107 protein-coding genes, 1 tRNA gene, 2 pseudogenes and 1 other annotated feature (1 of these 111 running past the window's edge) are annotated in these 115,343 nt (G+C 53.8%); of the genes and pseudogenes, 52 read left to right on the top strand and 58 right to left on the bottom strand.

Annotated features, from left to right (window positions below):
- The 3 genes in view from waaA to coaD are tightly spaced (at most 3 nt apart) and all read left to right on the top strand, a layout consistent with a single transcriptional unit that may run on beyond the window.
- Positions 1-851, top strand: the 3' portion of a protein-coding gene (gene waaA / locus C5523_RS00570; RefSeq protein ID WP_108700447.1) for a lipid IV(A) 3-deoxy-D-manno-octulosonic acid transferase. The gene continues 424 nt to the left of window position 1, outside the view; the window shows 851 of its 1,275 coding nt (coding positions 425-1,275); its start codon lies off the left edge, out of view; its stop codon occupies positions 849-851.
- On the top strand, positions 851-1,621 hold the full coding sequence (locus tag C5523_RS00565) for a glycosyltransferase family 2 protein (RefSeq protein ID WP_108700446.1): 771 nt from the start codon (positions 851-853) through the stop codon (positions 1,619-1,621). The genes waaA and C5523_RS00565 overlap by 1 nt, the downstream gene beginning before the upstream one ends.
- A 3-nt stretch (positions 1,622-1,624) precedes the next feature.
- Positions 1,625-2,101: a pantetheine-phosphate adenylyltransferase gene (gene coaD / locus C5523_RS00560; protein WP_071195076.1), complete on the top strand. Its 477-nt coding sequence runs from the start codon at positions 1,625-1,627 to the stop codon at positions 2,099-2,101.
- 109 nt (positions 2,102-2,210) lie between these two features.
- Here coaD and mutM read toward each other — a convergent pair whose 3' ends face one another.
- The 4 genes from mutM to radC all read right to left on the bottom strand — a co-directional run bounded on the left by mutM (position 2,211) and on the right by radC (position 4,518).
- Positions 2,211-3,020, bottom strand: coding sequence for a bifunctional DNA-formamidopyrimidine glycosylase/DNA-(apurinic or apyrimidinic site) lyase (gene mutM, locus C5523_RS00555; RefSeq protein ID WP_071195077.1), 810 nt, complete (start codon positions 3,018-3,020; stop codon positions 2,211-2,213).
- A 189-nt stretch (positions 3,021-3,209) separates the two neighbouring features.
- Positions 3,210-3,377 (bottom strand): 50S ribosomal protein L33, encoded by a 168-nt coding sequence (gene rpmG / locus C5523_RS00550; RefSeq protein ID WP_003024094.1) that lies wholly within the window; start codon positions 3,375-3,377, stop codon positions 3,210-3,212.
- A gap of 20 nt (positions 3,378-3,397) precedes the next feature.
- Positions 3,398-3,634 (bottom strand): 50S ribosomal protein L28, encoded by a 237-nt coding sequence (rpmB, locus tag C5523_RS00545; protein ID WP_002436699.1) that lies wholly within the window; start codon positions 3,632-3,634, stop codon positions 3,398-3,400.
- 215 nt (positions 3,635-3,849) lie between these two features.
- On the bottom strand, positions 3,850-4,518 hold the full coding sequence (radC, locus tag C5523_RS00540; RefSeq protein WP_108700445.1) for a DNA repair protein RadC: 669 nt from the start codon (positions 4,516-4,518) through the stop codon (positions 3,850-3,852).
- A 172-nt stretch (positions 4,519-4,690) separates the two neighbouring features.
- Here radC and coaBC point away from each other — a divergent pair, with 172 nt between their 5' ends.
- The 3 genes from coaBC to slmA all read left to right on the top strand — a co-directional run bounded on the left by coaBC (position 4,691) and on the right by slmA (position 7,054).
- Complete coding sequence (gene coaBC / locus C5523_RS00535) at positions 4,691-5,902, top strand: bifunctional phosphopantothenoylcysteine decarboxylase/phosphopantothenate--cysteine ligase CoaBC (RefSeq protein WP_103245897.1); 1,212 nt, start codon at positions 4,691-4,693, stop codon at positions 5,900-5,902.
- Positions 5,880-6,338, top strand: a complete 459-nt coding sequence (dut, locus tag C5523_RS00530) for a dUTP diphosphatase (RefSeq protein ID WP_039080113.1) — start codon at positions 5,880-5,882, stop codon at positions 6,336-6,338. The genes coaBC and dut overlap by 23 nt, the downstream gene beginning before the upstream one ends.
- A gap of 119 nt (positions 6,339-6,457) precedes the next feature.
- On the top strand, positions 6,458-7,054 hold the full coding sequence (slmA, locus tag C5523_RS00525) for a nucleoid occlusion factor SlmA (RefSeq protein ID WP_039080112.1): 597 nt from the start codon (positions 6,458-6,460) through the stop codon (positions 7,052-7,054).
- Positions 7,055-7,135: 81 nt separating this feature from the next.
- Here the strand turns inward: slmA and pyrE are convergent, their stop codons facing one another.
- Both pyrE and rph read right to left on the bottom strand, forming a co-directional pair.
- A complete protein-coding gene (gene pyrE, locus C5523_RS00520; protein ID WP_039080111.1) occupies positions 7,136-7,777 on the bottom strand; it encodes an orotate phosphoribosyltransferase in 642 nt (213 codons plus the stop codon).
- 211 nt (positions 7,778-7,988) lie between these two features.
- Positions 7,989-8,705 (bottom strand): ribonuclease PH, encoded by a 717-nt coding sequence (gene rph, locus C5523_RS00510; protein WP_039080110.1) that lies wholly within the window; start codon positions 8,703-8,705, stop codon positions 7,989-7,991.
- A gap of 124 nt (positions 8,706-8,829) precedes the next feature.
- Here rph and C5523_RS00505 point away from each other — a divergent pair, with 124 nt between their 5' ends.
- Positions 8,830-9,693, top strand: a complete 864-nt coding sequence (locus tag C5523_RS00505; protein ID WP_108700444.1) for a YicC/YloC family endoribonuclease — start codon at positions 8,830-8,832, stop codon at positions 9,691-9,693.
- A 136-nt stretch (positions 9,694-9,829) separates the two neighbouring features.
- A complete protein-coding gene (locus C5523_RS00500) occupies positions 9,830-11,074 on the top strand; it encodes a glycoside hydrolase family 28 protein (protein ID WP_108700443.1) in 1,245 nt (414 codons plus the stop codon).
- Between the two features lie 80 nt (positions 11,075-11,154).
- Here C5523_RS00500 and ligB read toward each other — a convergent pair whose 3' ends face one another.
- Positions 11,155-12,813, bottom strand: a complete 1,659-nt coding sequence (gene ligB / locus C5523_RS00495; protein WP_108700442.1) for an NAD-dependent DNA ligase LigB — start codon at positions 12,811-12,813, stop codon at positions 11,155-11,157.
- Between the two features lie 274 nt (positions 12,814-13,087).
- On the opposite strand from ligB, the gene gmk reads away from it, so the two are divergent.
- The 5 genes from gmk (at position 13,088) to recG (ending at position 19,099) form a co-directional block, all read left to right on the top strand.
- The gene (gene gmk / locus C5523_RS00490) at positions 13,088-13,711 is read left to right on the top strand and encodes a guanylate kinase (protein ID WP_039080107.1); all 624 of its coding nucleotides are present in this window, start codon (positions 13,088-13,090) and stop codon (positions 13,709-13,711) included.
- A 53-nt stretch (positions 13,712-13,764) separates the two neighbouring features.
- Positions 13,765-14,040, top strand: a complete 276-nt coding sequence (gene rpoZ, locus C5523_RS00485; protein ID WP_000135058.1) for a DNA-directed RNA polymerase subunit omega — start codon at positions 13,765-13,767, stop codon at positions 14,038-14,040.
- A gap of 18 nt (positions 14,041-14,058) precedes the next feature.
- On the top strand, positions 14,059-16,191 hold the full coding sequence (gene spoT / locus C5523_RS00480) for a bifunctional GTP diphosphokinase/guanosine-3',5'-bis pyrophosphate 3'-pyrophosphohydrolase (protein ID WP_108700441.1): 2,133 nt from the start codon (positions 14,059-14,061) through the stop codon (positions 16,189-16,191).
- 131 nt (positions 16,192-16,322) lie between these two features.
- Entirely contained in the window at positions 16,323-17,012 is a 690-nt protein-coding gene (trmH, locus tag C5523_RS00475; protein WP_079496891.1) for a tRNA (guanosine(18)-2'-O)-methyltransferase TrmH, read from the top strand.
- Positions 17,013-17,017: 5 nt separating this feature from the next.
- Entirely contained in the window at positions 17,018-19,099 is a 2,082-nt protein-coding gene (gene recG, locus C5523_RS00470; protein WP_108700440.1) for an ATP-dependent DNA helicase RecG, read from the top strand.
- On the opposite strand, the gene C5523_RS00465 is transcribed toward recG, so the two are convergent.
- Positions 19,100-19,777: a hypothetical protein gene (locus tag C5523_RS00465; protein ID WP_108700439.1), complete on the bottom strand. Its 678-nt coding sequence runs from the start codon at positions 19,775-19,777 to the stop codon at positions 19,100-19,102.
- Between the two features lie 226 nt (positions 19,778-20,003).
- Here C5523_RS00465 and C5523_RS00460 point away from each other — a divergent pair, with 226 nt between their 5' ends.
- Both C5523_RS00460 and C5523_RS00455 read left to right on the top strand, forming a co-directional pair.
- Positions 20,004-21,389, top strand: coding sequence for a uracil-xanthine permease family protein (locus C5523_RS00460; protein WP_039080103.1), 1,386 nt, complete (start codon positions 20,004-20,006; stop codon positions 21,387-21,389).
- Positions 21,390-21,509: 120 nt separating this feature from the next.
- Positions 21,510-23,252, top strand: coding sequence for an AsmA family protein (locus tag C5523_RS00455; protein WP_108700438.1), 1,743 nt, complete (start codon positions 21,510-21,512; stop codon positions 23,250-23,252).
- A gap of 161 nt (positions 23,253-23,413) precedes the next feature.
- On the opposite strand, the gene C5523_RS00450 is transcribed toward C5523_RS00455, so the two are convergent.
- The 8 genes from C5523_RS00450 to C5523_RS00415 all read right to left on the bottom strand — a co-directional run bounded on the left by C5523_RS00450 (position 23,414) and on the right by C5523_RS00415 (position 30,361).
- Positions 23,414-24,100 (bottom strand): D-lyxose/D-mannose family sugar isomerase, encoded by a 687-nt coding sequence (locus tag C5523_RS00450; RefSeq protein WP_108700437.1) that lies wholly within the window; start codon positions 24,098-24,100, stop codon positions 23,414-23,416.
- Positions 24,097-25,014: an ROK family protein gene (locus tag C5523_RS00445; RefSeq protein WP_108700436.1), complete on the bottom strand. Its 918-nt coding sequence runs from the start codon at positions 25,012-25,014 to the stop codon at positions 24,097-24,099. Before C5523_RS00445 ends, C5523_RS00450 begins: the two co-directional genes overlap by 4 nt.
- A 48-nt stretch (positions 25,015-25,062) precedes the next feature.
- Positions 25,063-25,923, bottom strand: a complete 861-nt coding sequence (locus tag C5523_RS00440; RefSeq protein WP_039080099.1) for a ketose-bisphosphate aldolase — start codon at positions 25,921-25,923, stop codon at positions 25,063-25,065.
- An 81-nt stretch (positions 25,924-26,004) separates the two neighbouring features.
- Positions 26,005-26,856, bottom strand: a complete 852-nt coding sequence (locus C5523_RS00435) for a class II fructose-bisphosphate aldolase (RefSeq protein WP_039080098.1) — start codon at positions 26,854-26,856, stop codon at positions 26,005-26,007.
- Positions 26,857-26,867: 11 nt separating this feature from the next.
- On the bottom strand, positions 26,868-27,959 hold the full coding sequence (locus C5523_RS00430) for a PTS fructose transporter subunit IIC (RefSeq protein ID WP_039080097.1): 1,092 nt from the start codon (positions 27,957-27,959) through the stop codon (positions 26,868-26,870).
- Positions 27,960-27,977: 18 nt separating this feature from the next.
- Entirely contained in the window at positions 27,978-28,292 is a 315-nt protein-coding gene (locus C5523_RS00425; protein WP_039080096.1) for a PTS fructose transporter subunit IIB, read from the bottom strand.
- A 19-nt stretch (positions 28,293-28,311) separates the two neighbouring features.
- On the bottom strand, positions 28,312-28,782 hold the full coding sequence (locus C5523_RS00420; RefSeq protein WP_039080095.1) for a PTS sugar transporter subunit IIA: 471 nt from the start codon (positions 28,780-28,782) through the stop codon (positions 28,312-28,314).
- A 25-nt stretch (positions 28,783-28,807) separates the two neighbouring features.
- Positions 28,808-30,361, bottom strand: coding sequence for a transcription antiterminator (locus C5523_RS00415; protein ID WP_107222655.1), 1,554 nt, complete (start codon positions 30,359-30,361; stop codon positions 28,808-28,810).
- Between the two features lie 654 nt (positions 30,362-31,015).
- Here C5523_RS00415 and C5523_RS00405 point away from each other — a divergent pair.
- From C5523_RS00405 to C5523_RS00385, 4 genes are all read left to right on the top strand, one after another.
- A tRNA-Sec gene (locus C5523_RS00405) sits at positions 31,016-31,110 on the top strand.
- A gap of 419 nt (positions 31,111-31,529) precedes the next feature.
- Positions 31,530-31,739 (top strand): DUF1471 domain-containing protein, encoded by a 210-nt coding sequence (locus C5523_RS00395; RefSeq protein WP_108700433.1) that lies wholly within the window; start codon positions 31,530-31,532, stop codon positions 31,737-31,739.
- 260 nt (positions 31,740-31,999) lie between these two features.
- The gene (locus C5523_RS00390; protein ID WP_155525379.1) at positions 32,000-33,028 is read left to right on the top strand and encodes a virulence RhuM family protein; all 1,029 of its coding nucleotides are present in this window, start codon (positions 32,000-32,002) and stop codon (positions 33,026-33,028) included.
- A gap of 235 nt (positions 33,029-33,263) precedes the next feature.
- On the top strand, positions 33,264-33,473 hold the full coding sequence (locus C5523_RS00385; RefSeq protein ID WP_108700431.1) for a DUF1471 domain-containing protein: 210 nt from the start codon (positions 33,264-33,266) through the stop codon (positions 33,471-33,473).
- A gap of 186 nt (positions 33,474-33,659) precedes the next feature.
- Here the strand turns inward: C5523_RS00385 and C5523_RS00380 are convergent, their stop codons facing one another.
- From C5523_RS00380 to C5523_RS00370, 3 genes are read right to left on the bottom strand one after another with little or no spacing between them, the layout of a single operon-like run.
- Positions 33,660-37,094, bottom strand: coding sequence for an AAA family ATPase (locus C5523_RS00380; protein ID WP_108700430.1), 3,435 nt, complete (start codon positions 37,092-37,094; stop codon positions 33,660-33,662).
- 9 nt (positions 37,095-37,103) lie between these two features.
- Positions 37,104-38,693 carry a hypothetical protein gene (locus C5523_RS00375; protein WP_108700429.1) on the bottom strand — a complete coding sequence of 530 codons (1,590 nt, stop codon included), beginning with the start codon at positions 38,691-38,693 and terminating at the stop codon, positions 37,104-37,106.
- A gap of 15 nt (positions 38,694-38,708) precedes the next feature.
- Positions 38,709-39,617 (bottom strand): YafY family protein, encoded by a 909-nt coding sequence (locus C5523_RS00370; RefSeq protein WP_108700428.1) that lies wholly within the window; start codon positions 39,615-39,617, stop codon positions 38,709-38,711.
- A gap of 486 nt (positions 39,618-40,103) precedes the next feature.
- Here C5523_RS00370 and C5523_RS00365 point away from each other — a divergent pair, with 486 nt between their 5' ends.
- From C5523_RS00365 to C5523_RS00325, 9 genes are all read left to right on the top strand, one after another.
- Positions 40,104-40,811, top strand: coding sequence for a molecular chaperone (locus C5523_RS00365; RefSeq protein WP_108700427.1), 708 nt, complete (start codon positions 40,104-40,106; stop codon positions 40,809-40,811).
- 19 nt (positions 40,812-40,830) lie between these two features.
- Positions 40,831-41,841, top strand: a complete 1,011-nt coding sequence (locus C5523_RS00360; RefSeq protein ID WP_082027099.1) for a fimbrial protein — start codon at positions 40,831-40,833, stop codon at positions 41,839-41,841.
- A 198-nt stretch (positions 41,842-42,039) separates the two neighbouring features.
- Complete coding sequence (locus tag C5523_RS00355) at positions 42,040-42,828, top strand: IclR family transcriptional regulator (protein WP_071195098.1); 789 nt, start codon at positions 42,040-42,042, stop codon at positions 42,826-42,828.
- 4 nt (positions 42,829-42,832) lie between these two features.
- Positions 42,833-43,738, top strand: a complete 906-nt coding sequence (locus C5523_RS00350; protein WP_108700426.1) for a dihydrodipicolinate synthase family protein — start codon at positions 42,833-42,835, stop codon at positions 43,736-43,738.
- Between the two features lie 10 nt (positions 43,739-43,748).
- A complete protein-coding gene (locus tag C5523_RS00345; RefSeq protein WP_108700425.1) occupies positions 43,749-45,716 on the top strand; it encodes a YjhG/YagF family D-xylonate dehydratase in 1,968 nt (655 codons plus the stop codon).
- Between the two features lie 95 nt (positions 45,717-45,811).
- Complete coding sequence (locus C5523_RS00340) at positions 45,812-47,161, top strand: GntP family permease (protein ID WP_039080081.1); 1,350 nt, start codon at positions 45,812-45,814, stop codon at positions 47,159-47,161.
- Between the two features lie 401 nt (positions 47,162-47,562).
- The gene (locus C5523_RS00335) at positions 47,563-48,750 is read left to right on the top strand and encodes an ROK family transcriptional regulator (protein WP_039080080.1); all 1,188 of its coding nucleotides are present in this window, start codon (positions 47,563-47,565) and stop codon (positions 48,748-48,750) included.
- A 30-nt stretch (positions 48,751-48,780) separates the two neighbouring features.
- Positions 48,781-50,058, top strand: coding sequence for a hypothetical protein (locus tag C5523_RS00330; RefSeq protein ID WP_108700424.1), 1,278 nt, complete (start codon positions 48,781-48,783; stop codon positions 50,056-50,058).
- A complete protein-coding gene (locus C5523_RS00325) occupies positions 50,058-51,218 on the top strand; it encodes a sugar MFS transporter (RefSeq protein ID WP_108700423.1) in 1,161 nt (386 codons plus the stop codon). Before C5523_RS00330 ends, C5523_RS00325 begins: the two co-directional genes overlap by 1 nt.
- Positions 51,219-51,316: 98 nt before the next feature.
- Here C5523_RS00325 and C5523_RS00320 read toward each other — a convergent pair whose 3' ends face one another.
- The 4 genes from C5523_RS00320 to C5523_RS00305 form a co-directional block, all read right to left on the bottom strand.
- Positions 51,317-52,090 (bottom strand): amino acid ABC transporter substrate-binding protein, encoded by a 774-nt coding sequence (locus C5523_RS00320; RefSeq protein WP_108700422.1) that lies wholly within the window; start codon positions 52,088-52,090, stop codon positions 51,317-51,319.
- Between the two features lie 34 nt (positions 52,091-52,124).
- Positions 52,125-52,892, bottom strand: a complete 768-nt coding sequence (locus tag C5523_RS00315; RefSeq protein ID WP_039080076.1) for an amino acid ABC transporter ATP-binding protein — start codon at positions 52,890-52,892, stop codon at positions 52,125-52,127.
- Complete coding sequence (locus C5523_RS00310) at positions 52,870-53,568, bottom strand: amino acid ABC transporter permease (protein ID WP_039080075.1); 699 nt, start codon at positions 53,566-53,568, stop codon at positions 52,870-52,872. Before C5523_RS00310 ends, C5523_RS00315 begins: the two co-directional genes overlap by 23 nt.
- Before the next feature lie 499 nt (positions 53,569-54,067).
- Positions 54,068-54,817 (bottom strand): SDR family NAD(P)-dependent oxidoreductase, encoded by a 750-nt coding sequence (locus C5523_RS00305; protein ID WP_108700421.1) that lies wholly within the window; start codon positions 54,815-54,817, stop codon positions 54,068-54,070.
- A gap of 117 nt (positions 54,818-54,934) precedes the next feature.
- Between C5523_RS00305 and C5523_RS00300 the strand changes: the two genes are divergently transcribed.
- The gene (locus tag C5523_RS00300; protein ID WP_107222663.1) at positions 54,935-55,834 is read left to right on the top strand and encodes a LysR family transcriptional regulator; all 900 of its coding nucleotides are present in this window, start codon (positions 54,935-54,937) and stop codon (positions 55,832-55,834) included.
- Positions 55,835-55,908: 74 nt separating this feature from the next.
- On the opposite strand, the gene C5523_RS00295 is transcribed toward C5523_RS00300, so the two are convergent.
- The gene (locus C5523_RS00295; protein ID WP_108700420.1) at positions 55,909-56,595 is read right to left on the bottom strand and encodes a B3/4 domain-containing protein; all 687 of its coding nucleotides are present in this window, start codon (positions 56,593-56,595) and stop codon (positions 55,909-55,911) included.
- A 44-nt stretch (positions 56,596-56,639) separates the two neighbouring features.
- On the opposite strand from C5523_RS00295, the gene C5523_RS00290 reads away from it, so the two are divergent.
- Together C5523_RS00290 and C5523_RS00285 are read left to right on the top strand one after the other, a co-directional pair.
- Entirely contained in the window at positions 56,640-57,242 is a 603-nt protein-coding gene (locus C5523_RS00290) for an XRE family transcriptional regulator (RefSeq protein WP_079496868.1), read from the top strand.
- Positions 57,243-57,444: 202 nt separating this feature from the next.
- A complete protein-coding gene (locus C5523_RS00285; protein WP_071195109.1) occupies positions 57,445-57,840 on the top strand; it encodes a cupin domain-containing protein in 396 nt (131 codons plus the stop codon).
- Here the strand turns inward: C5523_RS00285 and C5523_RS00280 are convergent.
- The 3 genes from C5523_RS00280 to C5523_RS00270 form a co-directional block, all read right to left on the bottom strand.
- Positions 57,797-58,717, bottom strand: coding sequence for a WYL domain-containing protein (locus tag C5523_RS00280; RefSeq protein ID WP_071195110.1), 921 nt, complete (start codon positions 58,715-58,717; stop codon positions 57,797-57,799). The genes C5523_RS00285 and C5523_RS00280 overlap by 44 nt on opposite strands.
- Positions 58,718-58,935: 218 nt before the next feature.
- A complete protein-coding gene (locus C5523_RS00275) occupies positions 58,936-59,889 on the bottom strand; it encodes an aldo/keto reductase (protein WP_039080068.1) in 954 nt (317 codons plus the stop codon).
- Positions 59,890-60,151: 262 nt separating this feature from the next.
- On the bottom strand, positions 60,152-61,087 hold the full coding sequence (locus C5523_RS00270; RefSeq protein WP_039080067.1) for a LysR family transcriptional regulator: 936 nt from the start codon (positions 61,085-61,087) through the stop codon (positions 60,152-60,154).
- A 205-nt stretch (positions 61,088-61,292) separates the two neighbouring features.
- On the opposite strand from C5523_RS00270, the gene C5523_RS00265 reads away from it, so the two are divergent.
- The 5 genes from C5523_RS00265 to C5523_RS00245 all read left to right on the top strand — a co-directional run bounded on the left by C5523_RS00265 (position 61,293) and on the right by C5523_RS00245 (position 66,094).
- Positions 61,293-61,946, top strand: a complete 654-nt coding sequence (locus tag C5523_RS00265; RefSeq protein ID WP_039080066.1) for an oxygen-insensitive NAD(P)H-dependent nitroreductase NfsB — start codon at positions 61,293-61,295, stop codon at positions 61,944-61,946.
- Positions 61,947-62,388: 442 nt separating this feature from the next.
- Positions 62,389-63,684, top strand: a complete 1,296-nt coding sequence (locus C5523_RS00260) for an MFS transporter (protein WP_079496867.1) — start codon at positions 62,389-62,391, stop codon at positions 63,682-63,684.
- A gap of 18 nt (positions 63,685-63,702) precedes the next feature.
- Complete coding sequence (ttdA, locus tag C5523_RS00255; RefSeq protein WP_172960864.1) at positions 63,703-64,602, top strand: L(+)-tartrate dehydratase subunit alpha; 900 nt, start codon at positions 63,703-63,705, stop codon at positions 64,600-64,602.
- The gene (gene ttdB / locus C5523_RS00250; protein WP_071195113.1) at positions 64,599-65,207 is read left to right on the top strand and encodes a L(+)-tartrate dehydratase subunit beta; all 609 of its coding nucleotides are present in this window, start codon (positions 64,599-64,601) and stop codon (positions 65,205-65,207) included. The genes ttdA and ttdB overlap by 4 nt, the downstream gene beginning before the upstream one ends.
- A 26-nt stretch (positions 65,208-65,233) precedes the next feature.
- Positions 65,234-66,094 carry a fumarylacetoacetate hydrolase family protein gene (locus C5523_RS00245; RefSeq protein ID WP_071195114.1) on the top strand — a complete coding sequence of 287 codons (861 nt, stop codon included), beginning with the start codon at positions 65,234-65,236 and terminating at the stop codon, positions 66,092-66,094.
- Positions 66,095-66,139: 45 nt separating this feature from the next.
- Here C5523_RS00245 and C5523_RS00240 read toward each other — a convergent pair whose 3' ends face one another.
- On the bottom strand, positions 66,140-67,054 hold the full coding sequence (locus C5523_RS00240) for a LysR family transcriptional regulator (protein ID WP_107222668.1): 915 nt from the start codon (positions 67,052-67,054) through the stop codon (positions 66,140-66,142).
- A 378-nt stretch (positions 67,055-67,432) separates the two neighbouring features.
- On the opposite strand from C5523_RS00240, the gene C5523_RS00230 reads away from it, so the two are divergent.
- On the top strand, positions 67,433-67,975 hold the full coding sequence (locus C5523_RS00230) for an RNA 2'-phosphotransferase (RefSeq protein ID WP_108700418.1): 543 nt from the start codon (positions 67,433-67,435) through the stop codon (positions 67,973-67,975).
- 43 nt (positions 67,976-68,018) lie between these two features.
- Here C5523_RS00230 and C5523_RS00225 read toward each other — a convergent pair whose 3' ends face one another.
- Positions 68,019-68,972 carry a LacI family DNA-binding transcriptional regulator gene (locus C5523_RS00225; protein WP_039080064.1) on the bottom strand — a complete coding sequence of 318 codons (954 nt, stop codon included), beginning with the start codon at positions 68,970-68,972 and terminating at the stop codon, positions 68,019-68,021.
- Positions 68,973-69,266: 294 nt separating this feature from the next.
- Here C5523_RS00225 and C5523_RS00220 point away from each other — a divergent pair, with 294 nt between their 5' ends.
- The 6 genes from C5523_RS00220 (at position 69,267) to C5523_RS00195 (ending at position 75,291) form a co-directional block, all read left to right on the top strand.
- Positions 69,267-69,581, top strand: coding sequence for a PTS sugar transporter subunit IIB (locus C5523_RS00220; RefSeq protein ID WP_071195117.1), 315 nt, complete (start codon positions 69,267-69,269; stop codon positions 69,579-69,581).
- A gap of 11 nt (positions 69,582-69,592) precedes the next feature.
- A complete protein-coding gene (locus C5523_RS00215; protein WP_039080062.1) occupies positions 69,593-70,921 on the top strand; it encodes a PTS sugar transporter subunit IIC in 1,329 nt (442 codons plus the stop codon).
- Positions 70,922-70,935: 14 nt separating this feature from the next.
- Positions 70,936-72,324, top strand: a complete 1,389-nt coding sequence (locus tag C5523_RS00210; RefSeq protein WP_071195118.1) for a glycoside hydrolase family 1 protein — start codon at positions 70,936-70,938, stop codon at positions 72,322-72,324.
- Between the two features lie 6 nt (positions 72,325-72,330).
- The gene (locus C5523_RS00205) at positions 72,331-72,633 is read left to right on the top strand and encodes a PTS lactose/cellobiose transporter subunit IIA (RefSeq protein ID WP_039080060.1); all 303 of its coding nucleotides are present in this window, start codon (positions 72,331-72,333) and stop codon (positions 72,631-72,633) included.
- A 266-nt stretch (positions 72,634-72,899) separates the two neighbouring features.
- A complete protein-coding gene (locus C5523_RS00200; RefSeq protein WP_039080059.1) occupies positions 72,900-74,279 on the top strand; it encodes a carbohydrate porin in 1,380 nt (459 codons plus the stop codon).
- A gap of 106 nt (positions 74,280-74,385) precedes the next feature.
- Positions 74,386-75,291 (top strand): EamA family transporter, encoded by a 906-nt coding sequence (locus tag C5523_RS00195; RefSeq protein WP_039080058.1) that lies wholly within the window; start codon positions 74,386-74,388, stop codon positions 75,289-75,291.
- A 76-nt stretch (positions 75,292-75,367) separates the two neighbouring features.
- Here the strand turns inward: C5523_RS00195 and nepI are convergent, their stop codons facing one another.
- From nepI to rbsK, 5 genes are all read right to left on the bottom strand, one after another.
- Positions 75,368-76,549, bottom strand: a complete 1,182-nt coding sequence (gene nepI, locus C5523_RS00190) for a purine ribonucleoside efflux pump NepI (protein ID WP_107222670.1) — start codon at positions 76,547-76,549, stop codon at positions 75,368-75,370.
- Positions 76,550-76,655: 106 nt separating this feature from the next.
- On the bottom strand, positions 76,656-77,108 hold the full coding sequence (locus tag C5523_RS00185; protein WP_039080057.1) for a DUF1198 domain-containing protein: 453 nt from the start codon (positions 77,106-77,108) through the stop codon (positions 76,656-76,658).
- A 170-nt stretch (positions 77,109-77,278) separates the two neighbouring features.
- Entirely contained in the window at positions 77,279-78,292 is a 1,014-nt protein-coding gene (locus C5523_RS00180; RefSeq protein ID WP_108700417.1) for an aldose 1-epimerase family protein, read from the bottom strand.
- Between the two features lie 11 nt (positions 78,293-78,303).
- Positions 78,304-79,620: an L-fucose:H+ symporter permease gene (fucP, locus tag C5523_RS00175; protein WP_071195122.1), complete on the bottom strand. Its 1,317-nt coding sequence runs from the start codon at positions 79,618-79,620 to the stop codon at positions 78,304-78,306.
- A 93-nt stretch (positions 79,621-79,713) separates the two neighbouring features.
- The gene (gene rbsK, locus C5523_RS00170; RefSeq protein WP_039080054.1) at positions 79,714-80,634 is read right to left on the bottom strand and encodes a ribokinase; all 921 of its coding nucleotides are present in this window, start codon (positions 80,632-80,634) and stop codon (positions 79,714-79,716) included.
- Between the two features lie 262 nt (positions 80,635-80,896).
- On the opposite strand from rbsK, the gene C5523_RS00165 reads away from it, so the two are divergent.
- Positions 80,897-81,691, top strand: a complete 795-nt coding sequence (locus C5523_RS00165) for a DeoR family transcriptional regulator (protein ID WP_108700416.1) — start codon at positions 80,897-80,899, stop codon at positions 81,689-81,691.
- A 17-nt stretch (positions 81,692-81,708) separates the two neighbouring features.
- Here the strand turns inward: C5523_RS00165 and ilvN are convergent, their stop codons facing one another.
- From ilvN to fic, 4 genes are all read right to left on the bottom strand, one after another.
- Positions 81,709-81,999 (bottom strand): acetolactate synthase small subunit, encoded by a 291-nt coding sequence (gene ilvN / locus C5523_RS00160; protein WP_071195124.1) that lies wholly within the window; start codon positions 81,997-81,999, stop codon positions 81,709-81,711.
- Positions 82,000-82,002: 3 nt separating this feature from the next.
- Positions 82,003-83,688: an acetolactate synthase large subunit gene (ilvB, locus tag C5523_RS00155; RefSeq protein ID WP_079496863.1), complete on the bottom strand. Its 1,686-nt coding sequence runs from the start codon at positions 83,686-83,688 to the stop codon at positions 82,003-82,005.
- Positions 83,689-83,791: 103 nt separating this feature from the next.
- Positions 83,792-83,890: an ilvB operon leader peptide IvbL gene (ivbL, locus tag C5523_RS00150; protein ID WP_103281084.1), complete on the bottom strand. Its 99-nt coding sequence runs from the start codon at positions 83,888-83,890 to the stop codon at positions 83,792-83,794.
- 107 nt (positions 83,891-83,997) lie between these two features.
- The gene (gene fic, locus C5523_RS00145; RefSeq protein WP_108700415.1) at positions 83,998-85,077 is read right to left on the bottom strand and encodes a protein adenylyltransferase Fic; all 1,080 of its coding nucleotides are present in this window, start codon (positions 85,075-85,077) and stop codon (positions 83,998-84,000) included.
- Between the two features lie 607 nt (positions 85,078-85,684).
- Here fic and tisB point away from each other — a divergent pair.
- The 3 genes from tisB to emrD all read left to right on the top strand — a co-directional run bounded on the left by tisB (position 85,685) and on the right by emrD (position 88,168).
- A complete protein-coding gene (tisB, locus tag C5523_RS00140; protein WP_064572414.1) occupies positions 85,685-85,774 on the top strand; it encodes a type I toxin-antitoxin system toxin TisB in 90 nt (29 codons plus the stop codon).
- A gap of 143 nt (positions 85,775-85,917) precedes the next feature.
- Positions 85,918-86,751, top strand: a complete 834-nt coding sequence (locus C5523_RS00135; RefSeq protein WP_039080050.1) for a DMT family transporter — start codon at positions 85,918-85,920, stop codon at positions 86,749-86,751.
- A gap of 175 nt (positions 86,752-86,926) precedes the next feature.
- Positions 86,927-88,168 (top strand): multidrug efflux MFS transporter EmrD, encoded by a 1,242-nt coding sequence (gene emrD, locus C5523_RS00130; RefSeq protein ID WP_079496862.1) that lies wholly within the window; start codon positions 86,927-86,929, stop codon positions 88,166-88,168.
- A 214-nt stretch (positions 88,169-88,382) separates the two neighbouring features.
- On the opposite strand, the pseudogene C5523_RS00125 reads toward emrD, so the two are convergent.
- Positions 88,383-89,000: pseudogene (locus C5523_RS00125) on the bottom strand (cellulase family glycosylhydrolase); the annotation flags it as partial.
- A gap of 321 nt (positions 89,001-89,321) precedes the next feature.
- Here C5523_RS00125 and dsdA point away from each other — a divergent pair.
- A complete protein-coding gene (dsdA, locus tag C5523_RS00120) occupies positions 89,322-90,656 on the top strand; it encodes a D-serine ammonia-lyase (RefSeq protein ID WP_108700414.1) in 1,335 nt (444 codons plus the stop codon).
- Positions 90,657-90,659: 3 nt separating this feature from the next.
- Here the strand turns inward: dsdA and C5523_RS00115 are convergent, their stop codons facing one another.
- The 4 genes from C5523_RS00115 to C5523_RS00100 form a co-directional block, all read right to left on the bottom strand.
- Positions 90,660-91,010, bottom strand: coding sequence for a DUF202 domain-containing protein (locus C5523_RS00115; protein ID WP_039080047.1), 351 nt, complete (start codon positions 91,008-91,010; stop codon positions 90,660-90,662).
- Positions 91,000-91,347, bottom strand: a complete 348-nt coding sequence (locus C5523_RS00110) for a YidH family protein (RefSeq protein WP_039080046.1) — start codon at positions 91,345-91,347, stop codon at positions 91,000-91,002. Before C5523_RS00110 ends, C5523_RS00115 begins: the two co-directional genes overlap by 11 nt.
- 90 nt (positions 91,348-91,437) lie before the next feature.
- Positions 91,438-92,760, bottom strand: coding sequence for a 6-phospho-alpha-glucosidase (locus C5523_RS00105; RefSeq protein ID WP_039080045.1), 1,323 nt, complete (start codon positions 92,758-92,760; stop codon positions 91,438-91,440).
- Positions 92,757-94,379, bottom strand: a complete 1,623-nt coding sequence (locus C5523_RS00100; RefSeq protein ID WP_071195129.1) for an alpha-glucoside-specific PTS transporter subunit IIBC — start codon at positions 94,377-94,379, stop codon at positions 92,757-92,759. Before C5523_RS00100 ends, C5523_RS00105 begins: the two co-directional genes overlap by 4 nt.
- Before the next feature lie 222 nt (positions 94,380-94,601).
- Between C5523_RS00100 and C5523_RS00095 the strand changes: the two are divergent.
- Positions 94,602-95,368: pseudogene (locus C5523_RS00095) on the top strand (GntR family transcriptional regulator).
- On the opposite strand, the gene C5523_RS00090 reads toward C5523_RS00095, so the two are convergent.
- The 3 genes from C5523_RS00090 to ibpA form a co-directional block, all read right to left on the bottom strand.
- Positions 95,315-96,976, bottom strand: a complete 1,662-nt coding sequence (locus C5523_RS00090) for a putative transporter (protein ID WP_039080042.1) — start codon at positions 96,974-96,976, stop codon at positions 95,315-95,317. The pseudogene C5523_RS00095 and the gene C5523_RS00090 overlap by 54 nt on opposite strands.
- 208 nt (positions 96,977-97,184) lie before the next feature.
- Positions 97,185-97,613: a small heat shock chaperone IbpB gene (gene ibpB / locus C5523_RS00085; protein WP_039080041.1), complete on the bottom strand. Its 429-nt coding sequence runs from the start codon at positions 97,611-97,613 to the stop codon at positions 97,185-97,187.
- A gap of 87 nt (positions 97,614-97,700) precedes the next feature.
- Positions 97,701-98,114 carry a small heat shock chaperone IbpA gene (gene ibpA / locus C5523_RS00080; RefSeq protein WP_039080040.1) on the bottom strand — a complete coding sequence of 138 codons (414 nt, stop codon included), beginning with the start codon at positions 98,112-98,114 and terminating at the stop codon, positions 97,701-97,703.
- Positions 98,108-98,182: a sequence feature (ROSE (Repression Of Heat Shock gene Expression) occurs in the 5'-region of heat shock genes and acts as an RNA thermometer to modulate expression.), on the bottom strand. It overlaps the preceding gene by 7 nt.
- Before the next feature lie 239 nt (positions 98,183-98,421).
- Here ibpA and C5523_RS00075 point away from each other — a divergent pair.
- Positions 98,422-98,754 (top strand): YceK/YidQ family lipoprotein, encoded by a 333-nt coding sequence (locus C5523_RS00075; protein WP_107222677.1) that lies wholly within the window; start codon positions 98,422-98,424, stop codon positions 98,752-98,754.
- On the opposite strand, the gene C5523_RS00070 is transcribed toward C5523_RS00075, so the two are convergent.
- The 6 genes from C5523_RS00070 to dgoR all read right to left on the bottom strand — a co-directional run bounded on the left by C5523_RS00070 (position 98,755) and on the right by dgoR (position 104,804).
- Complete coding sequence (locus tag C5523_RS00070; protein WP_108700413.1) at positions 98,755-99,981, bottom strand: DUF3748 domain-containing protein; 1,227 nt, start codon at positions 99,979-99,981, stop codon at positions 98,755-98,757. It abuts the gene before it with no gap.
- 51 nt (positions 99,982-100,032) lie between these two features.
- A complete protein-coding gene (locus C5523_RS00065) occupies positions 100,033-101,370 on the bottom strand; it encodes an MFS transporter (RefSeq protein WP_071845957.1) in 1,338 nt (445 codons plus the stop codon).
- Between the two features lie 126 nt (positions 101,371-101,496).
- Entirely contained in the window at positions 101,497-102,645 is a 1,149-nt protein-coding gene (dgoD, locus tag C5523_RS00060) for a galactonate dehydratase (RefSeq protein WP_039080037.1), read from the bottom strand.
- Positions 102,642-103,259 (bottom strand): 2-dehydro-3-deoxy-6-phosphogalactonate aldolase, encoded by a 618-nt coding sequence (locus C5523_RS00055; protein ID WP_039080036.1) that lies wholly within the window; start codon positions 103,257-103,259, stop codon positions 102,642-102,644. Before C5523_RS00055 ends, dgoD begins: the two co-directional genes overlap by 4 nt.
- Entirely contained in the window at positions 103,243-104,118 is an 876-nt protein-coding gene (locus tag C5523_RS00050; RefSeq protein ID WP_108700412.1) for a 2-dehydro-3-deoxygalactonokinase, read from the bottom strand. The genes C5523_RS00055 and C5523_RS00050 overlap by 17 nt, the downstream gene beginning before the upstream one ends.
- On the bottom strand, positions 104,115-104,804 hold the full coding sequence (dgoR, locus tag C5523_RS00045) for a D-galactonate utilization transcriptional regulator DgoR (RefSeq protein ID WP_039080034.1): 690 nt from the start codon (positions 104,802-104,804) through the stop codon (positions 104,115-104,117). The genes C5523_RS00050 and dgoR overlap by 4 nt, the downstream gene beginning before the upstream one ends.
- Positions 104,805-105,045: 241 nt before the next feature.
- Between dgoR and C5523_RS00040 the strand changes: the two genes are divergently transcribed.
- On the top strand, positions 105,046-106,131 hold the full coding sequence (locus C5523_RS00040; RefSeq protein ID WP_108700411.1) for an FAD-binding protein: 1,086 nt from the start codon (positions 105,046-105,048) through the stop codon (positions 106,129-106,131).
- 21 nt (positions 106,132-106,152) lie between these two features.
- On the opposite strand, the gene yidA is transcribed toward C5523_RS00040, so the two are convergent.
- Together yidA and C5523_RS00030 are read right to left on the bottom strand one after the other, a co-directional pair.
- Positions 106,153-106,965: a sugar-phosphatase gene (gene yidA, locus C5523_RS00035; protein WP_039080032.1), complete on the bottom strand. Its 813-nt coding sequence runs from the start codon at positions 106,963-106,965 to the stop codon at positions 106,153-106,155.
- Between the two features lie 115 nt (positions 106,966-107,080).
- Positions 107,081-108,106, bottom strand: a complete 1,026-nt coding sequence (locus tag C5523_RS00030; RefSeq protein ID WP_071195133.1) for an NAD(P)-dependent alcohol dehydrogenase — start codon at positions 108,104-108,106, stop codon at positions 107,081-107,083.
- Between the two features lie 110 nt (positions 108,107-108,216).
- Between C5523_RS00030 and C5523_RS00025 the strand changes: the two genes are divergently transcribed.
- Complete coding sequence (locus tag C5523_RS00025) at positions 108,217-109,152, top strand: LysR family transcriptional regulator (RefSeq protein ID WP_107222683.1); 936 nt, start codon at positions 108,217-108,219, stop codon at positions 109,150-109,152.
- Between the two features lie 33 nt (positions 109,153-109,185).
- Here the strand turns inward: C5523_RS00025 and gyrB are convergent, their stop codons facing one another.
- The 4 genes from gyrB to dnaA all read right to left on the bottom strand — a co-directional run bounded on the left by gyrB (position 109,186) and on the right by dnaA (position 115,343).
- The gene (gene gyrB / locus C5523_RS00020) at positions 109,186-111,600 is read right to left on the bottom strand and encodes a DNA topoisomerase (ATP-hydrolyzing) subunit B (RefSeq protein ID WP_039080029.1); all 2,415 of its coding nucleotides are present in this window, start codon (positions 111,598-111,600) and stop codon (positions 109,186-109,188) included.
- Positions 111,601-111,628: 28 nt separating this feature from the next.
- Positions 111,629-112,702, bottom strand: a complete 1,074-nt coding sequence (recF, locus tag C5523_RS00015) for a DNA replication/repair protein RecF (RefSeq protein WP_039080028.1) — start codon at positions 112,700-112,702, stop codon at positions 111,629-111,631.
- 138 nt (positions 112,703-112,840) lie between these two features.
- On the bottom strand, positions 112,841-113,941 hold the full coding sequence (dnaN, locus tag C5523_RS00010) for a DNA polymerase III subunit beta (RefSeq protein ID WP_039080027.1): 1,101 nt from the start codon (positions 113,939-113,941) through the stop codon (positions 112,841-112,843).
- Between the two features lie 4 nt (positions 113,942-113,945).
- Positions 113,946-115,343, bottom strand: coding sequence for a chromosomal replication initiator protein DnaA (gene dnaA / locus C5523_RS00005; RefSeq protein WP_039080026.1), 1,398 nt, complete (start codon positions 115,341-115,343; stop codon positions 113,946-113,948).

The raw sequence follows: 115,343 nt of genomic DNA, 5'->3' as shown, positions 1-115,343 counted from the left end.
GTCGCAAAATTCCGCTGGTGATCGCCAATGCGCGCCTGTCGGACCGTTCGGCCAAAGGCTACGGCAAACTGGGGCGATTTATGCGTCGTCTGCTCAGCAGAATCACCTTGATTGCCGCGCAAACCCAGGAAGATGGCGATCGTTTTCTGCAGTTGGGCCTGAAACGGGGCCAGCTTGCCGTTACCGGCAGCCTGAAATTTGATATCTCCGTCACCCCGGAATTAGCCGCCAAAGCCATAACACTGCGGCGTCAGTGGGCGCCTCGCCGTAAAGTATGGATTGCGACCAGCACCCACGACGGCGAAGAGACGGTTATCCTGCAGGCACATCGCAAGTTGCTGGAGACGTTCCCTGATTTACTGCTGATCCTGGTGCCGCGTCACCCGGAGCGCTTTCCTGACGCCCGCGAAATGGTGCGCAAAGGCGGCTTTAGTTTCATCATGAGAAGCTCGGGTGAAATTCCTTCCGGCAGTACTCAGGTCGTTATTGGCGATACCATGGGTGAGCTGATGCTGCTTTACGGTATTGCTGATATGGCCTTTGTCGGCGGCAGCCTGGTCGAGCGCGGCGGTCATAACCCGCTGGAGCCGGCGGCACATGCCATTCCTGTGCTGATGGGCCCGCATACCTTCAACTTCAAAGATATCTGCGCGCGTCTGCAAGCCGCTGATGGCCTGATTACCGTCACCGATGCCGACTCGCTGGTCAAAGAGGTCTCGACCTTGCTGACCGACGAAGATTACCGTCTGTGGTGTGGTCGCCACGCCGTTGAAGTCCTGCATCAGAACCAGGGCGCGCTGACGCGTCTGCTGCAACTCCTGCAACCGTATTTGCCTCAGCGGAGCCATTAATGTCTCAACGCCTGTCGGTGGTCATGATCGCCAAAAACGCGGCAGACCTGCTGCCAGATTGCTTAGCGTCAGTCGCATGGGCCGATGAAATTATCCTGCTCGATTCCGGCAGCCAGGATGCAACGTCAGAGGTCGCGCGCGCGGCAGGGGTAAAGGTTTTCACTGATACCAACTGGCAGGGCTATGGTATTCAGCGCCAGAAGGCGCAACGCTTTGCCAGCGGTGACTATGTCCTGATGATTGACACCGATGAACGGGTCACACCGGAACTGGCGCAATCTATTCGCGCGGTACTTGATGCCCCACAGCCGGATGCGGTTTACAGCATCGCCCGTCGTAACTTTTTCCTGGGACGTTTTATGCGTCACAGTGGCTGGTACCCTGACCGGGTGATGCGGCTCTACCCACGCGAGCGTTACCAGTACAACGCCAGTCTCGTACATGAGTCACTGGACACCCAGGGCGCAAAAGTTATCGAACTGAAAGGCGACCTGCTGCATTTAACCTGCCGTGATTTCGCCAGCTTTCAGCGCAAACAGCTCAATTACGCCACAGCCTGGGCGCAAGAACGTCATCAGAAGGACAAGAAGGCATCGCTGGCGGGTATTTTCACCCATACACTGGGGGCGTTCCTGAAAACGCTGCTGCTGCGCGGTGGCGTGCTGGATGGCAAACAAGGCTGGCTGCTCGCGGTGGTCAATGCGCAGTATACTTTCAACAAATACACCGAACTGTGGGCGCTAAACCACGGTTACAGCGAGAAAGCCTAAGCGATGAGCACAAAAGCAATTTATCCCGGTACGTTTGATCCCATCACTAACGGGCATATTGATATCGTGACCCGCGCCGCCACCATGTTCGATGAAGTGGTGATGGCGATTGCCGCCAGCCCAAGCAAAAAACCAATGTTTACGCTCGATGAGCGCGTGGCGCTGGCTCAGGAAGCAACCAAACAGATTCCCAACGTCACGGTGATGGGCTTTAGCGATCTGATGGCCAATTTTGCGCGCGCCCAGCAGGCGAACATTCTGATTCGTGGCCTGCGTGCGGTGGCAGATTTTGAATATGAGATGCAACTGGCGCATATGAATCGCCATCTGATGCCTGACCTGGAAAGCGTATTTCTGATGCCATCAAAAGAGTGGTCGTTTATTTCCTCCACCCTTGTAAAAGAGGTGGCGCGCCATGCCGGTGATGTCACTCATTTCCTGCCAGCGAATGTCCACCAGGCGCTGCTGAAAAAGCTGTAGGGCGTTCTTCCCGGAGGCGGCGCTTAACGCGCCTTGTCCGGGCTACCAGTCCGCAACCTATAGCCCGGTTAAGCGCAGCGCGGGCCGGGATAAACGCAACCACCTCACTTTACTTCTGGCACTGGCGGCAATAAAACGTCGCCCGCTGTGCATGTTTTGACGCAATAATCGGCGTACCACACGCCCGGCACGGCTCTCCTTTACGTCCATAGACCTGCAATTCCTGCGCAAAATATCCGGGCTTACCGTCGCTTTGCAGAAAATCTTTCAGCGTGGTACCGCCCTGCTCAATCGAACGCAGCAGCACGGCTTTAATCACCCGCACCAGCAGCTCACACTCCTCGCGCGACAGTGACGAGGCCAGTCTGTCAGGATGGATCCCGGCGGCAAACAGCGACTCGCTGGCGTAGATATTGCCCACCCCCACCACCAGCTTGTTATCCATCAGCCAGGGTTTGATGGCGATTTTCTTCTTCGCACATTTCTGTTGCAGGTAATCGGCGTTAAACGCCTCGCTTAACGGTTCCGGCCCCAGATGCGCCAGCACATTGTGACCTTCCAGCTCTTTCGTCCACAACCAGGCACCAAAGCGTCGTGGATCGGTGTAACGCAGCACTTTGCCATTGCTCATCACCAGATCGACATGGTCGTGTTTTTCCGCCGGGAGGTCTTCGGTGAGGATACGCAGGCTGCCGGACATCCCCAGATGGATGATTATCCAGCCGTCCGGTAACTCCAGCAGCAGGTATTTGGCACGGCGCTGCACGCTGAGAACCGGTTTGTCGCTCAGGCGATGAATTTCATCCGAGACAGGCCACCGGAGGCGCCCGTTACGGACGACAGCATGAAGAATTTTGGCGCCGACCAGATGCGGTTCAATACCGCGGCGGCTGGTTTCTACCTCGGGTAACTCTGGCATGTTTATTTCTCCTTATTTCCCCAATGTAATTTGAGTCACAGGAAGGCGGCAAGAAGTGAATCCCGGGCGCTTACCTGAGTAGGGGACCAGGGTGAGCGTACACAGCTAACGTATCTGCGGCTCAAACTACGAAGGGCAAAATGCAAAAAACCCCGCCGAAGCGAGGTTTTCGTACAAAGAAAGCGCAAATTATTTAATTTTTGCTTCTTTGTAAAGAACGTGCTGACGGACAACTGGATCGAATTTTTTCAGTTCCAGTTTTTCCGGCTTAGTACGTTTGTTCTTCGTGGTGGTATAGAAGTGACCAGTACCAGCAGAAGAAACCAGCTTGATTTTCTCACGAATACCTTTAGCCATGATTTATTTCCTCTAAGTACTTAGTACTTTTCGCCACGGGCACGCAGTTCAGACAGAACTGTATCGATGCCTTTCTTATCGATTACACGCATACCTTTAGCAGATACGCGCAGGGTGACAAAACGCTTCTCGCTCTCAACCCAGAAACGGTGAGAGTGCAGGTTCGGCAGGAAACGGCGTTTAGTCGCGTTCAGTGCGTGGGAACGGTTGTTACCGGTCACCGGACGCTTGCCAGTAACTTGGCAGACTCGGGACATGTCTATTCTCCAAAAATCAAATTAGCTCGAGCTTCGTATGGGGTATTGGCGCCTCGTCAGGCTTTCACAGCCTGGTCTGACGGTTCTAAGCGAACTCGTGTAGCCAGGCCCAATTGCCAAACCCGAGATTCTCAAAGGTGGCGTAGTATACGCTGAGTCGGCGATGTGCTCAAGTCCCGAACAGACAAAGATCCCGATGGATCGCCCAAAGAGGTCTAAATCCAGCCCCGCTCTGCGAACGAAACGTACTCTCCACGGCCTATCACCAGATGATCGAGCACACGAATATCCATAAACTGACAGCACTTCACCACCCTTTCGGTGATGATTCTATCCGCTTTACTGGGTTCAGCGCTACCCGAAGGATGATTATGCGCAAGGATCACGGCGGCGGCATTCACTTTAATCGCCTCGCGGATAATTTCGCGCGGATGCACTTCCACCTGATTAATGGTGCCGGAAAAAAGACGGCAATGCTTCAACACCCGATTTTGGTTGTCGAGAAAGATCGCCATGAAGATCTCGCGCTCTTCGCCCGTCAACTGGCTTTGCAGAAATTCCCGGGTCAGCTCCGGGCTTAACAATGATGTTTCTTCCAGTAGCCGAACGCTGTAGTAGCGCCGCGCCAGCTCGGCAATGCCTTTTAGTTGCGCGTATTTCGCCACCCCAATGCCATTAACGTTGGCAAAATCTTTATAGTCCGCCGAGAGCAGCCCGTAGAGTGAGCCGAAGTGCTGCAGCAAATCACGGGAAAGCGTCATCACTGATTTCCCCTGTGTGCCAGTGCGTAAAAACAGCGCCAGTAGCTCGACATCCGTCAGCGACTCAATGCCCGCACTCATCATTTTTTCTCTGGGCAATGGGGGTAAATAAACTATATCCATGTCGAATCCTCCCTTTTACGCACCATGCTGCCACAAGCGAAAAGGGCCATCGACACGGGATCGCCACACTTGCGTAATACCTCGCAAAGAGCACGACGGGCAAAAGCACGACAGCACCAGGATTGTGATAAAATGCCCGCCTTCTGGTGAAATCCAACAGGAAAGAGTCATGATGAGTCTGGCGGGTAAAAAAATCGTTCTCGGCATAAGCGGCGGCATCGCGGCTTATAAAGCGCCTGAACTGGTGCGTCGTCTGCGCGATCGCGGCGCCGATGTGCGCGTTGCGATGACCGAAGCAGCGAAAGCCTTTATTACGCCGCTGAGCCTGCAGGCGGTTTCCGGCTACCCGGTTTCCGACAGTCTGCTCGACCCGGCCGCCGAAGCCGCAATGGGCCATATTGAGCTTGGCAAATGGGCCGACCTGGTCATTCTCGCCCCCGCCACCGCCGATTTAATCGCGCGCGTCGCCGCCGGTATGGCCAATGACCTGGTGTCGACGATTTGCCTTGCCACGCCTTCTCCGGTTGCGGTTGTGCCTGCCATGAACCAGCAGATGTATCGCGCCGCCGCCACTCAGCATAATTTAGAGGTGCTGGCCTCGCGCGGCCTGTTATTGTGGGGCCCGGACAGCGGCAGCCAGGCCTGCGGCGACATTGGGCCGGGCCGGATGCTGGATCCGCTAACCATCGTTGATCTCGCCGCCGCGCATTTCTCGCCTGTCAACGATCTGCAACATCTGAACATCATGATTACCGCCGGTCCGACCCGCGAGCCGCTGGACCCGGTGCGTTATATTACAAACCACAGCTCCGGCAAGATGGGCTTTGCCATCGCTGCGGCGGCTGCCCGTCGTGGGGCTAACGTGACGCTGGTGTCAGGCCCGGTGTCGTTGGCAACGCCAGCATGGGTCAAACGGATTGACGTGACCACCGCTCTGGAGATGGAGGCCGCGGTACAGGGTCTCGCTCAGCAGCAACATATTTTTATTGGCTGTGCCGCCGTCGCGGATTATCGCGCCGCCGCCATTGCCGACGAAAAAATCAAAAAGCAAGGCGATGAATTAACAATAAAAATGGTCAAAAACCCGGATATCGTCGCCGGTGTCGCCGCATTGACCGAGCATCGCCCCTATGTCGTTGGGTTTGCCGCCGAAACAAATAATGTGGAAGAATATGCCCGGCAAAAACGTGCCCGCAAAAACCTCGACCTGATCTGCGCTAACGATGTTTCGCAATCAAATCAAGGGTTTAATAGCGACAATAACGCTTTGCATCTTTTCTGGCAGGATGGCGATAAACATTTACCGCTAAAGAGCAAGGAACAGTTAGGCCACTTATTACTGGACGAGATCGTTACCCGTTATGATGAAAAAAATCGACGTTAAGATTCTGGACCCGCGTGTAGGCAAGCAATTCCCACTGCCGACCTACGCCACCGCCGGTTCTGCCGGCCTCGATCTGCGTGCCTGTCTCGACGACGCCGTAGAGCTGGCACCGGGCGCGACCACCCTGCTGCCGACCGGTCTGGCGATTCATATTGCCGATCCGTCGCTTGCCGCAGTGATTCTGCCGCGCTCTGGCCTCGGCCATAAGCATGGTATTGTGCTGGGTAACCTGGTGGGACTTATTGACTCTGACTATCAGGGGCAATTGATGGTGTCCGTCTGGAACCGTGGTCAGGACAGCTTTACCATTGAACCCGGTGAGCGCATCGCGCAAATGGTGTTTGTCCCGGTCGTTCAGGCTGAATTTAATCTGGTTGAAGAGTTTGACGCCACAGATCGTGGTGAAGGTGGCTTCGGTCACTCCGGGCGTAAATAAGCAGCCCATTTAACGCATCCTGCGGCGAAATAACGCCATAACATTTCCGCAAACACCGGTTTGCGGCCGCCGCGTGGATGTTCGCCTGATAAGCGCTTATTTCAGGGGTATTTTGCAACATGGCAGAAAAACAAACCGCGAAAAGGAATCGTCGCGAAGAAATACTTCAGTCTCTGGCACTGATGCTTGAATCCAGCGATGGAAGTCAACGCATCACGACGGCAAAACTGGCGGCGTCTGTTGGCGTCTCCGAGGCCGCTTTGTACCGTCATTTCCCTAGCAAGACACGCATGTTCGATAGCCTCATTGAGTTTATCGAAGATAGCCTGATTACCCGTATCAACCTGATCATGAAAGATGAAAAGGACACCACAGCGCGCCTGCGTCTGATTGTGCAACTGATTCTGGGGTTTGGTGAGCGTAATCCAGGGCTGACCCGCATTCTTACCGGTCATGCGCTGATGTTTGAACAGGATCGCTTACAAGGGCGTATCAATCAGCTTTTCGAGCGTATCGAATCCCAGATTCGCCAGGTGCTGCGCGAAAAGAAGATGCGTGAAGGCGAAGGCTACGTCACTGACGAAACGCTGCTGGCAAGTCAGTTGCTGTCGTTTTGTGAGGGGATGTTGTCGCGCTATGTGCGTAGCGAGTTCAAATACAGTCCGACCGATGAGTTTGAAGCACGCTGGCCCTTGCTGGCTGCACAGTTGCAATAAACGATAAGTTATCCCGGATAGCGGTTAACCGCCTTATCCGGGCAACTCTTTCGATCTATCCGAGGTACGCCGGGAATACTATTAAATCCCGTACTCTTCCCGATATGCCTTCACCGCGGCAAGGTGGTCAGCCATTTCCGGCTTCTCTTCCAGATAAGCAATCAGCTCTTTCAGGGTGATAATTGAAATCACTTTGCAGCCGTAGTCGCGCTCCACTTCCTGGATCGCGGAAATATCCGCGCGTCCACGCTCCTGACGATCAAGGGAGATCAGCACGCCTGCCAGCGTCGCGCCGTTCGCCTGGATTATCTCCATGGATTCGCGAATTGCCGTACCGGCAGTGATCACATCATCCACCAGCATGACGCGGCCCTGCAATGCGCTGCCGACCAGCGTGCCACCTTCACCGTGATCTTTGGCCTCTTTGCGGTTAAAGCAATACGGCACGTCACGCTCGTGGTGCTCAGCCAGCGCGACTGCTGTGGTGGTCGCGATAGGGATACCTTTGTAGGCCGGGCCAAACAACAGGTCGAAATCAATTTTCGAATCCACCAGCGCGGCGGCGTAAAAACGGCCCAGCAACGCCAGGTCACGCCCGGTATTAAACAGGCCGGCGTTAAAGAAATAGGGGCTCTTACGCCCGGATTTCAGGGTGAACTCGCCAAACTTGAGCACCTGTTTGTTAAGCGCAAACTCAATAAACTCACGCTGATACTGTTTCATGGATTCGCTCCTCATCTTAGAACCTATCCCATCAGGCTATCTTACTTGCCAGTTTTAACCCGGGCAGTGCTCGAATCCTCATGTACTTCGTGTACGTTCCGGATTTTCCGCGCTGTCCGCGTTCAAACGGTCTTCGCCGATTACGCTGGCTGGGAAAGGATTTCACTTTTCTATGGACAAAAAAAAGGCGACTTCTCAGTCGCCTTAAAAACTAGTTTGCCAACGCCGCTTTCTGCGTCGCGATAATCGATTCGATTCCCCCTCGGGCCAACGCCAGCAAGGTCAGGAGTTCTTCGTGGGTGAACGGTTCGCCCTCGGCGGTGCCCTGAACTTCAATGATGCGCCCATCTTCGGTCATCACTACGTTCATATCGGTTTCCGCTGCGGAGTCTTCCACGTATTCCAGATCACAAACCGCTTCGCCATTGACGATGCCGACTGAAACCGCCGCCACCAGCCCTTTCATCGGGTTCGCTTTCAGTTTGCCTGCGCTTACCAACGCGTTCAGCGCATCAGCCAGCGCAACGCATGCTCCGGTGATGGAGGCAGTACGGGTACCGCCATCGGCCTGAATCACGTCGCAGTCCAGGGTAATGGTGTATTCACCCAGCGCCGTTAAGTCTACCGCCGCACGCAGCGCACGGGCGATAAGACGCTGAATTTCCATGGTGCGCCCGCCCTGTTTGCCCTTCGCCGCTTCGCGCGCGTTACGGGTGTGGGTGGAACGCGGCAGCATGCCATATTCGGCGGTGATCCAGCCCTGGCCCTGGCCTTTGAGGAAACGCGGCACACCCTCTTCAAGGGTGGCGGTGCACAGCACTTTGGTATCACCAAATTCAACCAGCACGGAGCCTTCTGCGTGTTTTGTGTAATTACGGGTCAGGGTGACGGGACGCACCTCGGTGGTGCTACGGCCTGATGGACGCATGATGATTTCTCCGGCTGTTACGAATGTGGCTGCGCATTATACTGGCTTACCAAGGTTATTCCTATCCTGATAAGCCCATGAAAGCTATAATCCCCGCATCTCTCCTTAAAAAACGGGAACGTCTATGATCCGCAGTATGACCGCCTACGCCCGGCGTGAAATCAAGGGTAGCTGGGGCTCTGCCTCATGGGAACTGCGCTCGGTAAACCAGCGTTATCTTGAAACTTACTTCCGTCTGCCGGAACAATTTCGTAGCCTGGAACCTGTGGTTCGCGAGCGCATCCGTACGCGTCTGACTCGCGGGAAAATCGAATGTAATCTGCGTTTTGAACCTGACGCCAGCGCCCAAAGCGAACTGATTCTCAACGAGAAACTGGCAAAACAACTGGTGAACGCCGCCAACTGGGTCAAAATGCAGAGCGATGAAGGCGAAATCAACCCGGTGGATATTCTGCGTTGGCCGGGCGTTATGGCCGCTCAGGAACAGGATCTGGACGCGATTGCCGCTGAAATTCTGTCTGCCCTTGATGGCGCGCTGGACGATTTTATCATCGCCCGCGAAACCGAAGGCCAGGCGCTGAAAGCCTTAATTGAGCAGCGTCTGGAAGGTGTCAGCACTGAAGTGAAAAACGTGCGTGCACAGATGCCGGAAATCCTGCAATGGCAGCGCGACCGCCTGGTAGCAAAACTGGAAGAGGCGCAGGTCCAGTTGGAAAATAACCGACTGGAACAAGAGCTGGTGCTGATGGCACAGCGTATCGACGTTGCCGAAGAGCTTGACCGTCTGGAAGCGCACGTTAAAGAAACCTACAACATCCTCAAGAAGAAAGAGGCTGTGGGCCGCCGTCTCGACTTTATGATGCAGGAGTTCAACCGTGAGTCGAACACTCTGGCGTCTAAATCTATCAATGCCGATGTCACCAATTCAGCCATTGAGCTGAAAGTGTTGATTGAGCAGATGCGCGAGCAGATTCAGAACATCGAATAATCCCGCGCCAGTACCCTGAAAGCCCGCAACGCTGCGGGCTTTTTTATTTTCTGCTCTCCGCTCCCGGCCATCGCTTTACAGGTTCGTACTGCCCCCGGTATTGTGACTTTCAGGTTTCCACCTGTCCGGACTTTTTATGTCTTCACCCTTGCGACCGCTTCATGTTCGTACGCTAACGGCCATACTGATGCTCTGTGCCGCAGGGGCACAGGCAGGTGATACGCGCACCGTCACCCAACCCGTCACACCGCCGCCTTGTCAGACCCTTTATGCCAGTGGAACAGACGATGCAACGCAGGCAATCCAGACGGCGCTCAATACCTGCGCTCGCGGAAAAACAGTGCATCTGGCCGCATCAGAAAACACGGATACCTTCTACAGTGGCCCACTCAGCCTGCCATCGGGCGTTAGCCTTGCGATTGATAAAGGAGCAACGCTGAGGGCTGTCGCCAACCCGGCCCGCTTCGACACAGGCAAACAGACCTGCGGCACGCTGGATGATTCAGGGAAGGGCTGTAAACCGTTTATCTGGATTAAAGAGGCGGTTGGCAGCGGGATTTATGGACAGGGGACAATTGATGGCCAGGGTGGCACGGTCATGGCTGGGCGAAACCAGACATGGTGGCAGCTGGCAAAAGAGGCGCAAAAAAGCGACAGCAAACAGAATGCGCCTCGCTTAATCCAGATTGATAGCTCCTCAGATATCACGCTGTATCAGATAACCCTCAAAAACGCGCCGAATTTCCACATAGTGGGCAACCGCAGCAACGGGCTGACCCTGTGGGGGATCACTATCGACACCCCCGCTTTCGCGCGCAATACGGATGGTTTTGATCCTATGGGCTCGACGAACGTGACGCTCACCCACAGCGTGATCGACACCGGGGACGATAATGTCGCCATTAAAGCCGGGAATGCCAGCGCATCCCATATCTCCATTGTGGATAACCGCTTTGGCTCCGGGCACGGCATGTCCATTGGTAGCGAGGTCAATAAAGGTGTGAGTGATGTGGACGTCAACCAGCTCACCCTGAACGGCACAACTAACGGGCTGCGCATTAAAAGCGACCGCTCGCGCGGTGGTCTGGTGACCGGGGTTACCTATCGCAATATCTGCATGGAAAACGTGAAAAACCCGATTGTTCTGGACACGCGCTACGAACCTAAAGAAGGGCATCTGCTCCCCATCTTTCGCGATATCACGTTTGAGCATGTGAGAGTGCTTACGGCAGGTATGCTGACATTTCAGGGAGACAGCGACAGCAATCCGATTGTAACCACCCTGAAAAATGTGACGCTTGCCAGGGGTTCGGAAATGCACAAAAAATACGCCATTATCCAGGGCACAATCGCGCCAGGCCCCACGGGATCATGCCCTTGAGATAAACACGTGGGAACATCGCAAAGCAAAATATGGTCGTCATAGCGAAAGACCTCATCGCTGCTGCAAAAGTGACGGCGCTAAAAGCCAGCAATTCCGTGCTCACCCAGCCAGGCCACCAGCGTCTTGACCACCGGCTCCTGAATAAAAGTCATGATCTGGCGGGCTTTCCGGGCACCGATACCCGGCAGGCGCTGCCACGCCTGGTCGCCTCGGTCCTGCATCTGCTGCCAGTGGGTATCCCCGGCGGCCTGAATTGCCGACGTCGTTAACGGCAGACCAAGGGCATAAACCCAGCGCACAAAGGGCCGCTCCCGGGCAAGTTCGAAGCGATGCCAAAGCTGCCGTCCGCGAGCAGGTGTTATCCCGGCTGTTTCCTGTAGCTGCGTTTCTGTTAACGCCAGCCAGGAAAAGAGATGTTCAAACCGATGCGCCTGATGCAATACGCGCCAACCCGCCTCCCCCAGCCCTTCAATATCCAGCGCCTGCTTTGAACTCAGCCACGTCAGCCGGGCCAGAAATTGCTCCTGACATTCTGGCGAGGCATAAAAACAGGTGAGCGGCGTGAAAACCGGGGCAGGCGGCTGCGGTTTAACGCGAACCTGCCCGCGCCAGACCACATCATCAATGCGTGGGATCCCTTGCCCTGCCAGGCTTACCACTACCCGATCGCCAGGCGCAATATCCAGTTCCTGCCAACGCCGCACGGAACCAACATTGACCCGCTGCACACGTTTATCGTCCAGTTGTACCGGCTCCAGATGGGCAACGACGGCAATTTTCCCGGTACGCCCGACGGTAAAGCGGATATTTTTCACCTCGGCGACCTGTTCGACTGGCGGATATTTCCATGCCGCGACCCAGACACCCTGCCCCGGAACCCACTGTTTTCCTTGCGGCTCTTGAGCACTTCGTACCACCACGCCATCTGTCACAAAGGGCAGCGCGGTAGTGAACCAGCGCTCGCGAAGGACCGCAACCTCATTGATATTGCTGACGGGCACACTGTAGCGTTCCACCCAGTCAAACCCTGCCTGCGTTAATAATCGCAGGCGATGCGCTAACGCTTGCGGCCCGTCCGGCCAGCTCCAGACAAAGACGGCAATGTCGCTTAACACATCCGACCCGCCTCGTCTCATCATGGCGCCCGCCACTTTGGCCCGGGCGTTCATGCCACCCATCTGTTTTTGAATATGACCATCGCGCTTTAAAAACAGCTCGCCTTGTAAGACGCTGTTTGCCAGTGCGCCGGTAACAGTTTGCGGCAGTGCGGGAATACGGCGGGCATTCTCCGTCCAGTCTTCGCCTGCCAGTCCATTCCCCCGGCTGATGACCCGCTCCAGTTTGCCGTGGCGATAGACCAGTGTGACCGCCACGCCGTCCACTTTCGGCTGTGCCAAAAGCGCTGCTTTACCCGCCATCCATTTACGCAGCGCGTCTTTATTACGCAGTTTATCAACCCCCGTATGGGCAATCGGATGCCTTACCGTACCGCCCGCTACGGCTGGCGCATCACGGACCGTCTCCTGCCCAAAACAGCGCCGCCAGTTCGCAAGCTGGGCATTGAGATTGTCGTAAACATCGTCGCTCACGGCGCTCGCGCCCTGCAACCAGTAATCCTCATTCCACTGCGCCATCTGTTTTTCCAGTTGTGCAATCTCTTGTTCTGCTCGCGCTGGCGCCCACACGGGGCAGGCCGCGTTACTGCATACGCTCCAGACCACCGCGCCGATCATCATAAATATCCTTATCCACATTTCGCCGTCTCCTTAGCTGAATGCAGCGGGTATATCGCGACGGAAATAGGTTTTCGAGACAGTAAAACAGAGTTTGCGAGGTGGGTTCCGGCGTTTTTCACCGTTTGCAGAAAAAGGGTGGCAAATCAGGGAAAAGGCGCGCAAAACACCATTATCCACAGTAAAAAGTGTGACGAGGGCTACGTCACGTTGCGCCGTTGTGTATAATAGGCACGTATGTAAGTTTCCTTTCGCAATTCACATACAAAAGACTCTCATGGCTCAAGGCACGCTTTATATTGTTTCCGCCCCCAGTGGCGCGGGTAAATCAAGCCTCATTCAGGCTTTATTAAAAACCCAACCGTTGTATGACACCCAGGTTTCTGTTTCACACACCACGCGCGCGCCGCGTCCGGGTGAAGTGCACGGTGAACACTATTTCTTCGTTAATCATGCCGAATTTAAAGCGATGATTGATGATGACGCCTTCCTTGAACACGCCGAGGTATTTGGCAATTATTACGGCACATCGCGCGCTACGATTGAGCAAGTTCTTAAAACCGGCGTAGATGTATTCCTGGATATTGACTGGCAGGGCGCGCAGCAAATCCGCATGAGAATGCCGCAGGCGCGCAGCATCTTTATTTTGCCGCCGTCGAAAATCGAGCTGGACAGACGTCTGCGTGGTCGCGGTCAGGACAGCGAAGATGTTATCGCAAAGCGCATGGCGCAAGCAGTTGCGGAAATGAGCCATTACGCAGAGTATGATTACCTTATTGTGAACGATGATTTCGATACCGCCCTGGGCGACCTCAAAACCATCATTCGCGCCGAACGTCTGCGTATGGGCCGCCAGATGCAGCGACATGACGCTTTAATCAGCAAACTGTTGGCAGACTGAACTCACATTCAGTATCATGCCCAGTCCATCACCATCTGTGGAGCATTTTAAATATGGCACGCGTAACTGTTCAGGACGCTGTAGAGAAAATTGGTAACCGTTTTGACCTGGTACTGGTCGCCGCGCGTCGCGCTCGTCAGATGCAGGTAGGCGGAAAGGATCCGCTGGTACCGGAAGAAAACGATAAAACCACCGTTATCGCGCTGCGCGAAATCGAAGAAGGTCTGATCAACAACCAGATCCTCGACGTACGTGAGCGCCAGGAACAGCAAGAGCAGGAAGCCGCTGAATTACAAGCCGTTACCGCTATTGCTGAAGGTCGTCGTTAATCAATAAGCGGGTCGCCCTTGTATCTGTTTGAAAGTCTGAATCAACTGATTCAAAACTACCTGCCGGAAGACCAGATCAAGCGTCTTCGGCAGGCGTATCTCGTTGCACGTGACGCTCACGAGGGCCAGACACGTTCAAGTGGTGAACCCTATATCACGCACCCGGTTGCCGTAGCCTGTATCCTGGCCGAGATGAAACTCGACTACGAAACGCTGATGGCCGCGCTGCTGCATGACGTGATTGAAGATACCCCCGCAACCTACCAGGACATGGAACAGCTATTTGGCAAAAGCGTTGCCGAACTGGTAGAAGGGGTGTCAAAGCTTGATAAGCTCAAGTTCCGCGATAAGAAAGAGGCGCAGGCCGAAAACTTTCGCAAGATGATTATGGCGATGGTGCAGGATATCCGCGTCATTCTCATCAAACTCGCCGACCGTACCCACAACATGCGCACGCTGGGCTCTCTTCGCCCGGATAAACGTCGCCGCATCGCCCGTGAAACTCTCGAAATTTACAGCCCGCTGGCGCACCGTTTAGGTATTCATCACATCAAAACCGAGCTTGAAGAGCTGGGCTTTGAAGCGTTGTATCCGAACCGTTATCGCGTCATTAAAGAAGTGGTAAAAGCTGCGCGCGGTAACCGTAAAGAGATGATTCAGAAGATCCTTTCTGAAATTGAAGGGCGTCTGCAGGAAGCGGGAATTCCGTGTCGCGTCAGCGGTCGCGAAAAACACCTGTACTCCATCTACTGCAAGATGGTGCTCAAAGAGCAGCGTTTTCATTCGATTATGGATATCTACGCCTTCCGCGTTATCGTCCATGATTCCGACACCTGCTATCGCGTGCTGGGCCAGATGCACAGCCTCTACAAACCGCGTCCAGGTCGTGTTAAAGACTATATCGCCATTCCAAAAGCGAACGGCTATCAGTCTCTGCACACCTCGATGATCGGTCCTCACGGCGTCCCGGTTGAAGTGCAAATTCGCACCGAAGACATGGACCAGATGGCGGAAATGGGGGTCGCGGCGCACTGGGCCTATAAAGAGCACGGCGAAACTAGCACCACCGCGCAAATCCGCGCCCAGCGCTGGATGCAAAGCCTGCTCGAACTGCAACAGAGCGCAGGCAGCTCGTTTGAATTTATTGAGAGCGTTAAATCTGATCTCTTCCCGGATGAGATTTATGTTTTCACCCCGGAAGGCCGCATCGTGGAACTGCCAGCAGGCGCGACCCCAGTCGACTTCGCCTATGCGGTTCACACCGACATCGGCCACGCCTGTGTGGGCGCACGTGTCGACAGGCAGCCGTATCCTCTGTCGCAGTCGCTTTCCAGCGGGCAAACCGTAGAAATCATTACCGCGCCGGGCGCTCGTCCGAACGCGGCATGGCTTAACTTTGTCGTGAGCTCAAAAGCGCGCGCCAAAATTCGCCAGTTGCTGAAAAACCTCAAGCGTGATGATTCGGTGAGCCTTGGCCGCCGTCTGCTCAACCACGCACTGGGTGGAAGCCGTAAGCTGGCGGAAATCCCGCAAGAACATATTCAGCGCGAACTGGACCGCATGAAGCTCGCCTCGCTTGACGATCTGCTGGCGGAAATCGGCCTCGGCAACGCCATGAGCGTGGTAGTGGCGAAGAACCTGCAGCAGGGCGAAGCGACGGCGACAGCGCAAAGCACCGGTACCGCCACGAGTGTCAGCGCAAGTGGCGGACATTTGCCGATCAAAGGTGCGGATGGTGTGCTGATCACCTTCGCGAAGTGCTGTCGTCCGATTCCCGGCGACCCGATTGTAGCGCATGTTAGCCCCGGCAAAGGGCTGGTTATCCACCATGAATCTTGCCGTAACATCCGTGGCTACCAGAAAGAGCCAGAGAAGTTTATGGCCGTTGAGTGGGACAAGGACACCGCGCAGGAATTTATCACCGAAATCAAGGTGGATATGTTCAACCATCAGGGCGCACTGGCGAATCTGACTGCGGCAATCAACACCGCGTCTTCCAATATTCAAAGCCTGAATACGGAAGAAAAAGACGGCCGCGTTTACAGCGCCTTTATCCGTCTGACGTCTCGCGATCGCGTCCATCTGGCGAACATCATGCGCAAAATCCGCGTCATGCCGGATGTGATTAAAGTCACTCGTAACCGAAACTAGTATGTCCTACACCAAAGCATTCGAATTGCATCGAGGCAGCAAGCGAATGAAACCCCAGGCGCGAACAGAAGTACGTAACTGGGGTGAGAGAGTGCAGCTAACGCTGAGGCAATTTGAAGGATGAAGTGTATATGAATGCACAACGTTATGCGCGAATCCGCGAGATGCTAGCCAGACGTCAACCGGACCTGACCGTCTGCATGGAGCAGGTCCACAAACCGCATAACGTTTCTGCCATTATCCGCACCGCAGACGCCGTCGGCGTACATGAAGTTCACGCCGTCTGGCCGAGTCGTCGCATGCATACCATGTTGTCATCCGCTGCGGGCAGCAACAGTTGGGTGGAAGTGAAAACGCACCCGACCATCGGTGACGCCGTTTTCCAACTGAAAGCGGCGGGAATGCAGATCCTGGCGACACACCTCTCAGACAAAGCCGTAGATTTTCGCGAGATCGACTACACCCGTCCCACCTGTATTTTGATGGGGCAGGAGAAAACCGGGATCAGCCAGGAAGCATTAGATCTGGCGGATCAGGACATTATCATCCCGATGATCGGTATGGTGCAGTCGCTGAACGTCTCCGTCGCCTCGGCGCTTATCCTCTACGAAGCCCAGCGCCAACGGCAAAATGCTGGCATGTACCTGCGCGAAAACAGCATGCTGCCGGATGAAGAACAACAGCGTCGGCTGTTTGAAGGTGGTTACCCGGTACTGGCGCGCGTGGCAAAACGCAAAGGTCTGCCTTATCCCCGCGTCAACGAGCATGGCGAAGTGGACGCCGACGACGCCTGGTGGGCCACCATGCAGGCTGCGAGATAACGCCTATGCAAGGTCGCCTGTTGGATGCCGTTCCCCTCAATACCCTTACCGGCGTTGGTGCGGCGCAGGCCAGCAAACTTGCAAAAATCGGCCTGCACACGGTGCAGGATTTACTGCTGCACCTGCCTCTACGCTACGAAGATCGCACCCAACTCTACCCCATTGCCGACCTGCTGCCGGGCATTTATGCCACGGTGGAAGGCGAAGTGCTGAACTGCAACATTACCTTTGGCGGACGTCGGATGATGACCTGCCAGATAAGCGACGGTTCCGGCATTCTGACTATGCGTTTTTTCAACTTCAACGCGGCGATGAAAAACAGCCTCGCGACCGGGCGTCGCGTGCTGGCCTACGGTGAAGCAAAACGCGGGAAGTTCGGCGCAGAGATGATCCACCCGGAATACCGTGTTCAGGGCGATCTCAGTACCCCGGAATTACAGGAAACCTTAACGCCTGTTTATCCGACGACCGAGGGGATAAAACAGGCGACGTTGCGCAAGCTCACCGACCAGGCGCTGGACCTGCTTGCCACTTGCGCGATTGCTGAACTGCTACCGCCAGAGCTGGCACAGGGGCTGATGACACTGCCGGAAGCCTTGCGCACTCTGCATCGTCCGCCGCCGACACTGCAGCTTGCTGAGCTGGAAACCGGGCAACACCCGGCGCAAAGACGTTTAATTCTCGAAGAGTTACTGGCACACAATCTCAGTATGCTGGCGTTGCGTGCCGGGGCGCAGCGTTATCACGCAAAGCCGCTGAATCCTCAGGATAGGCTGAAAAATGCCCTGCTGGCCTCGCTGCCGTTCAAACCTACCGGCGCGCAGGCGCGCGTGGTGGCAGAAATTGAACGCGATATGGCGCTCGATGTGCCGATGATGCGCCTTGTACAGGGCGACGTGGGTTCCGGGAAAACGCTGGTGGCGGCGCTGGCGGCATTGCGGGCGATTGCCAACGGCAATCAGGTGGCCCTGATGGCGCCGACCGAGCTGCTGGCTGAACAACACGCCAACAATTTCCGCAACTGGTTCGCGCCGCTCGGCGTGGAAGTGGGCTGGCTGGCGGGTAAGCAGAAAGGCAAAGCGCGCCAGGTACAGCAAGAGGCCATTGCCAGCGGCCAGGTACAAATGATCGTCGGCACGCACGCCATCTTCCAGGAACAGGTGCAGTTTAACGGCCTTGCGCTGGTGATCATCGACGAACAGCATCGGTTTGGCGTACATCAGCGCCTGGCGCTGTGGGAGAAAGGCCAGCAACAGGGCTTCCATCCCCACCAGTTGATCATGACTGCAACACCCATTCCGCGCACCCTGGCGATGACCGCCTATGCCGATCTCGACACCTCGGTTATCGACGAACTCCCACCGGGCCGAACGCCTGTGACCACTGTTGCCATTCCGGATACCCGACGCAGCGATATTATCGATCGCGTACGCAACGCCTGTACCGGGGAAGGTCGCCAGGCCTATTGGGTCTGTACGTTGATTGAAGAGTCCGATCTGCTGGAAGCCCAGGCAGCGGAAGCCACGTGGGAAGAGTTAAAGCTGGCCTTGCCGGAGCTGAATATCGGCCTGGTCCACGGACGCATGAAGCCTGCGGAAAAACAGACAGTAATGCAGGCTTTTAAACAGGGCGAGATGCATCTTCTGGTGGCGACCACCGTGATCGAAGTGGGCGTGGACGTGCCCAACGCCAGCCTGATGATTATCGAAAACCCGGAGCGTCTGGGTCTTGCGCAACTCCACCAGCTACGCGGTCGTGTCGGACGCGGCGCGGTAGCCTCACACTGCGTGCTGCTCTACAAATCACCGCTGTCGAAAACCGCGCAAAAACGCCTGCAGGTGCTGCGCGACAGTAACGACGGCTTTGTGATTGCGCAAAAAGATCTGGAGATTCGCGGCCCCGGCGAACTGCTCGGCACCCGTCAGACCGGGAATGCCGAGTTCAAAGTGGCTGATTTGCTGCGCGACCAGGCGATGATCCCGGAAGTGCAGCGCATTGCCCGTCATATTCACGAACGCTATCCCCGGCAGGCCGAAGCCCTTATCGAGCGCTGGATGCCGGAAACAGAGCGCTATTCAAACGCCTGATTACTGTTTGTGATAGACGTTATCAAAACTGACGTTCATGCCGCCGCAATAGCCGCTATCACGAACGATTAAGTTGCCATTAACCAGTTGTGCCGCCCCGCTGCACGTGTACTCCTCTTTCGGGTTTCCCCAGTGCAGCGCATTCCCTTGTGGCGTTATTGTCTCATCGAGATCGCCGGTATGGACAATGTCATATCCTTGCGAATCTTTTCCGCCATACCAGGTCGCCTGTCCCTCGACGTTAATCTGCCCTTTCCCCACAGACGTAATATGAATTTCATTGTCACCCAATTCGGCATGCCATTTACCGGTCCATTCGGCGAGCGTCGCGTTGTGAATCGGCTGCTTTTCTAAGGACTTAGTGGGCATCCAGCCGACAAATTCATGCTTTTTCCCTGAGTACCAGACGCAGCTCCAGCCCGGCACTTCTTGTGCTACCAGTACCGTGTCACCCGCCACCAGATACGGTTTTGTTGCGCACACTTCACCCTGCCCCGGACAGCCGTCATCGTCGCGGTAAAAATGCACGTTGGCATTGGTATCGGTTTTCACTTTCGCCTGGTTGAAGACGCCTGGCCAGGTGGGGAAACTGCCATTACGGCAGGTATGCAGATCGTATTCGTCAGCGAGACATCCGGCGGAGAAAAAGGCCAGGGCGAGCAGTATTTTTCCTTTCATATCAATCCCTAATTTTTAATTATCATGCGCGATTGCCGATGATTTTAGCATTGCGCAAATTCTGCGGAACGATAAAAGCGCGAACCACCTAAAATCGGGGGGCCTTAGAACCCAACTTGCCACTCTCAACATTCTTTATAAAAGTACGTTTTATTGTTTAGCAACCGTTTGCTTTTACCAAACAGTCCGATAGAATCTCCGCTTTTCCATCAGGGGATTGTTTGCGATGTCTGTCAACACCATCGAGTCCGAAAATGCGCAAACGGTTGCGCATACCCAGCCCAGTGAGCTGATCTACCGCCTTGAAGACCGCCCACCGCTGGCGCAAACCATTTTTGCCGCGCTACAGCACCTGCTGGCGATGTTTGTTGGTGTTATCACGCCAGGCCTGCTGATTTGCCAGGCGCTGGGTTTACCGGCTCAGGATACGCAGCACATCATCAGCATGTCGCTGTTCGCCTCCGGCGTCGCATCCATCATCCAGATTAAAGCCTGGGGCCCGGTCGGGTCCGGCCTGCTGTCTATTCAGGGCACCAGCTTTAACTTCGTTGCGCCATTAATTATGGGCGGAACCGCACTGAAAACAGGCGGCGCCGATGTGCCGACGATGATGGCCGCCTTGTTCGGCTCCCTGATGTTGGCAAGCTGTACCGAGATGGTCATCTCCCGCATTCTGCCGTTTGCCCGCCGCATCATTACCCCGCTGGTCTCCGGCGTGGTGGTGATGATCATCGGCCTGTCGCTGATTCAGGTCGGCCTGACGTCTGTGGGCGGTGGCTTCGGCGCGATGGCAAACCATACCTTTGGCGCGCCGAAGAACCTGCTGCTGGCAGGTATCGTTCTTGCCATCATCATTCTGCTGAACCGCCAGCGTAACCCGTACCTGCGTATCGCCTCCCTGGTCATTGCGATGGCGGTCGGCTACCTCGTCGCCATGATGATGGGTATGCTCCCGGCTTACAACGCGCCGGGCAGCACCTTTATGATCCCTACGCCGCTGTATTATGGCCTGAGCATCGACTGGAACCTGCTGCTGCCGCTGATGCTGGTATTTATGATCACCTCGCTGGAAACCATCGGTGATATCACCGCAACCTCTGACGTTTCTGAGCAGCCGGTTTCCGGCCCGGCTTATATGAATCGCCTGAAAGGCGGCGTACTGGCAAACGGTCTGAACTCCTTTGTTTCTGCGGTGTTCAATACCTTCCCGAACTCCTGTTTCGGCCAGAACAACGGCGTGATTCAGCTCACCGGCGTCGCCAGCCGTTATGTGGGTTTCTTCGTTGCCGTCATGCTGATGGTGATGGGTCTGTTCCCGGCCGTTGCCGCCTTCGTTCAACAACTGCCTGAGCCGGTACTTGGCGGTGCAACGCTGGTGATGTTCGGTACCATTGCCGCATCTGGCGTACGTATCGTTTCCCGCGAGCCGCTGAACCGCCGCGCAATCATGATCATCGCCCTGTCGCTGGCCGTTGGCCTGGGCGTCTCCCAGCAGCCAATGATTCTGCAATTCGCCCCTGACTGGCTGAAAAACCTGCTCTCTTCCGGCATCGCTGCCGGTGGCATCACCGCTATCGTACTGAACCTGGTTTTCCCTACCGATAAGCAGTAATCCCAACAGAGGCAGCGGATGTTTTCCGTTGCCTCTGTAACGCTCTTTCACCATTCGTGCCTTGAGGAATGCGCATAAATCGTGCATAACTCCTGTACAGGCTTACGAGGGTGGAAGATCATGAAATTTATTGGAAAGCTGCTAATTTTCGTCATTATCGTCCTTCTGCTGGCGATGGTGGCCGGTTATTTCCTGCTGCAGACCCGCTGGGGTGCAACGCAGGTTACTAACTGGGTAAACGAAAAGAGTCAATATCACCTCACCGTTGAGGCCATTGACCACCAGCTTTCCTCGCCTTCCCATGTGCTGTTACGCAACGTCAATTTTGGCCGTAAAGGGCAGCCCGCTACTCTGGTCGCCAAAACCGTTGATATCGGCCTGAGTAGCCGCCAGTTCACCGACCCTCTCCACACCGACACCATTTTGCTGCAGGACGGTACGCTGAATCTGTCCCCGGCCACCGCGCCACTCCCCTTCCAGGCTGACCGTCTGCAACTGAGCAATATGGCCTTTAACAGCCCGGCGACCGGTTGGGATCTGAGTGCGCAACGCGTCACCGGCGGCGTAAGCCCCTGGCAGCCTGTCGAGGGCAATGTGCTCGGCACGCAGGCGCAAATTCAAATGAGCGCAGGTTCGATGACGCTTAACGGCGTGCCCGCCAGCAATGTGTTGATTCAGGGCAGCATTGATAAAGGCACGGTCACATTAACCACCATCGGTGCGGATATGGCGCGGGGTTCGCTGACCGGGAATGCACGACGCGACGCGGATGGCGGCTGGGTGGTGGATAACCTGCGGCTGACTGATATTCGCCTGCAGAGCGACAAATCGCTGAAAGATTTTTTTGCACCGCTCACGACTCTGCCGTCGTTGCAAATCGGGCGGCTGGATGTGACCGATGCCCGTCTGCAGGGGCCAGAATGGGCAATTGCCGATCTGGACCTGACGCTGCGTAACCTGACGCTAACCAAAGGCGATTGGCATACGGATGACGGCCAGTTGTCGATGAATGCCAATGAGTTTATCTACGGTTCGCTGCATTTGTTCGACCCGATTATAAACGCGGAATTTACCCCGGCGGGCATCGCGATGCAGCAGTTTACCACCCGCTGGGAAAACGGAATGGTGCGCACATCCGGCTACTGGACGCGCAGCGGAAAAGCGCTGGTGCTGAACGATGCGGCCATCGTCGGGCTGGAATATACGCTGCCTGCCAACTGGAAGCAGTTGTGGATGGACACCCTGCCCGACTGGCTGAATAGCGTCACGCTGACCAGGTTCAGCGCCAGTCGCAACTTGGTGATTGATATCGACCCGGCTTTCCCGTGGCAGTTGACGTCACTGGATGGCTACGGCACCAACGTGCAACTGGCGCGCGACCACAAGTGGGGCGTGTGGAATGGCGATGTGAAGATCAATGCCGCCGCCGCGACCTTTAACCGGGTGGATGTGCGCAGGCCGTCGCTGGCGTTAAGCGCCAACGGCAGTTCGGTGAACATTACTGAGCTGAGCGCCTTTGTCGAGAAAGGGATGCTGGAAGCCACTGCTGTGGTCGGGCAGACGCCGGACCGCACCGTGCGGGTGAGCCTGAACGGGCGTGGCGTGCCGATGAATGTATTGCAGCAGTGGGGATGGCCCGCGTTGCCGATCGCTGGCGACGGTAATCTGCAGTTGAGCGCCACGGGCCGTATTCAGGCCGATGCGCCGTTAAAACCAACGGTAGATGGTGAGCTTTCCGCCGTAAATGCCCAGCAACAACAGGTGAAACAGACGATGCGCAGCGGCGTGGTGTCAGGTGGTGAAGCGGCTGCGCCCGCGTCGGCACCTGTGCCAGCGCCCACTGAGACACAGCCCACGCCATAACCCTTTTCCCCGGTGGCGCTTCGCTTACCGGGGCTACTGTTCAGGAGGGACGAGTTGTTTACGCCGCCATCCGGGAACCTGGCAACCGTGCCGCCAATGCCCCTCACCCCTGCCCTCTCCCTCAAAGGGAGAGGGAGAAAGGCAAGCAGCATCCGGGAAAATCACGTCACATTCAAACGCCCATACTCATGGCATAACAACCACTTCACGGGCACATCTTCGTCGATGGTTGGGAAACGCCCGCCGGGCTCGAGGAAATGGTTATCGCGCTTATCGTCATTCACCATCGAAACCTCCCAACCGAGCACAAAGGCTTTCTCGGCCCAGAAACGGTGATACAGACGCGGCGGCAGACACACCCCCTGACCCGGTTTTAACACCAGTGTCTCACCGGGCTTAAACGTACGCCGCCGCCCGTCCACACGCACCTCCACCGCACGCCGCTCGTCAAATAGCGCCTCATCCGTCGCCCAGCCGAACTGCATACACAAATCGCCACCGCCCCGGTTCAGAATGTCTTCCATTTTATGGCGATGAAAATGCCACGGCGTCTGCTGCTCCTGCTGGATTTGCAGCATCTTTTCGGCATACGGCTTCGGGTAGGCGGCTGAATTCAGCGCACCGTTACGCAACGTCAACAGCGTCAGGCCGGTTTTGCTAAAATCGCCGCGGCCAAAATCGGTGATATCCCAGCCCAATTGCAGATCCAGCACCTCACTCCATTCATCCAGCCGCTGTTTTCGCCAGGCATCGACGGTGAAAAAGGCAAACTCCGGCAGGCACACCCGGAACGTCTCGGCGATGGCGTGCGCTTTATCAATGGTATAGTTAATCTGTGAACGTTTCATTCTGTTCTCCCGGTTCGAATGGCAAGCCAGGCAGCGCCGCGCATGCCGCTGCTGTCGCCGTGATGGGCTTTCACGATAGGGGTAGAGAAATGATCGGTAAAAACGAAAGGGGCGACGTCAGCTTCAAGATTCGCGATAAGCGACTCTGCATTCGACAACCCACCGCCAATCACAATCACGCCAGGGTCGAGAAGATTCACCACCGTTGCCAGGGTGCGGGCAAGCTGTTGGCGAAACCGCGCCACCTGCCGCACGGCGTTGGGTTCACCCTGCTGCGCCAGCGCCACAATCGCATCACCTGTAAGATGTTGCCCACTGAATAACCTGTAGCGCTCGCTCAACCCCGTCCCGGAGACAAACGACTCCACGCAGTTATCCTTACCGCAATAACAACGTACCGGTGGACCATCGTGCTGCTCGCGGTATCCCGGCAGGGTAATGTGACCGCACTCGGCGGCATTTCCCCACGCGCCAACAAATGGCTGGCGGTGAATGGCTATCCCGCCGCCGCAGCCGGTACCGAGCGTGATACCAAACACCACTTCATGCCGCTGCCCCGCACCGTCACAGGCTTCCGACAAGGCGAAACAGTTGCCGTCGTTCGCCATCACCACTGTCTGCCCCAGTAACTGCTGGAGATCCGCCTGCAACGCGCGGCCATTAATGACCTGAATATTGGAATTTTTAATCAGCCCGCTCAGCGGCGAGACGCTCCCCGGCAGGGCAATCCCCGTCATCATCGGCTGCTGCATGTCATGGTGAATCTGGTTAATAAAGGCGACCACCGATTCCACAAACTGCGGATAGCTCGCTTTTTGCGTCAGGCAGCGGTAGCGCGCCTTTTCCTGCCCTTGCGCATCCATCACCACTGCCGCGATTTTGGTGCCGCCGATGTCCAGCCCCAGGTAGTACATATCCCTTTCCTTATTGCGAAAGAGGCGGGCGAACCCGCCTCCATGGCCTTAGTAGAGTGACGCTTTCCCGGTTGAGCCAAACAGCTTCATTTTGTAGCGGATCACCTCCCGCGCGGCGTTGATCGCGTCCGGGTAGATCACGTTCGGATCCCACCAGGTTTCGCGGGCGAGGATCTCACGCACTTTCTGGAAGTAAGCGTATTTCATGTCGCTGGAGATGTTGATTTTGCCCACCCCCAGGGTCACGGACTCGGCGATTTCCGCATCCGGGTTCGCCGAACCGCCATGCAGCACCAGAGGAATATCCAGACGCCCGGCAATGTCTCGCAGAATGTTCATTTGCAACTTCGGCTGCATGCCTTTCGGGTAGATACCATGCGCCGTACCGATCGCCACCGCCAGAGTGTCTGCCCCGGTGCGGGCAATAAAATCCTCTGCCTGTGCCGGGTCGGTATAGGTGACTTCCGACACACCGCCCTCCACGGACGTGCCCGTCTGCCCGATGGTGCCCAGTTCCCCTTCCACCGAAACGCCCACCGCATGCGCCAGGCGCACCACTTCTTTGGTCAGCGCCACGTTCTCCTCATAGGGCAGTAGCGAGCCGTCAATCATCACCGAGGTGAATCCACACTGGATCGCCCGCAACACATGCTCGACCGACGCGCCGTGATCCAGATGCAGGGTGAACGGCACCGGGCTGCGCATGGTGATATCGCGGACATAGCCGAAAAAGCTATCCCCGACAAAATCGTGTTCGCTGGGGTGGATGGAGATAATCGCAGGCGTGTTGGTGGCTTCCGCTTCTTCCACCACCGCGCGGATGAAGCAGCTATCCGCCACGTTGAACGCACCAATGGCGAAACCGTGTTGGCGGGTGGGTTTCAGTAACTCTTTCATCGAAATTAACATGTTAATTCTCCAGTTTCGGGGTGTAGCAAGCCCTGCCGGTGCGTCGTTGCAGAGGCATAAAAGGCGTAACAGAAAAAAGAATCAGGCTTTGCCGATAGCGCCGCTGGCCTGTAGATACGGGATAATGGCTTCTTCGCTGGCCTGCTCCATGGCGATCAGCACATCCACCAGTTCGCGGGAACTGTCATGACACAGGGTATGCAGCAGCGCGGCCTTTCCAGCTTCGAACACCGCCGCGCCGACATTGATCTTGGCGACGCCAAAGGATGGGCAACGCTGCATCTGGTCAAACGGAGTGCCGCTGCCGCCGTGCAATGCCAGCGGGACCGTCGATTTGCGGGCAACCTCTTCCAGGCGCTGAAAATCGATAGCTGGCGTGATGCCGGGGGCGTACATGCCGTGCGCGGTGCCGACGGAAACCGCCAGCAGATCAATCCCGGTCTGCGCAATAAACGGTTCAACGTCGGCGGCCTGCGTCATGAGATCCGCATTGGTGGCGTGGTCATAGCGCGGCGCATCGGCCAGATGGCCCAACTCCCCTTCCACACACAGCCCGGCGCTGGCGGCCAGCTCAACAACCGCGCGGGTCTGGCGGATGTTCTCTTCCAGCGGGAAGGCAGAGGCGTCAATCATCAGGCCGCTAAACCCGGCGCGAAACGCCTGACGAATGCGCACCGGATCTTTCCCGTGGTCAAGGGCCAGCGTGACCGGCACCGTGGCCTCGTCGGCCAGCGCTTTCACCACCGCCACGGCAACCGGTGGCGGGAAATGCGCCAGATGTCCCTGATACAGGTTCAGGATAATCGGCGCGCGATGTTTCTCGGCAACCCGCACCGCCGCGCGGGCACTTTCGAGGTTCATACAGTTGATGGCCAGAAGCGCATAGTGTTCACGCCAGGCTTTGGTCACCATACTTTTCATGTCGGCAAACATACGGTCTCCGTTTATTCCAGGGTGAAGGTGATCTCTTCGTCTTTCAGTTTCTTATCGCTAAGCTCGTCAAACTCTTCGTCACGTTCGGTCACTGGTTTCTTCCACAGCGAGAGCATCACGCCGCAGATAACCGTGCCTATCCCCAACGCCAGGCAGAACAGCAGCGGATGGGTAAACAGCGGCACCACAAACATGCCACCGTGTGGAACCGGGCTTTCCACGCCCCACACCATGATCAGGCCACCCGCAATCGCCGAGGCCACCACACAGGAGCCGACCACGCGCAGCAGGTCACGCGCCGCAATCGGGATAACCCCTTCGGTAATCATGCAGATCCCCATCGGGAAGGCGGCTTTCAGCGCTTCACGTTCCGCGCGGGTGTATTTGTGGCGCGTCAGCAGGAAAGAGAGGGTGATGCCGAACGGCGGAATAATGGAGCCGACAAATTTCACCGCTTCCGGCCCGTATACACCGCTGACCAGCAGACCATCGGCAAACAGCGACATGGTTTTGTTCACCGGGCCGCCGAAGTCAAACGTTGCCATCGCGCCAAGGATCGCCCCCATCAGGAAGCGAGAACCGCCCTGCATCGACTCCAGCATGTGGATCAGCGCTTCCTGCAGCCAGGCGATGGGTTTGCCAATCAGGGTCATCATCAACAGGCCGCCGATAATGGTGCTCAGGACGGGCAGTACCATGATGGGCATCAGCCCCTGCATGGATTTCGGCAGACGGATGTAGTGTTTAAGCAACAGGACGGTGTAGCCCACCAGGAACCCACCCAGCATCCCGCCGATAAACCCGGTATGAATTTGCCCACAGACAAAGCCGACAATCAGGCCCGGCGCGAATCCGGGACGGTCAGCAATGGAGTAGGCAATGGCAGCGCTGATCAGGGGGACAATCAACCCCATTCCCCAGCCGCCAATCTGATTGAGCATCCAGGGGATGGTGCCCGTTTTTTCTCCAACGTTTGTGCCGCCGAGTACCTGGCCGAGGGCAATACAGATGCCCGCCGCCACAATTAACGGAATCATCCACGAGATGCCCGTCAAAAGATGTCTTTTTATTTCCTGCGAAACAGGAACTTTATTTTCACTCATGTGACCTCCAGATAAGGATCACGCATTAGCTAATGATTTCTCGACCTTTTCAAGAAACTGAACGGGTGATTTAATGACAATTTCGGTTTTAACTCGCACGATGCGCTTATTAATGAAACGTTCTTCTCCTTTTATTTTGACATCGACCGCAAGAATAACGACGTCGGCTGCGGAAATATCTTCCGCCAATAACTCATTTTCAGTACCGATAGTGCCCTGAGTTTCAACTTTAATATTATGCCCAAGCGCTTTTGCGCCTTTAATTAACTTCTCGCGGGCAATATACGTATGTGCAATACCTGCCGTACAGGCAGCGACACAAACAATATTCATAACATGCTCCACTTTTTATTTAGCAAACATCGGATTCGGCATATTGACTAAACAAGTCAATAATCTTTTGTGGACTACGTTCGACCAGTAATTGCTCGATGATCTCTTCATCCGCCAGTGCACCCGCCACCTGAGAAAGCAGGCGAATATGCGTCGTATTTTGATCTTCAAGCCGTACAGCAAATAAAATAATGCAGCGCACATTACTGCCATCCAGGGTTTCCCAGGGAATATCCTGGCGTGTGCGTCCAATCGCCAGGGTGGTATTGACCACCGCTGAAGATTTACCATGGGGTATCGCGATATGGTTTTCGAAGCCGGTCGACCCTTCTGATTCACGTTGCCAGACATCCTGAATAAACGTTTCCCGGCAACTAATAGCGCCATCTTTTTGCAACAGGTCGGTTAATTCCTCAATCGCCTCCGTTTTATTCGTAGCTTTCATATCTAAAATAACGCGATTCGTATTCAGGATTTTTGTTATGTCCATTAAACATACCTCATGGATTCAGATATTAATGTTCGACGACCAGAGACGTCGCACGAAGCAATTTTTCCGTAATAACCGTTTCCGTCACACGCTTAATATCGGCATCATTAAAAAAGGCGGTGACGTATACCACTGGCAGAGCAATGGCCGGCAGATTGATCGTCGAGACAACCAGTTCAATATCGTCCGTCAGTACGGACGGCAGGCTTCCCGCAGAGACCACGCCAACGATGGTCCAGTCCGGGAAGGCGCGTAGAATGCGGCTTTTCAACAGATGTGAGGTTCCGATACCCGTCGAGCAGACCAGCAATACGCGCTTGCGGGCGATCTGTCGCTCCATCGCAGCCTGAAAATGGACGGTCAGATAACCGATTTCATCCTCCGACACCGCCTGTTCCCCCCAGCCGCTGAACACCCGATTCACCGCGCACTGGGTCAAGCGCCAGACGTCCTGCAATTCGCCTTTGATATCATCAAGCAGCGGGTTACGAATGCGAATCTGGTAATTCAGGCGGTTAATCAATGGTTTAATATGAATCAACAGCCCGTCATAGAGCGCGACATCCTGGCTAAAGTCGCTATCGACCATATCGGCGAAGGTCGCGATGAGCCGGTGAGTAATCAGCCGGGCTTCGTCGCTGGAGTGCATATGGCCAATCACGCTGACGTCGTTATGCTCTTCAATCACCACGCCGGACGAGATAATGTACTGATAAATAAACCAGACTTCGTCTTCCGGCAACGGGTGGGCGATGCGCTGTTCAATCCGCTGGATCATACGACTGGCAACGGCAAAGATGTTTTCATCAAAGGTACTGGCGTTGTCGTCTTTTTTTGGCAGCGCATTGCCGCGGGTAATGCGGTACATCATGATCAAAATATGGGTGAAGATATTGACGTAATAGGGTTCACCCAATGACCAGCAAAGATCGTTTTCCATCTCCTGCAATAATGACTGAACGAATAAAACATCTTCTTCACCAAAGTAATGGACCAGTGCGTTATAACTGCCCGGATCGAGGCGGGAATAAATTACGCTTCCCGGTTCGTTATGGTTAATAACACCATTGATCAGCGAAGCCATTGCCTGACGCACGCTACTTTCGCTGCCTTCGATATGCGTTCCGCTCTGGCTGCGAATTAACGTCAATCCCAGCGGGGCAATCCAGGACTCAATCACTTTCAGATCATTCACAATTGAGGCGCTACTGATAAAATAGCGTTCCGATAATTTGCTGATGGACGTTTCATGTGGCGTTTCGCTTAATAATTGCGACGCTATTTTCACGCGCCGGGAATTGTTCATCATGCCGTCTGCGTCATCACCTTCAGTGCCAAGCAACTGATCGAGGTGCAACAGGTCAGTGACATTGTCTGCGCTGAGCATGACCCCGGCACCGGCACGCTTATTAATGCCGATATTCCATTCTGCCAGCCACGGTTCAAGGATGCGTAAATCCCGCTGAATAGTTTTTTCCGATACATTTAAGTATTCAGCGATTTTCAACAATGTAATAAATTCCCTTCGCGGAAGAAGGAATTTCAATAATCTGTTTTGTCGCGAGGTAATCATTTGCATCATTTACCCTTACACAGATTAAAAATAATGATGAAGCTCTAAAACAGATAAGCTCCGCTTGCAATCCGTGATGATAAATATAAAAGGGCATTGAAATAACGACAATACTAAATCGTGTCCTGCCTTCCGGACAAAAAATAAGACAACAAGCGGGATCTCAGAGATATTTACAGCGCAGATCACACTTTTCGCGCTAATTAACGTGATAGCGCTCGCAAATATGGAGGAATAAAAAATTTTAAATAAGGTGATTTTTTTCGAGATGCCTGGAAAGACGTGGCGGGGTACGGGAGAAATGCCAGTGATTGTGCTGCTCCCGCCCCGCTGCACGCTCTGCGCCAGGGAAGCAAAGATGTCGCTGTGGTTGTCATGCTGGAAAATGGTCAACCGTGGCTAAAAGAGGTTGAAAACGTTCACAGACTCTACGGTTTGTGCATGGTGTGCACGAATTTAGCTACCGAATTGCGCTTGTTGTTTACTATAACGGCGATTGTGCCGTAAAAGAAAATTTTAGTAACCACATGAATAAGTTAGCATTTAACTTAAACGTATGGAAAAGCGGACAGCAGACCGAGAAAAAAGTGTGATGGGGGATGTGGTAAATGGTTGAAAGTGGCTATAATGCGCCCCGCCTCCATGTAGCAATCGAGGCGCGGAAGATCGTCGTCTCCGGTGAGGCGGCTGGACTTCAAATCCAGATGGGGCCGCCAGCGGTCCCGGGCAGGTTCGACTCCTGTGATCTTCCGCCAAAGTTCCTCATATATATCCCCCCATACGTTAATTTTAAAGAAAAGACGGTAACTCATTTTCTTTTAAACTTAGCGCATGATTTATCATCAGAATCACAATCAAAATGTATAAATAAAGCATTTGAGTTGATAGCTACATCAGAAAAATAGCGATGTGAATCGTTCTTTTGATTCTATTAAAGGTGTGATCTCGAATAACCCAGATGCGGCGCAACGCCTTATCTGGGCTACCGTTCGTAGCCCCGGTAAACGCAGCGCCACCGGGGTTTTGGTGCCCAGAAATACGCTCAAATCATATTCTATTTTTTTGAACGTTATCGGCAAATACTTTAGATTTTCATCACCCAATGGTCGGTCTATTATCTATCACATCAGCGCAACACGCCCTATCCCGAACAAATAACTTAAGGAATACGACCATGAAATCCATCAAAATTTTCGTTGCAGTTGCTGCTCTTTCCGTAATGTCTTTCGGTGCTTTCGCACAAAGCGTAACCGCAAGCTCCTCCACCATCGACGGTGCAGAAGCCAAAATTGCAGCGCAGGCACACCAGGCCGGTGCGTCTTACAAAATTACCGAAGCGACCGTGAACAACGTTGTTCACATGACCGCTGAACTGAGTAAATAAGACCGAATGGTCGCAGAGGGAACTGCCGGACAGGTCGCCGCAAGGCGGCCAGGTTCGCCCTCAAAGAAAACCCTTCAGGCCCCTTCGGGGGCTTTTTTGCGTTTGTGGTTCGGTAAATATTGCTCTGGTGGATCCCCGGATGGCGGCGCAGGTATCTTGTCGGTCAATAGGTGTTATGCCCATATCAGTTGTTCACCTAATGAACCGCAGGCTGTGTTTCTGGCATACTTGATAGATTCGGCTCGCGATTCGGAGGTGGCATGACAAATGGAGAATTAACCCAATCCCCCGCAGGTGAATTCTTAATGTTTACCAGCGGCGACGGGAAAGTGCGTATTGAATGTCGCTTCGAGAACGATACTCTTTGGCTTTCTCAGGCAATGATTTGCGACCTGTATGGCAAAGCCAAATCCACTATCAGTGGGCATATAAAGAATATCTTCGAAGACGCAGAGCTGGACGAAAATTCAGTTGTTCGGTTTTACCGAACAACTGCCGTCGATGGAAAAACATACAATGTTCAATTCTTTAGTTTGCCGCTAATTCTCGCCATCGGCTACCGCGTCCGTTCCATTCGAGGCACGCAATTCCGCCAGTGGGCAACACAAACGCTTCAGGAATACCTTGTTAAAGGTTTCGTGATGGATGATGAGCGTTTGAAAAATCCACCCGTGGGTTCTTCAGCTGTTCCCGATTATTTCGATGAGATGCTCGAACGCATCCGCGATATCCGTGCCAGTGAACGCAGGGTTTATTTACGGGTTCGTGAGATCTTGGCCCTTGCCGCTGACTATCAACCTTCGCTCAAAGAAACCACGCTTTTTTTTCAAACCATCCAGAACAAACTGCATTTTGCCTGCACCGGCCATACTGCGGCGGAGCTCATCAACCAACGCGCTGACGCCAGTAAACCGCATATGGGGTTGACCAGTTACAAAAGTGAAGAAGTGCGCAAAAGCGATGTCACGGTAGCCAAAAATTATCTCAATCCTGAAGAGATCGGCGAACTCAATCGCGTGGTCAATATGTGGCTGGACTTTGCCGAAGACCAGGCCCGCCGACGCAAACAGGTTTTCCTGCATGACTGGCAGATAAAATTGGATCAGTTTCTGCAATTTAACGACCGTGAGGTGTTAAAGGACGCGGGTTCAGTCAGTAAGAAGGCCGCTGTCGAAAAAGCACAGACTGAATATGTTCAATTTGCCGAGCAGCAACGTCGCCTGAAGGAAGCTGAGGGTGAAAAAGATATCGCGGGATTGGTCAAATGGGAAACAAAGGCCGGGAAATAGCATTTAACCTGGCAAGTATCGCGCCGCCAGGTTCCTTCCCGGATGCGGCGTAAAAACCTTATTCGGGCTACAAACACCTTTCATCCAACACTCACAAACACGCTAAAATAATTTTCTATTTTTTTGAACGTTATCGGCAAATAGTTTAGATTTCCATCATCCAATGGTCGGTCTATTATTTATCACATCAGGGCAACACGCCCTATCCCGAACAAATAACTTAAGGAATACGACCATGAAATCCATCAAAACTTTCGTTGCAGTTGCCGCTCTTTCCGTAATGTCTTTCGGTGCGTTCGCTCAGAGCGTGACCGCAAGCTCCTCCACCATCGACGGTGCAGAAGCCAAAATTGCAGCGCAGGCACACCAGACCGGTGCGTCTTACAAAATTACCGAAGCGACTGTGAACAACGTTGTTCACATGACCGCTGAACTGAGCAAATAAGACCGAATGGTCGCAGAGGGACCTGCCGGACAGGTCGCCGCAAGACGGCCGGTTTCGCCCTCAACCAGACAACCGTTCAGGCCCCTTCGGGGGCTTTTTTGCGTTTGCGGTTTGGTGAATATTACGCGGTGGATCCCCGGATGCGGCGCAAGCGCCTTATCCGGGTTATATCTGTTGCCACCAGACTTACAAATATTCATCTAAAGAAGAGGAAAAGTGACCAAATAAAGTGTTGGTATCAGGGACACTAACTCCAAGACCCTTTGCAAAGTCACGCAGCCAGACCAGTTCGTCTTTCAGTGAAGTGACCAGTTCGTTTTCAATAATATCGTTTACCGTCGTGATATTTTTGATAAAACCGTCGCGGGTTAGCTCATGCTGTTTTGCCAGTTCGACTTTTTTATTTTCGAACGCTGCGGCTGCCCTTTTAATCTTCTCAGTCAACTTATCTTTAATTGAGGCGTCATGCTTAATCTGCTGCGTCGCCGTTTCAACCGTGCGGGAGGTACTGGCAGGGTTTTTGATGAGATTCAGCAATACATCCAAGTCAACATTTTGGCTCAGAATGGTCTGTTGAGAAGGCACTAACCCTGTATTCGCAGCGATTGGCGCTAAATACCGGGCATCATCTTTGTTGTTTTCGATAATGATAGATTGCAGTCTTTCCGGTAACCCCGGATTTTCAAGATACTCCGGAACGAAAAATGCACCAAAGATCCTGTTGAACATTAACTTGAATCCCTTATCTATCTTTCCGTAATTAAACTTACCAATTGACGGATTACACAATAAATCGTCGTGGTATTTTGTTGACGCAACCATTTCGTTGAAGAGGTCTTCACTAAGGTTTTCATTTCTGCAAAGCTTATTCTTGACCCGTTCATCGCGGTCGCCCGCCGATGTGTAATAACTTCTGGAATACAATGTCCGCTGTGCTTTTGGTGAAATATTAGGGTTAACGGTCAGACTCTCATCAATTCTGATTCGATTAATTGCCAGCAACATATCGCATACGCTTTCCCCAACGACCGGGTTCCGCGCCATAATCGCCAGCACATCGCTGTCTTTATGCCCGACCGCCATCAACTGTACCTCTTCGCAGAGCGACGCGTTCTGCATCAGGCTTTGCTGGGTGGCCTTCCGGCCATTCTGATACAGATAAACCTGCACGGTCGGCACCAGCGCGGGGTTGATGGCCAGCGCATCGCGCACCGCCGGGTTGCCTTCACTGGCAAGAATTTGCTGAGTCTCTGCCGTTAATTTCGGGTTCACCGCCAGGGTCGCCAGCGCCGCTTCATTCGTCACTTTCTGAGCAAACCGACGTTGCACCAGCGCGGAAAGATTGCGCCGCTCCGCCAGCGCCAGTAAAGCGTGAACATCGCCTTTGTCGAGCTGTGCCAGCAGCGCGCTGTCATCATTGCCGCCGCCAGCGCTCTCCTGCGCCGGTGCGTCGGGTTGCTTCTGCGCCTCTTCCAGGGCATCCACCACCGCGCTGTCATTGTCCTGCGCCAGTTGCTGTTTTACCTCTTCGGCCAGCGCCGGGTTTTTCGCCAGCGCGATACGCACCACGGATTTATTGTCCTTGAGCAACACCGCCTGCTGTGCGGCAGTGAGGGCCGGGTTAAGCGCCACGGCGGCTCTCAGTGCATCATTTTGCTCGTAGAGATACTCTTCACGCTGCGCTTCCGGGCAGTTGGCGTGACGTAACACCGCTTGCTGCAACGCACTGTTTTTACGCGATAACAGCGCATCCAGCACGCTCTCCACGCAGTGCGCTTTCTCTGCCAGTTGCAGCAAAATCTCATCGTTAAGCTTGTTCTTCTGAATCAGCGACAGCAGCAGGTTAGTTGGCGCGTTATGGTGTACGCAGGCCAGCGCCAGCGACGTTTTATCGTGAACCTCGCCAGTTTCCGCCGGGGCAATACAGGCCGACAGGATACGCGCGGTGCAATACGGGTTGCTGTATACCGCGTGGCGCACTTCCGCATAACTGTCTTTCGCCAGTTTTTCGAGCAGGTCTTCGCTGCACTCTTCTGCCTGCGCTACCCGCAAACGCTCGTGCGGGTTGGTGTCATCCGCCAGGCGGATCATCTCCGCCAGGCTGAGCCCATCGATATGCGACGCCGCTTTCAGCTTCATCTTCTCGAACAGCGCTTCATACTGTCCCACCTGGTCACGCAGGGTCTCACGCAGCGGAACCGTGCGCTCCAGCGCCCGGCACAGGCGGGAATAATCGATATTCACCCCGGCCAGAAACGCGCTCTCGCGGGCATCGTTCACCGCGTTTTGAATATCCGCTCCGGCAAAATTACGGCACAGCACCGCCAGTTGCTGTTGCTGTTCTGCCGTGAAGGTGTGCCAGGCTGCTTTCAGGTGGATACTGAGAATGGCTTTACGCTCAGCCAGATACGGGAAGCCGACGTAAAAGACATCGTCGAAACGCCCCTTACGTAGCAGCTCCGGCGGCAGTGCGGTAACGTTATTGGCCGTTGCCACCACAAATACCGCGCTGGTTTTCTCCTGCATCCAGGTCAGAAAATAGCCCAACAGCCGGGATGTCACTTCCGATGCATTAGAAGACCCGATCCCGACGAACGCTTTTTCCAGTTCATCCACCCACAGTACGCAGGGGCTGATGGTCTCAGCCATCGCCAGCGCCCGGCGCATATTGTGCTCACTCTCCCCGACGTATTTACCCAGCAGGGAGCCGATGTCCAGACGCAGCAGCGGCAGCCCGAACAGGTTGGCGACCGCCTTGGCGGTAAGGGATTTACCGCAGCCCGGCATCCCCGCCACCAGCACCCCTTTCGGTGCCTGCAACCCGGCCTCTTCCGCCTCCGGCAGACGCTGCAAAATGGCGGCTTTACGCTCCAGCCATTTTTTCAGGTTCTCCAGCCCGCCGATGTCCGTCAGGTTCTCACGCACCTTGACCATTTCCAGCACGCCGCTTTTACCGATGATCTGCTCTTTTTCCTGGAGCAGCGCGGCGAGCGCTTTCTCGTCAAGCTCACCGTGTTTTTCCACAGCAACGGCCAGAGACTGGCTAATCTGGCTGGCGGTCAGGCCGGTCAGCGTGGTGCTGATCCTGTTAAGCAGCGCGTCAGACACGGTTAACCGACGCTCGCGGGCGAACTGTTCCGCCTGCTGGCGAATGGCCTCGCGGCGCGGAAGCGGCAATTCAACCAGAGTAATCAGCGGTTCAATCAGTGAGGGGATGTCCACGCGGTCATCCACGCAAACCACGCAGCACTCACCGCTGTGGTGACGGCGGATACGCAGCAACAGTTGTTGCAGACGCGCGGCCACCAGTGGCGAGGAGTCCAGCACGGTTCTGATATTGCGAAACACCAGGATGGTATTTTCCAGATCATCATCCAGCAATCCGGCCAGCATCTGATCGGCCTGTGGAGGGGCTGAAACACCGGAAGCCACCAGCGGATGACGATCGTCGAAATCCACCCAGCCCCAGGCTAGGTTCCATTCCCGCAGCCGAAAAGCGGTCTCTTTGGCCACCGCACTTAACAACGTATCAATGCGATCATCTTCACCGCTGTGCAGATAAAAACCCGCGTGTCCGGCGCGGATCCAGGTTACCAGCCGGGTCGTTAACAGACTGTCCATTCTTCCCCCTTACCAAAAACTGCTCAGGAAACTGCCCACGGAACTGACGACGCTCGAGACGCCCCGCCCAATCGCAGACACGCTATCGACAACCGCAGAAACCGCGGCTTTGGCGACCGATTTCCCGGCCTTGTAGACTTTATCCGCCACAGTACTGCCCAGCATCCCGCCAATGACGCCGCCCGCCAGACCACCCAAAAAGGTGCCCACCGGGCCGAAAACAGTACCGATAGCCGCGCCAATTCCGACGCCCGCCTCCGCCGCTGCGATGCCTGCCACAGTTGTAACGGTGGTGTTGGCGACGCGATCCAGCGCCTCTTCTTTGGAGATGTTGCCTTTCGCCAGGTCGTAGAGGTTCTTGAGGTTATCCACCGCCACCGAACCGATCATCGCAATGCGTCCGGCTGGCGTGTTTTTCATCACGCTGCCCAAAAAGCCCCGGCGGGAGGCCACCAGCAACGCCCCTGAGGTGGCAACGGTCAGCATGGTGCTGCCAGCGGTCTTGAGTGAGTCTTCGACAAACTCCTGCACATCTTCTCCCGCCGATGCGTTTTCCTTGCCGGTAAGGCTGTTCCACAGGCGACGAGCCAGAATGCGCCCACCCTGGAAGCAGACCCCGAGGCCAGCCGCCACCAGGGCGGTTTTGCCAATCTGTTTGCCAACGGTGATGGCATCCGCGTTATGCCAGTCCATCTCGCTGATCTGTTTCTCTTTATGCGCCTTCTCGCGCTGGCGGACCGCCTCTTCTTTCGATAACGGCGTGGATTCCACTCCGTCATAATCAATGGTTTCCACCGCTTTACGCTGCATATCCGCCGAGTGCCCTTCCGGCACCAGGGAACCCTGGCCGCGATAATCGCCGTGCTCGAACAGTTTTTCCGTGCTGCCCGCATCCGCGCCATATTTCGCCTGGTAGCGACGCACAACTTTGCCACTGCCATCTTTGATCTGAATATCCACGGAGTTTTTGCCGAACGCCTTGCCCGGTTTCACCACCAGTTCAGCCCGCGCCGAGGAACCTGCTGCCTTCGCGTTGATATTAAAGGTGTTGACGTGGTGCACCTCGGCGATAAACCCGTCGAGATTGCGCGCCATGCTGATCTGCCCGTCGTTGCGGGTGATAGTGTCGCGCAGCAGGTTATTGGCATGCGTCAGCGCATTATCAATTGATTGCCCGTACTCCCCGGTGCTGAGCACGCCATGGCGCTGGGCCGAATGCTGCATCTCTTTGCCCAGCCAGTTGTCGCGGCTTTTGCCCTTCTGCCGTGCGGCTTTCAGGGACGCTTTCAGTTCTTGCTGGCGTTTTACAGTTTCGACGATTTCGCCGGCATCGCGGGTGAGCGCGTCGTCATTCGCCCACAGTTCCGCATGCTGGCGAAACTGCACCTGTAGCCAGATAAGCGGGTCGGCATCCGACGAATGGCTCGCCTGCTGCGTAAACTGTCGCAGCAGTTGCGTCGTCGCCTGCGGATCGCCACCCGCATCGCGCCATGCTGCGTCCATATCCTCCGCCAGTTGTTCCTGATGTGTCTCGTCTAAGAGATCTAACGGTGCTGGCGTCGCGCGATGTTGTTCGCTAATTACGTCATTTTCAGCCATGTGTAACACTCCTTTTTAATGTTTATCTGGCGATGCGAAAGCCGTCAGCGCGTCGGCCAACTGTGTCTGCAGGGTCGCGTGTAACGATGCGGGGGAAAGAATGGTCAGGTTGGGCAGCCAGTAGCGCACCCAGGGTAATAGCTGGCGTTCATCGGCAATTTTGCAGGTAATTTCCAGGCTACCGTCGCTGTTTTGCGTGTCGATGACCTGCCCTGGCAGCACATCACGACGCAGGAAATAGCCCGCCACGGAAGCATTCACATGAAGGCGTACCGGGAATTTGTTGAGGCTGAACCAGACGTCATCTTCTTCGTCGATGCACTGCTCAATGCGTGCTTCCGGCACGAAGGTCTCGTCACACAGTTCCAGCCACTGCAGGCCGCTCAGCAAAAAGCCTTTGAGGTTTTCCTGTTCCATGGCCGCCAGGTACCAGACGTTTTTCACGTTCACCAGGCGGTACGGCTCAACGACGCGCGACTTCTCTTTATAGAAAAATGTGCATTTGCGGCGTTCGCTAATGGCCTGGCGGAGCAGGCTGAAATGACGGGACAGCGCATTTTCACTCTCGTGTTCCGCCGCCGGGTGTTTAATCGAAAATTGTGGGATGCCTTCGGTCTGTAATAGCGCCGACCAGAATGCCGGGTTCTGCCCGGCAAAAAGCGGTGAAACGCCCGCTATGTCCAGCAACTGGCGAATATCGCGGGTACGCAACGCCTGATGATGCGGGGCCAGGCAGTAACTGTCGCCGCTGATGTGTTCAATGATCGCGCTCAGGCGGCTAAGGTCGCGAAAGACAGTGCGCCCGGAAACGTTAAATGTCTCGGCTAACTGTTGTCGCGTCACCTGCTCTTGCTGGTGAAACAGGATGATTGTTTCGGCCAGTCGGTGCGCCAGCTTTTCATATGCTCCGGTTGCTTTCCCCACTTCGAATCCCTCACTCGCAGAAAATAACCGCAGTGTAATGGCAACGGATGACACGTTATGTCAGTGAGCGTGGAATAAAAACACATTTTTTATATTCTGCGACACCCGAAGGAACTTAAGTCAAATTACTCTCAATTATCTTTTCCCGAGGCGAAATTCACACACGAACGCTTACTGTCGTTATCGACGGAAGGAATATTTTACTAAATGGATTTTTAGTCTATTGAGCATCCTGCTCATGTTTAGAAACTAAATTTTCTCTCAAAAAAGTGACGATTACTTTCGAAAAGCAAAAATAACAATAGCATTAGGCGAACTTTTTATTCTGCCTGGCTAAATCATCCACAACGCATCACTCACGCATATATATGCATATTAAATTATTTATCGCATAAATATCACCTACCAAAAATATATATTTAGCCTCGCCTGCACCCTGTAAAAAGGAGGGCCCGATAATTTACGCCCCATTCAGGGAGGTTGGGTATGAAGATACTTATTTCTACCTTATTCACACTTACACTGTTCCTGTCTTCAGCACAGGCAGGCATCCTCATCGACACTACGCGGATTATCTATCCTGCGGACAAGCAGGAAGTAACGCTTAACATGACGAATAATGCAAATTCCCCGCGTCTGATTCAGACCTGGGTAGATGACGGCGGTCCTGATTCCAACACCGATAATGCGAACATGCCTTTTATTGTTACCCCGCCCATTTTTCGCATTGACGCAGCGAAACGTCAGACTTTGCGTATCATGTACACCGGCGGTAAGGTGCCGCAGGATCGCGAATCGGTCTTCTGGCTTAATGTCCTTGAAATACAGCCAAAATTCTCAGCACAAAAAGAAAGTGCGAATGATTATGTGCAGTTTTCCATCCGTTCGCGCCTGAAACTTTTTTATCGTCCCAAAGGACTGTCTGGTTCATCAGAAGAGGCGGTTTCCACACTACGCTGGCGCGTCGCGCATGGCGGAGTGGAATGTATAAACCCTTCTCCATTTAACATTTCTTTCCACAAGATAAGCCTTTCACCGGCATCAGAAAAAGATACTGAATACCAGCATGGAATGTGCCAGGCAAAAGGAACAACCGTCTTCTCATTTCAGGAAAAGGCAAATGAGAAAATCTTTTTTACCACGATAGATGATTATGGCGGTTTAAAGAAACACGAAGCAAGACTGAGCCATTAAAAATCACCGGGATAATATTATGCAGAAATATATCTATTCTATAGCGATTATTTTTTTAGCATTACTGCTTATGCCAGTTAGCTGGGCAGGTTGCACGGTAAGCAACCCAACAAGTTATACAGCAACCATTCCAGCCACAACAATTTCTATCGGGCAAGATAAACCATGGGGGCCGATTGGCGACGTTATAAGTATTCCGACCGGGCCAGATGCAGGCGTCGTTTGTACAAATCCACCCGTACAAGTCATGTTAAAATATGGAACAGCGATGCCGCCTTCACCTTTCTTCCCGGATGTATATAACACGAACGTACCGGGGATCGGCATTAAAGTTTGGGATGACTTTGTCTCGTCGACAGGCTGGGCCTATGGCTTCGATATTGCGGTCAATAATAATCTTCAGTACTGGTATTCCTGGCCACCAGGCTACCTGAATTTACCTAACCGTCTCACGGGTATGAAAATTCAGTTTTATAAAATTGGTGAAGTTACTACCGGGAAAATACAATTACCTTCGCCACTAGTTGAAGGCTGGGTTAATACGAGTGTCAGCGCCGCTGGGGCGGTTCGCTATGGCGTGGTAAATGTAGTCAGTTCTAACATCTCTCTGAAAATTGCGGCCTGCCAGACACCCGATATTTCCGTTGATATGAAAAAAAATTCCTATTCCGATTTCCCTGCTGTCGGCTCTACCAGCAAACCAGTACCCTTTAAATTTCAAATCAATAACTGTGATGCAGGCATGAGTGCGGTAAGTTATACCTTTAAACCCGCATCCGGGGTGACGCTCCAGGGTAGTGGTACCGGGCAGTATCTCACCCTGAAAAATGACTCAACGGCCAGCGGCGTAGGAATTCAGTTGCAGTATGAGAATGGAAACAATGTCCCCTTTAATACCAAAACGAAATTCACGGGCTACAGCGGCGCAGGCAGTTATACCGTCCCGATGCAGGCTCGCTTTATCCGTACCGGGAAGATCAAAGGCGGCACGGCTAATTCAGCCGTACAGTTTGAAATGACCTACGAGTAGGCTTAGCTGTTAAATTTCCCCTCTCTCTCAGGGAGGGGAGACACCGCCTTCCCTTCTTACCCAGGCAATTCCCCCATTATTCAAAACCTCGCTATAGATCACGTTTCCCCGCCCCAACTCGGTTCAGCCTGTTGAACCACATGTATTCTCCCTTACACAGGATGGATAAACTTTTACTCAATCAATAGAGGAGCCGTTATGGGCGGTAAAGGGTGTAATTCACTTATTCGGGCTGAGAAAATACTGACCTACATTGCCTATGTTGGCGCGGCGAGTTTTATGGAGCTGCTACGGGAATTTCAGTATCCGAAGAGCAGCCTGCTGAATTTATTAAATGTCATGGTTGATTGTGGCTTTCTAACGAAAAGCGATCGCAATCAATATTCCCTTGGCATTAAAAATTATGAGCTTGGCTGTCAGGCATTACACCGCAAAAATATTTTTGAGGTGACCAAACGCCCGATGCAGGAACTCTCGCAAAAAAGCGGCCTGGTCTGTCATTTAGGGGCCATTGAAGACTGTTACGCCATTTACCTCGATAAAGTGGAAAGTCCCGGTTCCGTACCCACGAAAAAAAGCTGGATTGGTAAGAAATTAGAATTACACATCACGGCGCTCGGCAAAGCGTTACTCGCCTGGAAGCCCCGTGAAGAGATGGATTATTTTCTGGATGCGTTAGCGCTCACCAAACATACCGAAAATACCTTTACAGATAAGAAGTTATTTCGGGAAGAGTTGCAAAAAACGCGTCTACGCGGATGGGCCATAGACAATGAAGAATCAACCTATGGCGCTGTATGTCTGAGTATGCCGGTATTCAATATGTATAACCGGGTTAATTATGCGATCTCACTGTCGGGCGATCCGGTGGTGTATTCAGGAAATAAGATCGATGGTTATCTCGAATTGCTCCGCCAGTGCGCCGGGCAAATATCATATGGGCTGGGATACCGGAGTGAAAGTGAAAACCTAAGAAAAGGAAACTGATGTAATGAAAAAGTTCAGGGGAATTATTCCGCCGGTCTCCAGCACCTTTGATAACGACGGAAATATCGATAAAACCGCCATGAAAGCGGTCGCAGATTTCCTGATTGAGAAAGGGGTCGACGGACTGTTTTATCTGGGGACCGGCGGGGAATTCAGCCAGATGAACACCAGCCAACGGATGGCGCTCGCCGAAGCGGCGGTCGCCACAGCGGATAAACGCGTTCCTGTGCTGATTGGCGTGGGCTCTCCCTCCACCGACGAAGCGGTAAAACTGGCGCAGCACGCTGAGGTTTGTGGCGCGGATGGCATTGTTGCCATCAACCCCTATTACTGGAAAGTCGCCCCGCGCAACCTCGACGATTATTACCACCGCATCGCGCAAAGCGTAAAGCTGCCGGTGATCATCTATAACTTCCCCGACCTGACCGGCCAGGACTTAACGCCGGAGACCGTCAAACGCCTGGTTTTGCAAAACGACAACATCGTTGGCATTAAAGATACCATCGACAGCGTCGGTCACCTGCGCACAATGATTAACACCGTCAAAGCAGTGCGCCCGGATTTCTCCGTTTTCTGCGGCTATGACGACCACTTACTTAACACGTTGCTGCTGGGCGGTGACGGGTCGATTACCGCCAGCGCCAACTTCGCGCCGGAGTTATCCATCGGCATCTATCGTGCCTGGCAGGAAAACGACCTCGCCACGGCCGCCACGCTCAATAAAAAATTGCTCCAGTTGCCGTCGATTTATGCGCTGGAAACCCCGTTTGTCTCGCTCATCAAATATGCCATGCAGTGCGTGGGGCTCCCGGTGAACACGTATTGCCTGCCGCCGATTCTGGAAGCGTCGGCGGAAGGAAAAGAAAAAGTGAAGGCGATCCTGGCCTCTCAGGGAATTTTAAAACAATAAGGGGAACACCATGTCTGTTCGCGAAATATTTGATAACGACAACCGGGAGATTTACCGCGTCAGGACGCATGCCGCTGGCCCGCAAGGCGAGCTGCCTCTGACCCCGGATATGCTGATCAACCGACCCAGCGGCGATATTTTTGGTATGACGATGAATGCCGGGATGGGCTGGTCGCCAGACGAGCTTAACCGTGATGGCATTCTGCTACTGAGCACGCTGGGCGGGCTTCGCGGGCCAGACGGGAAACCTGTCGCGCTGGCGCTTCACCAGGGCCACTACGAGCTGGATATCCAGATGAAAGCGGCGGCAGACGTTATCAAACACAATAACGCCCTGCCTTACGCGGTCTATGTCTCCGACCCGTGCGATGGCCGCACGCAGGGCACGACCGGGATGTTCGACTCGCTGCCCTACCGCAACGACGCCTCAATGGTGATGCGCCGCCTGATTCGCTCCCTGCCGGATGCCAAAGCGGTGATTGGCGTGGCGACCTGTGACAAAGGGCTGCCCGCCACCATGATGGCGCTCGCCTCTCAGCATGACAAAGCCACGGTGCTGATCCCCGGCGGCGCGACGCTGCCTGCGTTGCACGGCGAAGATAACGGCAAAGTGCAAACCATTGGCGCGCGTTTTGCCAATGGCGAATTGTCATTGCAGGGCGCTCGTCGGGCGGGATGCCAGGCCTGCGCATCATCCGGCGGCGGCTGTCAGTTCCTGGGCACGGCGGGCACCTCGCAGGTGGTTGCCGAAGGGTTAGGGCTGGCAATCCCCCACTCCGCTCTGGCGCCATCAGGCGAACCGGTGTGGCAGGAAATCGCCCGCGCTTCCGCCCGTGCAGCGCTGCAACTGACCCGGAAAGGCATCACCACGAAGGATATTCTCACCGATAAAGCCTTTGAAAACGCCATGATGGTTCACGCGGCCTTTGGTGGTTCCACCAACCTGTTGCTGCACATCCCGGCGATTGCTCATCAGGCGGGTTGTCATATCCCAACCGTGGAAGACTGGATCCGCATTAACAAGCAGGTGCCGCGCTTAGTGAGCGTGCTGCCGAACGGCCCGGTCTATCACCCGACGGTGAATGCCTTTATGGCAGGCGGCGTGCCGGAAGTGATGCTGCATCTGCGCAGCCTGGGTTTACTGCATGAAGATGTCATGACCGTCACCGGCAACACGCTCAAGGAAAACCTCGACTGGTGGGAGCAGTCTGAACGTCGGCAGATTTTCAAAGAGCTGTTATTTAAGCAAGAACAGGTTGCAGCGGACGATGTGATTATGTCGCCGCAACAGGCCGCTAAACGTGGGCTGACGTCTACTATTACTTTCCCTGTGGGCAATATCGCACCGGAAGGATCGGTGATTAAGTCCACGGCTATTGATGCGTCGGTGATTAATGAAGAGGGCGTCTATTACCATAAAGGCGCGGCGAAAGTGTACCTCTCGGAAAAAGCCGCCATTTACGATATCAAACACGACAAAATTAAAGCGGGCGATATTCTGGTGATTATTGGCGCAGGCCCCTCCGGTACGGGAATGGAGGAGACCTATCAGGTCACCAGCGCGCTGAAACATTTGTCATACGGTAAACATGTCTCGTTAATTACCGATGCCCGTTTCTCCGGCGTCTCAACCGGGGCCTGTATTGGTCACGTCGGGCCAGAAGCTCTGGCGGGTGGGCCGATTGGTAAGCTACGTACCGGAGATATTATTGAAATTAAAATCGACTGCAAACAACTTCATGGGGAGGTGAATTTCTTAGGAACCGATGTCGATACTATTTTGCCATCGCGTGAGGAAGCAGCCGCAATATTAAATGCCCGCAATACGCATCCGGATTTAATACCTGACCCGGAATTACCGGATGATACACGTCTCTGGGCAATGCTGCAGGCCGTGAGCGGCGGGACATGGCGCGGCTGTATTTATGACGTTAATAAAATTAGTGAAGCGCTACAGGACTATATTAATAAGCCCTGAGTTAAGACATACCCATTATTAAATTATTTATTATTCGGCTGCCTGATTCAGGCAGTCTGGTAGATCACATCTGTATCCTGGAAAGAGAGGACGTTATGCCACTATTTATCGTCGTGGCAGGTATTGCTGTACTCCTGCTTTTAACTATAAGAATAAAATTAAACACCTTTGTTTCGTTAATTATCGTCTCAATCGGGGTCGCCATCGCCAGTGGAATGAACCTGAATAAAGTTGTCACCTCCGTCGAATCTGGCCTTGGCGGTACGCTGGGCCATATTGGGTTGATATTTGGTTTCGGTGTGATGCTTGGGCGTCTGTTGTCTGACGCGGGTGGCGCACAGCGTATCGCGCTGACCATGCTGAAATATTTCGGTGCGAAGAAACTCGACTGGGCGGTGGTCTGTTCGGCGTTTATCGTCGGGATTGCGCTCTTTTTCGAAGTCGGCCTGATTCTGCTGGTGCCGATTATCTTCGCCATCGCCCGGGAAGCGAAAATATCACCGATGTATATGTGCGTGCCGATGCTCTCCGGTTTGCTGGTTGCTCATGGCTTTCTGCCGCCGCACCCAGGCCCTACCGTGATCGCCCGTGAATATGGCGCAGATGTCGGGATGGTGCTGATTTACGGCATTATCGTGGGTATTCCGACCTTTATTCTCTGCGGTCCGCTGCTGAATAAAGTGTGCCAGCGTTTAATTCCGGATGCCTTTAAAAAAGAGGGCAATATTGCCTCTCTCGGCGCGACGAAAAGTTTTAGCGAGAGCGAAATGCCAGGCTTTGGCATCAGCTTTTTAACCGCCATGCTGCCAGTGATTTTGATGGCGCTGGTGACCATTATGCAAATGGCCCGCCCGAAAGACGCAGGCGACCCTGGCACGCTCTATAACATCTTTCTGTTTTTGGGGAACTCCACTATCGCCATGCTGATTTCGCTGTTGTTCGCGATTTACACCATGGGTGTGGGGCGTGGGAAAACCATTTCGGAACTGATGGATTCTTGTAGCAAAGCGATTGCCGGGATTGCTGGTCTGCTGTTGATTATCGGCGGCGGCGGTGCGTTTAAGCAGGTGCTGATTGACTCCGGTGTGGGTCAGTACATTTCCACGCTGGTGTCGGGGATGGATATCAACCCGATTCTGATGGCCTGGGGTGTGGCGGCGTTCCTGCGAATCTGCCTGGGTTCAGCCACGGTGGCGGCGATCTCCACGGCCGGGCTGGTCATTCCGCTACTGGCGGCGCACCCTCATACCAATCTGGCGCTGATTACGCTGGCAACGGGGGCGGGCTCCTGCATCTGTTCGCACGTGAATGATGCCAGTTTCTGGATGATTAAGGATTTCTTCGGCCTGACCACCAAAGAGACATTGTTGTCCTGGACGCTGATGTCGACCCTGCTCTCCATCTGCGGCCTGCTGTTTATCTTGCTGGCGAGTATGGTGATGTAGGTCTTCCCCCCTCATCCCAACACTCAGAGAGAACAAAGTGTTGCCCGGATAAGCGTCAGCGTATCCGGGCTTTTATATTCCTTTTTTATATTTCATTGCATGAAAACCCAAATAATACAGCTTAAAAATATTGATGCGACATATAAAACAAACCCTATAATCACCCCTTAAAATATTTAAAAAACAAATAAAACAATCTCTAAAAATTCATTAAAAAAATACCATAGCGCTAAATAAAAGCAGCATGTGACAGCGCTCAATAAATTAGTATGGAACACAAACTAAATAAGCAAAAACACTTTACACAAACCTTATTCCTGGCAATAAATACGCAAAAAAGGACATCGAAGTCAGTTAATACTTACGATTAAGTATGGAAAGCAAACTAAAGGGTATTCATTATGACGCCTGTGGTTCCCAATACCTTACGCCAGATGAACGCAACGCTGGTGCTCAATATCATTCGTGAGCAGGGCCCATTATCACGCGCGCAAATCGCTAAAATCAGTGGACTGACCAAAGCGACCGTTTCAGAAATTATTAACGATTTACTGCTGGAGAAAATCATTTTTGAAGGCGGCGTCAGCGAACAAACCGGGCAGGGAAGAAAAGGCATTCTGATTAATTTTGATCCGCACGCCAGGCTGGGGATTGGCATCGATCTGGGCGGAACAAAAATTACCTTTTCGCTGTTTAATCTCGATGCCACGATTTTGTATGAAAAACGCGAAGCGACTTACCAGACCGGCGATCGTAATGCTTTTATTGACCTTTTATCCAACAGCATCGCCAGTTTTATCGTGGAAAGTGGTGTTGAACATCGCCGTATTGGCGTCATTGGTCTTGCGACGCCCGGCATTATCGATATCAGTAATGGCGTAGTACTGGAGGGCTCGCCCAATCTGCCTGACTGGTCCAGTCTTCCCCTGGCGGATGAGCTAACAAAGCGGCTTTCTCTGCCGGTCATCCTGGAGAATGACATTCGTGCCGCGCTGGTGGGCGAGATGTGGTGCGGAAAATGTCGCAACAGCAACAGCGCCGCGCTGATTGGCATCGGGACTGGCTTAGGATCAGCGCTGCTGATGGACGGTAAAATCATTCGTGGTGCCAATAACGCAGCGGGCGAGATTGGTTACATGATTTTTAACCGCGGCCAGCTCTATAAAAACTGGCGCAATAAGGGGTGCTTTGAAAGCTACTGCTCAGGCTCGGGTATCAGCGACAGGTTTAAAGAACTGACAAACCAGACGCTTTCGCTGGAAAAGATAATGTCATACGTACACAAGGGCGACCCACTGGCCTGCGCACTGCTCGATGAGATGGCCGATTATTTAGCCATGGGGATTATTAATCTCGTGGCGATGGCAAACCTGCAAAAAGTGGTGTTAACCGGCGGCGTCACCCACGTGGCGGACTATTTCTTACCCCGTGTGCAGGCCACTCTCGACAGACAGCTTTTCACCAATACCCACGTCACCGTGGAATTATCAGAATTACGCGAAAAAGCCCCACTTTATGGCATCGCCATTCTGGCGCTTTCCGCTATTTATCCCGCAATTCAATTTATGCCAGACGCACAAATTAATTAGTGCCAGTCACCTGACGACAAGGAGAACATAATGGCAGGAATCCATTTGCATCCGCACGATATTCTGGACGAAGGAATGGAGAACATTCTGCAACGCATAGACGGCATGCAGAACGTCGAACATTTATTTGTCGAATTAAATACCATTTTTGAACGTAATCCGTATCCCGTGGGCGTATTACCGCATAACCCGGTACACGAATCGGTAATGGGCAACGGCATGTTGCACGTCAATATCGATAATCCCGATACGCGTCTGCAGCAGAAAATAGACCCCGGCGTGCTGGCGGGCAACGATCCTTTGCGCCGGGTTCAACAGGCGACAGAAGGCACTCGCTATAAAGTGATTCCCTGGGTAAACATCCTGAACGGGGATTTTAGTGGTGATATCGCCAACAACCAGGTCGTTGATTATCGTGGCCGGGTCATCAAGTACTGGCTATGCCCCAATGCGCCGGATGTGGCCGATTACTGGCAAAAAACGTTCAGCCGCATCAAGAGCCTTTACGGTTACGACACCTTCCTGATTGACCGTATCCGCTTTCCTGACTGGGCCGGAAAAGAGGTCAATCCCGCCGGGCTTTTTACCTGTTTCTGCCCGCATTGCCAGCAGGCCATGAAAGCGCAGGGCCTCGCGCCAGAGGAGGTCAAAGACGAGCTGGATAAAATCGCTGCCGCCCTAGCCGAAGGGGACTTCGCTTATCCCGTCGAGGCGTTTCGCGATAACCCCATCATTGCCCGTTGGGTTGCGTTTCGCCAACAAAGCGTTACCGGGCTGGTCGAACGTATCCTGAAAAACGCGAAAGAGAACATTGGCGATATCCATTTCTGGCTCGACCTGTGGCCACCGGCCTACAGTTGGATCCTCGGGCAGGATTATCGCGCGCTGACGCGTCTTTCCGGCACGTTGAAACACTTCCCTTACCACAAACTCGGGGGCGGTGCGGACGTACAGGGGCTGGTCAATTTCTTTGCCTGCGATGAAGCCGCGCATGAACCCGCTTTTGAGGCGTTTAAAAAGTTGTTCAACCTGCCTTACGCGCTCAGCTACGAGGACTTTAAAGCCTCCGGCTTCCCGATCAGTTTCGTCAAAGAGCAAAACGACCGGGTACGCCAGCTCTCGCAGGAAGGTACTTTTATTTTCAGCGGCATCCAGATGTGGAATCTGCCGCCAGAACAGTTGCTGGAAGCGGTACGCGCCGCAGAAGCCAGCGCCTGCGATGACCTGCTCTATTACTGCTACGGATGGGCAGATCAGGCGTTGTTTGACGCCATCGGAGAACATGAACTACGCAAGGAAGCTCAATAATGACGAATGCGCAAAAATGGAAAGTCTTTTTCCTGCTCTTTATGACCATGTTTTTGCTGGGTGGGATTCAGAACACCAAAGGGCTGATTCTTGAACAGGTACAGCACAGCATTGATCTCAATATGGGCCAGGTGGGGACGTTAATTACCCTGTTTCAGATTGGCTTTCTGATTTCCAGCCTGCTGACCGGCTACCTGACCGACAAAAAAGGTCTGAAAATCATGATGCTGGTCGGCTCGCTGCTGATGATTGTCGGCCTGATGGGCACCAGTCTTGCCTATACCGTGGCGCTGTTCTTTGGTTTCTATCTGGTGATTGGTCTGGGCATTGGCTCGATGATGGTCTCCATCGTGACCGTCATTCCGACCTTCTATAAAGACAAAGCCGGGATGATGTTCAATATTTCCAACGCCATGTTTGGCGTCGGGATGATTGTCACCCCGCTGATCCTGCATCAGTTGTTCGCTAACAGTGTCTCCTGGCGCGCCTTCTATGTTGGCATCGCCGTTATCGTCGCCGTGCTGGTGCTGGTTCTGAGCACGTTGAAGCTGGAGAGCAATGCCCAGTCCAGCATGAAGCTGAGCGACTTTATCGAGCTGCTGACCCAGAAACGCATCATGATCGTGATCGCCTTCCTGCTATTCTATGTGGCAGCCGAAGCGGCGTTCCTGAACTTCTTCCCGATCTTCTACGCCGCACTCGATATCGCAGACCTGGACGCCGCCGGTAAGGCTGCGAAAGCCGCTTATGTTATTTCCTCGTTTGCCGGGCTGTTTACCATTGGCCGCGTGATTGGCGGTTTTATCACCCTGAAACTGGGCGAGCGCCGGACGCTGATTTGGTTCTCGATTCTGTCGCTGGTTTCCATCATCGTCAGCCGCATGCTGGTAGTGGAGTTCGTCTACCTGTTCATGCTGTTCGGCTTTGCCATGTCCGTGCTGTTCCCGACGGCGGCAGCCATTGCCACGCGCCTTACCCGCAAAAGCGGTTCGGTGATGGGGCTGATTTATGTCGCCTCTGGCTTCGGCGGCGCGCTGGCCGGGTCGGTCATAGGCCAGGTCTCCGACAGTTACGGTATCTCGACGGGCTTTAACTTCATCATCGCTTTCGTCGCCGTGTTCTTTGTCCTTGCAATGCTAATAAAAGAAAAAGCGCAGTAAACGTTGTACTTTTGGCAGCAGTTTGCCCCTGGCTCTCCCGTGCAACTGCTGCCCTTTTTAAAACCTACAGCGGCGCAATGACCGCTGCGGCTGACCGGTTATTTAGAGACATCGGTCCCGAAGTAGGTATTGGAAATCTTCTGGTAGGTCCCGTCAGCTTTAATGCCGTCCAGGGCTTTATTGATCGCCTGTTGCAGCTCCCCTTCATTCTTACGAATCAGGACACCCACCTGTTCTGCATCATTTTGCGACGCCACAATTTTCACTGGTGCATCCGGCTTGTGTTTCTTGAAGTCGAGGAATGAGAGGTTATCGTTGATGGTGGCATCCGCACGCCCCTGGGCGACTAACGATACCGACTGGTCAAAACCATCGGTCCCCACCACTTCCGCGCCGTATTTACGCGCCAGTTGCGCATAGTTACTGGTCAGCGTATGGGCAGATTTCTTGCCTTTGAGGTCATCGAAGCTCTTGATCGCCGTGTTATTGCTATTAACAATCAGCACCGCTTTGGAGGAAATATAGGGTTCGGAGAAATCAAATTTCGCCTTACGTTCCGGGGTAATCGACACCTGATTGATGACCGCGTCGTAGCGTTTAGCGTCCAGCCCTGCAATCAGGCCATCCCATTTGCCTTCGACAAATTCCGCCTTCACGCCAACACGTTTAGCGATTTCGCGACCAATCTCCACATCAAACCCCACCAGTTTCCCGGAGGCATCATGGTAGGTGAACGGCGGGTAGGTGCCTTCAGTGCCGATTTTTAACACCCCGGCAGATTTGATAGTGGCCAGATCGTCTGCCGCGAAAGCAGCATGGGAAACGCTCAGTTGAATGGCGGTTGCCAGCAATGCAGTGACTAATACTTTCATCATTAGCTCCTTAAAGAGTTGCCGTGTTGTTGTTTTAAATTTCCCAGGAATCGGGAAGGGTGTCGGTCAGGGTGGAAATAAACAGTTGTGTTCGCGTCTTTTTCGCCTGGGTGAAGATGGCTTTCGAGGTGCCGCTCTCCACAATGTGCCCGGACTCCAGGAAGACAACCTGGTTGGCGATATTCGCCGCCAGCCGTAAATCATGTGTCGCCATCAACATGGTTGTCCCCTCCTGGGCGAGCTGGCGCAGGACGGCAACGACTTCCAGCGACAATTCAGGATCGAGCGCCGACGTCGGTTCGTCGCAGAGCAAAACTTTCGGCGACGGAGCCAGCGCTCGGGCAATCGCCACGCGCTGCTGCTGGCCGCCAGAGAGCATGGCAGGCCAGGCGTCGCGTTTATGTAGCATGCCCACTTTAGTGAGTAACTCTTCCGCCCGCGCTTTGGCTTTGGCAACGGGCCATTTCTGCACCACCACCAGCCCGCGCATGATGTTTTCCAGCGCGGTCAAATGTGGGAATAACTGAAAGTTCTGGAAGACCATGCCGGTCTGCTGGCATATGCGCCGGATGTCTTTTTTCTTCGGTTTGGCGTGTCCGTTAAATGAAATATCTTCGCTGCCAATTTTCACCGTTCCGGCCTGCGGAATTTCCAGCAAATTGACACAGCGTAATAATGTACTTTTTCCACTACCGGAGGGACCAATTAATGCCGTGACGCTGCCTTCCGGAAGCGTAAGAGAAATATCGTGCAGTACTTTCTGCGAACCAAAACTTTTCTCAATTCCGGATAGCGTTATCATTATTATTTTCCTTAACCACGGTATTTCTTTCTAATCGGGTTTCCAGGTGCGACTGTAAATACGATAAGACGGAACTGATCAACAGATAGAGGAGCGCTGCTTCGCTATAAAGAATAAGCGGCTGGTAGGTGACGGCAGCAATACGTTGCGCAGCGAGAAACATCTCCGGAACCGTAATCACCGATGCAAGCGAAGTGTCTTTTACCAGCGAAATAAAGGTGTTTGATAATGGCGGAACCGCCACGCGCGCCGCCTGTGGCAAAATGATGTGCCGCAGCGACTGGCTCCAGCTCATGCTGATGGAGTGTGCCGCTTCCCACTGGCCTTTTGGCACCGAGAGCAAGGTCGCCCGGATAACTTCCGAGGTATAGGCGCCAATATTCAGCGTAAAGCCAATCACCGCCGATGGAAACGCATCGAGCGTGATTCCCGCATTCGGTAATGCATAGAAAATAAGGAACAGTTGCACCAGTAAGGGGGTGCCGCGAATAATCCAGACATAAAAGCGCACCAGGCTTTTCAGCGGTGCAGGTCCATATAAACGAATTAACGCCACAACGAACCCCAGAATTAATCCAAGGACGAAGGTAATCAATGTTAATGGAATAGTAAATGTCAGCCCGGCATACAGCATTGGCCAAAATGAATCTATTGCTAACGATAACCAATCAGGCACACTTCACCTTCCCTGAAAATGATTATTTCAGTTGTTATAAATTAGATGACATCAATATATTTTATAAGGCGAGTCTACCACGGGGTTATTGCGGATGTATCGAGATATACCAGGAATGGATAGTTACTTTTAACAATTGCTATTTATGGAAATGCTTTTGTGTTTTAGGCATAAAGGATTTATGCATCAACAATCCAGAGGGAGTCTATTTCTAAGACTCACCTCAGATATCATTGAATCGTCCAGTCAGACAAACGCATTCCAGGGACCCGCTCAAATTCGCGGGTATTGTTGGTATCCAGCATATATTTCAGCATTAAAAATCTTCCCTGTTTTGCTCCCCTGGCTGCGATTACTTTTAAAGAGTGTCGTTTTTTCCATACGATCCTCCACTGGTGAAAATTTACACGATAAGCTCAAATAATGAACGGGATATGTCAATGGGATATACGTCATTGCCCCACACCTTTCCTTCCTGATGCGGGGCAACACTTATACATTAAATCTGCGCCAGGCCACCATCAACAAACAGTTCGATACCGTTGATGTAGCTCGCATCATCCGAGGCGAGGAACGTGATGGCGCTGGCAACCTCAGAAGGCTGGCCAATACGGCCTGACGGTACCTGTTCGGAGAGCCAGGATTTGGTGCCTTCCGCCTGCTCACCACCGCCAAACAGCTCATTCAGTCCGGCGGTATCGGTCAGGCCAGGGCTTACGGCATTGACGCGAATACGGCGCGGTTTAAGATCCAGAATCCAGCTACGGGCAAAGTTACGTACCGCCGCTTTGGTGGCCGAATAAACACTGAATGCCGGCGTACCTTTCACGCTGGTGGTCGAGGCCGTCAACACAATGGAGGCGCCATCGTTGAGCAGCGGTAGCGCTTTTTGCACGGTGAAAAGCACGCCTTTTACGTTGGTGTTAAAGGTCTGCTCGTAATGCTGTTCGGTAATTTCACCAAGGGGCGCAAAGTCGCCGCCGCCCGCATTCGCCACCAGCACATCAATCTGACCATGCTGTTGCTGAATCACATCATAGAGATGGTCGATATCGGCCAGTTGTCCCATATCGCCACGCACGCCGACCACGCTGCCGCTGATGGCTTGTACCGCCTTGTCCAGTGCTTCCTGGCGACGCCCGGTGATGTAAACATGCGCCCCTTCTGCTGCGAAGGCTTTTGCTGTTGCCAGGCCGATGCCGCTGGTACCGCCAGTCACTACCACCACTTTGTTGCTGTATCTGTTCATTTTAAGCTCCGGTTTATTCCGTTGGGTTAGTGATGATGAAGATACCAGTGGAACGATAGTGCAAAAAGATAGCAATTATGCTACCTATCGTTCTATTAAAGGAACGATGAGGCGACAATGCGTACCGATCTGAATGACTATCGCTATTTTGCCGAGGTGGTGCGCCACGGGGGTTTTGCCGCCGCAGGTAGGGCACTACACGAACCAAAATCAAAACTCAGCCGCCGGATTGCCGAGCTGGAATCTCGCCTCGGCGTACGGCTGATTGAGCGAACCAGCCGCCGTTTTCGCGTCACCGAAGTGGGCGAGGCGTTTTATCAGCGCTGCCGGGCCATGTTGCAAGAGGCTGAGCAGGCAGAGGCGTTGATTATCAATGCCCATGCCGAGCCGCATGGCCTGGTGCGTTTTAGCTGCCCGACCGGGATGGTGGAGGTGGTTTCCGACACGCTGATGGCCTATATGCACCGCTACCCGAAGGTCCGGCTGCAAATCCTTGCTCTCGACAGGCCCGTGGATTTGATTAATGAGCGTATTGATGTGGCCCTGCGTGTGCGCACGCAGCTTAATAGCGATGCGGAACTCATCATGCGCACGCTGGGTACTTCGCACCGCATTCTGGTAGCCAGCCCTTCGCTGGCGCGGCGTGCGGGGGAGAATATCGCCACGCTGAATACCCTGCCCACGCTCAGCACTAACGATGGCGACGCCGAAGTGGAATGGCCTCTGGAAAACCGTGATAAGCAAAGCATGATGTTTCGTCACGAGCCGATGATGAGTTGTAGTGATTTTGCGGCGGTGCGTACGGCGGCAAGTCAGGGGCTCGGCGTGGCGTTTTTGCCGGAGCACTTTTGCCATCGCGCATTAGAGAAGGGGGAGCTGGTGCAGGTATTCCCGCAGTGGCGCAGCGTGCCGGGGATAGTTCACCTGGTATTCACTACGCGCAAAGGGTTGCCGCCTGCGGTCAGGGCCCTGATTGACAGTCTCGCCGCCTATTTTGCGACGTTGACGAGGTTGTAGTGCTCATCCGGGGCATCCCCGGCGGCGCTGCGCTTGCCGGGGCCACGGGCGCACCGCATCCGGGATATTCCCTTTCACACCGTGAGCAGCGACGAACGGATAATGCTGCCAGGCATCATCTCCTGCAAACCGGCAGCCAGCTCATCGCCTGCGGCGTGCAAAGCATCAATCGGCATCTCCGGCAGGCTTTCCAGGATAAACCACATCTGGTTGTCGGTCGCACTCAGGCGGGTACGCACCCCCTGCCGCCAGTTCCAGCGGCGGCACGTCACTCCGAGATCGTCACGCCACACCACTTCACCGGGCTCCGGCGACTCTTCCGCCAGTTGCCCGTCTTTCATCATGTCAAAACGCTCTGTTCCTTCGGCGATAACCAGCCTCGGTGCGCCCACATACGCGGCAAGATTCTCGCCGCCCACCGGAATCGCATAGCGCAAACTGATGGCGTTATAGAGATCCACCACCGGATCAATCGCCGCCATCGAACCGTCACGCAACACCCGTTTTCGCAGCGCGTCGGCAGAACATGGCGTGCGTTTTGGCTTCGCACCGAAGCGTTTAAACACCTCGCTCCACGCATCCAGATGCGCCTGCGCCCAATCAGGGCCACCCGCCACCACCTCTGCACAGGCACGCGCCAGCGCCGCTTCTCCCACCTGAGGATGCCTTAACGGTGCGGCCTCCACCAGCATGCTAAGCGCACGAAACTGTGGCGCAATGCGGGCGATACCGGCGTCGATTGACGGCTGAACAGAAAGCATCGGATAATCCTTTTAGTGACTAATTTATCCCATAGTAGTGACCGATGACCAAAAAAGTCAATATACCGACCGACTCAGGTGCCGACCTCCAGACCGTTAGCCAGGCCGTGGCGGTGCGAATTAAAGCGTTTCGCCAGCAACAAAAACTATCGCTGGACGAACTGTCCCGCCGGGCAGGTGTCAGCAAAGGCATGCTGGTCGAGATCGAAAAATGTCTGGCCAACCCCAGCATCGCGATGCTGTGTAAAATCGCCGCGGCGATGGGCGTTTCCGTGGCGGATATTGTCGATGTGGCCAGTAAACCCGCTGTCCACCTGATTGACGCCGGGGATATCCCGGTACTCTGGCACGGGGATAAAGGCGGTTCGGCCCGCTTACTGGCAGGCACCAGTGGGCCCGACATGCTGGAAATGTGGCGCTGGCATCTGTTTCCCGGCGAACGTTTTAGCTCACCGGGCCATCCGACTGGCACCTTTGAACTGCTGCATGTGGAGCAAGGCACATTGACCGTCACCGTCGATGAAACCGTCCTGGCCGTCACGCAGGGCAGCTCCGCCGTAGCGCGAACCGATGCGCCCCATGCCTATGCCAACGACAGTGATGAAGAAGTGTGGTTTACCATGACGGTCAGTGAACGCCATTCATGAGTTAGTCTTTTAACCCCATTTTGCCGCCCGCAATCCGATTCCATCGCTCCGGCTCGCCGTTACTCTGTAGCCGCACAGCCGGGCTCCCCCCTGAGACACTCATGAATGCCTCTCATAAGTCCTTTTCGATTTCCCCGACTAATCAATCCCGGCGGCACTGCGTAAACTTAATCCTGTGGTTTTTACCTTTCAGGAGAAGAAAATGAAAATTATCCGTAGTGGTTCTGTCCCTTCCGCACCCGGCCCGGAGGCCTATTTTACCGGCCGCGTGCGCCTTGACGCCCCGTTCCAGACCGATGCCCCGGCGCGCGTTGGCGGCGCGACTGTCACCTTTGAACCGGGTGCGCGCACGGCATGGCATACCCATCCGCTTGGTCAGACGCTGATCGTCACCCACGGCAAAGGCTGGATCCAGTGTGAAGGGGAACCCATTGAGGAGATGAACCAGGGCGATATCGTCTGGATCCCGCAGGATGTGAAGCACTGGCATGGCGCAACGCCAGACAATGCGATGACCCATATCGCTATCGCCGAATCACAAAACGGCAGCCCGGTTACCTGGCTGGAACAGGTATCGGATGAACAATATCGTCGCTAGCTTCGGCGTAGCGCCGCTGTAAATCTTGCTTAAACGCGTCGCGCAGGGAAGCGGGCGAATGGATGCTGACATCCGGTAGCCAGTAGCGCAGCCAGCGAAACAGCGTGTGCGGGTCGCGAATGTCACATGAAATCGTCATGCCGCCATCGTCGTGCCGTTCCACCAGGCGTTGAGCAGGAAAAAGCGGGCGTCGGCTGACGAACTTCGCCGCATGAGCCGAAATCCGTAACTGCACCTCTGTCTTTTTGCCAAAGCGAATGCCCGAGCCTGCTTCCAGCTCCTCCAGCACCAGTGGATCGGCCGTGAAGCGGTTTGCCCCTGGCGCAAACTGGGAAATCAGCGCCAGTTCGAAGGCCTTGAGCGTGCCCGCATCCACCGCCGCCAGATACCACAAACCATAATGGTTTATCAGGCGATACGGCTGAACGCAGCGGTTTTTCTCACGGTAGCGATACGTGACTTCCTGCCGGGCGGCGATAGCCTGATTGAGCTGACCTATCAGGTCATCCATGGTGTAATTTTCCCGGCTACTGACGCCATGAAAAGCGATGTTATCCCGGTTTTTCATGCTGTTACGTAGCGACTGTCCGTCCCGACGAGGGAACAGATGCGCAACGCCCGCGAAATCAGCAAATTCCGCCAGGTGCCCGGTATGGAGTGTCGGCAGCAGATGCGTGCTCAGGCGATAGCGGCCAGGCGAGACCTGATCCAGCAAGTGGGCAAGCCGCGCCAGGTCCCGGTACGCGGTGCGCGCCGTAATACCAAATTTTGTACATAACCATGCTTTATCGATGGTGTTTCCCTGATAAAGGACCGAGAAAATTTCGCACAGTCGCTCAATCAGCACATCGTGTTTCTTTGCGTGACTTTCCTTCATTGTTCCCTGTCCCGAACGACAAGTCAGAAGGTGCTTACGCGGCGGCAATCACCTGCCGGACTTGTACGGTAATACGTGGCGTTCATCAAAAGGGTTAACGGCAGGGGCGACAAAAACTCCAACCGAACGACGGGAAAAATTGTCTCAGGTCATGCAAAACTACAATTTTTAGGTGGGAAAAGCGTACCGGATGGCGCATAACCATCCGGTTTTGTGCCTTACTGACCGGCGTTATTCAGCGCAGCGATATCCTCACTGGAAAGGGCCAGCGACACCGCCGTCACGAAGCTCTCCACATGGGCGATTTTTGTGGCGCTGGCGATAGGCGCAGTCACACCAGGCTGAGCGATAAGCCAGGCTAGCGCTACCTCAGCGGGTTTCACATTATGTTTCGCCGCCACCTTGTCCACCGCATCCAGAATGGCAAAGCCACGTGCATTCAGGTACTTGTTGATGCCCTGCCCGCGCTGACTCTGGCTGAGATCGTTTTCGCTGCGGTATTTGCCCGACAGAAAACCCGACGCCAGGCTGTAGTAGGTCACCACACCGATATTTTCCCGAACCGTTAACTCCTGCAGTTTTCCTTCAAAACTGTCACGGTCATACAGGTTATATTCCGGTTGCAGTACCTGATAGCGCGGCAAGCCGTTGTCATCCGCCACCTTCAGAGAAGCCTGTAACTGTTCCGCATTGAGGTTTGACGCCCCGACCGCACGGATTTTCCCGGCTTTAAGCAGCTTTTGATATGCCCCCAGGGTTTCGTCATACGGCGTTTCGCTGTCCGGCCAGTGGGAGAAATACAAGTCGATGTAGTCGGTTTGCAGACGGCGCAATGAGTCCTCGACCGCCTGTTCAATCCAGCGTGCGGAAAGGCCTTTTTTGCCTGGAGCGCCCAAATCAGCGCCGACTTTCGTAAAAAGAGTCACTTTTTCACGCACGCCAGGATGGGCGGCAAACCACTTACCAATGATGGTTTCCGATTCGCCGCCTTTGTTACCCGGCGCCCACGCAGAGTAAACGTCCGCGGTGTCGATTGCCGTGAAGCCTCGCTCCAGCAACGCGTCCAGCAAACTAAAACTCTGCTTCTCATCCACGGTCCAGCCAAATACGTTACCGCCAAAAACCAGCCGGGGGATCTGTAAACCCGTGGTACCTAATGAACGTAAAGCCATTCGTACATACCTTTTAGATGACGGACTGAACCCGGCACTCCTCGCGTCGCCAGCCCGGACAACATTAGGCGCTGATATACGCCTTTTCGCCGCATTCCTCACTGAACGCGATCCCTGATTTTTTGTATGGCTTCAACAATAGTCGCCTATCACCACATCAGGGGTTAGCAAAACGTGGCTTTTTGAAAGCTGAATATTGTCTGACGATAGACGCACAGGGCATACCCCACGACGGAGCGTGTGCAAATGCAGGATGAACAAATCAGGGCTGTGGGTGAAACGCCGGGTGGGTATGCAGCAACGCAGTAATCGCGCGCAGAGGCTCGCGTAACACGCTGTGCAACTGGCGAATCGCCGGGGAGAATTGCTTGCGGTGCGGGCAAATCAGGTTGAGGGGCGCCGCTTCGCCAGGGTGCTGCGGTAAGAGTACTTCCAGCCTGCCCGCCTGAACATCCGCGCTGATATCAATCCACGATTTGTAGATGATGCCCATCCCTTCCAGTGCCCAGCGGCGGGCAACATCCGCATCGTCGCACAGCATGCGGCTTTTAACGATAAGCTGGCGGCGCATACCGTCTTCCGGGAAGCTCCATTTGTCATAGACGTGGCTGTTCATGGTAAACAGCAGGCAGTGATGATTGACGATGTCGTCCAGGATTTGCGGTCTGCCGTGTTGTTGCAGATAAGCCGGTGAGGCGGCCAGTACGCGGCGGTTATCTTCTGCCAGCGGTAGTGCGACATAGCTACTGTTATCCAGCACGCCATAGCGAATTGCAATGTCCACCGGGTCGCGAAAGACATCGCTGATTTCATCGGAGAGCGACAGACGCAGCGAGATTTTGGGGTACTGCTGGCAAAACCGGGTGATAAGCGGCAAGAGCACGTTGCGGCCAATATCAGACGGCACGGCCACACGCAGTTCGCCCTGAATGTCGTTGTCACTGCTGTGCAGACTTTCCGCCCCCGCATGCACCACGGCCAACATCTCCTGAGCGAAGGGCAGATATTTTTCGCCCTCTGTGGTCAACCGCAGACTGCGGGTCGAGCGCGCAAACAGGCGCTTGTCGAGGTCGCGCTCCAGACGGTGCACGGCGGCGCTGACCTGCCCCGGCAACAGCCCCGCCTCTCGCGCCGCACTGGAGAAACTGCCCAGCGCAGCAGAGCGAACAAATAAGGTGACATCTTCAAGGCGAATCATGCTTTCTCCTGCCGGGCTTACGGTCAGCCCTCTTTTTGCCAGAAAAAACCACAAGCGCAAAGCGCCATGACATTATTTTCACTCCCGGAGGGAAAGTGCTGCACAGCGGAGATGATTTATCTCGTCACTGTTTGTGTTTATTCTCGACCTACCAGACGGGGCGGCAAGTCCCGTATTTATTTCATTTTCCTGCCGGAGAAAGACGATGACTTTAGATGATGCTGTGCTTGCCCGCCATACCGTTAAAGCCTTTGAAGGGGGTAAGACGCTGCCACAGGAGCAGATTGAGACGCTGCTTAATGTACTACAAAACAGCCCCTCTTCGGTGAACTCTCAGCCGTGGCATTTTGTGGTGGCATCGACGACCGAAGGCCGCGCCGCGATTGCAAAATCCACCACCGGCGCTTTCATTTACAACGAACCTAAAGTGCTGAATGCCTCGCACGTTATTGCACTTTGCATGCGTACAGATCTGGATGATCAGCATCTGCAAAAGGTGCTGGCGCAGGAGAGCGCAGATGGCCGTTTCGTCGCCGAAGGCGCGCAGGCAGGCCAGGATAAGGGCCGTCGCTCTTATGTGGATATGCACCGCTATGAATCCCGTGATATTCCGCAGTGGATGGAGAAACAGGTTTATCTGGCGCTGGGCGGCCTGCTGCTGGGCGCGGCGATGTTAGGTATCGACGCAACGCCGATGGAAGGTTTTGATCAACGTGCGCTGGACCTCTCGCTGGGTCTGCGTGAAAAAGGGTTGACCAGCGTGGTGCTGGTGTCGCTCGGTTACCGCAGCGAAAGTGATTTCAACGCCGCATTGCCGAAATCCCGCCTGCCGCGTGAAGAGATTTTTACCTTTATTTGATGGTGAATCCTGTACGCGTGCAGTTTGCGGCATTTCCCCCTCACCCTAACCCTCTCCCGCAAGGGAGAGGGGACCGTACTGCGTGCGCGATGCATACGGGACACTCCCCGGCGGCGCCTGGCATTTTACAGCCAAACATCATAACTGCAGATATTTGAGCCTTATCACATTCCCCACGATTTCTTTCATTCCGAATTTGTTCAAATTACGTTACCAATTCCGGTTTATTTTGTTAACAATTGACCTGTTTTTGCGATTTAATTGATCATAACCATGCTTTATGCATGGGTTTGTTATTCTCTCCTCGATTATTCTAATTTTTTATACAATCTTCGTTGGATGATCCCCACCATTATTCCCCGCATAGTTGCCCGCGTCAGCAGGTCACTTTTTATTCCATCACGTCACCTGCCATTATTATATTACCGCTGGAAACGATGACATGAATCCATCAATAGAGCAGATTACCCTCAAGAAAATATCGTGGCGAATAGTGCCATTTGTGATGTTTGCTTATTTTATTGCATTTTTCGACCGTATTAATATCGGCTTTGCTGCGCTCACCATGAACCAGGACCTGGGATTCTCTTCCACGGTATTTGGGGTGGGTGCGGGCATGTTTTTTATTGGCTATTTTTTAACTGATGTTCCATCGAACGTTATTTTACAAAAAGTCGGTCCGCGTATTTGGTTAGCACGAATTATGGTGAGCTGGGGCATTATTGCCGCTTGCATGATGTTTGTGCAAACCGTTACTGGTTTTTATATTCTGCGTTTCTTATTAGGTGTCGCAGAAGCGGGCTTTTTCTCTGGCATTATTCTTTATTTAAGCACCTGGTTCCCGATTAAACGCAGGGCGCAGGTTATTGCGTTATTTATGGCAGCTGCGCCGATCTCCTCCATGCTCGGTTCCCCACTGGCGGGCATCATTCTCAGTATGCACGGCGCGTTTGGCATGAAAGGCTGGCAGCTGATGTTCATGCTGGATTCCGTGGCAGCCATTCTGCTCGGCATCTTCACCTTCTTCTACTTGAGTGACCGTCCGGAGAAAAACCGCTGGCTGTCTAAAGATGAAACTCAGTGGTTGATCGACACTCTGGCAGAAGAGAACAAAGGCAAAGCCGGGCAAGCGAAAACCAGCATCTGGAAGGGGCTGACCGATGTACGCGTCCTTACGCTGGCAGTGGTCTATTTCGGTACTTCCGCGGGGCTTTATTCTCTCAACATCTGGTCGCCGCAGTTTATTAAATCCTTCGGCCTGACCACGATGCAGATTGGCTTTATCAACGCCATTCCGGCTGCGCTTTCTATCGTCGCGATGATTCTTTGGGCCAGACATTCTGACAAAACCAAAGAGCGCACCTGGCACGTTGTGGGCGCTTGCCTGTTCGCCTGTCTGGGCTTCATCCTGGCCGGTACTGTGCACAGCCTGCCCCTGGCGGTTGTCGCGCTGGTGATGGCAAGTGTAGGTATCTCGTCGTGCAAACCGCCGCTGTGGAGCATTCCGTCACTGTTCCTCAATGGCCCGGCAGCCGCAGCAGGCCTCGCCGCCATCAACTCAATTGGCAACCTCGGTGGCTTTGCTGGCCCGGCAGTCATTGGCTGGCTGAAAGAGACCACGGGCGACTTCTCCCTCGCACTCTACTGCGTTGCAGCCATGCTGGTGGTTTCCGCCGTACTGACCCTTTCTATTGAAATTAGCCGTAAACGCAAGGCAATGAAAAGCTCATTGGCTTAACGAAAAATGGAGCAAATTGTGAACACTTCAGATGCAATGTCGTCTTTAACTGATGTGATGACCCGCTTTACCGGGTATGTCGGTAAACGTCTGCCAACAGACGTCATGAAAAAACTCGAAGCTTTACGTGCAGAAGAAGATGCACCGCTGGCTGTCGCGATTTATGACTCAATGTTTGAAAACCAGAAACGGGCGGATGAGTTGGACCGCCCATGCTGCCAGGACACCGGGGTGATTCAGTACTTTATCACCTGCGGCGCAAAATTCCCGTACTTAAGCGGCCTGCAGGATGCGCTGCGTACCGCCACGCTGGAAGCCACCAAAAAAGCCCCACTGCGCCATAACGCGGTTGAAACTTTTATCGAGAAAAACACGGGCACCAACACCGGTTCTCGTGTGCCGTGGCTGGACTGGGACATCATCCCGGATGACGACAGTTGCACCATCGAGGTGTATATGGCGGGCGGCGGTTGCTCCCTGCCGGGCGCAGCAAAAGTTCTGATGCCAGGCCAGGGTTATGAAGGCGTGAATCAGTTCGTGTTCGACGTGATCACCTCATACGGCGTTAATGCCTGCCCGCCGCTGCTGGTTGGTGTAGGGATCTCCACCTCCGTTGAAACGGCGGCACGATTATCGAAAAAAGCGATTCTGCGTCCGGTGGATTCCGCTCACCCGAACGCTGATGCGGCGAAAATGGAAGTCTTGCTGGAAGAAGGTCTGAACAAAGTCGGTCTGGGTCCACAAGGGCTGGGCGGTAAAGCGACCGTGATGGGGGTTAATATCGAATCCTCCGCACGTCATCCATCAACTATCGGCGTTGCCGTGTCGACCGGGTGCTGGGCACACCGTCGTGGCGCGATCCGTTTCGCAGCTGACCTGTCTTACGAAATTCTTTCCCATGAAGGCGCCGTATTATGAAAAAAGTACTGACAACCCCTATCAAAGACGAAGACTTACTGGCACTTAAGCCGGGCGACATCGTCTATCTGACCGGTACGCTGGTGACTTGTCGTGACGTGGCGCATCGTCGTCTGATTGAACTGAAGCGTGAGCTGCCGGTAGATCTGAAAGGTCTGGCTATTTTCCATGCGGGTCCGATCGTTGTCGAAAAAGGCGAAAATGAGTTCGAAATGATCTCCATTGGGCCGACAACGAGCATGCGAATGGAGAAGTTCGAGAAAGAGTTTATCGAGCAGACCGGTGTGAAGCTGATTGTTGGTAAAGGAGGTATGGGGCCGAACACCGAAGAAGGTTGCCGTACCCACAAAGCCGTGCATGCAGTCTTCCCCGGCGGATGCGCCGTACTGGCGGCCACCTGCGTGGAAAAAATTGAAGACGCCCAATGGCGCGATCTCGGTATGCCAGAGACCCTATGGGTCAATAAGGTGAAAGAGTTCGGGCCGCTGATTATTTCCATCGACTGCGAAGGCAACAACTTATTTGAAGAGAATAAGAAGGTCTTCAATGCGAGGAAAATGCCGATTATCGAAGAGATTAATCAGCAGATTAAGTTTATTAAATAACTCGCCGTCCAGGCACAGGTATTATCATGAAGTTATTAAGTTTTGTTAATCCGAAATCCGGTGTAAAAACATGGGGCTGTATTGAAGGCGAAATGATTTACGATTTGGGAAAACGCCTGTCAGCGTATTATCCCGATTTAAAATCCGTTATTGCCGCCAAAGCAGTAGACGAATTGTCCAGAGTAAAACCGGAGCAGGCAGATTTTCACGCCAGCGAGATCCGTTTTCTTCCAGTCATCGAAAACCCTAATAAAATTTTCTGTGTGGGCATGAACTACATGGAAAAGCGGATCGAGTTTGAACAAACTATCGATGCGCCAACCCTGTTTGTTCGCTTCCCGGACACCCTCTCCGCCCACGGCGAAGTGGTCTGTAAACCGGATAGCAGCAATGAGTTCGACTATGAAGGCGAGCTGGCGGTGATCATCGGCAAACCGACCGACAACGTAAGTCGCGAAGAAGCGTTAGATCATATTGCGGGTTACAGCTGTTTCATGGATGGGTCGGTGCGCGACATGCAATATACCTGGTTTACGTCTGGCAAAAATTGGCGCAAGACCGGCGCATTCGGTCCGTGGCTGGTCACCAGCGACGAAATCCGCGACCCGCAGGATCTGGCGATCAGCACATGGCTGAACGGCAACCGTGTTCAGCACGACACCACGCAGAATATGGTCAGGTCGGTTGCCGCCCTGGTGGAATACATCTCCCGCTTTAGCCCGCTGGAGGCTGGCGATGTGATTATCACCGGTTCGCCGGGTGGCGTTGGTAAAAAACGCACACCGCCGCTATTCATGAAAGAAGGCGACGTGATTGAAGTGGAAATCGGCAAGATTGGTCGTCTCGTTAACCGCGTGACCGCCCTGTCAAACGCCATGGCACACTGATTGCGATGAAATAAACCCGGCAGTGCATACTTGCCGGGTTTTTCGTTAATATAAACTGGTTATCGTCTTTAATTCATCCATGACGATCTGCATCATATTATCCCGGGTTTCATCCCGCGCCCCTTTTACCCACACGGCAGACATTGGTAATTTATTGCGAATATTTTCGTAACCTCGACCAATGGGGATAAATTTAATATTTAGCGCCGCCATTCGCATGACCCATTTTGGCATAATCGCCGCACCTAATTCCGCCGCGACCATATTAATGATGGTCTGTTTTTCATCAGCAATCTGGATAAGCTGGGGTTTAAACCCGGCGTGCTCAAACAAGCTCAGGGTTAAGTCATAGCTATGCGGCCTGACACGCTTTTCCGGTACAATCAATGAGATATCGCGTAAATCCTCAACATTAATTTCCGTTTTCTGCGCCAGAGGATGATTTTGCGAAATCGCCAGTACCACATCTTCATAAAACAAAAACTGGCTCTGAAATTCACTGTCCATCGCCCCCATCGGGCGAATAAAAATAAGATCCAGGCGTCCGGTTTTTAACTTTGGTAGCAAGCGAGAGGATTTATCTTCCAGAAAATGGATTTCCACGCCCGGCCACTTTTCACGAAAGTGATGCAGCACATGGGGAATGAGACTTATTGCCGCGCTGTCGATGGCGCCTACACGTAATGTACCGGCATTTTGCCTTGCAAGCGTCTGAAAGCGTTTTTGCACGTCATCCGCCCGGGTAACCAGTTCCCGCGCTTCTGGCAGAAAAAGCGCGCCGTGTGCCGTCAACGAAACATTACGCGTGGAGCGCGTGAGTAGCCGCGTGCCAAGGTTCTCTTCGAGAAGTTTAATATAACGACCCAGCGCCGATGGCAGCATATCCAGCTTCTGTGCCGCGTGGCCAAAATGTAATTCGTCGGCAACAGCAATAAAACAGCGAAGCTGATGGAGTTCCACAAACATTCCTCACAGGTAAATTACTTTTTTTTCTTATACTATTAATAATTCGAGTTGCAGGAAGGCGGCAACACAGTGAATCTCCAGGAGCCTACTCCAGTAAGTGACCGGGGTGAGCGAGATAAGCCAACGCACATGCAACTTGCAGTATGACGAATATATAATAATATTTCGGCCTGCATTCGCGCCAGCGTATAAGTTAAAATGTGTGACACTGCTAAATAACAATTGGCTTCTGCAAGTCTAATTATCTACAGGCTCGCTTCCCAACCATTAACATATCAAAAAGCGAGCTTCCTCAGCGAGGTTTAATTTTATTATTTGCAAAACAGCATTGAATGGTATTCTCACTGAAAACGATGTCTAAGGCAGACAATAATGAAAAAAGCACATAATGAAGTCAGTAAGTTTCTGAGCTACGTTCTGCGCCATCAACCTGAAGCCATTGGTCTGGAACTGGATAGCGAAGGGTGGGCGAACATTGATGCACTGATCGCAGGCGCGGCAGACCAGGGGCAATCACTGGACAAACAACTCATTGAGGCTGTCGTGGACGGCAGTGATAAAAAGCGCTTCGCCCTCTCCGAAGACGGGCTGCGTATTCGTGCCGTTCAGGGGCACTCGACGGCGAAAGTCGATATCGCCTTTACTGAAAAAAAACCACCGGACATCTTGTACCACGGCACCGCCAGCCGTTTTCTTTCCGCCATTCTTGCAGAAGGATTAACCGCACAGTCGCGACAATATGTTCATCTCTCCGCCGATCGGGAGGTGGCCATCCAGGTCGGACAGCGTTACGGCACGCCGGTGGTGCTGGAAATTAACGCATTCGCCATGTTTGAACAGGGTTATCCGTTCTATCAGGCAGAGAATGGCGTCTGGCTGACCCGGCAGGTTGCGGTGGAATTTATCAGCCAGTGATCCCGGCGTAAAAAAGCCTCCGGGTGGAGGCTCTCTTTAAACGTTAACGCTTGATCATCTCAGGAATAATTAAATCCCCGCGCACCACACAAGAGCCCAGCGCGCTTTGGGTTTTTTCGTTGAGCCACGCGACAATCCGCGCCGCCATCGAGTCTATGGAGTACTCAATCGCCGGGATTTTTGGAACCCCTGGCAGATGCAGTGACCCCGCCAGGCTAAAGACCATGATGTCGCCCGGTACGGATTTATTGAACGCCTGCAACTGCGGGATCACCCGCTGCGCTTCCTGCTCATCGGCAACCAAAAGGGCGTTGAAATTCAAGGTAGTAGCATTGTTGAGCAATACCTGCAGCGCCACAGATGACGAGGTGTCATCCATAAAAACCAGATTGCGATTAAACGGCAGGAAGTTGTTTTCCAGCGCATGCTTATAACCGAGCAGTACCTGGTCCGCCGGGCCGCTGGTATCGGGGTGGATGAGGGCAATCTGGCGTCTTCCCTGACTTATCAGGAAATTACAGGCCGTTTCCGCCGCGAACGCGTGGTCGAACTGGATACTGTTTGGCGTTTCCGACTCCGCGCAATCCACCAGAATGACATTCTCGTCGTTGATATTCAGCGGGAAACGGGCGCCGATAATCAACACATCGTCGCACAACCCACAGGTAAGTTCTTCCAGCGCGCTCAGCACCCCCGCTTTGCTGTTGGCAAAGCGCAGCAGCAAATGTTTCTGACTTTGGCTGAGGTGTTTTTCCAACGCGTAAAGATATGCGGTGGTCTGGTTGATATTGTCCTGGGCGCAAATCACACCGATGCAGCCTGTCGACTGGCTGAGTAAGGACTGTGCGATAACATTGGGCCGATAATTCAGCTCATCGACCGCTTTCAGTACTGCAAGGCGGCTGGCTTCCTTAACGCCGCGCGAACCACTCAACACCCGTGAGACTGTGGCTTTGGACACCCCAGCTAAACGTGATACATCGTTGATTGTAGACATCTTTCTCCCCTGACAGACGACTAATTTACGCCTGAAAATACCAAGTACAGCAATGGTTCATAATATAACCATTCGCAGTATATCCTTTTCTTTTTTTCATGGAAACCGATTTTCCATTTGGACTCTATTGCTATCAGAATCCATCCAAATTCCGTGACCTGAATCCAGAAAAAAGCGCTTATATCATTGAGACTTTGATACCCATCACACTTCTTTTGCGACGAGATGGAAACCGGTTTCCGTATGATATCCAATCATCCCCGCAATAACTTTTTACATTCGAGGAAGGTCAAGATGTTCAGGATTATGTTGTGTTGCTCCGCCGGTATGTCTACCAGCCTGTTAGTCAGGAAAATGGTTGAAGAGGCGCAGCAACGGAATTTGCCGGTCGAGATCGATGCGTACGGTGTGGCTGAATTTGATATGCAGTTTCCACGATACCAGGTCGTGCTTCTCGGACCGCAAGTGAAATATATGTTAAATACGCTGTCAGAAAAGGCCGCCGCCGCCGGTATCCCCGTGCAGCCCATCAATCCGATGGACTACGGGATGCAGCGTGGCGATAAAGTACTGGACTATGCACTGTCGCTGATTGAAGCGGCGCACTAAAAGGTGAACCCATGAGTTCGTTATATCAGTCTATGATTGGCGTCATTGAGCAGTCCATTACCCCGCTTGCGGGCAAACTCGGACAGCAGAAATACGTTATCGCTATCCGCGATGGCTTTACCGCCGCGCTGCCGTTCATGATCATCGGCTCGTTTATGCTGGTGTTTATTTTCCCACCGTTCTCCCCGGAAACGACCAACGGTTTTGCCCGCGCCTGGCTGGATTTTTCTACCGAATATCGCGCACAGCTAATGTTGCCTTTCAACCTGAGCATGGGGGTCATGACCTTCTTCATTTCTGTCGGTATCGGTGCGAGCCTGGGCCGTCAGTTTAATCTTGACCCGGTGATGACCGGCCTGCTGGCGTTTATGGCGTTCCTGCTGGTAGCGGCCCCCTATCATGAAGGACAGATTTCCACTCAGTACCTCTCCGGTCAGGGCATCTTCACCGCACTGCTGACGTCGATTTACTCCGCTCGCGTTTATGCCTGGCTCAAGCAACACAACATCACTATTCGCCTGCCGAAAGAGGTGCCGACCGGTGTTGCCCGCTCGTTTGAAATCCTGATCCCGGTTCTGGTGATTATCGGTACGCTGCATCCGCTGAACCTGTTTATTGAAGCGCAAACCGGCATGATCCTGCCGCAGGCGATTATGCACCTGCTGGAACCGCTGGTCTCCGCATCAGACTCACTGCCTGCCATTCTGCTCTCTGTGCTGCTGTGCCAGATCTTCTGGTTTGCCGGTATCCACGGTTCGCTTATCGTCACCGGCATCATGAACCCCTTCTGGATGGCAAACCTCTCCGCCAACCAGGCTGCTCTGGCCGCAGGCGCTGCATTGCCGCACGTTTACCTGCAAGGTTTCTGGGACCACTACCTGCTGATCGGCGGCGTGGGTTCAACCTTACCGCTGGCCTTTTTGCTGCTGCGTAGCCGCGTTGCGCACCTGCGGACTATCGGCAAAATGGGCGTTGTGCCAAGCTTCTTTAACATCAATGAACCGATTCTGTTCGGCGCGCCGATCATCATGAACCCGATGCTGTTTATCCCGTTCGTCTGTGTCCCTCTGGTAAACGCCATTCTGGCGTATGCGGCAACCCGCATGGGCTTACTGGCGCAGGTCGTCTCACTGACGCCATGGACAACACCGGCACCGATTGGCGCATCCTGGGCTGCCAACTGGGCATTCAGTCCGGTGGTGATGTGCGTGATTTGTATGGTGATGTCCGCACTGATGTACCTGCCGTTCCTGCGTGCTTACGAACGTTCATTGATGAAGACCGAAGAGCAAAAAGCGCAGAACAGCGCACCGATGGCGGAAACCGTCGGCAGTAACTGAACAAGGAGAGAAAAATGAAATATGCATTTCCCGAAAACTTTTGGTGGGGCAGCGCCAGTTCCGCGCAACAAACCGAAGGGGAAAGCTTACAGGGCGGGAAGAGCGCCACAACATGGGATGCCTGGTACGCCAGCCAACCCTGGCGCTTTCATCAGCAGGTGGGCCCGCAGGATACGTCCACCTTTTACCAGCACTGGCGCGAAGACATCGCCCTGTTAAAACAACTGAACCACAACAGTTTTCGTACCTCAATAAGCTGGAGCCGACTGATTCCTGACGGTACCGGTGAGGTGAATACCCAGGCCGTTGCGTTTTACAGCACCATGCTTAACGAACTGGTGGAACAGGGCATCGAACCGTTTATCACTCTGTTCCACTTCGACATGCCGATGGTGATGCAGGAGAAAGGCGGCTGGGAAAATCGCGAAGTGGTTGAGGCATTCACCCGCTACGCGCAGATCTGTTTCGACCTGTTTGGTCATCAGGTGAAGCACTGGTTTACCTTCAACGAACCCATTGTGCCGGTTGAAGGGGGTTATCTGTATGACTTCCATTACCCGAACGTGGTGGATTTCAAACGGGCAGCCACAGTGGCGTACAACACGGTACTGGCTCATGCCAGCGCGGTGCGGGCGTTTCGCGCCGGGCGTCACCCTGGTGAGATCGGCATTGTGCTCAACCTGACGCCGTCGTATCCGCGTTCACAGCACCCGGCGGATGTAAAAGCTTCGCACCATGCGGATCTGCTGTTTAACCGCAGCTTCCTCGATCCGGTACTGCGGGGTGAATACCCGGCGGACCTGGTGGCTTTGCTGAAAGAGTATGATCAGCTACCTGAGTGCCATCTGGGCGATAAGGAGCTGATTGCCGACGGGAAAATAGACTTACTGGGCATTAACTATTACCAGCCGCGGCGGGTGAAATGCCGGGACAGCGCCGTTAACCCAGAGTCACCGTTTATGCCGGAATGGCTGTTTGATTATTACGAGATGCCGGGGCGAAAAATGAACCCTTATCGCGGCTGGGAAATTTATGAGCCGGGTATTTACGATATTTTGGTTAATCTTCGTGATAATTATGGCAACCCACGCTGCTTTATTTCTGAAAATGGAATGGGTGTCGAGAATGAACAGCGCTTTATTGAAAACGGGCAAATAAACGATCAGTACCGGATTGCATTTATTGCCGATCACCTCAAATGGCTGCATAAAGGAATTAGCGAAGGCTGTAATTGCCTTGGTTATCATATGTGGACCTTTATTGATAATTGGTCATGGTGTAATGCGTATAAAAATCGCTACGGTTTTGTTCAGCTCGATTTAGAAACCCAGAAACGTACCGTTAAGAAAAGCGGAGAATGGTTTGCCGCCACCGCGAAGAATAATGGTTTTGATGAAGAGTAAATAAATATGGTCGCATTAGAAGAAGCGGTAATGGAAATTATCGTTAACGCGGGTCAGTCACGCAGTCTGTGCTTTGAAGCATTGCGTGCCGCAAGAGCGGGCAATTTTGAGGAAGCCCAAACACTGCTGCGTGAAGCCGATGGTTATTCACGTCAGGCCCATCAAATGCAAACCAAATTAATTGAACAGGATGCCGGCGAAGCCCGGCAACCCATGACATTAATTATGGTACATGCCCAGGATCATTTAATGACGTCGTTACTGGCGCGTGAATTATCAGAGGAGATTATTCAGCTTTATCAGCGTTAAAAGCTCATTGTTTATGGAAGATATAACTCTGTACCTGAATTATAAAATATAAATCAGCTTGTTTTGATACTGGCATGTTGTTCTGTCAAATCAGGACAGGATGGTTATTGTTTAAAAACAACCAACGAGACCCTAAATAATTCGAGTTTCAGGAACATGGCAGGCGAAAGAATCCCGATGAGCTTACTGATGTAAGTGATTCGGGTGAATGCGCGCAGCTAATGCCCATGCAACTTGAAATATAAAGGGTATAAATTGAGATAACTATGAAATTAAACAATAAACTTCCAGTGGCACTGGCGGTTGCGGCTGCGCTTTGCTCTGGTTCGGTGATAGCACAAGAATTTACGCAAGAACAAATCGACGCCATCGTGGCAAAAGCGGTGGATAAAGCATTAGCCGAGCGGCAGGCAAAAATGGATGCCGCTATTGATAAAAAAGCGGATGTCATTACCGAGCCGCAAAGCACTGCGCAAACGCCTGACTTAGCCATTCCTTATGGCGTGAAATTTAGCGGTTACGCCCGTTATGGCGCCCATTACCAGAGCGGCGATCAGAAATATGTTGGCGTAGACGGTTCATATAACGGCTCGTCTGCGATTGGCCGTCTGGGTAACGAAGGCAACGGTGGCGAGTTCCAGCTTTCCAAAGCGTTTAAGAGTTCGCATGGAGCAATCTGGGACGTCAACGTGATGTTCGATCACTGGGGCGACGAAGTTAACCTGAAAAAAGCCTACGCCGGTGTGACCAACCTGCTGGAATCCAACCCGAACGCCTATTTCTGGGCAGGTCGTGACTTCCACCAGCGTCCACAACAGGGCATCAACGACTACTTCTGGATGAACCACGATGGCCAGGGTGCCGGGGTGAAAAACTTCGATATCGGTGGCGTACAGTTTGACGTGGCCACTGTAGCTGCCGTGCAGTCCTGTAACCCGGAAGTGGAAGACAACGGGGATAACCCGTCACGCATTACCTGTACCGGCGGCTCCGGCACCGGCGACAAAGGCAACTACGCCGTCACCTCAAAAATCCACGGCATGAAAGTCGGCCCGCTGGATTTGGAAGTTTACGCAAACTACGGTTTTGACTCGAAGGCCGTTGAAAGCGACGCCCGCCTGAAAGCCTGGCAGGGTGGCGTGGTGTTAAGCCATACCAACGACAGCGGTGTGAACAAAGTTATCGCCCGTTACTCCGATAACGCAGATAACAGCGTTTATAACAAAACGGATGATTTAAAGACTATTTATGCCAGCTTCGAAGGGCTGCACAAGTTTAGTCGCCAGATGCAGGTGGAATATCTCCTCGCCTTCCACGATTACGACAACAGCGCAGACAAGTCTGACAACCGTAAGAACTACAACGCCATTGTGCGCCCGATGTACTGGTGGAACGACGTTCATTCTACCTGGCTTGAGCTGGGCTGGCAGAAAGTGGCTTACGACAAAGGCGGTGATAACAACGGCTGGAAAGCGACCCTGTCGCAGAATATCTCCATCGATATGGGGCCAGAGTTCCGTCCGATGCTGCGCTTCTACGTGACTGGTGGCGAAGTTGACAACAAGCGTACCGCGCGTGTTAACGGTACGGATGACACCACGCTGGACTCCTTCAACGTCGGTGCAATGTGGGAAGCCTGGTTCTAATGTAAATCCACGGGCGGCAGGGATGCTGCCTCCGGTTATCCATCACGCCTGTGTTATGATGCAAAATTCATCAATAAGAAAGCAGCATGGCAGGACTGGGTAGAAAATGGGTTTCACAAAAAAAGGGATGCTTTATGTACTGATTGCCGCCATTTTATGGGGCAGTTCCGGGGTTTGCGCTCAGTACATCATGGAGAAAAGTCACATCGCAGCCCCCTGGTTGACGATGGTTCGCCTGCTGTCCGGCGGCGCGGTGTTATTAATTCTGTCGTTTTTCCATGGCGATAAAATTTTCGCGATCGTGAAAAACCGCAAAGACACGCTGAGCCTGCTGTTCTTTTCGCTGTTTGGCGCGCTTATCGTTCAGCTCACCTTCCTGGTGACCATCGAGAAATCGAATGCCGCCACCGCCACGGTACTGCAATTTCTCTCGCCAACAATCATCGTGACGTGGTTTGCCCTGGCACGAAAAGCGAAGCCGACGCTCGCTGTTACGGCGGCGATTGCAACCTCTCTGATTGGCACCCTCTTGCTGGTGACCCACGGAAATATGACATCGCTGTCGATTTCCACCGAAGCGCTGGTATGGGGCATCGCGTCGGCGTTTTCCGCCGCACTCTATTCCACCTATCCGTCGAAGCTTATCGCCCGCTACGGCACGCTGCCGATTGTCGGCTGGAGTATGTTTCTCGCCGGATTAATGCTGACGCCGTTCTATGGCAATAAAGGTGGCGATTTCGTTATCGACGGCAATCTGGTGATGGCGTTTATGTATCTGGTGATGGTGGGTACCGCGCTGACCTTTAGCCTGTATCTGAAAGGGGCACAGATGATTGGCGGCTCACGCGCCAGTATTCTGAGCTGTGCGGAACCGCTGAGTAGCGCGCTGCTCTCGGTTGCCCTGTTGGGTATCGCTTTTACGCTGCCGGACTGGCTGGGTACGCTGATGATTGTGTCGTCGGTGCTGCTGATTTCGCTGGATTCCCGCAAACGCATGCAGGCTGCAGCCTGACATTCCCCCGGTGGCGCTGACGCTTACCGGGGCTACGGTTAGCGCAGCGATAACCCGGATAAGGGTGAGAGGAAAATCACTTCACCTTCACTTTTCCTGCCACCAGCAGCGCGGTAAGCAGCATCAGCGCCCCGGACAGCACCAGCGGTGAAAGCAGGCCCAGGTTGTCCAGCGCATAGCCGCCAACCGCCGCGCCACAGGTATTTGCCAGTTGAATAACCGCCACCTGAATCGACCCCGCCTTTTCCGCCTGATCGGCAAGCGAGCGGGTGATCCACGTCGACCACCCCACCGGCACCAGTGCGAACGATAATCCCCAGACGATGGCAATCCCCGCAGCAACCACTTTATTGCTGCCCCACAAAATCAGCACCAGCGCGCTCACCGCAAGGATCAGCGGCGCACAGGCCAGCGCCAGTTTTACCGAGCGCTTTAAGATATGTGATGAAAGCGAAGTACCCACAAAGCTGGCAACACCAAAGCTCAATAACACCAGCGTCAGGCCATCAACATCAAAGCCGGCGAGGGTCATAAAGATCGGACGAATGTAGGTGAAAAACGAGAACTGCCCGGCGAAAGCCATAAAAATTGCCAGCATCCCGGCCAGGACGCCAGGGCGCTTCAACAAACCAAACATATTCTGATGATGTTCCGTCTGTCCCGGCATCGACGGCAGCGCCATCCACACCCAGCCAATACAGACGAACCCCATTAGCGCTGCACCGTTAAACACATGCCGCCAGCCAATGATCCCGCCGAGAAAACTGCCCAACGGCGCCGCAATCACCAACGCAATGGAGACCGCACCGAAGATGACCGACAGCGCCTTCGGAATGGTGCGGGCAGGCACCAGTCGCATAGTCAGGGAGGCGGACATCGCCCAAAAACCGCCCAGCGCTAACCCAAGGCACGCACGCCCGAGCAACAGCAAGGTAAAATTATTGGCAAACGAGACCAGCAGACACGAGAGCGTCAGCAGCACGGAAAAGGCAATAACCACCAGACGGCGATCCGTTTTGCCGATGATATGGGTGATAAACAGGCTGGCGAACATGGCGACAAATGCCGTTACCGTCACCGATTGACCGGCAACACCTTCCGACACGCCCAAATCCTGCGCCATGGGCGTCAACAGACTCACCGGCAGAAACTCCACGGTGATCAGGCACGCCACACAGAAGGCGACGGCAAATACCGCCGACCAGTTTGGGCGACTTACGCCGCCTGTTGCAGGCTGCGTCCGCTGCATTTCCATCATTTTTACACCCGGCTTCATGTTTTATTGAGAAAGCCGTGTAGTGTAACAAACAACAGTGTGATTCATTTAACATTTACGCAACTATTTACACCGTCGGACAGTAAGATCAGTGTAACCAGTGCACTCCTTCCTCAGGGACAAACAAAGTGTTGTAGCGCATCTGGAAGGCATTAAGCTCAGCAACATCCGGCTCGAGTTCGCGTAAAAAGCCCAGCGCGAGACGGACTTGCGCATCGGTAATGGGCGCGGCCAGCCGGGCCTTTTGCAGAATGCGATGCCAGGATTGCAGATGCTGTTCACTGCCATCGACAATAAAAACCTGCCAGATAAAGAGCATCTGGGCGGCATTTTGCAGATGTGCTTCATCCGGGCGAGCCAGATACTGAATAAACTCCGCCCCTGCGCTTTTCCCCATCTGATCAATCATGGTTTCCACCGGCACCGGCGTGATTGCCAGCCGCTCACTCAACCGGCGGATCGCGCGACGTGAGTCAGACGTTAATACCCTGAAACCAATAATAAAAACCACAACCAGTGTCGTCAGTGTTAACCAAATCATGAAAGCTCCCGCCACATCTCAGGAGGCACATCATAAAGTCAAAATGCACAAAATGGACAGTCGAAGCGTGAGCTTACTGGTTTTTCGTAGTGCACGGGATCACGCAGATGGCTGATTTTATTGATGAGAATACACAACGAAGCCCGGCGAACCGGGCTCAGGTAAGGCCATCAGGCAATGCCCGTGGTGACGCTAAAATGGCGGGTTTGCTGTGGCGCAAGGCTGAGTAAACTGCCGCTACGCTTCGCAGCAAGAAACCCCTCGGGGCGACAGGTTGCCGGAAGGGCAAATGCCGCGACCTGCTGATCGCCGTTGTAAAGGATCCAGCGCGTGACGTAATTAAACTGCTCACTGGAAAAACGCGTCACAAAGGTGGTGCCATCCGGTGCATGCATACAAAACTCAGGCTTATCCGTGTGGCGGTCAAGCCTGTCGGCAAAGAAGACGATTTCCGGATCGTAGAATTCCGGCTCCGTCAGCGCAGTGACCGTCGCTTCGCCCTGCTGTACGCGGCGATTGAATGCCAGCCACTGCTCCGTCGGTTTCACATGCGCCGGGATGGATTCGCGCAGCGTTAACGCTTCATCCGGAATGTTCTGGCTAAATGTCGCCTGCGGAACATAGGCATAGTTCATATGGCACATGTACTGCAGCGGCATCGGCACCGACGCCAGATTGGTGACATCCATGGCGATATCAAACAGCGCGCTCGCTTTATGCAGCGTGACCGACGGTTGTGCAAGGTAGTGATCGCCAAACCCCATCACATACTCATAGCGCCCGCCCAGACGCAGCGCGTCGCCGTCAAGCTCCAGCCACGCCTCATCCATCGTGGCGCAGGCCATTTCGCCGTGCAGCGCGTGAGTATCTTCCGCTGACGGACAGCCGTTCGCCAGCAGCCCGGAATGAAAAGCAAAACAGCCGTATGTTTCAACAATCACATTCGCCGGTTTGGGCTGGCTGAACATGTTACGCATCGTCAGGTCGTGCCCGTCGAAGGTCGCATCCCAGATCATCTGTCCAAGCCAGGGCAGTACGACCAGGTGCCCACGGGCGTTCTCCAGCCGTACAGCCTCCACGTCGCTCGGGTAGCGGAACGCGGTGACGGTAAAATCGCTGTTTTCCAGTAAGGTGCGCGGCTGTTGGGTGAACAGCTCACGCCACAGAGTCAATCGTGTTGCCATCGTCCTTCTCCTCAGGAAGCGGTCGCTTCGGTCAGTTCGCGACGCACTCGACTTTCGCGCCAGAAATAGACGCCAACGTAGACAAAGCACAGCATGGAAACGAGGAACGACAGTTGCAGTGAATGGAGCATATCTGCCACATAGCCCTGAATCGCCGGGACCACCGCCGCGCCAACAATCGCCATCACAATTACCGCGCCTGCCATCTCCGTATGTTCGTTATCCACGGTATCCAGCGTGCCGGCATAGATGGTCGCCCAGCACGGTCCAAACAGGATGCTGACTGCCACCGCCACGTACACCGCGCTAAAGCTGGGGGCCAGCGCCACGTATGCCAGGAACAGGGCGCCAATCACGGAATAGAGGATCAGCACTTTGGCCGGGTTAAACCGCGTCATCAGAATGTTGGCGACGAACTTGCCAATAAAGAAGCAGGCGAAGCTATAGACCATAAAGTTTGACGCATCGCGTTCGTTGATATCGCCCAGTTCCAGTGCCAGACGAATGGTGAACGACCACACCGCCACCTGCATGCCGACATACAAGAATTGCGCGACAATACCACGACGAAAACGGGCATTCTGTGCCAGATAACGCAGCGTTTCCATGGCGGTTGGACGTTTATGGGTCTCCGTTTGCGCCACTTTGCATTTCGGGAAGCGGGTGAACATAAACAGCGCCATGACAACCACCAGCACCATAATCATGTATTTATAGGGCTCAAGGGTGTTTTCGAGCATCAACACTTTAAAATTATGAATCTGCTCGGGTGTCATCCCGGTCATCTGCTTTTGCAGACTCTCACCTTCGGAGAAAACCAGGTACTTACCGAGCAAAATGCCCGCCGCCGCGCCAATCGGGTAGAAGGTCTGGCTGATGTTCAGGCGCAGAGTCGCATGTGATTTTGGCCCCAGCATCGAACTGTACGTATTGGCCGCGGTTTCAAGAAAACTCAGCCCAATGGCGATGGCAAATATCGCCGCCAGGAACATGGTATAGGTCGCCATATGCGAGGCCGGGAAGAACAGTGAACAGCCGACGATATAAAGGGTCAGCCCGATTAATATCGCAATTTTATAGCTGCTCTTTTTAATAACCAGAGAAGCCGGAATCGCAATTAAGAAATAGCCGCCATAAAACGCACTCTGCACTAACGCAGAAGCAAAATTACTTAATGAGAACACGCTTTTAAATTGCGTAATGAGAATATCATTTAACGCAGCGGCGCATCCCCATAACGGGAATAAACAGGATAACAAAATAAACTGGAACAAAGGGGTTTTATTCAAATACCCGTCGGGCATCTGAACGATATTTTTTTCGTTCATAGTGCTACCTTTCAATGTGCAGGGTTTATCACTGTCTTATTCCGAACAGCAGGCAGCAATGATGCGCCCGCTGCAGAATAAACTCAGCGGTTATTATTCATGTAAAGCCAGGTACTCATTAAATTGTTCAATGCTGGGGTAAGACGATTGTGTGCCTTTGCCGGTCACACTAAAAGCAGCGAATAGCGCGGCTTTTTTCATTGCCGCTTCGACATCGCCGCCCTGGACATAGTAGTGGGCAAAACAGCCGATAAAGGCATCGCCAGCGCCACTGGTATCAATAGCGTTGACCTTGTGCGCCGGAACGTGAACTTCGCGCTCGCGGGTCATCCATAGCGCACCCTTTTCACCCATGGTCACGATAATATTATTCAGGCCATTATCAATCAGGCTCCGCGCCGCCGTACGAATATTATCGTAGGTGTCGACCGGCATGCCGGTCAGAATTTCCAGTTCGGTCTCATTGGGAATAAAGAAATCACATTTACAGGCGTAGGTCATATCCAGTTCACGCAGTGCGGGGGCAGGATTTAATAACACCTTAATACCATGCTTTTTACCAAATTCGATGGCGTGATATACCGTTTCTAATTGTACCTCCAGTTGCAGGACAATTAACTGGCATTTTTTCAAATCTTCGGCAGCACGATCGATATCTTCCGGAGAGAGAAATTTGTTTGCGCCTTTAATAATTAAAATACTGTTGCTGGAGTTGGGATTGACAAAAATCGGCGCGACGCCGCTACTGGTACAGGGGACTTTTTCCACATAGGTGGTGTTAATTCCCCAGGACTCCAGATTACGGATGGTATTGTCCGCAAAGATATCATCACCCACTTTGGTCAACATCATCACTTTCGAATTCATTTTAGCGGCGGCCACCGCCTGATTCGCGCCTTTACCACCGCAACCGATTTTGAAGGCAGGGGCTTCAAGGGTTTCTCCCTCTTTCGGCATCTGGTTGGTATAAGTGATGAGATCCACCATATTGGAGCCGATGACTGCGATATCCATTTTGCTACCTCTCAGAAACAATCACATAACAATGATATTTTAGTAACATTAGCATGTTATTTTAGTATCATTTGTGACCATGATCGCGATTAGAGAATCACATTTATTACCCTCCAACACCGCAAAATCCCTGACATACCGCGCCACATCACTTTTATTTGCCAGGTAACAGGATTATAGTGTTGATATCATTACGTGTTCCTGATTGATAGAAAATGTTACTTTAGAAACACAGCAGAGCAAAGCAGAGCGGAGAAAGAGAGTGGAAACGAAGCAAAAAGAACGTATCCGACGTCTGGTGGAGTTACTGAAAAAGACCGACCGGATCCACTTAAAAGATGCCGCGCGTATGCTGGAAGTGTCTGTCATGACCATTCGCAGGGACTTTAGTCAGGACGACGAACCGCTGCCGTTAGCGCTGTTGGGGGGCTATATCGTGATGGTGAACAAACCATCCGCCCCCATCGCCGCACCACAATCTACCCTACGTCCCCACCATCGTGATGATTTACCTGTCGCCATCCTTGCCGCCGGACTGGTGAGCGAGAACGATTTGGTCTTTTTTGATAATGGGCCGGAAATGCCGCTGGTTATCAGCATGATCCCGGATGACATTACCTTTACGGGCATCTGCTATTCCCATCAGGTATTTGTCGCGCTTACCGCCAAGCCTAACGCAACGGCCATGCTCTGCGGTGGCACCTGGCGCGCCAAAAGCGATGCCTTTTACGATCCGAATAATCCCTCGCTGTTAGATTCATTAAACCCGCGAAAAGTGTTTATTTCCGCCAGCGGCGTGCACGAACACCACGGCGTAACCTGGTTTAACCTGGATGATTTGCCCATGAAGCGAAAGGCGATGGAGCACGGCATGCGCAAAATTCTGCTGGCACGCCATGCCCTGTTTGATGAGGTCGCACCGGCGAGCATTGCGCCGCTGTCCGGGTTTGATGTGTTAATTAGCGACCGTCCATTACCGGCGGATTACCCGACCCATTGCCGTAACGGGTTTGTGAAAGTGATTACACCAGACTCAGAAAACGATCAGGCCCGCTAAGCGAGCCTGGTGTCGCCTTACTCGAAGAACACGGCCAGTTTGTTGAACATCCCTGGTGAAGACTGGTTACGCACGACCTGCACTACGTCTTCCAGCTTCTCAATCTGGCTAATCATCTGCTCCAGACGCTGATCGTCATTCACCAGTAGCCAGATGCGACTCTGCTCGCTGTCTTTGATTGGCAAACAAAGTATGCCTTCCACGTTAAACGCGCGGCGGGCAAACAGGCCGCAGACGTGGGTCATCACACCCGGATGGTTACGCACGGTGAGTTCGAGAATTACGTTGTCAGAAACTGTCTGTTGCATGGCTTATTCCCCCACCATCTCAGTATTTGCCGCACCTGGCGGCACCATCGGATACACTTTTTCTTCGGCGTCGATGCGCACGTGGATGAGCGCCGGACCAGGGCGAGCAATGATCTCCTGCAACGCGGCATGCGGGTCAGCCTCGTTGTTGAGATCACAGGTTTGCAGGCCAAAACCGGCGGCAATCTGCATAAAATTAATCATTCCCGGATACGTCGCCGCGAACACGCCCTGCTTGTAAAACAGACTCTGCTGTTGATGCACCAGACCTAACGCTTCGTTGTTCATCAGAATGATTTTCACATCCAGATTATTTTCTGCGGCGGTGGCCATCTCCTGAATGTTCATCATCAGGCTACCGTCCCCGGAGAAGCAAATCACTTTGCGTTGCGGGTTCGCCAGCGCAGCACCTACCGCCGCTGGCAGGCCGAAGCCCATAGTGCCCAGCCCGCCGGAGGTCAGCCACTGACGTGGTCGATTGAGCGGATAGGCCTGTGCGGTCCACATCTGATGCTGGCCCACGTCGGTGGAGATGATCGCCTCGTCATCGACGCAGGCGGCAACGGCATTGATCAGGCCGTAATGGGTCAGCGGGTCACCGCCCTGCGGAATGGCAGACGGGAATTCCTGCTGTAATTGCGCCACCAGACCACGCCACTCCTCACGCGGCTGCGCGTCAATTTGCGGCAGCAATTGTGCCAGCACTTCACCCACATCGCCCTGAATGGCAACGTGCGGTTGTTTGATTTTACCCAGTTCGGCGCGGTCGATATCCACATGAATGATTTTCGCATTCGGACAGAACTGCTCGGTTTTACCAATCGCCCGGTCATCAAAACGCGCACCAAGAACAACTAGCAAATCAGACTCTTGCAGAATAAAGTTGGTACTACGCGCGCCGTGCATACCCAACATCCCCAGCGACAGCGGATGCGCTTTTGGCAACATGCCCAGCGCCATCAAGGTCATGGTGGTCGGCAGATTCGCTTTTTCCGCCAGGGCGCGCACCTGTTCCGGCGCGTTAATCACCCCGCCGCCCAGGTACAGCACCGGACGCTGTGCGGCATTAATCATCGCCGCCGCTTCCTGCACGCTTTTCGCGTCAAACGCCGGGGCTGGCGCTCTGCCGCCCGGCTCCGGCAACTCACTCAGTTCGATGGTCGCGGTCTGAACATCTTTAGGAATATCTATCCACACCGGGCCGGGACGGCCGGATTGCGCAATGCGAAACGCGTCGCTCATCACCTGCGGAAGTTCGGCGATATCCCGAACCAGGTAATTGTGCTTAGTGATGGGGATAGAGATGCCGTAAGTGTCGACTTCCTGGAACGCATCGGTGCCGATCATGGAGGCAGGCACCTGGCCGGTGATACATACCAGCGGAATGGAATCGAGACGCGCATCGGCGATGGCGGTCACCAGGTTGGTGGCGCCTGGCCCGCTACAGGCCATACAGACGGCGGGTTTGCCTTCGGTACGGGCCATGCCCTGGGCGATAAACCCGGCGCCTTGCTCGTGGCGCGCCAGGACGTGGCGAATTTGCGTGCTCTGACTTAATGCGTCATACAGTGGGAGAACGGTCCCGCCAGGAATACCCGCTACCGTGGTAATGCCCTGGCGTTCCAGTAAGTGAACGATCAATTGTGCGCCGGTAAAGCGTGTCGTTTGTGTTGTGCCCGAACTTGCCATGCTCCAGTCCTTTTCTTCTGGGCCGACTTTCCGGGAGGCTTTGAACGAAAAACCCCGCCGGTTTGCGCCGGCGGGGTTTTGGAATCGTGTGTTGTTCCAGTCCCTACGGCGCATTGCCGACGACCACCACCACACGCACGACGACCACCGCGGCGTTATGCGCGGTTTTTAGTAGGTTCATCGTCATAGTGGAAGCGTTCATTGGGGACTCGTGTTTGAATAATTAACAGGATTTATACAAACACAGCTCGCGAAATGAAACAATGGAAAATTATTCATCAGCGCAAAAATGAGCCGAAGATCACGTTTCTATTGGCTGTTCAGTTCCTGCAAAAGGCGTGTATTGAGGTACAGTTTTTCACGCCCGGCAATTTTTTCTTCCAGTACACCTATCTCAACAAGTGACTTAAGGTAAATTGAGGCCGTCTGCCGCTTTGCAATCCCATTATCGACCAGGTTTTCAATGCGACAATAGGGCTGAGAAAATAGCGTTTGGTTAAGCTCCCACGTATAAATTTTTGGCAGCTTTTCACGGATCCATGCTGCTGTTTCTTCTATTAATTTCCGCAGAGCAGCGATTTTTTCAGTCGTCCATTTTGCCGTGTCTTCCACGGCTTCCAGCATAAAGAGAACCCAGGACTCCCAATCATTCTTAGCCGTAACGTTACGAAGCAAGGTGTAGTAATCGCTCCGCCTTTCCAGGATAAAGCGAGACAGATAGAGAATCGGTTGCGACAACACACCACAGTCCATTAAATAGAGGATATTCAGGATGCGGCCCGTACGACCATTTCCGTCGGAGAAGGGGTGAATGCATTCAAACTGATAATGGGCTACGGCCATTTTTATCAAAGGATCTAAATCAATATCTGAATGGATGAAGTGTTCCCAATTAGATAAGAGGTCACGAATTAACGTTTCGCCATCAGGTGGGGTGTATACCACGTTCTTATTTTGATCGCGAAGCACTGTGCCTGGCGTTTTTCTCACGTCAGTTTCAATGGCTCTCAGCGTTGTGCAGATTTCCATAGCTGTGCCAGAACACAGCGGGTAGTCCTGTAAAAGATTAACGCCTTTATACAGCGCAGTGCGATAACGTAACGCTTCTTTTGTTGCAGGGTCAGCACCTTCCATACGATCGGCGTATTGGAAAAGCTGATCGCTGGTTGTGACAATATTTTCAATGCGAGAGGAGTCTTTCGCTTCCAGCATTGGCAGCAAGTTTATCAATAGCCTTTGATCGGGCAGCAGTTCGCCAGATGTATTCAGTTCAGCTAAAGCAGCTCGTGCCTTAATGCAAGCTTTCAGTACCTTACGCGTCTCGACGAGCGCTGTATCAGGTGGGAGTGGCGGAAGCTGGTTATATGAGCGTTCGGGCATCCATGACATGTTTAAAAAAACCCATTTTATCGACATATACTCATAATATGTCGATAGCAACGACATGTCACGACCATATGTTTAAAAAACCGAATTTTATAAGCATATAAACGACCTGTTAAATAACAGAGAAAGGCATGTGCTGATATGAAAAAGGAGCTATCGGAATCGTGTGGAGGGAGGTGCATGGCACAAAATAAAAACGGACAGCAGAGAATGCCGTCCGTTATCCCCCGCCGGAGCGAGGTTTTTAACAGGTTTTTGCGGTTGGTAGCCGCAAGCACACTGTGTTACGTCAACAGTGAAACTATACGATCAATTAATCCTGCGCGCAAATTATGCACACACTACGAGCAGTTTGAGTATGAAACAGGATGCAAATTTCGTCCAGAAATCACTGTATATATTTACAGTATGAATTTATAATGATCTTGCCGACCACGGTGTATGAGGGGACCGCTATGATACGGGCGCACATAAAGTCCTGGCTGAAACGGGTGGTGCCGTCAGTGCCTTAACCCCTTGAGAGCACACTGTGTTACGCCAACAAAACGGCTGGTTACAGGCAGCGGAAAGGTACGCCAGCCGGTCGTGCTCCTTGCCAAAGGAGAAACGTATGGGCGAAATGGATATGGTTATCCTTATCCTGAAACTCATAGTTGCCTTGCTGCAACTGCTTGAAGCTGTCCTGAAATTACTGCGGTAATTCAGGTTCAAGTCGTACCTAAGAGGGGCGGGCAACCGCCCCTCTTTAATAAACGCAGGCTGTCTTCGTCACCGCACAGAATAGTCGCTCCGACCAATGCTTTCATGGTACGTTTTTACGCCGCCCACTGACACTGCATACTCATGACTGTTACTGTTTTTTGTATTCTGCTGTTTGCCGCACTTCTACATGCGAGCTGGAACGCGATTGTTAAAGCGGGCAGCGACAAACTCTATTCCGCCATCTGCGTCAGCGGCTCTGCGGCTTTAATCGCCCTGGTCATGCTGCCCTTCTCACCGCAGCCGTCGCTTGCCAGCGTGCCTTATCTCGCCGTTTCCTGCCTGCTACAGGTTGTCTATACGGTGCTGGTCGCTAAAACGTATCAAGTTTCCGATATGAGTCAGACCTACCCGTTGATGCGCGGTACCGCGCCACTTCTGGTGGCCCTGATCAGCGTACTGTTCCTCGGGGATACATTATCCACCTTTGCCTGGCTCGGTATCGCGGTCATTTGTCTGTCCATTCTTGGCATGGCTTGTAACGGGCGACACAGCTCAACGCGTGGGATCTGGCTTGCGCTGCTGAACTCCTGTTTTATCGCCGGGTACACGCTGGTGGACGGCACAGGTGTACGCCTTGCGGGTAGCGCGTTCGGTTACACCCTCTGGACCTTTTTCATGAACGGTTTTTGCCTGTTGGCCTGGGCGATGATCGCTCGCCGCCGTGAAGTCTCTCACTATCTGGTGAATAACTGGAAAAAAGGGCTGCCTGGCGGCATTGGTACCATGGGCTCGTACGGCCTGGCGCTATGGGCGATGACACAGGCACCGCTGGCGGTGGTCGCCGCACTGCGTGAAACCTCCATTCTCTTTGGCGCGCTGCTCGCCTTTTTAATGCTCAAAGAAAAGGTTGCCGGATTACGCATCGTTGCCGCCTGTGGCATCGCTGCGGGGGCTATTTTGCTGCGCCTGTCCTGATCACGCTGGCAACAAATGTTGCCGATGGTTGTTTACAAATCCTGCCTGGCGGCGGTCACTCTTTCTGACCCCGCATCTTGTTGTGTCACATTACTGTGGTAGATTCCTCTCGCATTTTACGGTTATGGCAGCACAATATTCTTTATTTATCTATTTTTAAAACGTATTCAGCGAAATGAAAAGACAGCGTAATGTCAGTTTACTCTTGATGCTGGTCCTGTTGGTGGCCGTGGGGCAGATGGCGCAAACCATTTATATTCCCGCGATTGCCGGTATGGCGCAGGATCTCAGTGCCCGTGAAGGGGCGGTGCAGAATGTCATGGCCGCCTATCTGCTCACCTATGGCGTATCACAACTCTTTTACGGCCCGTTAGCCGACCGTTTTGGCCGCCGTCCGGCGATCCTCTGCGGCTTAACAGTGTTTATGCTGGCAACACTGGTCGCTGTCACGACCCACAGCCTGACCGTGCTGATAGTCGCCAGCGCCTTTCAGGGCATGGGGACCGGCGTCGGCGGCGTCATGGCACGTACCCTGCCGCGCGATCTCTATTCCGGCACCGAATTACGCCACGCTAACAGTTTGCTGAATATGGGCATTCTGGTAAGCCCGCTGCTTGCGCCGTTGATTGGCGGCTTGCTGACTACCCTCTGGGGCTGGCGCGCCTGTTTTGCTTTCCTGCTGGTGCTCTGTGCTGGCGTCACATACAGCATGGCGCGCTGGATGCCGGAAACGCGCCCGACTGGTACCGTAAAAATGGGCCTGATTGCCCGTTATAAAACCCTGTTGGGTAACGGCATGTTTAACTGCTATTTGCTGATGCTAATTGGCGGGCTGGCGGGTATCGCGGTGTTTGAGGCCTGCTCAGGCGTGCTGATGGGCGCTACGCTTGGGCTTTCGAGTATGGCGGTCAGTATCCTGTTTATTCTGCCCATTCCGGCCGCCTTTTTCGGTGCCTGGTTCGCCGGGCGGCAAAACGCGCGCTTCTCCACACTGATGTGGCAGGCGGTCGCCAGTTGTCTGCTGGCAGGCGTAATGATGTGGATCCCCGGCTGGTTTGGCGTGATGACGGTCTGGACGCTGCTGGTTCCCGCCGCACTGTTCTTCTTCGGGGCGGGCATGCTCTTTCCACTGGCGACCAGTGGCGCAATGGAGCCGTTCCCCTTTCTGGCGGGCACGGCGGGGGCGCTGGTGGGCGGCATGCAAAATATGGGATCAGGCGCCCTTGCGTGGTTTTCCGCTCAACTTCCCCAGACCAGCCAGTTTAGCCTTGGGATGCTGATGACGCTGGCAGGGCTTTTGATTGTGCTGAGCTGGCTGCCGCTGGCGCTGCGCCAGAAGCGCCATGAACATGAACAGGCGGCTTCCCTTCCCGGCGATCCGGCTTCGCATCAGCCTTCTCACAGTCCGGTGAAATAATCGCTTTCAGCAACGGTTCGGTTGTCGGACGCCACGCCCCCTCTTCGCCATCATAAAATTGCGTGTCCGCATTGAGGGCGAAGGGGATCTGCGCCTTATTCAGTTCGCAGGCCATAAACGCGGCGAACGCCAGTTGCGATTCACCTGGCGAGCTTTTAATGGTTTCCCCCACCGACCAGCCGCCAACCCAGGTTGCGTGACCGGTTTTTTGCTGCCAGTGCACCGCGGTGTTAATGCGTGCTCTGATTGCCGCTTTCTCAGCCGCCGTACCCGATGTCCACGGGTACTTGCCATTATTTTTCAGTGGCCCCCACGGGAAGATATGCCACTCTGCCAGCAGGTAGTTCTGGCTACGCCCTGGCAATTTCAACGACATTAAATCCTCAGGCGCGGCCCGCAGACGCGGCGCAATAAAAATCATGCGCTGCGGATCGATGTCGTGGATGGTCTTGATGATATTTTCATACGCACGGTTAAGCGCAGAGAGATCGTGATTGAGCTTATCCGAAGGCTCATAAATCAGGTCGAAACCCAGCATTGGATGTTCGGTGCCAAAGTAGTTCGCCATCGTTGACCACCAGGCGACCAGTTGGGCTTCGTTTTTTGCGACCGGCTCAGCCTTAAAGGTATCTGCCTGGTAGGAGATTATCGGGATCACACCGTATTTTTCGCAGGCCTCCACCAGCTTACGCAGGTGAATGAGGCGGGCTTCGGTTAACGGATCGGCCACCCGGATACGTACGTGGCGAATCCCCTCCGCATAGAAATCACGGACGATAAGCGGATCGAACTCGCGGATACCGCGCTCGGTTCGCGCCCAGTCGACATCCATCCCCACGCCCAGTTCCTGAGCGTAGCGTGTCGCCGTAAGCGGCGTATCAGCAGCAAACGCAGGCATGCCCGCCAGAAGAAGAGCAATCGCTAACAGTGGTTTTAACACAATTGACCTTGCCAAAATCGGTGGTGATTACATGTATTTAGCATGATTTATCGCCGAATACGTAGCGTATAAACGTAATAAATTCGCAGTTATGCGACAGAATATGAAGATTATGCCCGGATATACCGTCGTAAACGTTGTCGATGCTGGCGCTTATAAAAAAAATCGACCACTGTAGAGCATACACCTTTCGTTTATTGTGCAGAAATTAACATGAATCCTGACCAAATACAGACACTCATCGCGACGTTCCCACAGTTACAAGCCTTGATAGATTTGCAGGAAACGACCTGGTTTAACCCGGCCACGACCTCTCTTGAGCAGGGGCTGCCTTATGTCGGCCTCACGCAGGCGGACGTTGAGGACACCCATGCACGTCTCAGCCGTTTCGCGCCCTATCTGGCAAAGGCCTTCCCTGAAACGGCAGCTTCTGGCGGCATCATTGAATCTGAACTGGTTGCCATTCCGTCGATGCAAAAGCGGCTGGAAAAAGTATATGGACAGCGTATCAGTGGTGAAATGCTGCTGAAAAAAGACAGCCATCTGCCGGTCTCGGGCTCCATCAAAGCCCGTGGCGGCATTTATGAAGTGCTGGCCCATGCGGAAAAACTGGCGCTCGAAGCCGGTTTGCTGAGCATCGACGATGACTACAGCGTGCTGCTCTCCCCTGAATTCAAACAGTTCTTTAGCCAGTACAGCATTGCCGTCGGCTCGACCGGTAACCTGGGGCTGTCGATTGGCATTATGAGCGCCCGTATCGGCTTTAAGGTCACGGTACATATGTCTGCCGACGCCCGAGCCTGGAAAAAAGCCAAACTACGCAGCCACGGCGTAATTGTCGTCGAATATGAGGAAGATTACGGCGTGGCGGTGGAGCAGGGGCGCAAGGCAGCACAGTCCGACCCAAACTGTTTCTTTATTGATGATGAAAACTCGCGCACGCTTTTTCTGGGCTATGCAGTTGCCGGGCAGCGTCTGAAAACGCAGCTTAAAGAGCAAGGCCGGGTGGTGGATGCCGAAAACCCGCTGTTTGTCTATCTGCCGTGCGGTGTGGGCGGCGGTCCTGGCGGTGTGGCCTTCGGCCTGAAACTGGCGTTCGGTGATAACGTGCACTGCTTTTTTGCTGAGCCGACCCATTCCCCCTGCATGCTGCTGGGGGTGTATACCGGGCTGCACGATGCTATTTCCGTTCAGGATTTAGGTATTGATAATGTCACTGCGGCAGACGGCCTGGCGGTAGGCAGAGCGTCCGGGTTTGTGGGCCGCGCCATGCAACGTCTGCTGGATGGCTTTTATACGCTCGACGATCAAACGATGTATGACCTGCTCGGTATGCTGGCGCAGGAAGAAAATATCCGCCTTGAGCCCTCCGCACTGGCAGGAATGGCGGGGCCACAGCGCGTTTGCGCGAGCGCGGAATATCACAGTTTACAGGGGCTTACGGCGCAACAGTTAGACAACGCCACCCACATCGTCTGGGCGACCGGAGGGGGCATGGTGCCAGAAGAAGAGATGACGCAGTATCTGGCAAAAGCCCGGCAGCTCTGACGCTTACAGAGAACTCAGGATATGGCGGATATGCGTTAGCCCGAACAGCAGCGAAAGAGAGAGCACAGCCAGCGCAATCAGCAACTTATCGCGGATCGCGCCAGGCTTTGCGAAATCGCTGCTTTCTACATCCATCAGGGTGCGTTTGCGCGTATAACGCCACAGCATACCGCCGACCAACAGCAGCACCACCAGCGAGATCCAGAAGGTGATCCCCGAGTGCTGCCAGTTGTGCTTCACCGCAAAGGCAAGCAGGGCAATATAGCCAAAAAAGGTACGCAGCCAGGCAAGCGAAGTGCGCTCCGGCTGTAGCCCTGGATCTGCCGCGCGGCGCGCCTTGCGGTTATCCGCCATACAGCACCAGTCCCATCACCACGGTAGCCACCGTCAACAGAACGGCGCTTATCACCAGCAGGCTTCGCGTATAGGGCAGGTCTTCTTTCAGGCGCATCGCTTTTTCATTGCGTAGCCAGCGCATATAGCCGTAAACCGCCAGCGCGCCAGCAAACAGACAGAGCAGCAGCGCCAGCACCTGACGAATCAGCGGCGTGGCAAACTCCGGCGCCAGTTGATCAAGCCCGACCCCTGCAGCCAGAAAGCCCAGTGCGGTGCGTATCCACGCCAGGAAAGTGCGCTCATTGGCCAGTGAGAAGCGGTAATCCGGCGCTTCACCGAGGTGGGAAATTTTCATGAAGGCTCCTTGTCATGCTCAGGCTGGCATCAGCATAGCGTAAATCGACAAGGACAAAAAACCGGCATCAGGTGATGCCGGTCGGGAAGATTAGTGTAGTTCTGGCCAATACTCTTTATTGGCTTCAATCAGGTCATCCAGAATCGCTTTCGCAACCGAGGCGCTCGGTACGGTTTTGGACAGCGTGATCGCCTGCCATAATTTCTGATACGAGCGCTGTTCCCAGGCATCCACCACCAGTTTTTCCACCGCCACTTGCTGACTCATCAACCCTTTCTGGAAGTGTGGGATATCCCCCACGGTGAGTGGCTCTGGGCCGTTATGACCGACCAGGCAGGGGATTTCCACCATCGCGTCAGCATCAAAGTTATGAATTGCGCCGTTATTCGGCACAATCAACAACATGCGCTCCTGGGTATTGAACGCAATCGCGGTCGCCAGATCGACGATATACGACGCATGTTCATCGATTTCCAGCTCCCCGGCGGAGGATTTACCGGCTTCAATAATCGCCCGGCAAGCGCTGAAAACATGCTTCTCACGATGATCCATTACTTCATTGGCACGGGTGCGTTCTGGATTGGAGTGCGCCACCACGTAATCCGGAAAGAGATAATATTTCAGGTAAGTGTTTGGCATGGTATCAGGATCGAGCGCCTGCACGTCTTTTGCTTTAGCAAAGGTATCATTCCAACTGGCTTCTGTATGGGCGTTGTCAGATGGCGGCACATAACCGTTTTTCGCCACATATTCCCGCAACTTTGGCATCAAATCATTACCGTTTAGATCTTCAATCGACGTCCACCAGCCAAAGTGATTCAGACCATAGTAACGCACACGCATCTCTTTGCGGTTTTTCAGTCCGACAATCTGAGCCATACGTCCTTCAATGCCGATCGGCATATCACAAATGTTGAGAATTTTGGCGTTCGGGCGCAGACGGCGAGTCGCTTCCGCGACAATAGCCGCCGGGTTGGAGTAGTTCAGCATCCAAGCATTCGGAGAATACTGCTCCATATAGTCCACCAGTTCCAGCACACCGCCGATAGAGCGCATACCGTAGGAAATTCCACCCGGTCCGCAGGTTTCCTGGCCCAGCACGCCATGGCGCAGCGGGATTTTCTCGTCTTTTTCGCGCATCGGGTATTTACCCACGCGGATATGCGCCATCACAAAATCGACATCGGTAAAGGCCGCTTTCGGATCGGTGGTGTAACTAAAGGCAATCTCCGGCGCCTGTTCTTTGAGGATGATTTTGCACGCCTCCGCGATGGTCTCCTGACGTGCGCCATCGTTGTCATAGAATTTCAGAGCGCGCAGCGGGAAGCGATCACGGTTAGCTAATAACATCAGGACAATACCGGGAGTAAAAGTACTACCGCCGCCTGCAATGACAACTGAGAATTTTTTCATGATACAGCCTCCGTCATGGTGGTTTGTTCGTTCGTTAAAGGGGTTTTCATCAGCGATTCAAGCTGGTCGCGCACCTGGGGAACATGCAGACCGACAATCACCTGAATGCCGTTGCCGCGTCGCACCACACCGTGTGCGCCCAGGGCTTTAAAGACTTCATCGCTTTGGGTTTGCGCCATATCAACCAGCGCGATGCGTAAGCGGGTGGCGCAGTTGTTGATGCTTTCGATGTTTGCCGCGCCGCCAAGAGCCTGTAAGAATCCGGCGGCTTGACCGATCTGTTGGCTGGCTGCGGCCGGTGCGGTGGTTTGCCCGCGCGCCGCTTTATAATCAGCCTTGCTGTAGAGTTTGATTTCGCTCTCTTCCCGACCAGGGGTTTTGAGGTTCAGTCGTTCAATCAGCGTTTTGAAAACCACGAAATAGAGACCGGTAAAGCAGACGCCAATACCAATCTGGGTGAAGACCATCGAGGCGTGGTTGTGGAACATCGGAATCCAGTTCTGGGGCAGGAACTGGTCAAGAAGTCCGCCGCCCATATTGCCCACAACGCCAAAAACATACATCGTTGTCGCCATTGATGCCGCCAGCACGGCATGAATGGCAAACAGCAGCGGCGAGATAAACAGGAAAGTGAATTCAAGTGGTTCAGTAATGCCCACCAGCACGGCGGTAAGCGTTGCCGGAATCAGCAGGCCCGCGACCTTAACGCGGTTTTCCGCTGACGCCGTATACCAGATTGCCAGCGCAATCCCGACTGAGCCGAACACCTTTGAGTTGCCGTGCAGCGCAAATCCCCCTTCCGGGAACAGCGTTTTCAGCGGCAAGGTGCTCTGGCTGAATTCTTGCAGGTGCTGCGCCCAGTAGACCTGGATACCGCCTTCTACCGCCGCCGGGCCAAAGATGAACGGACCGTAGACAAAGTGGTGTAATCCGGTGGGGATCAAAATACGTTCCAGGAAGGTGTAAACCCACACGCCCAACGCGCCAGCGGAGCGTAAGAAAGCCTGCAGGGATTCGATGCCCATCTGTACTTTTGGCCAGCCCATCAGGGTGAGCCAGGCGCAGGGGATCATCACGAAAAACGCGAGGATAACGACAAACGAGGTGCCCTGGAAAATCCCCAGGAAAACCGGAAGCGGCTTATCGAAAAAGCGGTTGTGAATAGCGGTAACGATGCCTGAAATGATAATAGCCCCGATGATGCTGGTATCGAGCGTTTTGATACCCGCGATCATCGCCAGCCCGCTTCCGGCTACGGGTTCTGCAGAGAAGTTAACGCCAAAGAAATGCCCCCAGGTCATCCCCATCGCGTTGATGAAGTAATTCCAGGTCAGGAAACTAATCAACACTGCGAGACAGGCTCTGCCCTGCGCCTGTTTCGCCAGGCCAATCGGTAAACCGACGGCAAAAATCAGCGGCATATTGCGAAATACTGCCCAGCCGCCCTCTTCAATGATGTGAACAATTTGAGCGAACAGATTATCCGGGGCGGTTAAGGCCTCGCCGACAAACAGCGGGTTGCTAAGCATGATAGCGATTCCCACCACGATCCCGGCAAACGGAAACAGTAATACCGGGGTAAACATGGCACCGCCAAAACGTTGTATTTGACTGAGCATTTTTAAATCCTCACGTAACAACCTGTAGGGAGTAGAGGCCTTTATGGTTTTTTGCTGGCCTGGAGTGAGCATAAAAATTTATTCATACGCGAACATGGCGTGCCGCTGCGATTCGTGATCACATTCATGGTTTTAATTTGACCTCTCAGGTCTACTTTCGCTTGTAAATATGGACGTGTCATAACCGCATCCCCGGCCTGATAAGGGCAGAGAGGTCTACTGGTGATCTATAAATCCATCGCCGACAGGTTACGGCTGCGGCTGAATTCGTCGGACTACAATATCGGCAGCCCGCTTCCGGGAGAAAAAGCGCTGGCGCAAGAATTTGGCGTGGCGCGAATGACAATTCGCAAGGCGTTAGATCTGCTGGTGGGCTGGGGGCTGGTTGAACGCCGCCATGGCAGCGGGACATTTGTTGCACGCAAGGATGTGCACCATGAAACCACCAATCTGACCGGGCTGGTGGAGGTACTGCGCCAGCAGGGTAAAGAAGTACAGAGTAAGGTTCTGCAGTTCGAGGTGATGCCCGCGCCACCAGCCATTGCCAGCCTGCTACGGATTCAGGTGGATGAGCGGATCTACTTTTCACGCCGGATGCGTTACGTGGAAGGGAAACCCCTGATGCTGGAGGATAGCTTTATGCCCGTGAAGCTGTTTCGCAATCTGTCACTGGCGCATCTCGAGGGGTCGAAATTTGATTACATTGAGAAGGAGTGTGGGATAACCATCAGCGGTAATTATGAGAGTCTGACTCCCGTGCTGGCAGATAAATCGTTGGGAGGATATCTGAATGTTCCGGAACAGACGCCGCTGCTGAGAATCACTTCCCTTTCCTACAGTGACAGCGGCGAGTTCCTGAATTATTCCGTTATGTTCCGTAATACTCGTGATTACCAGGTGGACTACCATCTGCGGCGTATCCACCCGGAAAAGTGCTAACTGACGCCCCAGAACAGTACGGCCAGCAATTGCGGCGTGATGATACGTAAGAACATCACCAGTGGATAAACCGTGGCATACGAGAGCGCGGCGGCCCCGCTGGTGGCATGCAGGCCGTTGGCAAAAGCCAGCGCCGGGGGATCGGTCATCGAACCGGCCAGCATGCCGCACAGGGTCAGATAGTTCATCTTCGCAAACAACCTCGCCAGAATCCCGACGGTCAGCAAGGGAATAGCGGTAATAAAAATCCCGTAGCACATCCAGTTAAACCCATCGCCGTGGGTCAGCGTCGCGATAAAATCACCACCGGATTTCAGTCCAACCACCGCGAGAAACAGCACGATACCCAGCTCACGCAGAGCAAGGTTGGCACTGGGCGGCATGAACCAGTAGAGCTTACCCACACTGCCGATACGCCCAAGGATCAGCGCCATGATAAGCGGCCCGCCCGCGAGCCCCAGTTTTAATGCCACCGGGAAGCCGGGAACAAAGACGGGAATCGACCCCAACAACACCCCCAATCCAATGCCGATAAAGACAGGCAGCATCTGGACTTGCTGGAGTTTATGCTGCGCGTTCCCCACCTCAGAAGCCACCGCATCAATTGCCGCCTGACGCCCGACAAGGTTGAGAATGTCACCGAATTGCAGGCTGGAATCACTGCTGGCTACCAGTTCGACCCCGGCGCGGTTAAGACGGGAAATCACCACGTCATAGCGCTCTTTGAAATGCAGATCGCGAATGCGTTTCCCAAGGACTTTTTCGTTGGTGACGACCACACGCTCAACGCGCAGGTCGGTCCCCCGCGTTGAGAGCGAGGTGTCCACCTCCTGGCCCATCACCAGTTGCGCGCTATGCAGGTCTTTCGGCAGACCAACCAGGTGCAACAGGTCGCCAACCTGAATAATGGTGCCCGGCGAAGGTACCATCAGCAATTCATCGCGTTTCAGGCGCGAACAGATGATTTTATCGCTGTTCAGCATCGGCACATCCTGAATCGCCATATTGTTCAGGTTGGGGTTTTCCACGCGAATATTGATGGTCTTGATCAACGAGTTACCCGAGCTAACGCCCGCATCATGCAGTTGCGCTTCCTGCTCAACGTTGATGCGAAAACCGACGCGAATCAGCCACATGGTCAGTAAAATGCCGCAGATGCCAAACGGGTAGGCCATCGCATAGCTCATCCCCATCTGATCGAGAACGTTAGACGGTGTTCCCAGGTCATGCAGGATCTGCTGCCCGGCCCCAAGAGCCGGGGTGTTGGTGACCGCACCAGAGAAAATGCCCAGAATGACTGGCAGCGGAATATTGAAGAGTTTGTGCAAAATAGCGGTGACCAGGCCGCCAAGTATCACAATCAGAATGGCAAACAGGTTCAGGCGTAGCCCGGAAACGCGCAGCGAGGCAAAAAAGCCAGGCCCGACCTGAATACCGATGGTATAGACGAAGAGGATAAGGCCGAACTCCTGCACGAAATGCAGCATCGGGCTGCTCAGGGTAATCCCTGCCTGATCAACAAAATGGCCGACAATAATACCGCCGAAAAGCACGCCACCGATCCCAAAACCCACGCCGCGTATTTTTACATTGCCGATCCACAAACCGACGACCGCGACCAGCGCCAGCATGCTTACGGTTAACGCTATATCACTCATGATGGCTCCCTGTGAATAACATTGTAATTATCAAGGATTCTCTCAGAGCTATAGCAGGATGTATGGGCTTTGGCGCACAAAAAAGCCCCGCCGAAACGGCAGCAAAGTAAACGCAAAACGGCCACCCTGAGGTGACCGTTTTGGTGTTTCCACCCTCTCGATGTGAAAGAGCGCAGGCGCCCGGTTTGGGCACCTGCCATAACAGGTATTAGCTGTTTAGCGCAGGACGTTCGCTAATGGCGATCCGCTGTGGCGCAATGGCTTCCGGCACGTTACGGGTCAGATCAATATGGAGTAAGCCGTTAGCGAAGGTCGCGCCAGAGACTTCCATATTTTCTGCCAGTGTAAAGCTCAGGGTAAAAGGTTGGATAACCAGCCCCTGGTGCAACCATTTAGGCTCATTGGCCGGTTTTTCCGGCGAACCTTTGATCACTAACCGGGTACCTTCCAGTTGAATATCCAGCTCTTGCTGGTTGAATCCGGCCAGAGCCAGCGTAATGCGGTAATGGTTGTCATCGCCCTTTTCAATGTTATAGGGCGGGAATGTCTGTTGCTCAGTGGTGCTTTGCAGCGCGTTAGCCAGTTTGTCAAAACCGATCCACTGACGCAGCAGCGGGGATAAATCGTAGTTACGCATGATATTTCTCCTTCTAAGAAGCGAGTAAGTTCCTGCAAGCCGATGGCTCGCATATGCTCCCTGACGGCAAGCATTCAGTTCAGGTAATTAGTTAATCTCAATGCGACGCGGTTTCTTTGCTTCCGGAATCACGCGTTCAAGATCAACGTACAGCAGGCCATTCACCAGATTTGCGCCTTTAACATAAATGTTTTCGGCAAGCTGGAATTTGCGCTCGAAGTTACGTTCGGCGATGCCCTGGTAGAGGTAGGTACGTTCTTTCTGTTCGGTCGCGTGCGCGCCTTTCACGATAAGCAGGTTGTCCTGCGCGGTGATGTCCAGTTCGCTTTCCGCGAACCCCGCTACCGCGATCGCGATGCGATAATGGTTTTCGTCAACTAATTCAACGTTGTACGGAGGATAGCCGCCGTTGCTTTGGTTTTGATTGTTTTCCAGCAGGTTGAACAGACGGTCGAAACCAATAGCTGAACGATAAAGCGGAGAAAGATCGAAGTTACGCATAAATAAAGCTCCTGAAATCAGCGAGATTGTCGTTTGCCTTCCACAATGGACAGGCTGCGGTAGCCCAACACCCTTCCGGCGTGTCTTCCGGCTACATTCTTAAAATAGGGGTGACGCTGATGTTTTCAAGGGTCTTTTTCTGACTTTTTTTTGCAGTTTCTCGCGCTTTGCATAGACTGGGATCACAGCACAAAAGGTGAAAGTGCGAATGTCGCCACAGAGCGCAGCATGGAGGCTGTTTATTTCGGCGCAGGACAGATATAACGCCAGCAGCAGTCTTCATACTGCCTATAACGATGATTAATGAATGATGAAAAATACTCTGTTTATTTCGACGCTGCTTAGTGGAATGGTGTTACTCAGTGGTTGCTCCAGCGTGATGTCGCATACCGGGGGCAAGGAAGGCCTGTATCCGGGTATGAAAGCAAGCTCCACGATGTTATCCGACGATGACACCAATATCGGTATGAAATCCCTGGTGGTTCTGGATATGCCTTTTACCGCGGTCATGGACACGATACTGCTGCCGTGGGATATGTTCCGCACCGACAGCTCCGTTAAATCTCGCGTTGAGAAAAGCGAAAAGGCCACCATGGCGACGGACAACGCGATTCCACCCGCCCCCATGGCTAAGCAGTAATTACATACCCGTTTCCGTCATCCAGATCTGGCGGAAACCCGCAATCTCTTCCATCCAGGCGATAGACCGACCGTCCGGCGAGAACACGACGGCGTCGGCAGACGGCGGATTGCCGTGATCGGTTGTCAAAAAGGTGATGTTGCCGCAAGCGGCATCGCACAGCGCGATACGATTATCCAGCACAAAGCCCAACGCCGCCCCCGAAGGATGCCAGTTAAAGGCAGACTGAATGCCCGTTTCCGTGTGGGTTAACTGCTGCGGTTCGCCCCCCTGTGGCGAGATCAGCCAAAGCTGGACAATACCCGCATCATCACGCATTAAAAATGCAATCGCAGTGCCCTGCGGGTTACTGCGCACCCAATGGCGCGGTACGTTAACCAGCCCAGGAAAGGCACGTTGATGGGTAAAGGTCAGGCGCCGTTGCAAAACCCCGGCGGGTGGAGCAGGCAGGCTTGTCGGCGTACCCTGCAGCGGTGTATCGCCTGGTTGTTTCCATCCTTGCGCCGCTTTCGGCAGATCAACGATAAACAGCTCCGGCACTTTCTCGCCTGTTAATGACAGCGTATCGCCAATAAAGGCCAGCTTATCGTTACCCACCCAACCTTCTTCATACGCACGGTTGATCTCATCGCTGCCGGGAGCAGGCGCTGGGGTGGTACGGCTTACCAACACGCACCAGTGGCTTCCCGCATACTCGCGTGGATGTGTGAGTGGGGGGTGTACCGGGCCAAAAGGTACGGCGACACCGACGTTACGCAAATCCTGCGCCGGGTCCAGCTCATGCATAACATGATCGTTATAGGTAAAACTGACGTTCTCACCGTTGGGGCTAAAGACATGCACATGGCTACCGCCGCGCAGCGCGCCCGGCGTAAAGGGGGCGGTGATGTCCATCGCGTCCAGATTGGCGGTTTTGCCGTCGGCGTGGATGACGCCGCGACGATGGTGAAAATCATAATGCCAGTCAGCATCCGGGTTTTCCGGGCCGTGGATAAAAACGTATTTCTCTTCATGAGGATGAACGGTCACTACGCCAACGTGTGCCCCCTCTTTCGCCTGATAGATAACCTCAACGGCGCCCGTATGGATATTGACGCGTTCAATGGTTTCACCGGTAAAAGACGCGCCGGAGGGGCGTACATCAAACACCAGCCACTGACTGTCCGGTGTCCAGGTGTGAATATTGGTGAGTTGATGGTTGCGCTGCGCGCGAGTGATTTGCTTCATGCGGATACCCTGATGCCCTATTTGGCATCAGGGTAGCGCAAGGCGGGGAGATTAACCTACCCGTTTTACGTCGCCGACCAGCAGGATGTAGGAGAGTGCGCCAATCAGCGCCACCACGGAGATATACACCAGCGCCGGGGCAAAACCGTAGCTCTGTGCCAGATAACCAATCACCAGCGGCACGGTGATACCGCCCAGACCGCCGACAAAGTTAAAGACGCCACCCGTCAGCCCGATAAGACGCATCGGCGCAAGGGAGGAGACCAGCGACCAGGTGATAGAGGCGAAGCCGTTGCCAAAGAACGCGATGGCCATCAGCGTCATGATCCACACCGGGTCATTGGTGTAGTTAGCGCCCATAATGCAGGTGGAGATCAGCAGGCCGCAGATAATGGGCGTTTTACGCGCCGCGCCAAGGGAGAAGCCTTTGCGCACAAGCCTGTCCGCCAGCCAGCCAGAGAGCAGCACGCCAAAGAACGCGGCGAGGAACGGTACCGTGGTCATAAACCCGGCTTTCAGCGCGGTGATACCTTTTTCCTGGGTCAGATAGTTCGGAAACCAGGTCAGGAAGAACCACAGCGTAGAGGTGACGGCGAACTGTCCCAGGTAAACGCCGACCAGTTTACGGTGGAACACCAGTTTCCAGTCGGCTTTGGTGAGCGGCTGGCGCGCCTCTTTGGTCACAGGCGCATCGCCGTCTACCAGACCACCGCCTTCGCGAATGTATTCCAGCTCTTCATGGGTGACGCTTTTAGTCAGACGCGGCGGCTGATAGACCTTAAACCAGATTAGCGACCAGATGATGCCAATCCCGCCGGTAACGATAAATACCCAGTGCCAGCTCAACAGTTCCTGAATCCAGATAAGCAGTGGGGTAAGAAATGCCAGGCCGACAAACTGACCGGAGGTATAAAAGCCCACGGCGGAAGCGCGTTCGTGTTCCGGGAACCAGCTTGTCACCATGCGGTTATTGGTCGGAAAGGCGGGCGCTTCAAAAATCCCGGTGATGGCGCGCAGACCAATCAGCGACATTAATCCTGTCGCAAAGCCCTGGAACAGGGTCGCCACCGACCAGCCAAAGATGGCGATAAAATAAGTAAGGCGAGAGCCGACCCGGTCGAGGAACCAACCGCCGGGGATCTGACACAAGGTATAAAGCCAGGCAAAGGCAGAAAAGACATAGCCCATTTCCGCTTTGGTAATACCGAACTCTTGCTGAATATGCGCGGAGGCCACCGCGAGGTTGGCCCTGTCGACATAACAAATAACAACCGTAATAAAGATCATCACTAGCGTCAGATAACGCCGACGACCGACTTTTGCAGCAGTAACTGAAATATCCATCGCAATCTGTCTCCAGATTTTGGGCATAGCGAGGCCGCTCACCATGCCCGGTAATTTACAGAGGGTGTTTGAATTTATTTATTAATTAAAATGCTACACGTAATGCGCTAATTAATTCGTGCTGGGGGAAAACGCAGCCAACGCGCCACCAGTGCAAAGTATGAAGCGCATTTACCATTCGGCGACGGTGCCGTCTTCATTCCGCCAAACCGGATTACGCCAGTCCGGCGCATTCTGACTTAACGCAATGACTTTCTCTTCATCAATATCCACACCCAGCCCTGGTTTCATTAATGGTTTAAAGAAACCACCTTCCATATTGAAATCTTCTTTATTTTTCACGAAGTCGAGCAATTCAGCGCCTTTATTGTAGTGAATGCCCATACTTTGCTCCTGGAATACCGCATTGTGGGAAACGAAATCCACGTGCAGACAGGCCGCCAGCGCCACCGGGCCGAGCGGGCAGTGCGGTGCCAGAGCCACATCATAGGCTTCGGCCATTCCGGCAATTTTATAGCACTCGGTAATCCCGCCAGCGTGGGATAAATCCGGCTGCAATATAGAAATACCACCGCCTTCCAGCACGCGTTTAAATTCAAAACGCGAGAACATACGTTCGCCTGCGGCAATCGGAATATGCGTTTGCGCCGCCAGTCGCGGATAATATTCCGCCTGCTCCGCCAGCACCGGTTCTTCAATAAATAACGGGCGATACTGCTCGAGTTCTTTAATTAATACTTTTGCCATTGGCGCACTGACACGACCATGGAAATCGAGACCGAATTCAATTTGATTGCCAAAGGCTTCACGAATTTGCGCCACGGTATTCACGGCGGCATCTACCGCGCGGGAATTATCAATCACGCCCATCTCTTCGCAACCGTTCAGCTTAAAGGTATCGAAACCGATATTGCGCAGGGTTTTAATGCCGTCGATCACTTCCGCCGGGCGGTCACCGCCGACCCAGCTATACGCTTTGATTTTGTCACGCACCAGGCCGCCCATCAGTTGCCAGACCGGCGCGTTATGGACTTTGCCTTTGATATCCCACAGCGCCTGGTCAATACCGGCAATCGCGCTCATCAGAATCGGACCGCCGCGGTAAAAACCGGCGCGGTACATTACCTGCCATAAGTCATTGATGCGCGCCGGGTCCTGGCCAATCAGATAATCACTCAGTTCATGAACTGCCGCTTCTACCGTGCGGGCACGACCTTCTATGACCGGCTCTCCCCAGCCAACCACCCCTTCGTCGGTCTCGATTTTCAGGAACATCCAGCGCGGGGGTAAACGGTAAGTGGTGAGTTTCGTTATTTTCATTTCACTGCCTCTCGATACGCGTTAACAAATGCGGTTGCCTGCTGCACGGTGCGTTCCACGGGCTGCCCGGCACGATACAAATCGCTGCCCAGCCCTGCCCCCACGCAGCCAGCTTTAATCCATTGCGCCAGGTTGTCTGGCGTCACCCCACCCACGGCAAAGACCGGTACGTCCGATGGCAAGACCGCTTTCAACGCTTTGATATAGTCCGGACCAAAGGCCGAAGAGGGGAAAATTTTCAGCGCCTGCGCACCCGCATCAAGCGCGGTAAAAGCTTCGCTGGCAGTCGCACAGCCCGGGCAGACCGTCATGCCGTAGCTCACCGCGCGGCGAATAACCTCAGGCTGAATATTGGGAGTGACAATCAGTTTGCAGCCCATCTCAGCCAGTTGGTCAACCTGCTCCGGCTTAAGGACGGTACCCGCGCCGATCAGCGCCTTGTCGCCATACGCCGCGACGATGGCCGGAATGCTTTTTTCCCATTGCGGCGAGTTGAGCGGGATCTCTACCGCATCGAATCCCGCGTCAATGACCGCGCCGACATGCGCCAGCGCTTCATCGGGGGTAACGCCACGTAATATTGCGATGAGCGGAAGGTTAGTTTGCCACTGCATGAGCGATGCTCCTTATTCCTGTCTGAAATGCGGTGTCGCCAGAAATGACCACAGCTTTGCGGCCAATCGCCTCCAGCGCCTGTTGATAGCGGCCGGACAGTGCCTTTCCCGCAACGATGGTGACCTGATGATCGATAACGTACTCAGCCATGCTGGCGACTTCGGCGCCAATCAGCAGGCCCGATAAAAACTCGCTAACCTGTTCGCGCGGCAGATTGCCCAGCACATGAGCAGCACGGACCTCGAACAGTTGCGGCAGAATGGCGGGGGTAGCGAGGCCGCGTTCAAGCCCGGATGTAAAAGCCGCCGATGACGGTTCTTGCTCGGGCAAGCCCGCCCCCACCAGCGAATGGCGCAGCAATAGATGGTGCAATTCACCGGTCATCACGGTGCGAAAATCATGGATTTGCTGTGCATCTGCGCGTACCCATTTGCAGTGGGTGCCCGGCATGACATAAACAGAAGAGGGAGAAAGTTCGCGAGCACCCAGCAGTTGCGTCTCTTCGCCACGCATCACGTTGTGGTTATCGTCACGAGAAACGCACAGGCCGGGAATAATCCAGACATTGTCGCCAACGGCAGTCAACTGCTCGCCAATGGCGGAGAAAAAGGCAGGAACGGGTAAGTATGGCGCCACTTTCCAGCCGACATTGCTGCCCACCATGCCTGCCATCACGACGGGCGTTTTTTCATCGCGCCAGCCGTGGGTAATTTCTGCTAACACCGCTTGTGGGGATTTGCCATTCAGGCGCGTAACACCGGCTTCTGATTGCCTGCTCTCCAGGCATTCCGCCCCCTGATAAAGCCAGGCGCGTAAGTTGGTCGACCCCCAGTCAATTGCGATGTAGCGAGATGTCATGTGATTTCCTTAAGCCTTCGGGTAGAGCTGGCGATCATGGTGAGCGCCGCCTGCTCTGCTGCATCGCCGTCCTGATGCCGTATTGCATCGAACAGCGCCTTATGTTCCTGGAGCGTTTTTGGCATGTTGGCTTCATCGCCCATCCAGGTTCGTTCAAATACCGCTCTTTGAAGCGAGCTGATCGCCACGGTCAGTTGCTGTAACACCGGGTTATGTACCGACTCCAGCACCGCTTCGTGATAACGAATATCCGCCTCATTGAAGGCATCGCGATTCTGATTGTTCGCAATCATGTCGTTGAGCGCCGCCTCGATTTGCGCCAGATCGCTTGAGGTAGCGCGCTCCGCCGCCCAGCGGGCAATGGCAGGCTCTACCAGATTTCGCACCTCGCTCATCGCGCTGATGAGCCGCGGGTCATAGTCATTTTCCAGTACCCACTGCAGTACTTCGGTATCGAGGTAATTCCACTGATTACGCGGTGCTACAAACGCACCGCGATAGCGTTTTATCTCGATGAGCCTCTTCGCCATTAAGGAGCGAAAGACTTCGCGAATGATGTTGCGCGAGGTTTCAAACTCCTCGCAGAGTTCTGCTTCTGACGGAAGCGCTGAGCCGGGGACATATTTCCCGCTCACAATCTGGTGCCCTAACGTGATGACGATACGGTCGGTTTTGGTGAGAGTCATGGCATGCCCTTATTCACTGTGTATGCATACCTACTTTACCTCGACCGGCGATTTTCACCTCATCCTTGCAGTACAAACAGAGCGTACTTTTCTTTTGCTTGAGCTGAATGTAGTACAATCATTCATTGTTGTACTACAATTTAGATCGCAAAATGAACGACAGATCACAAAATTAACCCCCTTCACTTCACCGTAACTTCACCCGAGCCGCTTATCGTCCTTATCAACATGAGGAGGGGATATGCAGCATTTTGATGTGGCGATTATTGGTCTGGGGCCTGCGGGAGCGGCGCTGGCGCGGCAGTTAGCAGGCGGGATGAGCGTGCTGGCGTTAGATAAAAAACAGCAGCAGGGTACGGGCGGATTTATGAAGCCGTGTGGCGGATTGCTGGCCCCGGACGCGCAACGTTCGTTTATCCGTGTCGGGATTACGCTGCCGGTGCAGGTGATGGCCGATCCGCAAATTTTCAGCGTACAAACGCTGGATATGCAAACGGGGATAACGCGTAACTATCAACGCAGTTACGTTAATATCGACCGACACGCCTTTGATTTATGGATGAAATCATTAATCCCCGCTTCGGTCACCGTTCACCACGACGCCTTGTGCAAGAAGGTCTGCCGACAGGATAACCGCTGGCATTTGATGTATGCGGTTGACGGTAAAACCCATGAAGCAACGGCAGATTACCTGGTGGGCGGCGATGGTGCGAACTCGATGGTGCGGCGATTGCTATATCCCGATCATGAGATCCGCAAGTACGTCTCGCTGCAGCAGTGGTTCAAAGACCGTCACCCGTCGCCGTTCTATTCCTGCGTGTTTGATAATGAGACAACCGATTGTTATTCATGGAGTATCTGCAAAGACGGTTATTTCATTTTCGGTGGGGCTTTTTCCATGAAGGATGGCAGGGAGAATTTTAGCCGCCTCAAGCAGCGCCTTGAACCGTTCGATTTCCGCTTTGGCGACGCGGTGAAAACAGAGAAATGCACAGTGCTGTGCCCGTCCCGCTGGGCGGATTTTGTCTGCGGAAAAGAGAATGCGTTTCTGATTGGCGAAGCGGCGGGGTTTATCAGCGCCAGTTCGCTGGAAGGCATAAGCTATGCACTGGATAGCGCGGAAATCCTGGCAGGGGTGTTGCGCGAAGAAACAAAAAACCTCAACGCGGCATACTGGAAGAAAACGCGTCGATTACGCATGAAGTTGCTGGGAAAAATCATCAAAAACCGCTGCCTGACGACGCCCTGGATACGCAGTCTGATCATGAAAAGTGGGATTGGTCATATCCCGGTGCAGCAGCAGACGCCTACGCAGGCAAGGGCATAATCGCCCCTGCCTGGCGGCAGATTAATTCAGTACAAACTTCTCAATGGCATACGCTACGCCATCTTCAAGGTTGGATTTGGTGACAAAGTTGGCCACTTCTTTCACCGACGGAATGGCGTTCCCCATTGCCACACCTACACCCGCATACTCGATCATGGCGATGTCGTTTTCCTGATCGCCAAGGGTCATGATCTCTTCGGGTTTGATGCCCAGAACGTCGGCCAGGGATTTCACCCCAGTCCCTTTATTGACGCGCTTATCGAGCATTTCGAGGAAGTACGGCGCGCTTTTCAGCACGGTGTATTTCTCTTTCACTTCTGCCGGGATACGGGCAATGGCTTTATCGAGGATTTCCGGCTCATCAATCATCATCACCTTGAGGAACTGGGTGTTCGGATCCATGTTTTCCGGCTCGCAGAAGACCAGCGGAATAGTGGCGACATAGGATTCGTGAACCGTGTAGTAGCTGATATCGCGGTTGGCGGTGTAGAGCGTATTGCGGTCAAGCGCATGAAAGTGCGAACCAACGTCACGAGACAGTTTTTCCAGATAGCGGTAATCGTCATAGCTCAGCGCCGTTTGCGTCACCGTGCTGCCGTCATGGGCGTTTTGCACCAGCGCGCCGTTATAAGTGATGCAGTAATCACCTTCCCGTTCCATGTGCAGCTCTTTGACGTAGGCATGAACCCCGGCGTAAGGGCGGCCTGTCGTCAGCACCACTTTCACTCCACGTTCGCGTGCAGCCGCAATGGCGTTTTTAACCGCTGGCGAGATGGTGTGGTCCGGCAACAACAGCGTTCCGTCCATGTCGATTGCAATAAGTTTGATAGCCATGAGTTCCCCGGGATAAATGAGTGCTGCCTCATGCTAACGCGATTTAGCCCACAAAAATAGAGCTACATTGCGCAACAAAAGCACCCCTTTTACACCTACCCCAGGGAGCAACGGCTTACTCGCGGGTGAGAACTATTTTGCCAAACGCACCACGGTCAAGGTGTTCAAGCGCCCTTTCAAGCTCGTTAAAGTGGTAACGGTGCTCAATAACAGGTTTCAGTCCGTTGACATCAACAGCGCGCACAAGATCTTCCAGCGCACGACGGTGACCGACACCAATCCCCTGAACCACAGGCGATTTCAGCAACAGCTCGCTGGCAGAGAGCGATATTTCATTTCCGGCCAGCACACCAATGACCGAGATTCGCCCATGAACCGCTACGGCTCGCAGGGAATGCTTCAGATTTTCCCCGCCCACGGTTTCAATAATATGGTCAATACCGCGATCGTCGGTCAGCGTAAGAATCGCCTCTGCCCAGTCACCTTTTAGCCGGTTAACCCCCTGATAAGCCCCCAGCTTTTTGGCCTGCGCCAGTTTTTCATCACTGCCGGACGTGACAAACACGTGCGCACCATGCGCTTTAGCGATTTGCAGCGCGAATATCGCCACACCGCCCGTCCCCTGCACCAACACCGACTGACCGGCCCGTAAATTTCCCCGCTCCACCAGCGCGAACCAGGCCGTTAACCCCGCACAAGGCAAGGTGCTGGCCTCTGCGTCATCCAGAGTTTCCGGGGCGGCAACCAGCCAGTTTTCGTTCATAATCACGTACTCAGCCAGCATGCCCTGGAAGTAACCGCCAAGGGTTCGGTAGGGCAAATGGCGTGCGTCCGCTTTTGGCTTGCCGTCGATCCACTCCGGGAAGAAGCTGGAGATGACGCGTGCCCCGGATTTGAAACGTGTGACACCCTCGCCCGTACTGTCCACGACGCCCGCCATGTCAGAAGCCGGCGTAAAGGGGAAGGAGCGCGAAATTGGCATGTTGCCTTCAATGACCATTTTATCGCGATAGTTGAGCGCAACGGCATTCACCCGTACACGGACTTCACCGGGGCCAGGTTGCGGAAGAGGTACCTCGGTAAGTCTGAGGTTTTCGCGCCCGAGGGCGTCCATTGACCAGCGTTGTATCGTCTCTGTCATCGTATTTCTCCTGCCATCAAATGAGTTTCAGTATCGACAGTCTATCGTTGACTCGGTGTCGCCAGTGGCGATAAGTTTTCTCTTTATTGACGCCATAATGGATACAATTGATGAGCGATACGCTAAAGGACATTCCGGTTTTCGTGGCGGCCGTTGAAGCGGGCAGTTTTGCTCAGGCCGCTGTCCGTCTGCATTTATCGCGCTCGGCAGTGGGAAAAAGTATCGCCCGGCTTGAACAACGGCTGGGGGTGCGTCTGTTTCAGCGCACCACCCGCAGCCAGCGGCTGACCGATAACGGCGCGCTTTTTTATGAGCGTTGCCTGCGCGCACTGGAGGAGATCCGTAGTGCAGAATCGCTACTGGAAACAGGGAAGCAACAGGTGAGTGGCCGCCTGCGCGTAGCGATGCCGGTGCTCTTTGGTCGTCAGTGCGTCGCTCCGCTGCTGATCACGCTGGCGCAAGAGCATCCGGGGCTTGAGCTGGAAATGTCATTCAGCGACAGGGTGGTGGATCTCGTGGAGGAAGGATTCGATATGGCGGTGCGTAACGGCACACTGGCAGACAGCACCGTGCTGGCCGCCAGAAGGCTGGGCGAGCACCAAATGGTTCTGTGCGCCGCGCCGGATTATCTGAGGGAAAAAGGCCATCCTGAAACCGTTGCCGATTTACGTCAGCATACGGCCATTAACTATCTGCAGGCAGGCAGAATTTTACCCTGGCAGCTTGCGGACAACGAAGGAAAACCGCAAACCCTTGTTCTGCGATCATCACTCAATATGGATGATTTACAGGCGATCTGCGACGCAGCAATAGCCGGACACGGTATTGCATGGTTGCCCTGCTGGATGGCAAGCAAAGAGATTCAAAATGGAAAACTCGCCCTGCTTTTCAGGCAGGCGCCGAATGTACGCTTTGACGTTCATGCAGTCTGGCAGAAGACGCCGCACCTGCCGCTGAGGGTGAGAATTGCCATAGACACACTGGTGAGCCGCTTACCGGCGGCGATGTCGCTGGATTTTCCGGATCCTATAAAAAAGCCGCGCTAATAGCGCGGCTCAGATATAGCTGTATAACGATAATTAAATATCGATATTCGCCGCTTTCAGGGCGTTCTCTTCGATAAAGGCACGGCGCGGTTCAACGGCATCACCCATCAGGGTGGTGAACAACTGGTCGGCGGCAATCGCATCTTTAACGGTCACGCGCAGCATGCGGCGGCTTTCCGGATCCATGGTGGTTTCCCACAGCTGATCCGGGTTCATCTCGCCCAGACCTTTATAACGCTGGATAGCAAGACCACGACGGGACTCTTTAACCAGCCAGTCCAGCGCCTGCTCAAAGCTGGCGATCGGCTGCTTACGCTCACCGCGTTCGATAAACGCATCGTCTTCGATCAGACCACGCAGTTTTTCACCGAGCGTGCAGAGACGGCGATATTCGCCCCCGGCGATAAATTCATTATCCAGCGGATAATCCGTATCGACACCGTGGGTACGCACGCGAATAATCGGCTCGAAATGGTTCAGTTCCGCATTTTCGCGAATATCGAACTTCCAGGTGCTACCGTGCTGCTCTTTCTCGTTCAGCTCGGTGACCAGCGCATTTACCCAGCGGGTGACGGCCTGCTCGTTGCCCAGATCGGCTTCGGCCAGCGTCGGCTGATACACCAGCTCTTTCAGCAGTGCGCGCGGGAAGCGACGTTCCATACGGCCAATCATCTTCTGCGCGGCATTGTATTCAGAGACCAGTTTTTCCAGCGCTTCACCGGCCAGAGCTGGTGCGCCTTCGGTCGTGTGCAGAGTTGCACCGTCCAGAGCGATAGCGATTTGATACTGATCCATCGCCTCATCGTCTTTAATGTACTGTTCCTGTTTGCCTTTTTTCACTTTGTACAGCGGTGGCTGGGCAATGTAGACATGGCCACGCTCAATGATTTCCGGCATCTGACGATAGAAGAAGGTCAACAGCAGCGTACGGATGTGCGAGCCGTCGACGTCCGCATCGGTCATGATAATGATGCTGTGATAACGCAATTTGTCCGGGTTGTACTCGTCGCGACCGATACCGCAGCCGAGCGCGGTGATGAGCGTCGCCACTTCCTGAGAAGAGAGCATCTTGTCGAAGCGCGCCTTCTCAACGTTAAGGATTTTACCTTTCAGCGGCAGAATCGCCTGGTTCTTACGGTTACGCCCCTGCTTCGCAGAGCCGCCCGCGGAGTCCCCTTCCACCAGGTACAGCTCAGACAGCGCCGGGTCGCGTTCCTGACAGTCCGCCAGTTTGCCCGGCAGGCCCGCTAAGTCGAGTGCGCCTTTACGGCGGGTCATTTCACGGGCTTTACGCGCCGCTTCACGGGCACGCGCCGCATCAATAATTTTGCCGACCACGATTTTCGCATCGGACGGATTTTCCAGCAGGTATTCAGCCAGCAGTTCGTTCATCTGCTGTTCAACCGCCGATTTCACCTCAGAGGAGACCAGTTTGTCTTTGGTCTGCGAGGAGAACTTCGGATCCGGCACCTTCACGGAAACGACCGCAATCAGGCCTTCACGGGCATCGTCACCGGTGGCGCTGACTTTTGCTTTTTTGCTGTAGCCTTCTTTATCCATATAGGCGTTCAGGGTACGGGTCATCGCCGCACGGAAGCCTGCAAGGTGGGTACCGCCGTCGCGCTGCGGAATGTTGTTGGTAAAGCAGTAGATGTTTTCCTGGAAACCATCGTTCCACTGCAGCGCTACTTCGACGCCGATACCGTCTTTTTCGGTGGAGAAATAGAAGACATTCGGGTGAATTGGCGTTTTGTTCTTATTGAGATACTCAACAAATGCCTTGATACCGCCTTCATAGTGGAAATGGTCTTCTTTGCCGTCGCGCTTGTCTTTCAGGCGGATGGATACGCCAGAGTTCAGGAAGGACAGCTCGCGCAGACGTTTCGCCAGAATTTCATACTCAAATTCGGTGACGTTGGTGAAGGTTTCATAGCTCGGCCAGAAACGCACCATGGTACCGGTTTTTTCTGTATCACCGGTCACGGCCAGCGGCGCCTGCGGCACACCGTGTTCGTAGATCTGACGGTGAACTTTATTATCACGCTGGATAACCAGCTCCAGTTTCTGCGACAGGGCGTTTACAACCGAAACGCCTACGCCGTGCAGACCACCGGACACTTTATAGGAGTTATCATCGAACTTACCGCCCGCGTGCAGCACGGTCATGATGACTTCGGCTGCTGAGACACCCTCTTCCGGGTGAATACCGGTTGGGATCCCACGACCATCATCCTGTACGGAGACGGAGTTATCGCTGTGGATCGTGACAACGATGTCTTTACAGTAACCTGCGAGCGCTTCGTCGATAGCGTTATCTACCACCTCGAATACCATGTGGTGCAGACCGGTGCCGTCATCCGTATCGCCGATATACATACCCGGGCGCTTACGCACCGCATCCAGCCCTTTCAGGACTTTGATACTGGAGGAGTCATAAGAATTCGACATCAACGTTTCTCGCTCATTTTGTCTTGGGTTAATCCGTTATTTTACCCTTTTCCACGGTGAACATCTTCGAATTTTTGTCCGACATGTCCAGTACGTGTTCAGCGCTGATGGCGCTGACGAAAACTTGTGATTGCGTGGCTTTTAAGCGGCTGGCAAGCAGTCCGCGACGCGCATCATCCAGCTCCGAGGCAAAATCATCTATCAGGTACAAACAGCGGCGACCGCTCTCGCGGGTTAAAAACTCCCCCTGCGCCAGACGTAGCGCACACATCAGGAGTTTTAGCTGCCCACGGGAAAGCGTATCTTCCACCGGCGCGCCGTCGGCACGTATACGGAAATCCGCTTTGTGCGGGCCGTGTGCGGTGTAAGTCAGCAGGCGATCGCGTTCGAAGTTCTTCTCCAGCACCTCGGCATAATCCGTCTCTTTCTCCCAGCCGCGCTGGAAAGAAAAGGTCAGAGAGAACTCCGGTAAAAATTGTTTGCAGGTGTCGGCCATATCTTCGGCGATACCGGCACTGTATTCGGCACGCCACAGGCTGATTTGTTCCGCCAGCGGAATCAGTTCTTTATCCCACGGGCGCAACTGGCCGTAGTGGCTTACCTGCCGTAGCGCGGCATTACGCTGTTTGAGCAGCCGCTTAAGGTTGCTCCAGGCGGTAAAGAAACCGGCTTCGTTGTGGAAGCATCCCCAATCAAGGAACGCTCTTCTGTATTTGGGGCCGCCGTTGAGTAATGTAAACCCCTCAGGCGTAATCAACTGCATTGGCATCAGCAGCGCCAGTTCCGCCACCTTGTGGCCATCCGTTCCGTCGATACGCACGGTGCTGTCGCCTTGTTTGTCTTTCGTCAGACCAATGGCGATTTCCCGCTCCGCCTCCTGCAAACGCCCGTGCAGAATAAATGACTCCTGCTCATGGCGAATGACGCGGCCAATTTGCAAACTGCGAAACGCCCGGCCATGACCAAGCGTATAGATAGCTTCCAGCACGCTGGTTTTGCCGCTGCCGTTCGCGCCAACCAGGAAGTTAAAGCCGGGAGATAAGGCGAGATCCGCATTTTCAATATTGCGGAAGTCTTTGATTAGGAGTCGGGATAGCGACATATCAGCTCATAACCAGGGCGTTATCGGCGCAGTTAGTCTGGTTACGGCCAGCGCGCAGCAACCGGAGCGTACTAAGGTACGTGAAGATTGCGAGCACTGCCCGGAGCCAGAATAACAAGCAAGATAGCCCGATATTTTCTACAGCCTCATGGGCATGACGACGTAAGCTGCGGATTGCGAAGCCGCATCCTCAATCTGCACGCTCGAAACGGAATCCGTCAGCATAATACGCACATTTTCGCACTTCAGCGCATTAAGTACGTCCAGCACATAACTAACGTTAAAACCAATCTCCATTTCGCTACCGGAGTAGGTCACATCCAGTATCTCTTCCGCTTCTTCCTGTTCCGGGTTGTTAGCGGTGATTTTCAACTGGTTTTCGCTGACATACAGACGCACGCCGCGGAATTTCTCGTTCGAGAGAATGGCGGCACGGGCAAAAGCCTGCTTAAGAATGTCGCAACCCGCATCCAGATGTTTGTCCGGGTTTTTCGGTAATACGCGGCGATAATCCGGGAAACGACCGTCAACCAGCTTCGATGTGAAGATAAAATCACCAACATGCGCACGGATGTTGTTGCTGCCGATCTGCACGGTCAGCGGGTTGTCCCCGCCGTCGAGCATACGCATCAACTCAATCACCCCTTTACGCGGCACGATCACCGAATGGTTTGGCAAACTCACACCGACAGGCATAGAGCAGACCGCCAGGCGGTGGCCGTCCGTTGCCACGGTACGCAGCTCTTCACCTTCGGTCTCAAACAGCATGCCGTTTAAGTAGTAACGCACATCCTGATGCGCCATCGAGAACTGGGTGGCTTCAATCAGACGTTTCATCGTGGCCTGCGGCAGAGTGAACTCCACCTCGCTTTGCCAGTCATCCAGATTCGGGAAATCGGCGGCAGGCAGCGTGGAAAGGGAGAAGCGGCTGCGACCAGAACGCACCAGCATACGCTCGCCTTCGAGCTGGACGGCGATTTCCGCGCCTTCCGGCAAGCCACGGCAGATATCAAAGAATTTCCGCGCCGGGACGGTAGTCGCGCCGGGCTCATGCGGCTGGACGAGCGCAACACGGGCCACCATTTCCATTTCAAGATCGGTACCGGTCAGCGAAAGCGTACCGTCTGCAACCTGAAGCAGCAGATTACCGAGAATGGGCAACGTCGGGCGACCGCCCAGCGGGCCGCTAACTTGTTGCAGCGGCTTTAAAAGGTGTTCACGTTCAACGGTAAATTTCATAGCGTCACGACGATAATGTTCTGATTAAATTGGAAAAATCTTCTTTGATATCGTGGCTCTCTTCACGCAACTGCTCAATCTTGCGGCAGGCGTGTAGCACGGTAGTATGGTCACGGCCACCAAACGCATCGCCAATTTCCGGCAGACTGTGGTTGGTGAGCTCTTTCGCCAGCGCCATCGCCATCTGGCGCGGACGCGCGACTGAACGGGAGCGACGCTTCGACAGCAGGTCCGCGACCTTAATCTTGTAATACTCTGCCACCGTCTTCTGAATATTGTCGATGGTGACCAGTTTTTCCTGCAGCGCCAGCAAATCACGCAGCGCTTCACGCACGAAATCGATAGTAATCGCCCGGCCCGTAAAGTTGGCATTGGCAATCACGCGGTTCAGTGCCCCTTCCAGTTCACGCACGTTAGAGCGTAAACGCTTGGCAATAAAGAAGGCCACTTCACCCGGCAGACGAATGTCATTCTCGTCGGCCTTTTTCATCAGGATCGCAACGCGGGTTTCCAGTTCAGGCGGCTCGATCGCGACCGTAAGCCCCCAACCGAAGCGGGATTTAAGACGATCTTCAACGCCATTGATCTCTTTAGGATAACGATCCGACGTCAGGATGATCTGTTGATTCCCTTCCAGCAGCGCGTTAAACGTGTGGAAAAACTCTTCCTGCGATCGTTCTTTATTGGCAAAGAACTGGATGTCATCGATAAGCAATGCGTCAACGGATCGGTAGTAGCGTTTAAACTCTTCGATCGCATTGTTTTGCAGGGCTTTTACCATGTCCTGGACAAAACGCTCGGAGTGCATATACACCACTTTGGCGTTGGGTTTACGCGCCATGATGCCATTACCCACCGCGTGCAACAGGTGAGTTTTACCCAAACCCGTTCCACCATAAAGGAATAGTGGATTGTAGGCACCGCCTGGGTTATCCGCCACCTGGCGCGCCGCCGCGCGCGCCAATTGGTTCGACTTACCTTCGACGAAGTTATCAAAGGTGTGTTTAAGGTTAACGTTGGAGCGGTAGGTCGGTTCCGCCGGTGCGGGAACGTTGTCCCAGCCAGGGCGCACTGCCGGCGCAGCGCGCTGCGGCTGAACGTGAGTCGTCTGTACTGGCGCGGCGATATGAGCAGGTTCTCTGTGGACCTGCGTGACGGGCTTCGTACCGACCTCAAAGCGCAGTTGCGGGGCGTCCGCACCGCAGAAATCGTTCAGCAGCCCATTGATATTATTGAGATACTTGTCTCTTACCCAATCGAGCACAAAACGGTTTGGCGCATACAAAGCCAGCGTGTTATCGCTCAGTTCCGCCTGCAACGGGCGGATCCACATGCTGAATTCTGTGGCTGGTAACTCATCCTGCAATCGGGCAAGACACTGCTGCCAAAGCGAAAGTGACAC

Source organism: Phytobacter sp. SCO41 (assembly GCF_003073275.1).
GTDB lineage: Bacteria > Pseudomonadota > Gammaproteobacteria > Enterobacterales > Enterobacteriaceae > Phytobacter > Phytobacter diazotrophicus.
The sequence above is the reverse complement of the archived record's forward strand: the minus strand, read 5'-3'. Positions and strand labels throughout refer to the sequence as shown.

Excerpts from the sequence above, each read along its gene's own strand:
- rpmB (WP_002436699.1), bottom strand. The coding sequence starts at position 3,634 with ATGTCCCGAGTCTGCCAAGTTACTGGCAAGCGTCCGGTGACCGGTAAC.
- C5523_RS00135 (WP_039080050.1), top strand. The coding sequence starts at position 85,918 with ATGACTGTTACTGTTTTTTGTATTCTGCTGTTTGCCGCACTTCTACAT.
- C5523_RS00185 (WP_039080057.1), bottom strand. The coding sequence starts at position 77,108 with ATGATTTGGTTAACACTGACGACACTGGTTGTGGTTTTTATTATTGGT.
- dgoD (WP_039080037.1), bottom strand. The coding sequence starts at position 102,645 with ATGAAAATAACGAAACTCACCACTTACCGTTTACCCCCGCGCTGGATG.
- rpmG (WP_003024094.1), bottom strand. The coding sequence starts at position 3,377 with ATGGCTAAAGGTATTCGTGAGAAAATCAAGCTGGTTTCTTCTGCTGGT.
- C5523_RS00440 (WP_039080099.1), bottom strand. The coding sequence starts at position 25,923 with ATGTTAATTTCGATGAAAGAGTTACTGAAACCCACCCGCCAACACGGT.
- C5523_RS00365 (WP_108700427.1), top strand. The coding sequence starts at position 40,104 with ATGAAGATACTTATTTCTACCTTATTCACACTTACACTGTTCCTGTCT.
- rph (WP_039080110.1), bottom strand. The coding sequence starts at position 8,705 with ATGCGTCCATCAGGCCGTAGCACCACCGAGGTGCGTCCCGTCACCCTG.
- C5523_RS00110 (WP_039080046.1), bottom strand. The coding sequence starts at position 91,347 with ATGAAAATTTCCCACCTCGGTGAAGCGCCGGATTACCGCTTCTCACTG.
- C5523_RS00050 (WP_108700412.1), bottom strand. The coding sequence starts at position 104,118 with ATGACATCTCGCTACATCGCAATTGACTGGGGGTCGACCAACTTACGC.
- dgoR (WP_039080034.1), bottom strand. The coding sequence starts at position 104,804 with ATGACTCTCACCAAAACCGACCGTATCGTCATCACGTTAGGGCACCAG.
- C5523_RS00225 (WP_039080064.1), bottom strand. The coding sequence starts at position 68,972 with ATGTCTACAATCAACGATGTATCACGTTTAGCTGGGGTGTCCAAAGCC.
- C5523_RS00105 (WP_039080045.1), bottom strand. The coding sequence starts at position 92,760 with ATGAAAAAATTCTCAGTTGTCATTGCAGGCGGCGGTAGTACTTTTACT.
- ligB (WP_108700442.1), bottom strand. The coding sequence starts at position 12,813 with ATGATGATCGGCGCGGTGGTCTGGAGCGTATGCAGTAACGCGGCCTGC.
- yidA (WP_039080032.1), bottom strand. The coding sequence starts at position 106,965 with ATGGCTATCAAACTTATTGCAATCGACATGGACGGAACGCTGTTGTTG.
- C5523_RS00210 (WP_071195118.1), top strand. The coding sequence starts at position 70,936 with ATGAAATATGCATTTCCCGAAAACTTTTGGTGGGGCAGCGCCAGTTCC.
- C5523_RS00195 (WP_039080058.1), top strand. The coding sequence starts at position 74,386 with ATGGGTTTCACAAAAAAAGGGATGCTTTATGTACTGATTGCCGCCATT.
- C5523_RS00455 (WP_108700438.1), top strand. The coding sequence starts at position 21,510 with ATGAAATTTATTGGAAAGCTGCTAATTTTCGTCATTATCGTCCTTCTG.
- tisB (WP_064572414.1), top strand. The coding sequence starts at position 85,685 with ATGGGCGAAATGGATATGGTTATCCTTATCCTGAAACTCATAGTTGCC.
- C5523_RS00025 (WP_107222683.1), top strand. The coding sequence starts at position 108,217 with ATGAGCGATACGCTAAAGGACATTCCGGTTTTCGTGGCGGCCGTTGAA.
- fucP (WP_071195122.1), bottom strand. The coding sequence starts at position 79,620 with ATGAACGAAAAAAATATCGTTCAGATGCCCGACGGGTATTTGAATAAA.
- C5523_RS00305 (WP_108700421.1), bottom strand. The coding sequence starts at position 54,817 with ATGAACAGATACAGCAACAAAGTGGTGGTAGTGACTGGCGGTACCAGC.
- fic (WP_108700415.1), bottom strand. The coding sequence starts at position 85,077 with ATGTCATGGATGCCCGAACGCTCATATAACCAGCTTCCGCCACTCCCA.
- C5523_RS00425 (WP_039080096.1), bottom strand. The coding sequence starts at position 28,292 with ATGAATATTGTTTGTGTCGCTGCCTGTACGGCAGGTATTGCACATACG.
- emrD (WP_079496862.1), top strand. The coding sequence starts at position 86,927 with ATGAAAAGACAGCGTAATGTCAGTTTACTCTTGATGCTGGTCCTGTTG.
- rpoZ (WP_000135058.1), top strand. The coding sequence starts at position 13,765 with ATGGCACGCGTAACTGTTCAGGACGCTGTAGAGAAAATTGGTAACCGT.
- C5523_RS00430 (WP_039080097.1), bottom strand. The coding sequence starts at position 27,959 with ATGAGTGAAAATAAAGTTCCTGTTTCGCAGGAAATAAAAAGACATCTT.
- C5523_RS00295 (WP_108700420.1), bottom strand. The coding sequence starts at position 56,595 with ATGCTTTCTGTTCAGCCGTCAATCGACGCCGGTATCGCCCGCATTGCG.
- C5523_RS00360 (WP_082027099.1), top strand. The coding sequence starts at position 40,831 with ATGCAGAAATATATCTATTCTATAGCGATTATTTTTTTAGCATTACTG.
- gyrB (WP_039080029.1), bottom strand. The coding sequence starts at position 111,600 with ATGTCGAATTCTTATGACTCCTCCAGTATCAAAGTCCTGAAAGGGCTG.
- C5523_RS00325 (WP_108700423.1), top strand. The coding sequence starts at position 50,058 with ATGACGAATGCGCAAAAATGGAAAGTCTTTTTCCTGCTCTTTATGACC.
- mutM (WP_071195077.1), bottom strand. The coding sequence starts at position 3,020 with ATGCCAGAGTTACCCGAGGTAGAAACCAGCCGCCGCGGTATTGAACCG.
- dut (WP_039080113.1), top strand. The coding sequence starts at position 5,880 with ATGATGAAAAAAATCGACGTTAAGATTCTGGACCCGCGTGTAGGCAAG.
- C5523_RS00200 (WP_039080059.1), top strand. The coding sequence starts at position 72,900 with ATGAAATTAAACAATAAACTTCCAGTGGCACTGGCGGTTGCGGCTGCG.
- C5523_RS00270 (WP_039080067.1), bottom strand. The coding sequence starts at position 61,087 with ATGATTCGCCTTGAAGATGTCACCTTATTTGTTCGCTCTGCTGCGCTG.
- slmA (WP_039080112.1), top strand. The coding sequence starts at position 6,458 with ATGGCAGAAAAACAAACCGCGAAAAGGAATCGTCGCGAAGAAATACTT.
- C5523_RS00340 (WP_039080081.1), top strand. The coding sequence starts at position 45,812 with ATGCCACTATTTATCGTCGTGGCAGGTATTGCTGTACTCCTGCTTTTA.
- C5523_RS00385 (WP_108700431.1), top strand. The coding sequence starts at position 33,264 with ATGAAATCCATCAAAACTTTCGTTGCAGTTGCCGCTCTTTCCGTAATG.
- C5523_RS00040 (WP_108700411.1), top strand. The coding sequence starts at position 105,046 with ATGCAGCATTTTGATGTGGCGATTATTGGTCTGGGGCCTGCGGGAGCG.
- C5523_RS00290 (WP_079496868.1), top strand. The coding sequence starts at position 56,640 with ATGACCAAAAAAGTCAATATACCGACCGACTCAGGTGCCGACCTCCAG.
- C5523_RS00205 (WP_039080060.1), top strand. The coding sequence starts at position 72,331 with ATGGTCGCATTAGAAGAAGCGGTAATGGAAATTATCGTTAACGCGGGT.
- gmk (WP_039080107.1), top strand. The coding sequence starts at position 13,088 with ATGGCTCAAGGCACGCTTTATATTGTTTCCGCCCCCAGTGGCGCGGGT.
- ttdB (WP_071195113.1), top strand. The coding sequence starts at position 64,599 with ATGAAAAAAGTACTGACAACCCCTATCAAAGACGAAGACTTACTGGCA.
- coaBC (WP_103245897.1), top strand. The coding sequence starts at position 4,691 with ATGAGTCTGGCGGGTAAAAAAATCGTTCTCGGCATAAGCGGCGGCATC.
- C5523_RS00030 (WP_071195133.1), bottom strand. The coding sequence starts at position 108,106 with ATGACAGAGACGATACAACGCTGGTCAATGGACGCCCTCGGGCGCGAA.
- coaD (WP_071195076.1), top strand. The coding sequence starts at position 1,625 with ATGAGCACAAAAGCAATTTATCCCGGTACGTTTGATCCCATCACTAAC.
- ibpA (WP_039080040.1), bottom strand. The coding sequence starts at position 98,114 with ATGCGTAACTTCGATCTTTCTCCGCTTTATCGTTCAGCTATTGGTTTC.
- C5523_RS00260 (WP_079496867.1), top strand. The coding sequence starts at position 62,389 with ATGAATCCATCAATAGAGCAGATTACCCTCAAGAAAATATCGTGGCGA.
- pyrE (WP_039080111.1), bottom strand. The coding sequence starts at position 7,777 with ATGAAACAGTATCAGCGTGAGTTTATTGAGTTTGCGCTTAACAAACAG.
- C5523_RS00100 (WP_071195129.1), bottom strand. The coding sequence starts at position 94,379 with ATGCTCAGTCAAATACAACGTTTTGGCGGTGCCATGTTTACCCCGGTA.
- C5523_RS00330 (WP_108700424.1), top strand. The coding sequence starts at position 48,781 with ATGGCAGGAATCCATTTGCATCCGCACGATATTCTGGACGAAGGAATG.
- C5523_RS00415 (WP_107222655.1), bottom strand. The coding sequence starts at position 30,361 with ATGCAAATGATTACCTCGCGACAAAACAGATTATTGAAATTCCTTCTT.
- nepI (WP_107222670.1), bottom strand. The coding sequence starts at position 76,549 with ATGATGGAAATGCAGCGGACGCAGCCTGCAACAGGCGGCGTAAGTCGC.
- recG (WP_108700440.1), top strand. The coding sequence starts at position 17,018 with ATGCAAGGTCGCCTGTTGGATGCCGTTCCCCTCAATACCCTTACCGGC.
- C5523_RS00500 (WP_108700443.1), top strand. The coding sequence starts at position 9,830 with ATGTCTTCACCCTTGCGACCGCTTCATGTTCGTACGCTAACGGCCATA.
- C5523_RS00350 (WP_108700426.1), top strand. The coding sequence starts at position 42,833 with ATGAAAAAGTTCAGGGGAATTATTCCGCCGGTCTCCAGCACCTTTGAT.
- C5523_RS00395 (WP_108700433.1), top strand. The coding sequence starts at position 31,530 with ATGAAATCCATCAAAATTTTCGTTGCAGTTGCTGCTCTTTCCGTAATG.
- C5523_RS00180 (WP_108700417.1), bottom strand. The coding sequence starts at position 78,292 with ATGGCAACACGATTGACTCTGTGGCGTGAGCTGTTCACCCAACAGCCG.
- C5523_RS00245 (WP_071195114.1), top strand. The coding sequence starts at position 65,234 with ATGAAGTTATTAAGTTTTGTTAATCCGAAATCCGGTGTAAAAACATGG.
- C5523_RS00055 (WP_039080036.1), bottom strand. The coding sequence starts at position 103,259 with ATGCAGTGGCAAACTAACCTTCCGCTCATCGCAATATTACGTGGCGTT.
- ivbL (WP_103281084.1), bottom strand. The coding sequence starts at position 83,890 with ATGAACGCTTCCACTATGACGATGAACCTACTAAAAACCGCGCATAAC.
- C5523_RS00465 (WP_108700439.1), bottom strand. The coding sequence starts at position 19,777 with ATGAAAGGAAAAATACTGCTCGCCCTGGCCTTTTTCTCCGCCGGATGT.
- ibpB (WP_039080041.1), bottom strand. The coding sequence starts at position 97,613 with ATGCGTAACTACGATTTATCCCCGCTGCTGCGTCAGTGGATCGGTTTT.
- C5523_RS00380 (WP_108700430.1), bottom strand. The coding sequence starts at position 37,094 with ATGGACAGTCTGTTAACGACCCGGCTGGTAACCTGGATCCGCGCCGGA.
- C5523_RS00445 (WP_108700436.1), bottom strand. The coding sequence starts at position 25,014 with ATGTACTACCTGGGGCTGGACATCGGCGGCACCAAAATCGCGGCAGTG.
- ilvN (WP_071195124.1), bottom strand. The coding sequence starts at position 81,999 with ATGCAACAGACAGTTTCTGACAACGTAATTCTCGAACTCACCGTGCGT.
- C5523_RS00220 (WP_071195117.1), top strand. The coding sequence starts at position 69,267 with ATGTTCAGGATTATGTTGTGTTGCTCCGCCGGTATGTCTACCAGCCTG.
- C5523_RS00090 (WP_039080042.1), bottom strand. The coding sequence starts at position 96,976 with ATGAGTGATATAGCGTTAACCGTAAGCATGCTGGCGCTGGTCGCGGTC.
- dsdA (WP_108700414.1), top strand. The coding sequence starts at position 89,322 with ATGAATCCTGACCAAATACAGACACTCATCGCGACGTTCCCACAGTTA.
- C5523_RS00280 (WP_071195110.1), bottom strand. The coding sequence starts at position 58,717 with ATGAAGGAAAGTCACGCAAAGAAACACGATGTGCTGATTGAGCGACTG.
- C5523_RS00215 (WP_039080062.1), top strand. The coding sequence starts at position 69,593 with ATGAGTTCGTTATATCAGTCTATGATTGGCGTCATTGAGCAGTCCATT.
- C5523_RS00265 (WP_039080066.1), top strand. The coding sequence starts at position 61,293 with ATGACTTTAGATGATGCTGTGCTTGCCCGCCATACCGTTAAAGCCTTT.
- rbsK (WP_039080054.1), bottom strand. The coding sequence starts at position 80,634 with ATGGATATCGCAGTCATCGGCTCCAATATGGTGGATCTCATCACTTAT.
- C5523_RS00115 (WP_039080047.1), bottom strand. The coding sequence starts at position 91,010 with ATGGCGGATAACCGCAAGGCGCGCCGCGCGGCAGATCCAGGGCTACAG.
- C5523_RS00075 (WP_107222677.1), top strand. The coding sequence starts at position 98,422 with ATGATGAAAAATACTCTGTTTATTTCGACGCTGCTTAGTGGAATGGTG.
- C5523_RS00420 (WP_039080095.1), bottom strand. The coding sequence starts at position 28,782 with ATGGACATAACAAAAATCCTGAATACGAATCGCGTTATTTTAGATATG.
- C5523_RS00565 (WP_108700446.1), top strand. The coding sequence starts at position 851 with ATGTCTCAACGCCTGTCGGTGGTCATGATCGCCAAAAACGCGGCAGAC.
- C5523_RS00505 (WP_108700444.1), top strand. The coding sequence starts at position 8,830 with ATGATCCGCAGTATGACCGCCTACGCCCGGCGTGAAATCAAGGGTAGC.
- radC (WP_108700445.1), bottom strand. The coding sequence starts at position 4,518 with ATGGATATAGTTTATTTACCCCCATTGCCCAGAGAAAAAATGATGAGT.
- C5523_RS00230 (WP_108700418.1), top strand. The coding sequence starts at position 67,433 with ATGAAAAAAGCACATAATGAAGTCAGTAAGTTTCTGAGCTACGTTCTG.
- C5523_RS00435 (WP_039080098.1), bottom strand. The coding sequence starts at position 26,856 with ATGTTTGCCGACATGAAAAGTATGGTGACCAAAGCCTGGCGTGAACAC.
- dnaN (WP_039080027.1), bottom strand. The coding sequence starts at position 113,941 with ATGAAATTTACCGTTGAACGTGAACACCTTTTAAAGCCGCTGCAACAA.
- C5523_RS00450 (WP_108700437.1), bottom strand. The coding sequence starts at position 24,100 with ATGAAACGTTCACAGATTAACTATACCATTGATAAAGCGCACGCCATC.
- C5523_RS00275 (WP_039080068.1), bottom strand. The coding sequence starts at position 59,889 with ATGGCTTTACGTTCATTAGGTACCACGGGTTTACAGATCCCCCGGCTG.
- C5523_RS00335 (WP_039080080.1), top strand. The coding sequence starts at position 47,563 with ATGACGCCTGTGGTTCCCAATACCTTACGCCAGATGAACGCAACGCTG.
- recF (WP_039080028.1), bottom strand. The coding sequence starts at position 112,702 with ATGTCGCTATCCCGACTCCTAATCAAAGACTTCCGCAATATTGAAAAT.
- C5523_RS00285 (WP_071195109.1), top strand. The coding sequence starts at position 57,445 with ATGAAAATTATCCGTAGTGGTTCTGTCCCTTCCGCACCCGGCCCGGAG.
- C5523_RS00355 (WP_071195098.1), top strand. The coding sequence starts at position 42,040 with ATGGGCGGTAAAGGGTGTAATTCACTTATTCGGGCTGAGAAAATACTG.
- C5523_RS00065 (WP_071845957.1), bottom strand. The coding sequence starts at position 101,370 with ATGGTGAGCGGCCTCGCTATGCCCAAAATCTGGAGACAGATTGCGATG.
- C5523_RS00070 (WP_108700413.1), bottom strand. The coding sequence starts at position 99,981 with ATGAAGCAAATCACTCGCGCGCAGCGCAACCATCAACTCACCAATATT.
- C5523_RS00300 (WP_107222663.1), top strand. The coding sequence starts at position 54,935 with ATGCGTACCGATCTGAATGACTATCGCTATTTTGCCGAGGTGGTGCGC.
- C5523_RS00375 (WP_108700429.1), bottom strand. The coding sequence starts at position 38,693 with ATGGCTGAAAATGACGTAATTAGCGAACAACATCGCGCGACGCCAGCA.
- C5523_RS00345 (WP_108700425.1), top strand. The coding sequence starts at position 43,749 with ATGTCTGTTCGCGAAATATTTGATAACGACAACCGGGAGATTTACCGC.
- ilvB (WP_079496863.1), bottom strand. The coding sequence starts at position 83,688 with ATGGCAAGTTCGGGCACAACACAAACGACACGCTTTACCGGCGCACAA.
- C5523_RS00460 (WP_039080103.1), top strand. The coding sequence starts at position 20,004 with ATGTCTGTCAACACCATCGAGTCCGAAAATGCGCAAACGGTTGCGCAT.
- C5523_RS00320 (WP_108700422.1), bottom strand. The coding sequence starts at position 52,090 with ATGAAAGTATTAGTCACTGCATTGCTGGCAACCGCCATTCAACTGAGC.
- C5523_RS00390 (WP_155525379.1), top strand. The coding sequence starts at position 32,000 with ATGACAAATGGAGAATTAACCCAATCCCCCGCAGGTGAATTCTTAATG.
- C5523_RS00315 (WP_039080076.1), bottom strand. The coding sequence starts at position 52,892 with ATGATAACGCTATCCGGAATTGAGAAAAGTTTTGGTTCGCAGAAAGTA.
- trmH (WP_079496891.1), top strand. The coding sequence starts at position 16,323 with ATGAATGCACAACGTTATGCGCGAATCCGCGAGATGCTAGCCAGACGT.